This window comes from Arthrobacter sp. B0316-1-20 (genome assembly GCF_059091865.1).
Window position 1 is genome coordinate 280,075 of sequence record NZ_JBNHHC010000005.1, and the last position, 110,286, is coordinate 390,360.

A 110,286-nucleotide genomic window follows, 5' to 3' on the forward strand; every position below is an offset into this window, starting at 1 on the left:
CGGGAGCAGGCAGCGGTGGCAGATAGCGAGCCCGTGTCGTCCCGTGCAGCATTACGCCGTCCGGTTGCCAGCGCACCCTCGCTGCAGGTCAAGGACAGCGGGGCCGGGACGGTCCTCGCCGTGGGACTCGTACTGCTGCTGTGCCTGATGCTCGCAGCGGTCACCTCGGTGCTGCAGGCGGGCCTGGCATCGGCGCGGGCCGGCAAGGCCGCGGATCTGGCGGCCCTGGCCGGCGCCGATGCAGCCCGCGGGCTGTTGGCCGGCGAACCCTGCAGGCTTGCCGCGGAAGTAGCGGGCAAGCACGGCGCCGAGCTGTCCGCGTGCAGCCGGTCGGGGCCCGGCGGCGTAGTAGTCGATGTGCGTTCCCGGACCGCGCTGCCCGACGTCTTTGGGTGGCTCAACGGGGAGTGGAGGCATGCCGAAGGCCGGGCACGGGCGGGGCCGCCGCCCAGGAAGTAGACAAGCTGCGGGCGGCACGGCGGCCGGCAGCAGCCGTAGTCCGACGGCCGGCAGCGCCGCTTGCTACACCGCCGTTGCCTGGTGCCGTTGGGCCGGGGCCGGGCCGGCGTGGGAGAGCAGCGCCTCGATCAGCGTGACCGCGCCGGACTTGTCCAGCGGATTGTTCTTGTTGCCGCATTTCGGCGACTGCACGCAGGACGGGCACCCGGTGTCGCACTCGCAGGAACGGATAGCGTCCCTGGTGGCCGCCAGCCACGTCCGCGCCGCCTCAAAGCCGCGTTCGGCGAACCCTGCGCCACCGGGATGACCGTCGTAGACGAAAATCGTAGGCTTGCCGGTGTCGGCGTGCAGGGCCGTCGACACTCCGCCGATGTCCCACCGGTCGCTGGAGGCCACCAGCGGCAGCAGTCCGATGCCGGCATGTTCGGCGGCATGCAGGGCGCCGGGAACGCGCGCGGTGACCAAGCCGGCGGAGGCCAACTGCTGCTCGCCGATGGTGAACCACACGGCCTTGGTGAACAGCTCCCGGGCACCGAGATCCAGCGGTTCTTCGCCCAGGATCTCATTGGAGATGAATGCTTTGCGCTGGAAGGAGATGACCTTCGTGGTGACCTTGACGTCGCCGAAGCATGCCTGGACCTCACCCCAGTCCTCGGTCCGTTCGGCTCCGAGCACTTCAATCTGCGTGATGTCGCGGGCCTGCGTGTAATAGTCCGGATTGGCGCGGCTCACCATCGCACAGTGGTCCTGCTCGTTGAGTTCATCCACCACGTAGGTTGTTCCCTGGTGGACATACACGGCACCGTTGTGGGCCTGATAGTGCGACTGGGGCGAGTCCATCGTCCCCAGCAACGTGCCGGATTCCGACTCGACAATGCTGATCGGTGCACCGCCGTCGGCCCGCAGGTTGACCATGGCGGCGGCGCTTTCCGGATGGGTCCAATACCAGCCGGCGGGTCGGCGGCGGAGGTAACCCTCGGCCGTCAGCCGGTCCAGCAGGGCCGGGGCAGCCGCACCAAACAGTCCGATGTCCGCCGGGGTCAACGGAAGCTCCTGGGCAGCCGCGCAGAGGTGCGGGCCCAAGACGTAGGGATTCGAGGGGTCGAACACGGTGGCTTCCACCGAGACGTCGAACACCGCTTCGGGGTGGTGCACCAGGTACGTGTCCAGCGGATCGTCGCTGGCCACGAACGCCGCGAGTGCGTCCTGGCCGGATCTGCCGGCACGGCCGATCTGCTGGAACAGCGAGGCGCGGGTTCCGGGCCAGCCCGCGACCAGGACGGCATCCAGTCCGGAAATGTCGATGCCAAGTTCCAGCGCCGACGTGCTGGAGACGCCCAACAATTGCCCGGACCTGAGCTTGGCTTCCAGTTCGCGTCGTTCCTCCGGCAGGTAGCCGGAGCGGTAGGCTGCGACCCGGCCCGGCAGCGAGGGATGGACGTCGTCCAGCAGCCGCTTGGTAATCGAAGAAATTGTCTCGGCGCCCCGGCGGGACTTGATGAAAGCGATTGTGCGGACCTGCGCGGACACCAGATTGGCCATCAAGTCGGACGTCTCGGCGACCACGGTGCGCCGTTCTTTGGCGCCGTTCTCGCCCTTAAGCTCCGTGAGCTGGGGCTCCCAGAATGCCACTGTCGTGGAGCCGTGCGGCGAGCAGTCTTCGGTGACAGCCTCGGCGTCGGCGCCGATCAGCCGTCCGAACGAGGTTCCGGGGTCGGCGGAAGTGGCCGAGGCTCCGATGAACACCGGGTCGGCACCATAGCTGGCGCAGATCCGGCGCAGCCGGCGCAACAGGTTGGCCACATTCGAGCCGAAAACGCCGCGGTAGCTGTGCGCTTCGTCGATGATCACGTAGCGCAGCCGGCGGAAGAACCGCGCCCACCAGGCATGGTTGGGAAGGATGCCGAAATGCAGCATGTCCGGATTGGCCAGGACGAAGTTCGCATGGTCCCGGATCCAGCGGCGGGCGCCGGGGTCGGTGTCGCCGTCGTAGGTTTCCGCCCTCACGGTGGGCAGCTTCAGCGACTTGATGGCTGCCAACTGGTCGGCGGCCAGTGCCTTGGTGGGGGCCAGATACAGGGCCACGGCGCCGCTGGGCTCCAGGCTCACGGCGTCTGCCAGCGCAGTCCTGTGGATCGCATCCAGCGCCGGCACCTGGTAGGCAAGGGATTTTCCGGAGGCGGTGCCGGTGGCAATGATGGTGTGCCGCCCGTCGTGGGCGCTCTCGGCCGCCTGCACCTGGTGGCGCCAGGGCTGGTGCACACCGAGCATGGCGTAGGCGGCGCGCACATCGTCGTGGACCCACTCCGGCCAAGGCTCCATCACGGCTTCCCTGGCCGGGAGTTCGCGGACGTGCACCAGCTGCTCGGGCTCCGGACCGGAACCGAGCAGCGGGATCAAGGAGTCGTGCAGGGCCACCCGAATATTGTGTCATCACCTCGGGGCGCAACGTCGCACTCCCTCGGCAGCCCCGGGACGGCCCGGGTACCGCAGCAGCGGTGCGTCAGGTCAGACGCCTGCAGCAGCCGGAAGGAATCAGCTCTCCGTGGCGGGCTTGAGGATCATCACGTCGCACACGGTGTCCCAGCCCAAGTGGTTGTAGAGCATCTGGCCGTCGTACGAGGCGATCAGCAGGCCGGTATCCACCATATGTTCGAAGGTGGAGGCGATCAGCGCGCGCATCACGTGCGTGGCCAATCCGCGGCGGCGGTAGTTGATGTCGGTTTCAATGTGATCGAAGACCGCGAAATTGTCGACGACGGCGACCACGCCGTGTGCCGCCTCGTTGCCTTCATGCACCACGCGGACGCGGTGGACGTTGCCCGTTTTTTCCAGCTCGGTCTTGAAATCGGCGTCGCGGTACCACGGATCCTCGGCGTCCTGCCCGGACATGTCCGTGACCATCAGCGACTGGGCATTGTGGTGCACGCGCAGGCCGTGCTGCGGCGCCAGCTGGTGGATCCGCTGTGCGTCGCGGGTCAGGACCGTGAAAATCCGTCCCGGGGATGCGGTGGTGTCGCGGGCCACCGCCGCGAATTCTTCATCGCCGGGCTCAAACGCAAAGTATTCCCAGTCTCCGGTCTTGTCGGCCAGCAGCACGGCGGGGTGGCCGGCAGCCTCTTCGGAGGAGTAACCCCGGCAGGCTGACCAGCCGGCAACCCAGACGGAAAGGACATCGTCCGGAACGTCAGTCGTGTAATCGTTGCCCATAGCAGGACTGTACCCAACAGCGGGCGCGGGCGGCACCTGTTGGTGATGACAACACTGTCACAATCCCCAATTCCGTGCCGGCGCGCAATTTTGGATTCCTTACCACCGCGTAATCTTGATGGGTGGCTTTGAACCGGATTGTGCTTTATTACGCTTTCACCCCGCTGCCGGACCCGGATGCCGTCCGGCTGTGGCAGCGCGCGCTGTGCGAGAAACTCGGCCTACGCGGCCGGATCCTGATCTCCAAGGACGGTATTAACGGCACCGTCGGCGGCGAACTGAACGCGGTAAAGCAGTACGTGAAAACAACGCGCGAACACTCTGCGTTCCGCAACCTGGACGTGAAATGGTCGGAGGGCGGGGCTGAGGACTTCCCACGCCTGAGCGTCAAGGTCCGTGACGAGATCGTCTCCTTCGGCGCCCCGGGCGAGCTCAAAGTGGACCAGGACGGCGTGGTCGGCGGCGGCAAGCACCTTCGCCCGGAGGAACTGCACCAACTCATCGATGCGAAGAAGGCAGCCGGCGACGACGTGGTCTTCTTCGACGGCCGCAACGCCTTCGAAGCGCAGATCGGAAAGTTCAAAGACGCCATCGTTCCGGACGTGGCCACCACCCACGATTTCATCAAGGAACTGGACTCGGGCAAGTACGACGACCTCAAGGACAAGCCGGTGGTCACCTACTGCACCGGCGGGATCCGCTGCGAAGTCCTCTCATCCCTGATGGTCAACCGGGGCTTCCAAGAGGTTTACCAACTCGACGGCGGGATTGTCCGCTACGGCGAGGCCTTCGGCGATGCCGGGCTGTGGGAGGGGTCGCTCTACGTCTTTGACCAGCGCATGCACCTCGAGTTCACGCCGGACGCCAAAACCATCGGAGAATGTGTCCGCTGCCACGCGCCGACCAGCAAGTTCGAGAATTGTTCCAACGAGGAATGCCGGCAGCTGACGCTGTACTGCTCCGCGTGTGCAGCGGATCCGCAGACGCTGCGCTGCCCAGACGGCTGCCCGGCCTAGCCGCCGACCGTCCCTGCACAGCTGATCCGGGACTTCGGGCACAGCGAGGGCTCATACGGCCGCGGTTTCCGGCCACAGTCCGGCGGCTGCATCCTGCGGCTCGGTCTCCTCAACCTCCGTCTTGAACACGCTCATGCCGCGCGCCTGGTAGTTGGCAACTGCCGCCGGGCCGTCTAGCGAACAGGTATGCACCCAAACCCGTCGCACTGGCGGGAACCCATCCCAGCGTCCATCCAAGCGCCATGCCTGCCGGATGCCCTCGGCCAGCAGCGCGCCGCCCAAACCGCGGCCGATCGCCTCGGGGAACAGTCCGAAGTACATGATTTCGACGTCGGTGCCCGCCTCGGCGGGGCGGCCCAGCAGTTCCACGTAGCCGGCCGGGGCGCCGCCGGTGTAGAGCACCCAGGTTTCCGAACCGGCGGTGCGGACCACCTGCTCCCACTCGCTGCGCGTGAGCGCCAGCCGGTCGGACCAGTTCCAGCTGCTGCCTACGCTCCGGTAGAGGAACTTGCTGAATTCCGGGCTGATGTGGCGCACCTGCACCACGGCGGCATCATCCGGTAGCGGGCGGGACCCGGGAACCAACTGGGCGGGATCGGTTTGTTCAAGGTGGGTGGTGGTGACGAGCATGCAGTCATTTAACCACCGGGCAGCCGTGCCGGGCTCACCGGGCGGCCGTCGCCCGCGGGCGCCGGAGCGCCGCCAGAGCTTGGGCCCCCGGCAGATCGGAGGCACTAGCAGGGCGGGAAATGTAATAACCCTGCGCGGTGTCGCAGCCCAGCTCCCGCAACACCTCCAACTGCTCCGGCCGTTCCACGCCCTCGGCAGTCACCTTCAGCCCCCACGCATGGGCGATATTGATCAACCCGCCAACGAAAGCGGCTTCGCGCTCGGAGGTGTCGATGTTGTCGATGAAGGACTTGTCGATCTTGACCGTGTTCAGCGGCAGGTCCCGCAGCATACCCACGGAGGAGTACCCGGTGCCGAAGTCGTCCAGATCGACGCCGATGCCGGCCTCGCGGAGCTGGGCCAGCTGTTTGATCGCGCGGGGGAAGTCAGCGATCGCGGAACTCTCGGTAATCTCCACCCGGATCAGTTCCGCCGGAACACGGTGCGCTGCCATGGCGGCCAGCAGTTCGCCGACCACCTTGTTCGCGGCCAGCTGGATCGGAGAGACATTGATGGAGATCGTCCGCGGGCTGCCTGCCTCCAACCAGGCGCCGGCTTGCGCACAGGCCTCGTTGAAAACCCAGCGGCCGATCTGCTGGATCAGGTTCACGCTTTCGGCCACGGGGATGAATTCCGACGGCGGTACCGAGCCAAGCACTTCGTCGTGCCAGCGCAGCAGCGCCTCCACTGCCAGGCTGCCGTCGGTGGCCAGGTCGAGCAGCGGTTGGTAGTGCAGCCGGAAGCCGCCCGCTGCCACCGCCAGCTGGAGCCGGCGCCGCAGCTGAGCCTGCCGGGCCACGGGTGCCGTTTCACCCCGGGCGCTGAGCCAGACCACCCGGCCCTTCCCGGCCCGTTTGGCCGCCAGCATGGCGCCGTCCGCCTGCCGGAGCAACACATCCAGTTGGCTCAGCTGCTCTTCCTCGACTACATCGGAGGCCAGGGCCAAGCCGATAGACGCGGAGATATGCAGCTCGTGGTCATCAAAAGGGAAAGGTTTAACTGCTTCGGCCAGAATGCGGTCCGCGATGCTGCGGGCCTGTTCCGGACCGACGTCGACCAGAAGCACTGCGAACTCGTCGCCCCCCAGCCGGGCCACGATGTCGCCGCCGCGCACGGTGCGTTGCAGCCGGCTGGTGAACCCCGTCAGGATGCTGTCGCCGGCCCGATGTCCGAACGTGTCGTTGACGTGCTTGAACCGGTCCAGGTCGACGCACAGGATCGCGACCCGGGCGGGATCGCAGTCGCCGACCAGTTCTGCGCCGCGTTCGTCGAGTAGCCGCCGGTTGGGCAGCCCGGTCAGCGGGTCGTGCATTGCGTCATGCTGGAACAGCGCCGACACTTCCTCGAAGATCCACGAGACGGCCACCACCTGAGGCCCGTCGGGGCCCTCCACCAGGAAATCCTCGTACCGGGCGTTGGCCGGCCGGCCCAGGATCTGCCGCGCGGCCTGCGTCATGGACAGCTCCGGGTCCACTTGGAAGGAATGGTCCGGCCGGAGCTGGCCCACCCGCGTACGGCTGTTGAGCGCGCGCCCGTAGCCAAGCCGTCCGCTGAGCTCCGACTCCAACCGCTCGCGCAAGAGCAGCCAATGCGCACCGTCCGCCTCCACCGCAACTGCTTGCAGCGTGCGGTCGGCCTGGAACCAGCCGCTGACCTCCATGACCAGGGCGTCGGCGGCGACCACCGGCACCTTGATGCCCAAGTCACCGACCCGCCGTGGCCGGTCCGCATGGGGCAGGACGGCCCCGCTGGTACGTGTATCCATGCCCCAGTGAGTACCACGCGTCCGCATCCACTAGGTGAACGGCAGGGAAACCGGCCGGCTTACTAGACTTGGCCCGTGGACTTTGCAGACTTCTCCGATGTGTCCGGCGCTCCGGCCAGCAACAACCCGCAGCTGCTGGCCGACCTGGCCGCCGACCTGACCGCGCTGGACTACAGCGTGGATGGGGTGGCGGCACTGCTGGGAGCACAGGCCTGGGCGGCCTTTGATCGTGACCAGCTGGTCCCGGCCGTGCTGGCCACCGCCCGACTGCTGGAGGATCCGGCACACAACCGGTTGGCCGCCGTCGTGCGTTTCTGGCTCTTGGGCCGCACCGTGGAGCCGGAGCAGCTGGCACCGGCGTTCCCGCGGACAGGCCTGGACGGATTGGCCGCGCTGGGTCTGGTGGAGCACGACGGCGGTGGGTTGCGTGCCGCCGTCGACCTCCGTCCGTACGCCTTTGGCGGCACCGAACTGTGGGTGGCCAGCGATCTGGGCGCACACCAGCGGCCCGGCGTCCTCCGGCGCGACCATGTGCTGGGCATCGGCCAGGCCTCGCTGACCTTGGCCCAGCTGACCGTCCGAACAGAAGTGGAGCGGGCGCTGGACCTCGGCACCGGCTGCGGCATCCAGTTGTTCCATCTGCTCGGGCACTGCCGACACGTCACGGCGACCGATATCTCGGAACGGGCGCTGGCGTTCACCCGGTTCAATCTAGTGCTCAATGCCGGTGCCCTCGGGTTGGATCCGGACCAACTGTCGGCGCGGGTCAGCCTGCGGCTGGGCAATCTGTTGGAGCCGGTGGCGGGGGAGCGTTTTGACCTGGTGGTGTCCAATCCGCCGTTCGTGATCACGCCGCGGCGGCCGGCGGAACGCGCCGACGAGCAGTTCACCTACCGCGACGGCGGGCTGCCCGGAGACGACATCGTGGGCTCCCTCTTCCGCACACTCCCCTCCGTGCTGGCCGACGGCGGAGTTGCCCAGCTGCTGGGCAACTGGGAGATCCCCGACGGCGCAGTCACCTGGCATGCCCGGCTCGAGCAATGGCTGTTGCCGGACACCGATGCCTGGGTGATCCAGCGCGAACAGCTCAGTCCGGCGCAATATGCGGAAACCTGGCTGCAGGACGCTTCAGAGAACCGCGACCCGGCGCTGTTCGCGTCGGCCTACGCTGCCTACCTTGACGACTTCGAGTCCCGTGCGGTGCACGCCGTTGGTTTCGGCATGGTGTGGCTGCGCCGTGCCGTGGCCGGCCCCGGTGAGCCGGCCGTGGAGCCGCTGCGTCGGTTCGAAGAGATCACTTACCCGATCGAGCAACCCATCGGGCCGCATGTGGCAGCAGCGGTCGAACGCTCCGACTGGCTGGCCGCCCACGCCGCGGACTTCGGCCGCCAGCATCTGCAGGTAGCCGGAGACGTGACCGAGGAGCGGCACCAGCGGCCCGGAGCTGACCATCCCGGCGTCATCTTGTTGCGCCAGGGCGCGGGGCTGCGCCGGACCAACCTGATGAGCACCGAACTGGCGGGATTCGTTTCTGCCAGTGACGGTGAACTGGACGTGGATCAGATCATCGGTGCCTTGGCCGCGCTGTTGGACCGCCCCGAACCCGCCTTCCACCGGCAGCTGTCTGAGGAGGTGCAGAACCTGGTGGCCGATGGCTTTCTGGTACCTACCGGCCAGTAGGGGGGATCCTTTCCTGAGTGCTGCCTGTGGGAATGGCGAACACCGCGCCAGCAGCGGTGAGCGGCATTACACTTACTGATCATGACTAAGGGTTCAACCTCGACGACCGGCCGGGCGGCTGCTGCCGCAGCGGACCCCCAGCGGGAGCCGGCAGCCGGGGACAGGGTCAACATTTCCGATGCCCGGGCCATCCGGGCACTGGCCCACAACGTGCGCTTGAAAGTCATCGAAGAGCTCTTCGATACGCAGCAGCCAGCCACCGCCACCGAGTTGGCCCAGCGCCACGGGTTGACGCCCAGTGCGATGAGCTACCACTTGCGCGCTTTGGAGAAGTGGGGATTTGTCAAGCGGTGCGCCAACCAGGGTGACGGACGGGAGCGGCACTGGCAGGCGGCTGCGGGGCGCTTGGATGTGACCAGCGTGGCGGACAGCCGCGCCGCAACCCTTGGTGTGGTGGACGTGGACCTGAACGACCTGCGCGAACGTCTGTCCAAATACGTCAAACGGGACAAGCAAGCACCGGATCCGGACACGTGGCGGCAGGAAGGACACCTGGCTGCACTCAGCACGGGACGGTTCTATTTAACCGAGGAACAGCGCAAGGACCTCGGCCGAAGGATCGGCGAGATCCTGCTGGAATTCAGCCCGACCACCAACCCGGAGAACAGGGGAGAAGGGGCGGAGAAACTGTATTACGTCTTCTCCTTCCTGCCCGGCGACATCGACAACGACTAGGCCTTCGGCAGGCCCGCGGCCAGCCTTCCATGCACCCCGGAGCCAGTGGCTGCTCCAACCGGCGCGTTCTGGTTCGCGGTACTGTTGCGGCTAACCTAGTGCTGACGGTCCTCCACCCCGCCGGGTTGGAGGACGTACTTACAAGCGCATCAACATCTTTTTCTACGTAGGAGCACAGTGCCAGCCAAGGCCCGCGAAAAAACCGGCAAGAAACTCGTTATCGTCGAGTCTCCCGCCAAGGGCAAGACCATTGCCGGATACCTCGGTGAGGGCTTTGAGGTCACAGCATCCATGGGTCACATTCGTGATCTGCCCCAGCCCTCCGACCTGCCTGCTGAACTGAAAAAGACGTCCGTGGGCAAGTTTGCAGTGGACATCGAGCACAATTTCGAGCCCTATTACGTGGTATCGCCGGACAAGAAGAAGAAGGTGTCCGAGCTCAAATCGATGCTCAAGGACGCCGACGAACTCTATCTGGCAACTGACGGTGATCGCGAGGGCGAAGCCATCGCGTGGCACTTGCTCCAGGTGCTCAAGCCCAAGGTGCCGGTGCACCGGATGACCTTCAGCGAGATCACCCGCGAAGCCCTGCAGCGCGCCCTGTCCGAGGTCCGCGAGGTCGACACCGACCTGGTGGACGCGCAGGAAACCCGCCGGATCGTGGACCGGTTGTTCGGCTATGAGCTCTCGCCGGTGCTCTGGCGCAAGGTCAAGGCGGGCCTGTCCGCGGGGCGCGTGCAGTCGGTCGCTACCCGGCTGGTGGTGGAGCGCGAACGTGAGCGGATGGCTTTCCGCGCGGCCTCCTACTGGGATCTGCTGGCCACGGTCCAGCCCGAGGACCCTTCCAAGGGCTCGGCCTTCAAGGCCAAGCTGGTTGCCGTCGACGGCGGCCGGGTTGCCGTCGGCAAGGATTTCGACGATCTGGGCCGGCTGAAGGCCCGCTCGGCCGTCCATCTGGACGAGGCCGCCGCCACCGCCTTGGCGGACTCGCTGCGCAGCGCCGAGTTCTCCGTCCGCGCCGTGGAGAACAAGCCTTACACCCGCCGCCCGGCCGCCCCGTTCACCACCTCCACCCTGCAGCAGGAAGCGGCCCGCAAGCTCAGGTTCTCCGCCCGCTCGACCATGCAGGTGGCGCAGAAGCTGTATGAAAACGGCTACATCACTTATATGCGTACCGACTCACCGGCGCTGAGTGACCAGGCGGTCAACGCCGCCCGCCGGCAGGCTTCCGAGCTGTACGGGCCCGAGTACGTTCCGGATTCCCGCCGGGTGTACCAGGGCAAGGACAAGAACGCCCAGGAAGCGCACGAAGCCATCCGGCCCGCCGGTGATTCGTTCCGGACGCCCGGACAGGTCCGCAGCCAGCTGTCCAGCGACGAGTACCGGCTCTACGAGTTGGTCTGGAAGCGCACGGTCGCTTCGCAGATGACCGACGCCAAGGGCTCGACGTCGACGGTGCGGCTGGGCGCCACCGCCGCTGACGGTCGGGACGCCGAATTCACCGCATCCGGCACGGTGATCACGTTCCCCGGCTTCCTGGCCGCCTATGAGGAGGGCAAGGACGCCGGCCGGGAGGAGGACGACGACGCCAGCGGTGGCCGCTTGCCGAACCTGGCCCAGGGCGACGGACTGGAAGCCCAGGCGGTCGACGCCGTCGGACATGAGACCTCCGCGCCGCCGCGCTACACCGAAGCGTCGCTGATCAAGACGTTGGAAGACCGCGGCATCGGGCGTCCGTCCACCTACGCCGCCACCATCTCCACCATCATGGACCGTGGTTATGTGCGTACCCGCGGTTCCGCCTTGGTGCCGAGCTGGATCGCGTTCTCCGTGGTCCGGCTGCTGGAGGAACATTTCAGCGACTACGTGGATTATGACTTCACGGCCGAGCTGGAAGAGGACCTGGACCGGATTGCCCGCGGCGAGGCCAACCGGACCGAATGGCTCTCCGGCTTCTACTACGGGGACCGCAAGGAAACCGGTCTGAACACCGTGGTCAACGACCTGGGCGAGATCGATCCCCGGCAGATCAACTCCATCGACATAGCCGATGGCATCACCCTGCGCGTGGGCAAATTCGGCCCCTATTTGGAACGAAACGGCAACGGCGAAGGCGAAGAGCCGCAGCGTGCCAACGTCCCCGACGACCTGGCCCCGGACGAGCTGACGGCGGAGAAAGCCGTTGAGTTGATGGAAACCCAAGGCCCGGGCGAGCGTGAGCTCGGCACGGATCCGGAGACGGGCCGGACCATTGTGGCCAAGGAAGGCCGGTACGGCGCCTACGTCACCGAAGTGATCCACGAGCCGACGGCTGAGGAACTGGCCGCGCAGCCGGTGGAGTACTACAAGAATGGCAAGCCCAAGCCGCCGAAGAAACCTGCCAAGGTCAAGCCGCGCACCGGGTCCCTGTTCAAGTCGATGAGCGTGGATACGGTGACGCTCGAAGATGCGCTGAAGCTGCTGAGCCTGCCGCGTGTGCTCGGTACCGATGCCGAGGGCGCCGAGATCACCGTGCAGAACGGTCGGTTCGGCCCGTACCTGAAGAAGGGGACCGATTCGCGGTCCATCGGTTCGGAAGAGGAAATCTTCACCATTACGCTGGAGCAGGCGCTGGAGATCTACTCGCAGCCGAAGACCCGCGGGGGCCGTACCGCCGCTGCACCGCTGGCCGAGTTCGGCGTGGATCCGGTGTCGGAGAAGAACATCGTGGTCAAGGACGGCCGGTTCGGTCCGTACATTACCGACGGCGTCACGAATATTACGGTGCCGCGTTCCACCAGTCTCGAAGAACTGACGCGCGAGCAGGCCGTGGAACTGCTCGCGGAGAAGCGGGCCAAGGGGCCGGCGAAGGGCCCCGCCAAGAAACCTGCGCGGCGCAAGGCAACTGCCAAAAAGTAGCCCCGTCCGCACGCTCCGGCAGCCTGGGCTGCCGGAGCCGGGTCCGATTTGCGGCGCTTGGGCGAAGGCGCTGCATAATATGAGAATGCGTTTGGGCGTTCTCGACATCGGTTCCAACACTGTGCATTTGCTGTTGGTGGATGCCCACCCCGGTGCCCGTCCGGTGCCCTTCGCTTCGCACAAGCGGCCGTTGTCGCTGGTGGCTTACTTGGACGCCGACGGCAACATCACTGAGGAAGGCCAGCAGGAACTCATCGGTTTCGTGCGGGAGGCCTGGCGCTTCGCCGGGCAGCACCGCGCAGAAGACATGCTGGCCTTCTGCACATCGGCCATCCGCGAGGCCGGCAACGGCCGGGCTGTGCTGGACCGGGTCAAGGCGGAAGCCAATGTCACGCTGCAGGAGCTGACCGGCCCGGAAGAGGCCGGCATGACCCTGGTGGCGGTCCGCCGCTGGTACGGCTGGGGTTCGGGCACGGTTCTGGACCTGGATATTGGCGGCGGCTCCTTCGAAATGGCGATGGGACATGACGAACAGCCCGATCTGGCCGTGTCGGTTCCGCTGGGCGCTGGCCGGCTGACCAGGCAATGGCTACCCGAGGACCCGCCGAGCGTGAAGAGCATCAAGGCGCTGCACGGCCACATCCGTGACACCTTGGCTCCCGCTGTGGCGGAGTTCGCCGCTTTGGGCCGCCCGGACATGGTGGTGGGCACGTCCAAGACCTTCCGCTCGCTGGCCAGGATCGCTGGAGCCGCCCCCTCGGCGGCCGGCCCCTACGTGCGGCGCGAACTGCACCGGACTGACTTGTCCCTGTGGGCCCGAAGACTGGCTGCCATGCCGGTCAGCGACCGGGTGAATCTGCCCGGGGTTTCGGTGGTACGGGCGCCGCAGTTGCTGGCGGGTGCGATGGTTGCCGAAGCTGCAATGGAAATGTTCCGGATCGAGACGTTGCAGATCTGCCCTTGGGCGCTGCGCGAAGGCCTGATCCTCAAACGGTTCGACCACCTGCTCTTCGACAGTGAAGCGCCGGTCAGCCCGGTGGGCACCATGCTGGTGCAAAAGGCGGTGGAGCCAGCCCCGGCTATCGAGACGGTGGGAAGCCACTCCAGCCCTGCCGGCGGGTTAAAAACCGGCCGGTGACGCGGAGGAGCCAGCGAGGGGCGTCAGCCCGCTGTTGCCGGCGGCGGGTCTGGAATAGCGCGGCCCCTGTGTGAGGCTCAGCGGCGCCGAGGGGGAACGACGTTAGGGCGTTCGCCGCTTAAATGGCGGCGCCGGCGAACATTGCGGTCGGTTGGGGGAGTCAACCGCTGTTCGCCGGCGCCCGGACCGGACCAGCAGATCCGGTCCATCATCACTCGCACCTTGATGAGGTCTTACAGACATTAGAGGACGAAGTTGAGATAACCCCCTTAACTACCTGAAAAGCAGCTGTGAGTTGTTTTGCTGCCCGTCAGTCGCCCGAAGTCAGGGAAAACCGCCCGGTGCGGCCGGGGCAGGTCCGCGTGATTCAATGGCAGACATGACTGCTGAAGCCACTGGAACGCCCGCCACCCGCCGCACCGCCTTCCTGGGTTGCGGCTCCATGAGTGAAGCCATCCTCGTGGGCCTGCTCGCTTCCGGGACACCGGCGGAGAACGTGACGGCGACGGTACGCCGCAGCGAGCGGGCGGAGGAGCTGCGTAACCGCTATCCGGGCCTGACGGTGCTGGCGGAACACGACGACGCCGGGGCCAATGCCACCGCTGTGCAAGGCGCCGACGTCGCGGTACTGGGTGTCAAGCCGGTGGGTATTGCTGAGCTGTGCCGCAGCATTGGCCCGTCCTTGGATCCGACGACGGTGGTGGTCTCCGTGGCGGCGGCAATCACTATTGCCACCATGGAAGCGGCACTGCCGGAAGGCCAGCCGCTGGTCCGCAGCATGCCCAATACGCCGCTGAAGGTCCGCCGCGGCGCCGTCGGCATCTCGGCCGGCAGCCAGGTGACCGATCCCCAGCTGAACGCCGCCCGTGAGGTGTTCGCCGGAGCCGGCACCGTCGTCGTCGTTCCGGAGGACCAACTGGACGCCGTGTCCGCGGTCAGCGGGTCCGGTCCCGCCTACGCGTTCTACCTGGCCGAGGCAATGGCCGCTGCCGGGGTGGAGCTGGGCCTGGATCCGGAGCTGTCCATGACGCTGGCCCGCGAAACGGTGGCAGGGGCAGGCATCATGCTGGCGGAACCGGACGCCGACCCGGCGGTCCTGCGCCGCAATGTCACCAGTCCCAACGGCACCACCGAGCGGGCCATCGCCGCTTTCGATGAGGCCGGGTTGCCAAAAATCATTGCGCGTGGCGCAGCGGCCGCTGCGGAACGGGCGGCCGAACTGTCCCGCGAACTCGCCTGAGCTGCTTCAGCTGTAAGCCAGCCAGCCGGTCCGCGGCTGCGTCAGGGACGGGCGGCGAAGCGCTCCAGCAGGTCCACGTGGCCGGAGACAATCAGCATGTCCCGGCTGGACACCTTGGTTTCCGGCCGCGCATAGGTGAAGTCTTCGCCCGGAGACTTCACCCCCACCACCGTTACGCCGTACTTGGAGCGCACCTGTGACTCACCCAGCGTGAAGCCCTGGGTTTCCTTCGGCGGGTACATCTTCACGATGGCGAAACCGTCGTCAAACTCGATGAAGTCCAGCATCCGGCCGCCCACCAGGTGGGCGGCGCGCCGGCCTGCGTCGGCCTCCGGATAGATCACATGGTTGGCGCCGATGCGGGAGAGGATTTTGCCGTGCGACGGCGTGATGGCCTTGACCCAAAGATGTTCAATGCCTAGGTCCACCAGGTTCACGGTGATCAGCACCGAGGATTCGATCGACGTGCCGACTCCGACCACGGCTGCGCTGAACTCTTGGGCGCCGAGCTGGCGCAGCGCGTCGATGTTCGTAGCGTCCGCCTCCACCACGTGGGTCAGCTGGCCCGACCACTTTTGCACCAGGGCCGGGTCCCGTTCGATCGCCAGCACCTCGCGGCCCTGCCTGACCAGCTGTTCAGCGGTGGACGCGCCGAAGCGGCCCAGTCCGACGACCAGCACGGGCGCGTTGTGGGCGGGGCGTTTGTACGATGCGGACTTGTCAGCCAATGATCGGCCTCTCTTCTGGATAGTGGAACAGTTGGCGCCGTTCGCGCAGCGCCAGCGCGGCGGCCAGCGTGATGGTGCCGACGCGGCCCGCGAACATCAGCGCGCAGAGCACGTATTTGCCTTCTGGCGGCAGCTCGGCACTCAGTCCGGTGCTCAGGCCGCAGGTGGCGAACGCGGAGATGACTTCGAAGAGCACCCGGTCCAGGCTGTCGCCGGTGAGGGCCAGCAGCAGTCCGGCCGCCCCGGCCACGAACGTGGCACCCATGACGATCACCGAGATGGCGACCCGCATGGCGCCTTCCGGGATGGTCCGGCCGTGGATCTTCACATCCCGGTCGCCGCGGGCCTCGGCGACGATGGCCAGGAACACGATGGCGATGGTCGTGACCTTGATGCCGCCGGCGGTCGACGCGGAACCGCCGCCGGCGAACATCAGTGCGTCGGAGAACAGCATGGTGGTCGGTTCCAGGTTGTTCATGTCCACCAGGTTGAAGCCGAGCGAGCGGGTCATGACGGAGGCGAACGTGGCGTGGAGGACCTTGTCCCAGACCGTCATGCCGCCAATCGTCTCCGGATTGCCCCACTCCAAGGCTCCCCACACCAGGGCGCCGACGACCAGCAGAATCAGCGACACCTCGACGGTGAGCTTGGTGTGCAGGTTCCAGTTCTTGAACCGCGCGCCACGCTCCAGCAGCACCATGACCACGGGGAAGCCGAGGCTGCCCAGGAACCCGCCCACCATCAGCGGGATAAGGATCCACTCGTCCGTTTCGTAGGGGACCAAACCATCGGTGTGCGGGGTGAAACCGGCATTGTTGAAGGACGAAATGGCGTAGAAGACGCCGTGCCACGCGGCCTGGGGAAAGGATTCGCCAAGCATCAGGAAGCGAGGGAACAGTATCAGGGCCAGAATCACTTCGATGATCACCGAAGTGGTAATCACAATCCGCAGCAGCGTGCCGACCTCGCCCAGACGCCCGGCGTTGCTCATGGCTGACTGGGCGATCAGCTTGCCACGGACGCCCAGCCGCTTGCTGACCATGAGTGCCAGCAGCGAGGCCAACGTCAGGGTGCCCAAACCGCCGATGAAGATGGCCAGCAGGATCACGGCCTGGCCCAGGAAAGTCCAGTGCACGGCGGTGGAAACCACCGTCAGCCCGGTGACACAGACGGCGGAGACCGCGGTGAAGAAGGCGTCGTACAGCGGGGTGATTTGCCCGTCCCGGGAGGCGGCGGGCAGGGACAGCAGTCCGGTGAAGACCAGGATCACGGCCACGTAGACGATCAGCGCCAGCCGCGCCGGCGAGCTGTTGGCAACGCTGTCCACGAAGTCACGGAGCGTGCGCAGGAGCCAGAATCGTCCGTGCTCCCGCTCGGCCAGCCACGACGGCTGCTGTCTGGTCATTCCGATCGCTTCTGTCCGGCTCCGAAATCGCTGATGTGTTCCTTGCAGTAGTAAATCATCAATTAACCGCGCAGGGGCGGGACGAATGCGTGCCGGGCAGCGGTTTCGCGTAGCCTGTCTGTGATGTCAGCTACCCCAGTTCCCGCGGTTCCCACTCTGGCGGTGTGGAGCGACTCCCTCCTGGCTTACAACTTCGGGACACACCATCCCATGTCGCCGATCCGGTTGGAGCTGACCGCACGGCTGGCTGACGAATACGCCATCTTCCACCGGCCGAACGTCACCTTGGCCGCTGCCGAGATCGCCGGCGACGCCGAGCTGGAAACCGTCCACGACCCGGCCTATGTTGCCGCGGTAAAGGCGGTCAGCGACGACCCGACGGCAGTGGACGAAGAGCGTGGGCTGGGCACCGAAGATGACCCGGTGTTCCAAGGCATGCATGCCGCCAGTGCCCGGATTGCGGGGGCCTCGCTGCAGTCGGCGGCCGCCATTTTGGACGGGTCGGCGCTCCATGCGGTCAACTTTGCCGGCGGTATGCACCATGCGGCGCGCGGCAAGGCCAGCGGCTTTTGCATTTACAACGACTTAGCGGTGGCCATCCAGCACCTACTGGACGGCGGCGTGCAGCGGGTTGCCTATGTGGACGTTGACGCCCACCACGGCGATGGCGTGCAGTCGATTTTCTACAACGACCCGCGGGTGCTGACCATCTCCCTGCACGAGACCGGCACTCACCTGTTTCCCGGAACGGGCTTTGCCAACGAAAGCGGTGGCCCGGAGGCGCTGGGCAGCTCGGTGAACGTGTCCCTTCCGCCCCGCACCGGTGATGCAGCCTTCCTGCGCGCCTTCCATGCGGTGGTCCCGCAGCTGGTCAGGGCCTTCGCACCTGAAGTGATCGTCAGCCAGCATGGGTGCGACAACCATGCCCGCGACATGCTGAGCAGCCTGCGCCTGAGCATCGACGCACAGCGGCAAATGATGCTGGACCTGGCCGATCTGGCCCGCGAAGTCGCCGGCGACCGGTGGATTGCCACCGGCGGCGGCGGCTACGACGTCTTCAACGTGGTCCCGCGGTCCTGGACACACATGCTGGCCATTGTTTCCGGCCGGCCCATCCCGTTGCACAGCGAGGTGCCGCAGTCCTGGCACGAATACGTGGAAGTCCGGTACGGCCAGCAGGCGCCGCTGTATATGGGCGACGACGCCGACCTGTGGTGGCGTTCGTGGGAAGTCGGCTCTGACCCGAACGACAGCGTGGACCGCACCGTGATGGCGACCCGCAAGGAAATCTTCCCGTACCACGGCCTCGATCCCTGGTTCGACTGAGCTGTTCCCTCACCGGCCACGGTGCCTCCGTCCGGCTTGGTGTAACGATTTCGCCGCTCCCGCCTTCCGGACAGCCGCCGGGGGTGCCTGCCGGGCATATATGCGATTAGGGTAATGGAATGGCCATCGATGACGTCTTTGCAGTAATTGCTGAAGGTACGCGCCGGGACATACTCGGTTCGCTTCGCAGCGGAGATAAAGCGGTCGGCGAGCTGGTTGAAGAACTCGAAGTCAGCCAGCCGACCGTATCCAAGCATCTGAAGGTGCTGCGCGAGGCCGGCCTGGTGTCGATGCGCGCGCAGGGGCAGAAGCGTTACTACTCGCTGCGAACCGGGCCGCTGCAGGATGTGGCCGAATGGATCGTCGGTTTCGGGGTCGATGTGCTGCCGGCGGCCGAACCGGTGGCACCAGCGGTGGCGGCGGCCGTCGTTGCTCCTCAAGAGCCGGGCCACGCAGTGTCGGGGCGCAGCCTGGAGGTCCCGGTTCCAGCCAACCTCAGCCGGTCGCTCGGCCAAGCCGCCAACAAGGCAACAACCAAGGCTGCGGACCTTTTTGCGCACCTGCCCAAACTGCCGCGCCGACGCCGCGGCTGAGCCGGCCCCGTTCCGCACGGCAAGGCCGATGTCCAGTGATCACTGGCACATTGGGTCTGCGCAGCTCTCGTCCACTGGGGCATGACAATCGGCCTGTTTCGTCTCACGCGAGTGGCGGCGGGGCGCGGAACTGCCAGCGTTTTTGTCCCGGAACTGCCAGCTGCACCCCCAGTCGGGCGTTACGGGGCGATTCGGCGATATGTCAGATGTGTTTCTTCGTTCCCGCCTCCGTGTGGTTTTCTTTGTGAGGGCCTGAAGCAAGTCGAGTGCCCCAATACGTCAGCTAGGGAAGGGACGCACCCATGGATGCCCATCTGCTTGAAGTCCGCGACGAAGTTTTCCGCCGCAACCCAGGCGAAACGGAATTCCACCAGGCCGTCAACGAAGTCTTTGACACCCTGGAGCCGCTCTCCGCCCGGCACCCCGAATACACCGATGCCGCCATCTTGCAGCGCATCTGCGAGCCCGAGCGCCAGATCATCTTCCGGGTCCCGTGGATGGACGACGCCGGCAACGTCCAGATCAACCGCGGCTTCCGCGTCGAGTTCAACTCCGCACTGGGCCCGTACAAGGGCGGGCTGCGCTTCCACCCGTCGGTATACCTGGGCATCGTCAAATTCCTGGGCTTCGAGCAGATCTTCAAGAACGCCCTGACCGGCATGCCGATTGGCGGCGGCAAGGGCGGCTCCGACTTCGACCCGCGCGGCCGTTCGGACAACGAAGTGATGCGCTTCTGCCAGTCCTTCATGACCGAGCTGTACCGCCACATCGGCGAATACACCGACGTTCCCGCCGGCGACATGGGCGTGGGCACCCGCGAGATCGGCTACCTGTTCGGCCAGTACAAGCGCATCACCAACCGCTACGAGTCCGGCGTCCTCACCGGCAAGGGCACCGGCTGGGGCGGCTCGCTGGTCCGGCCCGAAGCCACCGGGTACGGCGCCGTGCTGTTCACCCAGGAGATGCTCAAGACCCGGGGCCAGAGCTTCGACGGCCAGCGCGTGGTGATTTCCGGTTCCGGCAACGTGGCGATCAACGCCATCGAAAAGGCCCAGGAGCTCGGTGCCAAGGTGCTCACGGCCTCCGACTCCGGCGGCTACGTGGTGGACGAGGCCGGCATCGACGTCGAACTGTTGCGCCAGATCAAGGTAGTTGAGCGCGGCCGCATCTCCGACTACGCCGAGCGCCGCGGCGGGTCCGTCCGCTACGTGTCCGAGGGCAACGTCTGGGATGTCGATTGCACCGTGGCGCTGCCCTGCGCGACGCAGAACGAACTGGACGACAAGGCCGCGCGCCGCTTGGTGGAAGCCGGCCTGATCGCCGTCGCCGAAGGGGCCAACATGCCCTGCACCAGTGAGGCTGCCTCCATCTTCCAGGACGCGAAGGTGCTGTTCGGTCCGGGCAAGGCAGCCAATGCCGGCGGCGTGGCCACCTCCGCGCTGGAGATGCAGCAGAATGCCAGCCGCGACGCGTGGAGCTTCGAGTACACCGAACAACGCCTGACCGACATCATGGTGGGCATCCACGACCGCTGCGCCGAGACCGCCGACAAGTACGGCATGCCCGGCAACTATGTGGCCGGCGCCAACATCTCCGGTTTCAAGAAGGTTGCCGACGCCATGCTGGCGCAGGGGCTCATCTAGGCCCGCTGACCCAGCAGAGCCCACCTTACGACGACGGTGCCCGCCCCTCAGGCGGGCACCGTCGTCGTTAAGGTGTCCGGGCCGGAACTGTAAGCTCGGTCCATGGTGCAGACACTGATCGGGCTGGATATCGGCGGCAGCAAGACGCACGGTATCCGGCTGGAGGACGGCCGGGTGACCGCCGAAGCGACAGCGGGCAGTGCCAACGTTCAGAACACCAGCCCGGCTCAGGCCGCAACTGCCTTGTCCGAGGTGTTCGGCGCGCTCGGCGCAGCCGACGTCTCTGCGGTCTACGCCGGCGCCGGCGGAATCGACACCGAGGGCGACGCCGAGGCGCTGCGCGCGCTGGTCGCCCCGCTGGCACCCGGGGCGGCCATCCATGTTGTCCACGACACCCGCCTGATCCTGGCCGCCGGACGCCGAAGCACGGGCATCGGCGTGGTGGCCGGCACCGGCTCATCCGTCTGGGGCATCAACGCGGCCGGCGAGGAAGCCCGCGCCGGTGGTTGGGGGCACCTGCTGGGAGACGAAGGAAGCGGCTACTGGCTCGGCCGCGAAGCGGTCCGGCATGCACTCTCCCGGCTGGATGCCGGGCTGCCGCCGGACCGGCTGACGGAGCTGCTGCTGGCCGACTGCGGACTGCGGAAACCGGTGGACCTGATAGCGCTGTTCCATTCGCCGCAGACCGGCCGGCGGTTCTGGGCGGGCAAGTCCCGGGTAGTGGTGGCCGCCGCCGGAGACTGCGAGCCGTCGGCTGGGAGGATCGTTGATCGGGCCGCGGCCGACCTGGCCGGCCAGATCCGGCTGGTGGCAGACCGGCTCGGCTTCACCGGGCCCGTGGTTCTTGGCGGCGGGCTGGGAGCCAACGTTCGGCGCTTCCAGCAGGCGGTAGCTGCGGCGCTGGAGCCGCACGGCATCACCGACATCCGACCGCTGGACCGGGAGCCGGTCTTCGGCATCGATGTCCTGGCGGGGCTGGCCTAGCAAACTTCCGGCCGAGTATCGCGGACGGGAACCGCAGGTCAATCGTTCCGTGGAGGCCCGTGCCGCCGTCGTCACAATCGGTCATGTCGCGGCGGCCGGTTTTCCGGCTCCGGCGGCTACGGCGTACAGTGCCGGTATGACTACTCGTTGGTATGCGTATTTTGCGTTGGCTCTGGAGGGGCCCGACGTAACCGCTTAGCGCGTACGCATACCGACCTTCAGAGCCAACAGGGCAGAGATGATTCTCTGCCCTTCGCCATTTCTCCGGCGGGTTCTGAATCTTCAGGTCCCGCCACCAACAGACGGGACACCGACCATGAATGCACCTGCCAACCACCTTGTGGAAGCGGCCGCGCCGTCCGATGCCACGGCACTGGGTACGGTCGCCGGGGCCGGGGGATCCACCGCGCCGCGCTGCACCAACAACCTGCGGGTGAGCAGCTTCAAGCCGCTGCCGTCGCCCATGGAACTCATGGCGGAGCAGCCGCTGACCGCTGAAGCCGCCGTCGTCGTCGCCCGGGGCCGGGAAGAAATTCGCGCGGTCATGGACGGCGTGGACAACCGGCTGCTGGTCATCGTGGGTCCGTGCTCCATCCACGACACCGTGGCCGGACTGGACTACGCTCGCCGGCTGGCGAAGGTGGCGCGGGAACACCGCGGAGAGCTGCTGATAGCGATGCGCACCTACTTCGAGAAGCCGCGTACCACGGTGGGCTGGAAGGGCCTGGTCAACGACCCCCGGCTGGATGGCTCGCACGATATTGCGGCCGGACTGCGGCTGGCACGGACGTTCCTGCTGGAGGTGGCGGAGCTGGGCCTGCCGGTGGCCACCGAATTCCTGGAACCGATCAGCCCGCAGTACCTGGCGGACCTGGTCAGCTGGGGCGCGATCGGTGCGCGGACCACGGAGAGCCAGATCCACCGCCAGTTGGTGTCCGGCCTGTCCATGCCGGTGGGCTTCAAGAATGGAACCGACGGCGGACTGCAAGTGGCCCTGGATGCCGGCCAGGCAGCGTCCGCGGCACAGACCTTCCTGGGGATCGACGGGGAGGGACGGGCGGCGCTCGTGGCCACCAACGGGAACCCGGACACCCATTTGATTTTGCGCGGCGGCAAGAGCGGCCCGAACTACGGCGCCGACCAGGTTGCCGCGGCCTCCGAAGCGCTGGCGGATGCGGGCCTGAATCCGCGGCTGATCGTGGATGCCAGCCACGCCAACAGCGGCAAGAGCCACCACCGCCAGGCCGAGGTGGCACTGGAGATCGCGGCGCAACTGGAGGCCGGCGGCAGCGCCATCGCCGGCATCATGCTGGAGAGCTTCCTGGTGGGCGGAGCACAGAAAATGGACGTGTCTGAAAACGCTGACGGGGCCGGGCTGGTCTACGGACAGAGCGTGACAGACGCCTGCATGGAGTGGGATGTCACGGCCGATGTGCTGGCGCAGCTGGCCGCGGCGTCCCGACATCGTGGAGCATGCGCCGCACCGCAGGCGCGGACCGTGCAGCAATAAATACCTTAAGCTACAGTGGCCGCTTTCACTTTCGCCACAACTGCCTCTAAAGTATCTAGGAAGAAGGTTTGGGGCGGGGCAAGGCGGCACGCCGTCGTCGTTGCTTACAGTAAAGGAACAGTGCGAAATGGCTGACGAGAACAACTTCTCGAATGTGCGCTTCTTGACGGTGTCGGAAGTGGCCGCAGTCATGCGCGTGTCCAAGATGACCGTTTACCGCCTGGTGCATTCGGGAGAAATGCCCGCTGTGCGCTTCGGACGTTCCTACCGGGTGCCCGAGTCGGCCGTGGAGGAGTACCTGCGCGGCGCGGTGATCGACCGGGAAACCGGCACCGCCTGACGCCCGGGTACCGATGCCGCGGCGTCCGGCGGTCAAAGACGGGTTCGCGGAAGCTGTACCCTGTTAAGGAACGTTTTACGTCATCGTCGGAAAACCGTAAGTTGGCGTGTGCCCGGCCGGGCACCGGCAGCGCGGAAACTATCAGTGAATGAGGGACTCGTGGGTTCAGTTATTAAGAAGCGCCGCAAGCGTATGGCCAAGAAGAAGCACCGCAAACTGCTTCGCAAGACCCGCCACCAGCGCCGCAACAAGAAGTAGGACCGCTAGCCGGTTCCCTTTTCTTCCACGGTCCGTCAGGAAACTGGCGGACCGTGTGCGTTTAATGCCTTTGCTGTCTGGTGGCGGCTTGGCGCTTAGGCTGCGGTCCGGCGGTATTTGCTCACGCCGCGCCAGAGTCCGTAGAGGGCACCCGCGCCGGTGGCGGCCTTGAGGCCCAGGGTGGCCGCGCGGCGTCCGCTGCGGAAATCGTAGACAGGCCAGTTCTTTTCGCGGGCGTGCCGGCGCAGCCGAGCATCCGGATTAATGGCCACCGGATTGCCCACCAGTGTCAGCAGCGGGACATCGTTGTACGAGTCGCTGTAGGCCCAGCAGCGCGCCAAGTCGAGGCCCTGCCGGGCAGCCAGCTCTTCGACCGCAACGGCTTTGGCCGGTCCGTGAAGGATGTCCCCGACGAGCCGTCCGGTGTATGCCCCGTCCTCGATTTCGCCGACCGTGCCCAAAGCGCCGGTCAGGCCCAGCCGGTCCGCAATCACGGCGGCAACCTCCACCGGCGTGGCCGTAACCAGCCAGACTTTCCGGCCCACGCGCAGGTGCTGGTCCGCCAAGGCGCGGGTGCCGGGCCAGATCTTGGAGGCAATCACTTCGTCGTAGACCTCGTCGCCCAGTTGCTTGACGTCGTCGCTCAACAGGCCGGTGGCCAAGGCCAATGCCGTGTCCCGGATGGACTGGATGTCCTTCAAGTTTTCCCCGCGCATCAGGAACCGTGCCTGCTTGAAACCGAAGCTGGCAGCGTCGCGTACCCGGAAGGCGCCCCGCTGGTACATCTTGCGGGCCACATGGAACAGGCTGGCACCGCGCATCAACGTGTTGTCGACGTCGAAAAATGCCGCCTCCGTCCCCGGATCGGCGGAAACCGAGGCTCGCTGTGCATGGCCGGCGGCGGACTTGGGCATACGTCGAGTCTAACGAGGCCGAGGGGATTCCCTGTTCACTGCCGCCGGCGGCTACCGTGGAAGGTATGAACGGATCCGAGCGCCGCAGCCACGAACTGGTGCTGCTGACGAAACCAGGCTGCCATCTGTGCCAGGCAGCGCGGGAGACGGTGGGCAGCGTTGCCGGGGAACTCGGGGTGTCCTGGGAGGAAAAAAACATCATGGAAGACCCGGAGCTCTCGCGCCGCTTTGCCGAAGAGATCCCGGTGGTCATGATCGACGGCGTGCAGCGGGACTTTTGGCACATTGATGCCCAGCGTTTGCGCCGCCTGCTCACGCAATAAGTTTGCGCCGCCTGCTCACGCAATAGGACGATTGCCCCCGGCGTCATCCAAGTTGGAGTCCGGCGCGGCGGAGCTTAATCTAAGGGGACACCAGCCCACGGTCGGACAACCGCCGGGGCAGCCAGGATCCGGACCGGCTGGAGACAGCCCGGCCGGAGCCCGCAGCAGGCATCGGAGCGAGAACAGTGACCCACCTCCCGGATATAGAGGCAGCCAAGCCTTCCGGCCAGGAGATCCCGCCGGCTGCGCTCGCACGCCTGACCGTCTACCTCCGGGTGCTGAATTCGCTGATGGCCGGTGGCACCGAGCGCATATCGTCCGAGCAGTTGGCCGAATCCGCCGGGGTTAGCCCGCCCACCTTGCGCAAGGACCTGTCCTACTTGGGGTCTTTTGGCACCCGCGGTGTGGGCTACGACGTACGCCTGGTCAGCCAGGAGATATCGGCCGCCTTGGGCCTGATGCATGAGTGGAAAGTCGCCATCGTCGGCGTCGGCAACCTGGGCAGGGCGCTGGCCGGCTACTCCGGTTTCACCACCAAGGGGTTCGGTGTCGTGGCGCTCTTCGACGCGGACCCGTCCGTCGTCGGGTCGGAGGTGGCCGGGCTGCGCGTCAGTCCCATCACCGAGCTCGAATCCGTCCTGCTGCAGACCGAGGCCAATATGGCGGTCATGGCGGTGCCCGCCGGCGTGGCCCAAGGACTCTGCGACCGGCTGGTCGCAGCCGGAGTCATGAGCATCCTCAGTTTCGCGCCGGTGGTGCTCCAGGTGCCGCCGTCCGTGCAGCTGCGCAAGGTGGACATGGCCACCGAACTGCAGATCCTGGCCTACCACGCACAACGGGCGCAGGAGACGGAGAACAACTCCGAGTCCAGCGCCCGTCATTAGCCGGCGTGGTGCAGCCGGCTGCGTACTGGCTTAGCGGCCGTAGATGCCGTACTTGTGGGCCTTAGTGGCCTGGAAGAACTGGTTCGACGCCGGCAGGAACAGCAGAACGATCGCCGCGATGCCCAGCAGCACAGACAACGTGCCGAACCAGACGTTGAAGAGCCCAAGCAGCGAGAGCGCGGCAAACACGGTGCCGGTGATCCGGGCCCAGTTCTTGCCGGCCTTCACGCCGAAGGCCACCAGCAGGTACAGCCCGACGGCGATCACCGCGGTGATAACGATGATCACTCCCGCCGTGCCGCTCATCATCTGCGACAGCTCAGCGTCGGAGAATTGGCCGCCCTGCTCGCCGAGGGCTTCACGCACTGACGGGTCCTTGAGCACCGCTGCCATGGTGCCGTCCAGGTTCGACAGTTCGGTCAGCATCTCGATGGCGGTCATCGCCGCCGCCGCGATGATGAGCCAGAAAGCGATGACCACCTCGCGCGGCCGTGTCGGCTTGGCGCCAGCCTGCGGCTGGCCGCTCGGGTAGCCGTACTGACCGGGCACAGCGTTCTGGTAACCGTACGGCTGCTGGCCGTACTGCTGGCCGTACGGAGACTGGCCCTGCTGGCCCTGGCCGTAGGGCTGCTGGCCGTACTGCGGGGCGTTTTGCCCGTACTGCGGCTGGCCCTGTCCGTACTGGGGGGCGTTTTGTCCGTACTGCGGCTGGTCGAAGCCGGGCTGCTGCGGAGCATTTTGGCCGTACTGCGGCAAATTCTGTCCGTACCGGGGCTGTTCCTGACCGTTGGGCCGGCCTTCCCCGTCACCGGGCGTGTTCGGTTCGTTCTGTGGGGTGCTCATGGCCGGATCCTTTTCATCTCATCCAGACGGGCCGGGTCTAGCCCGGCCGCCGAGGCGCTTGGCAGCTGTTACTGCAACACTACAATGCAGGTCCGTGCGGTGTCGGTCGCCCTCAAGGATGATTTTCAGGCCGCCCGCGGGCCATTCTCCGGGAGGCGGCCGGGCGGTACGGGCTTTTGGGCATACACGTCCGGTTTGAGACACTTGTAACCATGCCCGAAGCCATTGTCCACCTGCTCCGCCACGGCGAGGTCTACAACCCCGACCGTGTGCTTTATGGCAGACTGCCGAGCTTCCGACTGTCTGAGTTGGGGCAGGAAATGGCCCGGCGTGCCGCAGACTACTTCTCGGAGCGTCGGAAGGACGGTGCCACGATCAGTTACCTCGTGGCTTCGCCGCTGACCCGGGCGCAGGAGACCGCCGGGCCCACCGCGCAGGCGCTCGGGCTCGAGATTGTCACGGACGAGCGGATCATCGAAGCCGAGAACCACTTTGAGGGCCTCGCCGACATCCGCTCACACCTGCGCGAGCCGCGGTATTGGCGGCGCCTTTACAATCCATTCCGGCCGTCCTGGGGGGAGCCGTACGCGGCGCAGGTCGCCCGAATGCGTGAAGCCATCAGTGACGCCCGGCGTCAGGCCGTCGAACTCGGCGGCCCGGGGGCCGAAGCGATCCTGGTCAGCCACCAGCTCCCCATCTGGGTCACCCGGCTGGCCAGCGAGGGCAAACCGCTCTGGCATGATCCCCGCCGCCGGCAGTGCACGCTGGCGTCGGTGACCTCTCTTGAGTTCGACGGCGGGCGCCTCAGCGCGGTCCGTTACGCCGAGCCCTGCGCCGATTTGCTCCCCGGTGCGGCGAACTTGCCGGGAGCATAATAGAATTACTACGCGTTGTAGAAGTGGGATGACCTCAACCCACAAAGAAGAGTGTGACTGTGACTGCCGATAATCCCCGTTCGTTTACCCGCCGTACCGTGTTCAAAGCCGGTGCGGGGCTGCTTGGTGCCTTGTCGCTGGCCGCCTGTTCGGTTGAGGACCCGCTGGCCCAGCAGGCCAACGCGGGAGACAACAAGAACTACATCGCCGGCGACGGGTCGGTGACCGAGTACGCGCCCGGTTCCCGCGGCGAACCAGTGCTATTGACTGCCAAGCTCTTCGACGGCACGTCCGTCAATGCAGCCGACTGGGCCGGCAAGGTCACGGTGCTGAACTTCTGGTACGCCTCCTGTGCGCCCTGCCGGCTGGAAGCCCCGGACCTGCAGGCCCTCAGCGAGGAGTTCGCCGACGGTGCTCAGTTCTACGGCGTCAACATCCGGGACGAGCGGCCCACAGCCGAGGCCTTTGAGCGCAACTTCGGCATCACCTACCCGAGCTTCATGGACAAGGACGGCGGCATCCTGCTGGCCATGACTTCCTATGTGCCGCCCCAAGCTGTCCCCACCACGCTGGTGCTGGACAAGGACGGCCGAGTCGCCGCCCGGATCCTGGGCGTGGCGGACAAGGGCACGCTCAAGGCCCTGATCAAAGACGCAGTGGCCGCGTAGCCGTGGGATGGGCGACGGCCTCGCTGCCGATGACCTTGGGGGGCGCCTTTGGCGACACGGTGCTGAATGGTTCCGTGCTGCTGGCCATCCCCGTAGCCATGTTGGCCGGTTTGGTCTCCTTCCTGTCCCCGTGTGTGTTGCCGCTGGTTCCCGGCTACATGGGCTATGTCACCGGTCTGACCGGCGTGGACCTGGAACGCCAGCGCCGCGGCCGGATGTTCGCCGGCATCGGGTTGTTCGTGCTCGGCTTTTCCATCGTCTTCGTGTTCATCGGGGCGGTCTTCGGCCAGCTAGGTGCTTGGCTGAAGGGCAGCGACGCCGGCTGGATTACCCAGCTGCTGGGCGTCGTCGTCGTGGTGATGGGCATTATTTTCATGGGCGGACTGTCCTTCTTCCAGCGGGACCGCAAAATCCAATCCCGTCCACCGGCGGGGCTGTGGGGTGCCCCGGTGCTCGGCATGACGTTCGGGCTCGGCTGGGCGCCGTGCATCGGCCCCACGTTCTCCGCGGTCCAGGCACTGGCGTACTCGGGTGGTGCGGACGCAATGAAGGGCGCCTTCCTGGCCTTCGTGTACTGCCTTGGCCTGGGTATCCCGTTCCTGCTGATCGCGCTCGGTGTGCGGCGGGGGATGGGGGCCATGGCGTTCTTCCGCAAGCACCGGCTGTTCCTGCAGCGGGCGGGCGGAGCCATGTTGGTAGTTTTGGGCCTGCTGATGGCCACCGGGCTCTGGGGGGACTGGGTGACGCAATTGCAGGACTGGTTTGCAAATGAAGTGAGGCTCCCGATCTGATGAGTCAGACCCCCGACGGCGCTCAGCGCCCTGACGACGCCGGTGCGCCCGCACCGGGCGGACCGGGTGCCGGCGGCAAAGGCCGTGCCGAGGCCGACCGCAAGCGCAACCGCAAGCGTGACGACGTTGCCGTTCCCGCACTGGGCTTCCTCGGCATGCTGCGCTGGGCCTGGACCCAGCTGACCAGCATGCGGACCGCGCTGTTCCTGCTGCTGCTGCTGGCGGTGGCCGCGGTCCCGGGCTCACTGTTTCCGCAGCGCCCGGCCAACCCCGCGGTGGTGACCCAGTACCTCGCGGACAATCCGGAGGTGGGGCCATGGCTGGACCGCTTCCAGCTCTTCGACGTGTACTCCTCGGTGTGGTTCTCCGCCATTTACCTGCTTCTGTTCCTGTCGCTGATTGGCTGCGTCATCCCGCGTGCCATCCAGCACTACAAGGCCATGCGGTCACAGCCGCCCCGGACGCCGCGCCGGCTGTCCCGGCTGCCCGAGTACGGTTCCATGGCGGTCCCCGCCGAGGCCGGCGTCTCCGCTCGTTCCGCGGTTGAAGAGGCCGCCCGGCTGCTCAAGCGGCGCGGCTACCGGGTGGACGTGCGCGATGCGGACACCGACCGGCCTTCCGTCGGCGCCGAACGCGGCTTCGCCAAGGAAATCGGGAACCTGATCTTCCACACCTCGCTGATCGGCGTGCTGGTCTCCGTGGCTGTCGGCGGCCAGTTCGGCTACACCGGACAGCGGGTTTTGGTCGAGGGCGAAACGTTCGTGAATTCGCTGATCGGCTATGACAGTTTCAACCCGGGGACCGGCTTCACCGAGGACCGGCTGGACCCGTTCTCCCTGACGCTGGACAAGTTCGAGGTGGTGTTCGACCGCGAATCGACGACCCATTACGGGCAGCCGCTGGACTTCACCGCCACCATGTCCGTGCGCGACAAGCCGGGGGCACCCGCGGAGCGGCAAATCCTGAAGGTCAACCACCCGCTGACCATCGGCGGCAGCAACGTCTACCTCATGGGCAACGGATACGCGCCCGTGGTGACCATCCGGGACGGCGAGGGCCACATCGCCCACCAGGGTCCCGTCGTCGCCATTCCGAACGACGGCGCCTACACCTCAACGATGGTGATCAAGGTGCCGGACGCGAAGCCGGAGCAGCTGGGCTTCGTGGGCTTTTTCCTGCCGACGGCGATGGAGGGCGACGACGGCGTGGCCTACGGCAGCGACCCGGACCCGATGAATCCGCGGCTGTACCTGAACTCCTACTACGGCGATCTGGGCCTGGACAACGGCGATCCGAAGAACGTCTTTGTCCTGGACACCAGCAACCTCACCGTGCTCAATGATCGCAACCAGGACAGCGGAGGCATCGAGCTTGCCGCGTATGAGACGAAGGAACTGCCCAACGGAATGGGCAGCATCACCTTCGACGGACTGGTGCGCTACGCCGCGCTGGACATCCATCACGACCCGGGCAAGCTCGGGGCACTCGTCTTCTCCTCGCTGGCGATGGCCGGGCTGGGCGCCTCATTGTTCATCGGGCGACGCCGCGTCTGGGTGCGTGCCGGCACCCACGACGACGGACGCACCATGGTGGAGTGGGGCTTGCTGGCCCGCGGCGAAGACCACCGGCTGGCCCCTGAAGCAGCGACCATCAGCAAACTTCTCCGCAGCCAGTGGCTGACGGATGCCGCCCCACAGGCGCACAATAGCAAGAGCGCCGCCGGCGTTGACAACTCCTAAGGACACCTCTTCCCATGCCCACGATTGACCAAACACTGGCCCAGTACAGCGAGCTGTTCATCTTGCTCGGTGCCATGACGTTCACCGTTGCCTTCATCGCCTTCTGCTGGGACCTGGCTACATCCAGCAAGACCATCAAGGCAGTCGAGGACCGGCTGGCCGCCGAGCATGCCACGGCGGACTCGGCAGTGCTGGTCGGCGCAGCCGGAGCCACCCCCGGTTCCGCTGCGGGCCGGACCGCCGGTGGCAACGGAAGCCAGGCGCACGCCGTCGAAATGGCCTCGGACTCGATGAACTACGGCAAGGAACGCCGCGCTGCCGCGCGGATCGGCGTGGCCCTCACCGTGCTGGCAACCGTCATCCTGGCAGCCGGTGTGGTCGCCCGCGGGCTGGCAGCGCACCGGGTGCCGTGGGGCAACATGTACGAATTCTGCACCACCGGCGCGCTGATGGTGGCGGTGGTCTACCTGATTGCCCTGACCCGTAAAGACCTGCGTTTCCTTGGCTCGTTCGTCATTGGGCTCGTGGTGATCATGCTGATCGCTGCCACCATTGGATTCCCGACGCCGGTGGCCCACCTGATCCCTGCCCTGCAGAGCTACTGGATCATCATCCACGTCTCGGTGGCGGTGCTGGCGTCCGCGCTGTTCACTCTGACCTTCGCCATGTCCGTGCTGCAGCTGATCCAGGCCAACCGTGAGGCCCGCGGCCGCGCTGGCAAGGCGGACAAGCTGGGCTTCATGCGCTTGGTTCCCTCCGCGCTGTCGCTGGAGAACGCCGCCTACCGGATTAACGCCGTGTCCTTCGTGTTCTGGACTTTCACCCTGGTGCTCGGCGCCATCTGGGCCGAAGAGGCCTGGGGCCGCTACTGGGGCTGGGACACCAAGGAAGTCTGGACGTTTGTGATCTGGGTGGTCTACGCCGGCTACCTGCACGCCCGCGCCACCCGTGGCTGGACCGGTACCCGCGCCGCATGGCTGTCGATCGTCGGCTACCTCTGTGTGGTCTTCAACTTCACGATTGTCAACGTCTTCTTCGCCGGCCTGCACAGCTACGCCGGGGTCTAGACAGCAGCAACCAACGGCGAAGGCCCGGTGCTCTGGAATTCCTCCAGAGCACCGGGCCTTCCACGTTTTCGGGAACAGGCAGCCTAGCGCGGACCGTTGTCCGGGTCGTCTTCGCTCAGTTGTTGCCGGCCGTCCTGGGTTGCGGGCTTGTCCTGGTTGCCGTGCGGCCGGTCTTCGCGCTTCTTCAGCTCCTGCTCACGCCGGTTCAGTTCTTCTTCGCGCTGTTTGGCGCGGCGCTGTGCATCAAGCGTGCGCAGGAAGGCAATGTCATCGTCCGGGGCTGCCGGGCGGGGCGCTTGCTGGGGTTGCCGGCCCGCGGCGCGGGGGCGGCCCCACAGGAACCACATGAGGGCCCCGATCAGCGGAACCAAGATGATGGTCAGGATCCATCCCGCTTTGGAGATACTGCGCACCTCATGGGCGCGGGACCGGATGCACTCGATCAGGGCATAGATCACCACTGCGAGAGCCAGTACCGCGAGCAGGATATAGAGACGGACCATGACTTAATTGTAGGTGAGCACCGCGCTGCGGACCGTGGAAACCTTGGACTGTCCGGGCGATCTCGCGGGCAGCGTAAACTTAAGGCGTGGCTTTTTGGAAATTCAGCGCCCTGCGGCTCGGCATCATGGCCGTTATCTTTGTTATCTGCCTGTTCCTCAGGCTGGGCGTCGTCTACTCCGCCCTGGCCGCTGCGGTCATGGGCTGGTGCATCACCTACCTGTTCTTCCGCGAGATGCGGGATGAAGCCGGGCGGGCACTCGCCAGCCGTTTCTCCAAGGGCGTGGCAGCACCGCGCACCTCAACGGAGATCTCCGACGCACTGGCCGAGGACTCCGCCGTCGACCAGCACGGCGAGCTGCGGGTGGATTCGGACCGCAAGCCCAAGAGTGCCCCGGCGGAGCCGGTACAGCAGCAGAATCCGGCACAGCAGCAGCCGAACGGACCCCGGTCGCAGGACCAGCGCTGACCCGTCCCGGCAGCCGGTCCGGTTCCGCCACGCGGCATTGACTGCGGGCCGGGGCCCGCAGCAGCTGCCTACATGAGCTCGCTGAGCACCAGGCCCAGGCCGAACGCGACAGCGAACCCCAGGTTGATCAGGCCGGTCTGCTTCAGTACCGGAATCAGGCTCTCCCGCTTTTTGCCCTTGAGCATCAGCCAGCTCGGGGTGAGGCATGCCGGCACCAGCAGCAGGACCAGTAGGATCCATGGGAAGTCGTAGATGAGAAGCAGCGGCAGCAGCAGGGCTACGGCCAGCATCATGACGTAGCTGATCCGCGCGGCCTCGTCGCCCATGCGGACGGCCAGCGTCATTTTCCCCACCTCGCGGTCAGTGGGGATGTCGCGGACGTTATTGGCCATCAGCAGGGCAGTGGCGATGAGGCCGGTACCGACGGCGCCGATGAAGGATGGCCAGCTGACCTGCAGGGCCTGGGTGTAGGTGGTCCCCATGGTGGCGACGATGCCGAAGAACAGGAACACGTATACCTCGCCCAACCCGCGGTATCCGTACGGGTTGTTGCCGCCGGTATACCCCCAGGCCGCAATCACGCAGCCCACGCCCACCAGCAGCAGCGGCCAGGTCTGGGACAGGATGATCAGCGCCAGCCCGGCGACCATGGCCAGCCCGAAGCTGCCGAAGGCGGCGGCCTTTACCGCCTGCGGCGTGGCCAGCCCGGAGCCGGTCAGCCGCAGCGGACCGACGCGCACGTCGTCGGTCCCGCGGACCCCGTCCGAATAGTCGTTCGCGTAGTTCACCCCCACTTGGAACAGGATCGCGACCAGGGCAGCCAGCAGGGCAAGCAGCGGCTGGAAGGAACCCAGTTCGTAGGCGGCCGCGCTGCCGATGATCACCGGCGCCATCGACATCGGAAGAGTGCGGGGCCGTGCCCCTTCGAGCCATTGCCCGGCAGTAGCCACTGTGGAAGATCCTTACCTGTGGGGGACTGGTACATCGTGGGCTGCGGGCATCCGCAGCAAGGTTCTATTCTCGCCCATGCCGCCCGGTGGGCCGTGCAGCAGGCGGAGCCGGAGTGCCGGAAGTCACGATGGTGGCGGTTCCTGGCCTGCCTGCCGATCGCTGTGCCGCGCACCCTCCGCAGCCGACCGGCGCAGCATCTCCGCCACGGCCAGGCGGTCCGGTTTGCCATTGGACAATTGCGGCAGCGCGTCCACGCGGACGATGTACCGCGGGACGGCCGGACCCCCCAATGCCGTGCGTACGTGCGACTGGATTTGCTCCGCTGTGGCGGAGCCGACGACGGCGGCGCACACCTTGGTGCCCCACTCCGGATCCGCGATTCCCGCCACCAATGCCGCACGTACCTCCGGCAGTCCTTCAATTGCCTCAGCGACGGCAGCCGCCGACACCTTGACGCCGCCGGTGATCAGCACATCGTCCGCGCGCCCGCTCACGGTGAGCGCACCGGCGTCGTCGACCTCGCCCAGGTCCTCGGTGCGGAACCACCGCGTGCCGCCGGACTCGCTGAAGTGCGCTGCGGTCAGCTCCGGATTGTCCAGGTAGCCGCCGGCCACCACGTCGCCGCCGATCAGCACCCGGCCCTCTTCGAGCTGCAGCCTGACGCCCGGAAGCGGCACGCCGTCGTACACGCAGCCGCCGCAGGTCTCGCTCATCCCGTAGGTGCGCACGATCTTCAGGGAATGCTTGGCAGCTTCGGTCCGCAGCGCCGCCGGCATCCGGGCCCCGCCCAGCAGGATCGCGTCGAAGCGGCGCAGCGCCTTAACCGTTTCCGGCGCCGGGGAGCTGAGCAGCCGGTGCAGTTGGGTGGGCACCAGTGAGGTGATGCGGAACCGGTCGGTCAGCGCGGCGGCAGCATCGGTGAACGACTGCGGGGTGAAACCGTGGGACAGGTCCATGGCCCAGGGCCGGGTGCCCGCGTAGAGCGAGCGGACCAGCACCTGCAGGCCGGCCACGTAGTTGGGTGCGAGCGTCAGCAGCCACTGGCCTTCGCCGCCCAGCCGGAGCGCCGTGCCCATCGACGACGCTGCCAGCGCATCGATGCCCAGCATGGTGGCCTTGGGTGTGCCGGTGGACCCCGAGGTCCGGACAATCGCGGCGGTCTCCGGGACCAGCCCTGGAGAAGTCACCGGCAGCGGGGTTCCGTCGGCTGCGATTTCGACGGCGGGGCCGTCACCGCCCAGCGCTGCGGTCAGCGCGGACAGTGCCGGCTGGATATCCATCCCGGCCAGCCTAGAAGTAGTAGGGGTACGAAGACCAGTCGGGATCGCGCTTGGCCAGGAACGCTTCCTTGCCCTCGACGGCCTCGTCCGTCATGTAGGCCAGGCGGGTGGCTTCACCGGCGAAGACCTGCTGGCCGGCAAGCCCGTCGTCGGCAAGGTTGAAGGCAAACTTCAGCATCCGGATGGCCTGCGGCGACTGCCGGGCGATGTCCGCGGCGTACTCCAGCGCCACCTCTTCGAGACGCTCGTGGTCCACCGCCTCGTTGACCGCACCCATGCGGACCATGTCCTCGGCAGAGTATTCGCGGGCCAGGAAGAAGATCTCCCGCGCCGCTTTCTGCCCGATCTGCCGGGCCAGCAGGGCCGACCCGTAGCCCGCGTCGAAGCTGCCCACTGTGGCGTCGGTCTGCTTGAACTTGCCGTGCTGGCGGGAGGCGATGGTCAGGTCGGAGACCACGTGCAGCGAGTGTCCGCCGCCGGCTGCCCAGCCATTGACGACGGCGATGACCACCTTGGGCATGGTGCGCATCAACCGCTGGACTTCCAGAATGTGCAGCCGGCCGGCGCGGGCTGGATCGATGGTCTCCTTCGTTTCTCCGTCGGCATACCGGTAACCGTCACGGCCGCGGATCCGCTGGTCGCCGCCCGAGCAGAACGAATGGCCGCCGTCCTTGACGGAAGGACCGTTGCCGGTCAGCAGCACCGTGGCGACGTCCGGGGTCATCCGTGCATGGTCCATCGCCCGGTAGAGCTCGTCCACGGTTCCGGGGCGGAATGCATTGCGCACCTCCGGACGGTTGAACGCGATGCGCACCGCGGGCAGGTCCCGCACCACGGTGCCGTCGGCGTCGCGCTCCACCTGGCGGTGGTAGGTCATGTCCTGGAAATCGAAGCCGTCCACTACCCGCCAACGCTGCGGGTCGAAGAGGTCGGAAACCTTCTCCGGCAGGTCAGGCTCCGCCCGGCTGCCGGTGCTGCTGGCGGAAGTGGTGCTACTGGCTGGGGTAGGGGTCTCGGAAGTCACCCTTCGAGTTTATCCTCGCGGGTGCGAGGACTTCCTGCCGGTCACCTGCCCGGGAATCCGGAGGTGGCTTCTCCACGACATTTTTGGGCCGAGGGGGGTTGCAGGGGAATGCTAAGCATGCTTTGCTTACAACGTAAGCAACCTTCCGAAGACGTTCAGCCAGGTACCCAGCACACGCTGGGGTCCCGGCGAGTCAGGAGGAAAACCCATGATGGCCAACCAAAACGCCACGGCGACATCCGCCGTCGTTTTAGGTTCAGGACGGGGGACAACGGCCGCCGTGGTGGAAGCACCCGGCCCGGGAGCCCTCTCCCAAGGCCGGATATTCAATGGCCTGCAGCAAGTCCCAGGCCAAGAGTGGATTTCGTTCCTGCCTAGTACGGTCCGTGCCTACTAAGTGGGGGCAAGTCCGGAAGGAACCGGCGGCCGGGATGAGACGGCCCTCCTGCAGGGCTGGGTCGCAGCTGCTGGGGTATGGGACCCCAGCCCACCGGCGGCCTATCGATCTGTCTGCTTCCCCGTTACCGCGGGTGCGGCAGGCCAATAAAAACCATCATCGCACCCGGCAGCACAACCGTGCCCCGGGAGCGTGCTCGCCCCGGTGAAGCCGTGGCAGGTGGAAACAAAAAAGGAGATGAAATGATCGCCAAGGATAGTTTCGACCAACTGGTCGGCAGCAGCGCCAACGTCATCGATTCCGAAGGAAACAAGATCGGTTCGCTCGGGGAACTCTACCTCGACGACCGGACCGACGAGCCGAGCTGGGCGACGGTCAAAACCGGCCTGTTCGGCATGTCAGAAAGCTTTGTCCCGCTCGACAATGCCACCGCCGAGGGCGGGGACCTCCGCGTGCCATACACCAAGGACCAAATCAAGGACGCCCCGCGGGTGGACCCGGAAGGACATTTGGAGGTGGAGGAGGAGAATCGTCTCTACCGTCACTACGGCTTGGCCGCAGGCACTGCGGGACACGCCGGCACAGCTGGCTACAGCGAAACGGGCGGCAATGCCCACACCGGCGTCGGCGGGACCACAGGCACCGCCAATGCCGCTGGCATTGCCGACACGACTGGCACCGCCGGTACCACCGGCATGACGGATAGGGACACCACCCGCGCAGGGGCCGACGACGCCATGACCCGCTCGGAGGAGCGGCTGCGGGTAGGCACCGAATCCCAGGAAGTCGGAAAGGCCAGGCTGCGCAAGTACGTCGTCACCGAGAACGTCACCCGCACAGTCCCGGTCCAGCATGAAGAAGTCCGCCTTGAGCGTGAACCGATTACCGACGCCAACCGCGGCGAGGCGCTCGCCGGGCCAGAGATCAGCGAGGCTGAGCACGAAGTGACCCTGCATGCGGAACAGCCGGTGGTGGAGAAGGAAGCCGTCCCGGTTGAACGCGTCCGGCTCGACAAAGAGACCGTCACGGAGCAGGAAACCGTTTCCACGGACGTGCGCAAGGAAGAAATCGAGGCCGATGATGAGTCGCAGGGCCGCCACCGCCGCTGAGCGGACAGGCTCTTGTCACAGCGACTGTCACGGCGCGGGGCCCCAGGGGATCTATCCCCTGGGGCCCCGTCGCCGTCCAGCAGCCCCCTAGGAAATACAGAACTCGTTGCCTTCCGGGTCGGCCATCGTGTGCCAGCCGTGCGGGCCTTGCGCCTCGGAGTACAGAAAGGTGGCGCCACGGGCTTCCAGGCGTGCCCGGACCTGGTCCTTGTCCTCCCCGGCCAGACGGACGTCCCAGTGGATCCGGTTCTTGACCGATTTCAATTCCGGAACCGGCTGGAAGAGAATCCGCTGCCTGGCCTGGCTCTCCACTTGATCCGGCGGGCAGATCGCCGCTCCGTCTTTCCACACGCGAACGTTGTTGTGCACGATGGTGTCGGCGTCGGTGGCGAATCCCTGCTCGATCATGCTGGTGATGAAGTCCTGGTCTGTGGGTTCCACCGCCCAACCCAGCGTTTCCGCCCACCAATCGGCTTGCGCATGCGCGTCTTTGCTATCAACCGCTATCTGGATGTTGTACGTCATGGCGTGAGCGTAAAGGCTCCCGTCGGTCTGCGGTAGAGGAACGCGGACAGCAAGCGCCCTCAATGGAACCAGGAGTCCCCGCGGCGGGTGAGCTGCTCCCCAAAGACACACCGCTCTCCACTAGGCTGTTGGCAGACCAACGACTCCCGATGAAAGAGCCACCGTGGGCCACCACCTTGAATTAGTCCAGCACGTCAACGCGCCGGTCGAAGCAGTCTGGCGCGTCCTGACCGATATTCCTGGTTCCGCCCGGACACTACGCTCCATCTCCCGTGTGGAGATCATGACGCCCGGCGACTATGCCGAAGGGTACCGGTGGCGTGAGACCCGGAAGATGATGGGCAAGGAAGCCACCGAGGAGATGTGGGTGGCGGATGTGGACGCGCCGACATCCACAACAGTCAAGGCGCACTGCAACGGTGCCGACTACACCACGCGGTTCACGCTCGCGCCGGCAAACGGCGGCACCCGGCTGACCATGTTCTTTGGTGCCGAGATGGAGAATCCCGGCACTTTCGCGAAGCTGATGCTGGCGCTGTTCGGGAAACTGGGGCTGAGTGTTACGCGCAAGCAGATGGCCAGAGACCTGGCAGAGATCGCAGCCAAGGCCGAAGGCCGTGACCAAACCGCAGCGTGAAGTCCGTCATCAGTTGACCGGCTCAGACCCGCGTGGGATTCTTTATAGAACGGTCGGTCGGTAATTTCTGCTGTCTCAGGCAGCCGGGAGCGGCCGCTCATCGTCATCGTTGATCGATCAAGCGCGAGGGATTATTTCTATGGCTGAGGCATTCCTGATTGGCGGGGCCCGGACCCCGGTTGGCCGCTACGGAGGCGCACTGTCCGCAGTCCGTCCCGACGACCTGGCGGCGCTGGTCGTCAAGGATGCCGTCGCCCGGGCAGGCATCGATCCCGATGCGGTCGAAGAAGTCATCCTCGGCAACGCCAACGGCGCGGGCGAAGAAAACCGCAACGTGGCCCGCATGGCCTGGCTGCTGGCCGGCTACGGCGACCACGTGCCCGGCATCACCGTGAACCGGCTGTGTGCCTCCGGCCTGAGCGCCATCATCCAGGCCTCGCACATGATCAAAGCCGGCGCGGCAGACATCGTCATCGCCGGCGGCGTGGAATCGATGAGCCGGGCGCCGTGGGTCCAGGAGAAGCCGGCCAAGGCCTTCGCCAAGCCGGGCGAAATTTTCGATACCTCGATCGGCTGGCGCTTCGTCAACCAGCGTTTCGCCAAGGGTGACCTCAGCCGCGGCGGCAAGATGACCTACTCCATGCCGGAGACGGCAGAGGAAGTGGCCGATGTGTACGGCATTTCCCGTGAGGATGCGGACGCGTTCGCCGTCCAGTCCCACGAGCGCGCGATCGCAGCCATCGAGGCCGGCCGGCTCAAGGAAGAAATCGTCCCCGTGACGGTCAAGGGCCGGAAGGGCGACACCGTCGTCGACACCGACGAGGGCCCCCGTCCCGGAACCACGCTGGAGGTCCTGGCCGGACTCCGCCCCATCATTAAGCCGGACGGCGTGGTCACCGCAGGCAACTCCAGTTCGCTCAACGACGGTGCTTCGGCGATCGTGATTGCGTCCGAGGCAGCCGTCAACAAGTTCGGCCTCACGCCCCGCGCCCGGATTGTCGACGGCGCCTCGGCCGGCGTCGCACCGGAGGTCATGGGCATCGGGCCGGTGCCCGCCACCCGCAAGGTGCTGGAACGTGCCGGCTGGAGCATCGATGATCTGGGCGCAGTGGAGCTCAACGAAGCTTTCGCCACCCAATCGCTCGCGGTACTGCGGGACCTGAAGCTGGACCAGGGCATCGTGAACAACGACGGCGGTGCCATCGCTTTGGGGCACCCGCTAGGTTCCAGCGGCTCCCGTCTGGTGGTGACCCTGCTGGGCCGGATGGAGCGCGAGGGCGCCCAGCGCGGCCTGGCCACCATGTGTGTCGGCGTCGGCCAGGGCACTTCGATGATCGTCGAGCGGGTCTGATGCTCTTCGACGACTACTCCTTCAGTACGCTGCGCGTGGACGAGCGGGAAGACCGCGTGCACGTGACGTTGAACAGGCCGGAAGTCCGCAACGCCATCGACCAGGCCATGGTGGACGAACTGCACTCCGTGTGCGCCGTCTTGGAGCACGAACCGCGGATCCTGATCCTGTCCGGCACCGAGGTCAACGGCAAAGGGATCTTCGCCTCGGGTGCTGATATCTCCCAGCTGCGGGAACGCCGACGCGACGACGCGCTGGCCGGCATCAACTCCACGGTTTTCCACCGGATTGCCCGGCTGCCGCTGCCGGTCATCGCCGCCCTCGACGGCTTCGCCCTCGGTGGGGGAGCGGAACTGGCCTACGCCGCCGACTTCCGCATCGCCACGCCGTCGGTGAAGATCGGCCAGCCCGAAACCGGGCTGGGCATCATGGCCGCAGCCGGCGCCACCTGGCGGCTGAAGGAACTGGTGGGAGAACCGCTGGCCAAGGAAATCCTGCTGGCCGGCCGCATCCTGGACGCGGACGAAGCGCTGGCCGCGCGGCTGGTCACCGAAATCCACGAACCCGACAAACTGATCGATGCTGCGCATGCGCTGGCGGACCGGATCGGCAAGCAGGACCCGCTGGCCGTCCGCCTCACCAAAACTGTGTTCCACACCCCGCGTGAGGCGCACCCGGTGATCGATACCATCGCCCAGGGCATTCTGTTCGAGTCCCAGGCCAAATTCGACCGGATGCAGCTGTTCTTAGACAGAAGCGCTGCCAAGAGCGCAGCCCGCAGCGCCGCGAAGCAGAACGGATCCAAGTGAGCGAGATGAACCCTGTGCAGACCATTCCCAACAATGTAGGTGTCCTCGGCGGTGGCCGGATGGGCGCCGGCATCGCCCATGCGTTCCTCACCGCGGGAGCCGACGTCGTCGTGGTGGAGCGCGACGACGCGGCGGCCAAGGCTGCCCACGAGCGGGTGGCCGGCGCGCTGGCCAAGAGCGTGGAGCGTGGCACCACCGAAGAGTCGTTGGATGCGCTGACGTCGCGGCTCTCGGTGTCCGTCGACTACGGCTCGTTCGCCACCTGTGGTCTGGTGGTGGAGGCCGTGCCGGAGGACTTCGACCTCAAGTCCACCGCGCTGAAGGCCGTCGAAGCACAGCTTTCCCCGACGGCGTGGCTGGCGACGAACACGTCCTCACTGTCCATTACCAAGCTGGCCGACCAACTGCAGCGGCCGGCGAACTTCTGCGGTCTGCACTTCTTCAATCCAGTGCCGGCGTCGCAACTGGTGGAAGTGGTGCTGGCTCCGAAGACGTCGGACGAGCTCGCCGCCGCCTCCCGGAGCTGGGTCGAGGCACTGAAGAAGACCGCCGTCGTCGTCCATGACGCTCCGGGCTTCGCCTCCTCGAGGCTGGGTGTGGCCATTGCGCTGGAAGCCATGCGCATGGTGGAAGAGGGCGTGGCCTCGGCGGAGGACATCGACGCCGCCATGGTGCTGGGCTATAAGCACCCGGTCGGCCCGCTCAAGACCACCGACATCGTGGGTCTGGACGTGCGCCTGGGCATCGCCGAGTACCTGCATTCGACGTTGGGGGAGCGGTTTGCCCCGCCGCAGATCCTCCGCGACAAGGTGGCCCGGGGCGAACTCGGCCGTAAGTCCGGCAAGGGTTTCTTCGACTGGGAAAAGTAACAGGCGGGGCCGTCGTGCGCCCGCGGTTGTAGGCTGCTGGGGTGGCCCTGTTCGAAGCGCTGACGCTGACCGGCAGCCTGGTGAAGCTGCAACCTTTGCGCGTGCGGCACCTGCCTGAGCTCGAGGAGGCGGTGCGCGATGGCGAACTGTGGAAGCTCTGGTACACGCGGATCCCGTCGCCGCACACCATGGAACTGGAAATCCGGCGGCGGCTGGAGCTCCAGGACCAGGGCCGGATGATCCCGTTTACCGTGCGCCGGCTGTCCGACGACACCGTGCTGGGGATGACCACATTCTGCAATATCGACGAAACAGCGCCGCGGGTCGAGATCGGTTACACCTGGATCCGGGCCAGCGCGCAGGGGACTGGCACCAACCCGGACAGCAAGCTGCAGCTGATGGGGCATGCCTTCGAAACCCTCGGCTGCTGTGCCGTGGAGTTCCGCACCGACCGCCTGAACCGCCAGTCCCGTGACGCCATAGAGCGGCTTGGCGCCCGGCAGGACGGCGTGCTGCGCCGGCACACCAGGATGCCCGACGGGCGGGTCCGCGACACAGTGGTCTACTCCGTTTTGGACTCTGAGTGGCCGGACGTTAAGGCCCGGCTGCGGAAACGGGTGGGCAAGGAGCGTACGCCGTGAGCGGCCGGACCATGGATCCCGGGCCAGCCGGCTCCGGCGTCCCGGAGGCCGGCGACGCCGCACGCCCGCCGGAGCCGGGCAAGGTCGATTCCGGCGCCGTCGCCTGGGAAGGCGCCGTCAACGCCCGCCGGGTGGCGGGGGATATCTTCCGAATGGGCCGTGCGGAATGGCTGACGGCCACCGGCTGGCAGCAGGCATACGACGACGGAGTACGCACCATCGTGGATCTGCGAAACCCCGGTGAACGATCGCGCCGTCCGACCGATCCGGTGGTGCCGCCGGCTGCTCTGGGCCGGTTCACTCTGCTGAACCGGCCCACCGAAGAGCCCGGCCACCCGGAACTCGCAGCCAATGCCCCGTATATGAACCACCCTCGCTTCTATCTGGACAACGTGCGGATCTTCCCGGAACTGATCGCCGAGGTTTTCCGCACGCTGGCGCACGCGGAGGGCGCCGTCGTCGTCCATTGCTCCGCCGGGCGGGACCGCACCGGGATGATCTCCATGATGCTGTTGCAGCTGGCCGGAGTCCCCGCCGGGCAGATCGCTGACGCACATGAGCAGGGCATCCGCGGTATCAACGACTGGCATCGGATCAGTCCGTACCGGCATCCGGTGGAGAGCTACATCAGCGGCGACGAACTGGAAGCGCGGGTGGCCGACATGCGCGGCTCGCTGCTGCACGTGCTGTCCCAGCTTGAGGTAGAACCGTTCCTGTTGCGCCATGGCCTGACCCGAAGCGATGTTGAGGCGCTCCGTGCCCGGATGGCAGGCTGACGGCCCAGCATGTTGTTGCTAGCGCTGCAAGCCGGTGGCCCTGCAGGCCGGTGGCCCTTCAAGCGGTGCCGGGCAGGGGCTGTGCAGGGCGGCACGGTCATGTAGGCTAGGTACGTTACCGACCGACCGTTCAGTATTTTATGTCCCTGCCCGGCATCCGCGATCAGCGTCCGGCCAGGGAAAAGAAAGGGCTGTCAACGATGACCTCTACCGCCGTTGATGTCGAGATTGTTCCCAGCTACATCCAGGATGCCTGGTGGACGCCTGCGGGCGATGTTTCCGGCACCGAGGTCCGCGACGCCAGTACCGGGGATGTGCTGGCGCGGGTCAGCACGGACGGGCTGGACCTGGCCGCCGCCGTAGAACACGGCCGCACGGTCGGCCAGGCCTCGCTGGGCAAGCTCACCTTCCACCAGCGCGCGCTCAAGCTCAAGGAGCTGGCGCAGTACCTGAACGCGCGGCGCGAGGTGCTGTATGAGGTTTCGCACCGCACCGGCGCAACCAAAATCGACAACATGATCGACATCGATGGCGGGATCGGGGTGCTGTTCACCTTCGGTTCCAAGGGCCGGCGCGAACTGCCGAACTCGCAGATCGTGGTGGACGGCCCAGCAGAAGTGCTGGCCAAGGACGGCTCGTTCATGGGCCAGCACATCTACACCCGCATTCCCGGCGTGGCCGTGCAGATCAATGCCTTCAACTTCCCGGTGTGGGGCATGCTGGAAAAATTCGCCCCGGCCTTCATCGCCGGCGTGCCGACCATCGTCAAGCCGGCCACTCCCACCGGTTACGTGGCCGCCGCCGCGGTGAAATTGATCATCGAGTCCAACATCCTGCCGGCCGGTTCGCTCCAGCTGATTTCCGGTTCCGCCCGTGACCTGCTGGATCATTTGGATTACCGCGACGCCGTGGCCTTCACCGGGTCCGCCGACACCGCGAACCTGCTGAAGGCCCACCCGAACGTGGCCCAGGGCGGCATCCGTTTCACCGCCGAGGCGGATTCGCTCAACGCGGCCATCCTGGGCTCCGATGCGCTGCCGGGCACCCCGGAGTTCGACGCGTACATTAAGTCGCTGGTGACGGAAATGACCGCCAAGGCCGGCCAGAAGTGCACCTCCATCCGCCGTGCCATCGTTCCCAAGGACCTGATCCAGAATGTAGCCGATGCCGTCCGTGCCCGGATCGAGCAGCGCGTCGTCGTCGGAGACCCGCGGGCGGAGGGTGTGACCATGGGCGCGCTGGCCTCGCTGGAGCAGCTAAACGACGTCCGCGCCGCGGTCCAGGCCATGGTCGACGCCGGCGGGGAACTGGCCTACGGGACGCTCGACGCGCCGCAGGTGACCCGCGCCGACGGGACCGTGGGGGACTCCGAAGGGGCCTTCATGTCTCCGGTGCTGCTGACCTGGGCGGACGCGGAGGCTGAGGCCGTGCATTCACTCGAGGCCTTCGGGCCGGTCTCTTCGGTGATCGGCTACGAGGATCTGGACGACGCCGTGCGGCTGGCCGCCATGGGCGCCGGCTCGCTGGTAGCGACCGTGGCAACGAATGACCCGGAAGCCGCGCGTGTGCTGGTGACCGGAATCGCCGCCCACCACGGCCGCGTGCTGGTCCTCAACCGCGAGGACGCCAAGACGTCCACCGGACACGGTTCCCCGGTGCCGCATTTGGTTCATGGCGGTCCGGGTCGCGCCGGCGGCGGCGAGGAATTGGGCGGCATCCGCTCCGTGCTGCACCACATGCAGCGCACCGCCATCCAGGGTTCGCCGAACATGCTCACCGCCGTGACCGGCGTATGGCATACCGGAGCAGACCAGAATTTCGACGACGTCCACCCGTTCCGCAAGAGCCTGGCCGACCTGAAGATCGGCGATGCGCTGCGCTCTGAACTGCGCCAGGTCACGTTGGAGGACATCACCGCGTTCGCCAATGAAACCGGCGACACGTTCTACGCCCACACCAACCCGGAAGCTGCGGCCGCCAACCCGTTCTTCCCCGGCATCGTGGCGCATGGCTATTTGCTGCTCGCCTGGGGCGCCGGGCTGTTCGTGGAACCCGCGCCGGGACCGGTGCTGGCGAACTATGGCCTGGAGAATCTGCGCTTCATCACCCCGGTGGCCGCCGGCGACTCGATCCGCGTCACGCTCACCGCCAAGCGGATCACGCCGCGGGAGACGGACGAGTATGGCGAGGTCGCCTGGGACGCGGTGCTGACCAACCAGAACGACGAGATCGTCGCGACCTACGACGTGCTCACCTTGGTGGAGAAGTAGCCGGAGCTCCTCCTGCCGCGTCCCCGGCGGCATTGGCCCCGGGGGCCGGCGGGTATACCGCCGTGTGCCAGCGCCAGAACGAGATCAGCACCAGCAACACCGTGGCGCCGTTCAGTAGCTGGGAGGTCGGCGGACTGGGAAACACCAGCGACGTGGCCAACTGCACTACGGCGAAGGCCAGCCAGAGCCACCAGGCCTCATAGATGCGGTGGGCCAGGCCCAGATACACCACCGCGAGCACGGCTGCGTACAGCGCCTGCAGCACCAGGACGGTCAGCAATCCGCCTTCCAAGGGAAAGCCCGCTTGGACATCGCTGGCCATGAACAACAAGGTGGCAACGGCCAGGACCAGCAGGAACATGCCCCAGTCCCGGCCGGTGGCCCGACGGACCTGCACGGCGGCCAGGGTGGCGCCGGGATCATCGGCCGCAACGGGCACGGCCGCGGCGTGCCAGCGCCAGGCGCCGTAGCAGGGCAGCAGCAGTGCCACGATGATGGAGGCGTTGATAAAGAACGCGGCTCCGCCGTCGAAATTCGGGATGACGAGCAGCAGGAAGACCATCGCCTGCTGGACCAGCAGCACCGACCAGGCCCAGCTTGTGCGGAGCCCGAACAGGAAGACGGCGAGCAGCCCGACCAATGCCTGCACGTGGCCCATGGAAACCAGCGCGCCGGCAGAACCATCCGGGACTTTCAACGCCATGATCCAGTCCATGCTGCCGGCCTCCGCCTGGCTGTTTACGCGGCCCGGCCCGAGGCGCCGGTGCCGGGCGTGGCCGGACGGCCGGGATGTGTTGGAGCCAAGCGATGTTTGCTCCGCACCGGCCGCCGCATCGCATGCTGCCAGGTCAGGTAACCGAAAACTTGAAGTCCTGCCGCGATCGCGCCATAGATCGAGAACCACAGTGGTGCGTTCTGGATGGTGGAGAGGAACATGGTGGCCAGCGAGAGTGCCACGCCCAGCCACCACGACTGCGTGATCCCGTGGGCGAAACCCAGGTACATCACCGCTGGAAGCGCGGCCAGCAGTGCATTGAACAGATATAGCGGGCCGATCTCGGCCAACGGCGTGACCCCCGCGAACGCGTTCAGGAGGTACAGCAGCAGCAACAGTCCGGCTCCGATTCCCCACTCACGGCCGTGCGCCGAGCGGAGCGGCACATGGATGCCCTCGCGCCGGTACTGAGTCCATTTCCAGAGGCCGTAGAGCGCGGCGGCCAGCACGAAAACAGTGCTGGTGTTCAAGCGTCCGTTGGGGATTCCCGTAGCCAGCAGGACGGCGGTGGCGGTCACCGGGAGCAGCCAGGCCCAGAACACGCGGTAGGAGAACAAGACGATGGCTGCAAGTGTGAGCGCCATATTCAGCGCCGGCACCCACCAGGACACCCCATCCATATCGATCACGTCCCCATAACGCCGACTGGTTGACGCCAGCCTAGCAGGCGCCGACCGGGAATTCAGTAGGCGCTTGGGTCCGGCGAGAACAGCCTGCCGCCGACTAGGCGGGACAAGCTGCCGCGATGGGGCAGGGCCGTCTGGATCAGGCGATCACGCGGGCGGCAGCCGGCAGATGGAGACCGTCGAACACCATGGCGATCAGGTCGTCTGCGAGCTTTTGCGGCGACAGCGGACCGCCCGGTTTGTACCATTCGACGATGGAGTTGATGGTGCCAAAGAGCAACCGCGCCGTAATCCGCGGGTCGATGTCACCTCGGAGGGACCCTTCGGCGCGGGCCGCATCCACCAAATCGGCGACGGCATGGTCGAACATCCGGCGGCGCTCCAGCGCATCGCGCTCGATCTCGGTGTTGCCGCGCAGCCGCAGCAGCAGGGTCACATAGGGAAGCTTGTCGCACAGGACCTGGACGGTTCCGCGCAGCACGAACTCCAGCCGGGCGTCGGCCCGGCCGGCAGATGCCGAAGGGTTTTCCAGGACGGCTTCCAAGCTGCCCAGCGCTTCTTCCAGGGCCAGCCGCAGCAGATCGCCCTTGGACGGAACATGGTGGTAGATGGCGCTCTTGGAGATGCCCAGGTTCTCAGCGAGGATGCCCATCGACGTGGCCTCGTAGCCGTGCTTGTTGAAGACGCCGACGGCCACGTTCAGCACCGACTGCTGGTCGTAGCCCGGGCGGCCGCGGCGAACTGTCTCCTGGGCCTTTGACTTCACCATTGTTCCATTCTCCCACGACCGTTAGGTCGGTAATGCGTGCGGCGGGTGCCCGGCCAAGCCCGGCACCCGCCGTCGTGCGTCGATCCGTCGGTGCTTGGTCGGTCAGCCGTTGTCGCGCAGGTCGTAGACCCGGCGCAGCTTCCCGCTGGAGCGGGCCAGGGAGCCGGGGTCGGCGACCACGATCTTGCAGCTGGAGCCCACATGGATCTTGATCTGGCGTTGCAGCTCGCGGGACGCCTCGGTTGCCATGGCAGCGGTGCAGTCCTCGCGGCGTTCAATCTTGACCGTCAGCTCGTCCATCCGGTTGGGCCGGGTGATCTCCAGTTGGAAGTGCGGGCTCAGGCCGGGGATGCGAAGGGCGATCTCCTCGATCTGGGTGGGGAAGAGGTTCACTCCGCGAAGGATGATCATGTCGTCCGAACGTCCGGTGATCCGGCCGATGCGGCGCATGTTCGGGCGGCCCGTGCCGGGCAGCAGCCGGGTGAGGTCGTGCGTGCGGTAACGGATCACCGGCATTGCTTCCTTGGTGAGCGAGGTAAATACCAGTTCGCCTGCCTGGCCGTCGTCCAGCACCGCATCGGTCAGCGGGTCGATGATCTCGGGGCGGAAATGGTCCTCCCAGATGGTGGAGCCGTCCTTGAAGTCCACGCATTCACCGGCCACACCCGGGCCCATCACCTCGGATAGCCCGTAGATGTCGCAGGCATCGATGTCCAGCTTGGACTCCAACTCGTGGCGCATCTCGTCGGTCCAGGGTTCGGCACCGAGCACGGCCACTTTCAGGGACGTCTTGGCCGGGTCGAGTCCGGCACGCTCCATCGCGTCCACGATGGTCAGCAGGTACGTCGGGGTGCAGAGGATGGCGTCCGGTTCGAAGTCCTGGATCAGCTGGATCTGCTTCTCGGTCTGGCCGCCCGACATTGGGATCACCGTGCAGCCCAGCTTCTCCGCGCCATAGTGGGCGCCGAGTCCGCCGGTGAACAGGCCGTAGCCGTAGGCGTTGTGGACCTTCCAGCCCTTCTTGACGCCGGAGGCGCGGATGGAGCGGGCGAACAGCGTCTCCCAGTTCTGGATGTCCTTGCGGGTGTAGCCGACCACGGTGGCGCGGCCGGTGGTGCCGGATGAGGCGTGGATGCGTGCCACTTCTTGCTGCGGCACGGCGAACATGCCGAACGGGTAGGCCCGGCGCAGGTCTTCCTTGTCCGTGTACGGGAACTTGGCCAGATCAGACAGTTCCCTGAGGTCCTCGGGACGCACGCCGGCGTCGTCGAACTTCTTCTTGTACATCGCCACCCGCTCGTAGGCATAGGCGACGGTGTGCTGCAGACGCTGCAGCTGCAGGGCCTCCAGTTCGTCCCGGCTCATCAGCTCCTCGGGGTCGAGGGTGTCCTCGGCGGCGGGAGTGGTCTTGCGGGCTTTGGTGCCGGTGGTGGTCGTCATGGAACGGTCCTTCGATGCGGGTCGGGCTGTGCTGCTCGGCGGTGGGCTGGGGGCGGCGGGGTCAGGAGGCGGAGGGCTTGCGGGCAGGGTTGGGGACGGTGCGGGAACGGCCACGGAATTCGAGGAGCACGTCGGCGCCGCCGTTCGGATTCTCCTGCGTGACGGTGATGTCAAACAGGCCGCTGCGCCCGGTCTGGTTGACCAGCCGGGCGTTGGCGGTCAGCAGCCGGCCGGCGAATCCGGGGTTGAGGAAATTCACGTCGACGCCGGATGCCACCGTGATGGTGCTGCCGTCACCGTCCGGGTCGTTGCACGCCAGCGCGAAGGCCACGTCGGCAAAGGCGAACACCATGCCGCCCTGCGCCATGCCGAAGCCGTTGAGCATTTCCTCACGCAGCCGCATCTGGATGACGACGTCGCCAAACTCCGCCTTCACGACTTCCACGCCCATCCACTGGGCGGCCTGGTCGTCGACAAAGGCGGGATGCATGGGTCGCTCTCCCGGCTGCAGCGCGTTGCCGTCGGCCGGATGGTCACGGGAAGTGTCGACGTCGATGTCCGTCATGGAGGCCCCTTGCTTTTAATACCGAATGTTCATTAGGTAATCCTGATTTGTGATCCAAGTCAAGGCGGGCCCGAGGGCGCAGGGAGTCAGGACGGGCGGCCGGGGCCGGCACCCTCGGAATGCGGACGGTGCTGCCGTACCGGCGCTAGGCCAGCTCGGTGGTGCCGATCGCATCGAGGGCGAAAGCGTAATCCCACGCCCGGTCCTTCCAGGCCTCGTACCGCCCGGAAGCTCCGCCATGGCCCGCGTCCATTTCGGTCTTGAGCACGATCGGTTCAGACCCGGTTCCGGTCTCCCGCAGGGCCGCGACCCATTTGGCCGGCTCGACGTAGAGCACCCGTGTGTCGTTGAAGCTGGTCACTGCCGCGATCTTCGGGTAGGTCACCGGCCGCACGTTCTCGTACGGGCTGTAAGACTTCATGTAGGCGTAAACCTCGGGGTCGGTAATCGGGTTGCCCCATTCCTCCCACTCCAGCGCCGAGAGCGGCAGGTCCGGATCCAGGATGGAAGTCAGGGCGTCCACGAACGGCACCTGAGCCACGATCGCCGCATACTTCTCCGGTGCCAGGTTGGCGACGGCGCCCATCAGCAGGCCGCCGGCCGAGCCGCCCATCGCCGCGATCCGCGCCGGGTCCGCCCATCCGGAGGAGGCCAGCCAGTCGGTGGCGTCCACGAAGTCGGTGAAGGTGTTCTTCTTGCGCAGTTTCTTGCCCTCGTAGTACCAGTGCCGGCCCATCTCGCCGCCGCCGCGCACATGGGCCACCACGTAGACCACGCCGCGATCCAACAGCGACAGCCGCGCCGTGCTGAAGGCCGGATCCATGCTGACTTCATAGCTGCCGTAGGCGTAGATCAGGGCCGGGTTGCTGCCGTCACGCTGCACCGAGGCCTTGCGGACCACCGACAGCGGGATTTTGGTGCCGTCGGCCGCGGTGGCCCACTCCCGGTCGGCCCGGTAGTCTGCCGGGTTGTAGCCGCCGAGCACCGGCGTTTCCTTGCGCAGGTGCAGCGTGCCGGTGGCCAGCTCATAGTCGTAAATCCGAGGCGGGGTCAGGAACGAGGTGTAGGCCAGCCGGATCACCGGCGCCTCGTAGTCGGAACCGCCCACGCCTGCAGTGAACAGTTCTTCGTCGAAGTCCGGTTCCACCGGAGCTGCCTGGGTCTCGGTTCCCAGGCCGGCCAAGGGCAGCACCTGCACCCGTTCAATGGTGTCCTTGCGGATCGACAGCACCACGTGCGTGGAGGTGACGCCCGCGCCGTTGACCCGCACCCCGTCGTCGTGCTCCAACACGGTGTCCCAGTGCTGCGCGTCCAGCGGCCGGGAGAACTCCGACAGGTCGGCCAGCGAGACCATCGAGTTCACGGCGTCTTTATTGTGCGTGAGCAGCACCTTCTGGGCGCCGTCCAGCAGGAACGGCTCGGCGTCGTAGAGCACCCTCTCGCTACGCGGGATCAGCGTCTGCAGCCCGGCCTCGGGATGGGCGAAGTCCAGCAGCCGCGTCTCCGAGTATTCGGAGCAACCGATTCCGATCACCAGATGCCGGCGGTCGGAGGAGAGCTCAAAGCCCATCCACATGGCTGGATCGTCTTCCTGATAAATCACGACGTCGGAGTCCACCGTGGTGCCGATGGTGTGCGCCTTAATCTGGTACGGCCGCCACGACTCATCCACCACCGTGTAGAACACGCGGCTGCCGTCCGGGTCGAAGGCGAGGGAGTAGAAGACGTTCTCCACGACGTCGTCCAGCAGTTGGCCGGTGTCCAGGTCCTTGATCCGCAGGGTGAACCGCTCGTCGCCGGCGAAATCCGCGGCGTAAGCGTACAGCCTGCCGTCCTTGGTGACGGCCGAGCCGCCCAGGGAGAAGAACGGCTTGCCCTCCGCTTCCGCGTTGCCGTCCAGCAGGACCTGCTCGCCGGGTACCCTGCGGCCGGCCTCCACCTGCGGGGGAGTCCAGTCTGCCGCCGGATCTCCCGTGTCCGAGGCCTGGACCCGGCACTGGATGCCGTACTGCTTGCCCTCTTCCATGCGGCCGTAGTACCACCAGCCGTCCTTGCGCACCGGAACGGACAGGTCCGTTTCCTGCGTGCGGTTCTTAATCTCTTGGAAGATCGCCTCGCGCAGCGGCTGTTGATGCGCCGTCGCCGCTTCCGTGTAGGCGTTTTCGGCCTGCAGGTGGGCTACCACGTCCGGGTTCTCCTTGTCCCGCAGCCACTCGTAGTGGTCCACGAAGATATCGCCGTGGTGGGAGCGCTCGGTGGGCACTTTGCGGGCCACCGGCGGTTCGGGCAGGCCGGCGGGTGAGGAGATGTTGGCAGTTTCGGCGGCGGAGTGCGTCATGCCACCAATATATAGAGCGAGCCTCCTGCCCCGGTCGGGTTCGGCTGAGGGTGGACGAGTGCCGGAGCAGCAACTTTGGCCCGCAGCGCGGCCAGGCCCCGTTCCAGCCTTGACGGTCCCGCGGGCGCCACTATATCCTGAACGAACGGTCGGTAATTATTTCGCGGCCGGACTACGTACAGTGAGGTGACCATCGTGGCAACGCAGACCGACGCCGGCGACCAGAAGTTGCACGCCGTTCCGTCCGCTGAGGACGAGGCCGGACAGGCCTACTTTGACAAGATCATTGCCGAGGATTCCCGGATCGAACCCGCGGACTGGATGCCGGAGAAGTACCGCAAGACGCTGACCCGGCAGATGTCCCAGCACGCGCACTCCGAAATCATCGGCATGCAGCCGGAGGCCAACTGGATCACGCGCGCCCCCAGCCTGAAGCGCAAGGCCATCCTGATGGCCAAGGTGCAGGACGAGGCCGGCCACGGGCTCTACCTGTACTCCGCCACGGAGACGCTCGGCACCCCGCGCCACGTGCTCAACGAGCAGCTCATGTCGGGCAAGGCCAAGTACTCCTCCATCTTCAACTACCCGGCAAACAGCTGGGCGGACATGGGTGCCATCGGCTGGCTGGTCGACGGCGCCGCTATCGCCAACCAGGTGCCGCTCTGCCGCGCCTCCTACGGTCCGTACGGCCGCGCCATGGTCCGCATCTGCAAGGAAGAGTCCTTCCACCAGCGCCAGGGCTTCGAGATCCTGCTGGAACTGGCCAACGGCACCCCGGCCCAGAAGCAGATGGCCCAGGATGCGGTCAACCGCTTCTACGCCCCCGCGCTGATGATGTTCGGCCCCACGGACACCGATTCGCCGAACTCGCAGCAGTCGATGGCCTGGAACATCAAGCGCTTCTCCAACGACGAGCTGCGCTCGCGGTTTGTCGGCATGATCCAAGAGCAGGTCAAGGTCCTGGGCCTGACCCTGCCGGACGACGAGATCCGCTACAACGAGGAAACCGGCATGTGGGAGCACGGCGAACTCAACTGGGACGAATTCTACGAAGTCCTCGCCGGCCGCGGCCCCTGCAACGCGCAGCGGATGGAACGCCGCCGCGAGGCACATGAGAACGGCGCCTGGGTGCGCGAAGCAGCAGCGGCCTACGCCGCCAAGAAGGCACAGAAAGCACAGGTGGCCTAAGTGGCAACAGGAGACCAGACCTCGATGGCCCGGCCGGTCAAGCCAGCGCCCGAGGAGAACCCGGCATTGTCGGACAAGCAGCCCTGGCCGCTGTGGGAAGTTTTCGTCCGCTCCTCCCGCGGGCTCTCCCACGTGCACGCAGGTTCGCTGCACGCCCCGGACGCAGAGATGGCCGTGCGCAACGCCCGGGACCTGTACACCCGGCGCAACGAAGGCGTCTCGCTCTGGGTGGTGCCGGCGTCGGCCATTGTGGCCAGCGATCCGGATGCCAAGGGCGAATTCTTCGAGTCGCCCAAGGGCAAGGACTACCGCCACGCCACGTACTACACCAAGAGCGAAGGGGTGAAGCACCTGTGAGCGGCGAAAGCGCTACCCGGATCACGCCGGGCAATGCCCTGCGGCCGGAGGACATCGCCCAGCAGGTGACCGAAGGCAACAAGGCCAGCGAGGACGTCGCCGAGTACGCGCTGCGGCTCGGGGACGACGCCCTGATCCTGGCCCAGCGCCTGGGCTGGTGGATCTCCCGCGCGCCCGAGCTGGAAGAAGATGTCGCGCTGGGCAACATCGCCCTGGACCAGATCGGCCACGCCCGGTCCTTCCTGACCTACGCCGGCTCCGCCTGGGGCAAGTCCGAAGACGACCTGGCCTACTGGCGCGGCGAGAGCGAGTTCCGCTCCAGCTACCTGGTGGAACAGCCCAACGGCGACTTCGGCAGGACCATTGCCCGCCAGTTGGTCATTGCCGCCTACCAGCACGAACTGTATTCCCGGCTGGTCGACTCCCAGGACGAAACGCTGGCGGCCATCGCGGCCAAGTCGGTGAAGGAAGTGGACTACCACCGCGACCACGCCGAGCAGTGGACCCTGCGTCTGGGCGACGGCACCGAAGAATCGCACCGCCGCATCGCCGCCGGGTTCACTTCGGTCTGGCCGTACGTGCAGCAGCTGTTCGAGGACGACGACCTGATCGACAGGCTGGACGGCATCGCCGTGCGCCCCTCGGAACTGCGTGAAGGCTTCGACGCCTACATTGCCGCGGTCTTCGCCGAGGCCACGCTGGAGGTCCCCGACGTCCAGCCCGCGATGACGGACAAGACCCGCGTCAAGCACAGCGAACATCTGGGCTACCTGCTGGCCGAAATGCAGGTCCTGGCCCGCGAACATCCCGGCGCGACCTGGTAACGCCGGTCCGGACCTTTCGGAACAACGGAGCAATTCATGTCCACAAACACCGCGCAGCGGCCCGCTGAAACCGATGCAGCCCGCGTCTGGGATGTCGCGGCAACGGTCTGCGATCCGGAGATCCCGGTGCTGACCATCGAGGACCTCGGAATCCTGCGGTCCGTGTCAGTGCTGGATGAACCCGACGACGGCGGCCGGCCGGCCGTCGAGGTGACCATCACCCCGACCTACTCCGGCTGCCCCGCGATGGATGCCATCAGCGAAGACGTCGTCAGCGCACTGGCAAGCCAGGGCTACGACGACGTCCGCGTGAAGCTGGTGCTGGCCCCGGCCTGGACCACGGACTGGATGACTGCCGAGGGCAAAGCCAAGCTGAACGAATACGGCATCGCGCCGCCGTCTGGCTCCGCGCCCATCCGCACCGGGCCGGTCAAAGTGGGACTGAGCGTGAAGTGCCCGCGCTGCAATTCGCTCAACACCCGCGAGCTGTCCCGCTACGGCTCCACCTCCTGCAAGGCCCTGTACCAGTGCAATGACTGCCACGAACCCTTCGACTACTTCAAGGTGCTCTAGATGACTACTTCCACCACGGAGGCCCCGGCGGCCAAGCGCCGCGGCACGTTCCACCCGCTGTCCGTCGCCGAGGTCCGCAAGCTCACGGACGAGGCCGTGGAGGTCACGTTCGCCGTGCCGGAGGAGCTGCAGGGGCAGTTCGACTACGTGCCCGGGCAGTACGTGGCGTTGCGGACCACGCTGGAGGACCAGGAGATCCGCCGCAGCTACTCCATCTGTGCCGAGCCGAAGCCGGGCGAAATCCGAGTGGCCATCAAGCGGGACATCGGCGGCCTGTTTTCCAATTGGGCCAACGACAACCTCAGGGCCGGAGACGTACTGGACGTCATGAGCCCGGCCGGTGCGTTCATTTCCAAGCACCAGATGACGGAAATTAACCACCCCGAGCAGATCAACACCGACGTCGAGGCCACCTTCGTGGCCTTCGCCGCCGGCTCCGGGATCACCCCGGTGATTTCGATCGCGCGGACAGTGCTTGCCGCCAACACCAACGTCCGGTTCGACCTGGTGTACGCGAACAAAGCTGCCATGGACGTGATGTTCGTGGAGGAACTGGCAGACCTGAAGGACAAGTACCCCACCCGGTTCGCGCTGCACCATGTGCTCTCTCGCGAACAGCGGATCTCGCCGCTGCTCTCCGGCCGGATCGATGCCGAAAAGCTCACCAGCCTGTTTGACAACGTGCTGCGGACCGACGACGTGGACGAGTGGTTCCTTTGCGGTCCGTATGAGCTGGTGCAGCTGTGCCGTGACACTTTGGCCGAGCGCGGCGTGCCCGCCGACAAGATCCGCTACGAGCTGTTCTCCACCGGCGAGCCGACCAAGCCGCAGGGCAACATCGGCCGCCCGGTCCAGGTGGATCCCAGCGCGGACAACTACGACATCACCTTCACCCTCGACGGGCTCACCGGCAAGGTCGCCTCGCCCAAGCACGCCCGCGAGTCGGTGCTCAACGCGGCGCTGCGGGTCCGTCCGGACGTGCCGTTCGCTTGTGCCGGCGGCGTTTGCGGCACCTGCCGCGCCAAGGTGGTCTCCGGTACCTTCACCATGGAGGAGAACTACGCGCTGGAGCCGGACGAGATCGAGCGCGGTTACGTGCTCACCTGCCAGACCCACCCGACCAGTAAAGAAATCACCGTCGACTACGACGCCTAGCATCGATTTCACACCGGTGGTCGACCAAGCAATCTAACCGGTGGCCGACCATGATACCGGTGGTCGACCAAGCGAGCGCCAGCGAGCGCGTGGAGACCACGCGAGCCGACCCGAGAGGAACCACGCATGAGCATGATCGAACTGTCCATCGAGGACAACGTCGCCGAAGTGGTGCTTAACGCGCCGGGCAAGATGAACGCCCTGGATGAGCAGGCGGTGCTGGATCTGGGCAAGGCGTACGACGACGCCGCTGCCGCCGGCGTCCGTGCGCTGCTGCTCCGCGGCGAGGGCCGCGGGTTCTGCGCCGGCCGCGACATCTCCCAGGTGGATCCTGCCACCGACGATGCCTACGGCTACCTTTCCAACGTCGTCACCCCGGTGCTGCGGAAGATGGCGGAGTTCCCGGCCCCCACGTTCGCCGCCGCGCAGGGTGCCGCGCTCGGCGTCGGGCTTGGCCTGCTGATCGCCACGGACGTGGTGTACGTCGCCGACAACGCCAAGATCGGTTCGCCGTTCGCCAATCTGGGGGCCACCTTGGACTCGGGCGGGCACTGGCTGTTCACCGAGCGGCTCGGTGCGCACCGCACGCTGGACTTGATCTACACCGCCGAGTTGATGAGCGGCGAGGAAGCGGTGCGGGCCGGCCTGTTCAGCCGCGTGATGCCCGCGGACGAACTGCTGGAAACCACACGCGGCATCGTCGGCAAGGTTGCGCAGGGAGCCACCGGCGCGTTCCGTGCTTCCAAGGAACTGGTGGCCAACATCCGCGACCAGCGGCTGGGCCTGTGGCTGGCCACAGAAGAAGAGAACGTGGCTCAGGGCCGGCTTTGCAAGAGCGACGACTACGCTGAAGGTTTCAAGGCTTTCCAAGAGAAGCGCAAGCCGGTCTTCAAGGGCTGAGGGGTCCGCCTCCTGCCTGGCCTCGCAGGTTCTGGCAGGATGGCTCCATGAGCGCCAAACCGACCGCCGCAACGGCGGCTGACTGGACTGTTGCCGTCCCGGACCGGGATCTGCTGTCTGCGTTGGGGCCGCTTCCCGCCGGGATAAAAGCCGTCCCTTGGGATGTCGACGGCGAACCGGACGGGACGCAGCTGGACCAGATCGACGTCGTCGTGCTGCCGTATCCAGACGCAGCCGGCGCGCTCCCGTACCTGGCCAAACTGAAAAACCTGAAGCTGGTGCAGACCCAAACCACCGGCGTTGACGGGATCGCCGACGTGGTCGGTCCGGACGTCGCGATCGCCAGCGCTGCCGGCGTGCACGCCGCCTCCACCGCCGAGCTCGCCGTCGGCCTGATGCTCGCCTCGCTGCGTGGAATCGACATAGCCGCGCGGGACCAACCGGAGGGGCGGTGGCGCCATGAACGTCGGCTCTCCTTGGCCGACCGGAAGGTCCTGCTGGTGGGCGTGGGCGGCATCGGCCGGGAAATCGCGCGCCGCCTCGAGCCATTCGAAGTGCAGTTGACGCGGGTCGGAACCCACGCACGCGATGACGGCGAGGGCCACATCCACGGCACCGTGGAGTTGGAGGATCTTGCCGCCTCCCACGAAGTGCTGGTCGTCATTACACCGCTGACCGACGCCACCCACGGGTTGATCGATGCCGCGATACTGGCAGCCCTCCCGGACGGTGCGCTGGTGGTCAACGTTGCGCGCGGGGCTGTGGTGGACACGGACGCCCTGACCGCCGAAGTTGTCTCCGGCCGGCTGAACTGCGCGCTGGATGTCACCGATCCCGAACCGCTGCCGCCGGACCATCCGTTGTGGCGCGCCGGCAACGCCCTGATCACCCCGCACCTGGGCGGCGACACCACGGCGTTCGAACCGCGGATCGTCCGCCTCCTCAGGGAGCAATTAGCGGCGGTCGCCGGCGGCAAGGCACCGCAGAACCTGGTGCAACCGGGACGCTTCCGGAGCGACTCAGCCGGCAAAGACCAGAGCGACGCATAAATCGGCCGGGGGTACAGCATCGGGGCTTGCGACCTGCCGCTTGCGTGGTGTTTGGCATGCGAGTCGAGCGCCGCTGAAACGCCGGTGCTCATGCCGGAGGCTGGACAACCGAGCGGCGTCGCGAGCAGGATGGAGGCGGCGCGTCGAGGCAGCCGCCGAGCGCCGGAGGAGGGATGACCCATGGGCATCATTGTGGCCAACATGTTCCTCACCCTCGACGGCGTGTACCAGGCGCCGGGCGCGGTCGACGAGGACCAGGAAGACGGCTTCGCCTATGGCGGTTGGCAGGCGCCGTTCTTCGACGAAGAATCCGGGGCGGCGATGGGCGCCGTCATCGACCGTATTGATGCGTTGCTGCTCGGGCGGAAGACGTACGACATTTTCGCGGCCTACTGGCCGAATGCTGGCGACGACTCTCCGATCGCCGCGAAGTTCAACGCGGTGCCCAAGTACGTAGTGTCCACCAAGCTCACCGAGCCGTCCTGGGCTGGCACCACGGTATTGCCCCATGCGATGGCGGCGGCGCACCTGCGCGAACGGCATGATGAGGTGCACTCATTCGGCAGCGGCGACCTGTTGCAGTCGTTATTCACCGAGGACGTGGTGGACCGCCTCAACCTCTGGCTGTATCCGCTCACCGTGGGCAGCGGGAAGCGGCTCTTTGGCTCCGGCACCATTCCGGCGTCCTTCCGCCTGGCCGGACCGGCCCGCACCTTCGAGAAGGGGGCGGTGGGGCTGGTCTACGAGCGAGCGGGCGAGGTCGAGACCGGCAACATCAACGAGGTGGAGGCGCGCAGGAGCGAGGGCAGCTGACGGCGGGCAACGGCTGGTCAGCCAGCGCGCCGGTTGACCAGATCGCCGGCCCGGCTTAGCGGGTATCCAGGTCCTCGAAGACCAGGAACGTCTGAGTGTCCAGGATGCCGGGCATGGACTGGATTTGGTCGAAGATGACCCTGCGCAGGTCCACGTTGTCCACCGCGCGGACCAGCAGGATGACGTCGAAGTTCCCGCCGACCAAGGCGATGTGGTGCACCTCGGGGATGGCCCGCAAAGCCTCTCGCAACTCGCGCCAGGAGTGCTGCCGCAGCTTCAACGTCACGTAGGCAGAGGCCTTCAGGCCGGCCTTGATCGGGTCCACCAGTGCGGTGAACTTGGTCAGCACGCCGGCCTCGGTGAGGCGCGAAATCCGCGAGTAGGCGTGGGCGCGGGAGATGTGCACATTCTCGGCCACAGCGGTCACGGACAGCCGGCCGTCCCGAGTCAGCTCCGCCAAGATCCGACGGTCAATCTCGTCCAACTGCGGGACTTTCACCGCGGCGCTCTCTGCCATACGTCTACACCTCGTGGGGTTATCCAGCTCACACTGACAATTTGTCTCCAACAATACGACTCAGCGGACAAATTATCCATGCTTTTCCGCAGAAGTGGATACGAAAAGTAGCCCAATCACATACTAAAGCTACACAGTTTCTTCAGGCAGAGGCGCCAGCGGTTTGGCCGGGTGGCCCGGCAAGGGCGGCAACACCGCCGTGGCCGACCAAGGATTCGAGGGAGACACCATGACTATCTCAACCGGTAACCCGATCGAGGGATCGATGGCCGACCCGTCCCGCCGCCCCGGCATGGACGATCCGGTCACCGCGGAGGCCTACATGCTGCCCTCCGGCCAGCCCGTGCAGCTGGTGGATCCGGACGGCCAGCACGTGCACAACGACAAGTACCCGCTGCCCGACGGCGAAGCACTGCTGAGGGCCTACCGCGAACTGGTGGTGGGCCGCCGCGTCAACGACCAGGCCAACGCGCTGGTCCGCCAAGGCCGGCTGGCTGTCTACCCGTCGTCGCACGGGCAGGAGGCCTGCCAGGTGGCCTCCGCGCTCTGCATCGGCGAGGGCGACTGGCTGTTTCCGACCTACCGCGACACGGTGGCCGTGATCGCCAAGGGCGTTGACCCGGTGCAGACGCTCACCCTGCTGCAGGGGGACTGGCACGGCGGTTACGACCCGTACGAGCACAAGGTCTCGATTCAGGCGACGCCGCTGGCCACCCAGTTGCTGCACGCCGTGGGCGTGGCCCACGCGGCCAAGCTCAAAGGCGAGGACACCGTCGTCGTCGCGCTCTGCGGTGACGGGGCCACCAGCGAAGGCGACTTTCATGAGGCACTGAACTTCGCCGCCGTGTTCCACCTGCCGGTGGTGTTCTTTGTGCAGAACAACCAGTACGCCATCTCGGTTCCGCTGAACAAGCAGACCGTGGCGCCGTCGCTGGCGCACAAGGCCATCGGGTACGGCATGCCGGGCGAGCGCGTGGACGGCAACGATACCGCCGCCCTGCTGGCCGTGCTGGGCAAGGCTGTGGACCGCGCTCGGCAGGGCGGCGGCCCGGCGCTGGTGGAGGCGCACACCTACCGGATGCAGTCGCACACCAACGCCGACGACGCCACCCGCTACCGCACCGACGAGGAAGTGGCCGAGTGGGCACCAAAGGATCCGCTGGTGCGCCTGCGGGCCTACCTGAAGGAGCTGAACGTCCTGACTGAGGAGCTGGAAGAGGAGATCGCCGGCCGGGCCGAAACCGTCGCCGCCCAGATGCGCGACGGCCTCAATGCCGAGAACGAAGTGGACCCGGAGGACCTGTTCCGGTTCATCTTCACCGAAAAGACCAGCCAGCTGCGCGAGCAGGCCGCCATGCTGCGCGAAGAACTCTCGCGCGAGTCGGCCTGACCGCCGCCCACCGAAGGACACACCATGAGCACAACAATGACGTTCGCGAAGGCGTTGAACACGGCGCTGGCCGATGAAATGGAAGCCGACAGCTCCGTCGTCGTCTTCGGTGAGGACGTGGGCCCGCTGGGCGGCGTTTTCCGCATCACCGACGGTTTGACGAAACGATTCGGCGAGGAACGCTGCTTCGACACCCCGCTTGCTGAGTCCGGCATCATGGGCATGGCCATCGGCATGGCAATGAACGGCCTGCGACCGGTGGTGGAGATGCAGTTCGACGCCTTCGCCTACCCGGCGTTCGAGCAGGTGGTCTCGCATGTGGCCAAAATGCCGAACCGCACCCGCGGCAAGGTCAAGCTGCCGATGGTCATCCGGATTCCGTATGCCGGGGGCATCGGCGGCGTGGAGCACCACTGCGACTCCTCCGAGTCCTACTACGCGCACACCCCAGGGCTGACCGTGGTGGCCCCGGCCACGGTGGAGGACGCCTACACCATGCTCCGCGAAGCGATCCGCTTCCCGGACCCGGTGGTGTTCCTGGAGCCGAAGAAACTCTATTTCTCCAAAGAGCAACTGGACCTTGAGGCCCTGCAGGCGCGCTGGGGCAGCACTGCGGTGGTCGACCAAGCGAGCGCCAGCGAGCGCGTGGAGACCGGCGCGACCGCTGAAGGTGGATTCGGCCGCGCCGTCATCGCCCGTGCCGGCACCGACGCCACGCTGATCACCTACGGACCGTCCGTGCCCACCGTGATGAAGGCCGCCGCAGCGGCCGCCGAGGAAGGCCGCTCGCTGGAGGTAATTGACATCCGGTCCATCGTTCCCTTCGACGACGAGACCGTGATGGCGTCGGTGCGCAAGACCGGCCGCGCCGTCGTCGTGGCCGAAGCCCCCGGTTTCGCCTCGGTCGCCTCCGAAATCGTGGCGCGGGTGCAGGAACGCTGCTTCCACTCGCTCGCCGCCCCGGTCCTGCGCGTGACTGGCTTCGACATTCCCTATCCGGCGCCCAAGCTGGAGCACTACTATCTGCCCAGCGTGGACCGCATCCTGGACGCCGTGGACGAACTGCAGTGGGAGGACGCGTAGCCATGACGCGACAAGTATTCAAGCTGCCGGACCTCGGCGAAGGCCTGACCGAGGCCGAACTGGTCCACTGGCTGGTCAAGGTGGGCGACGAGATCCGCGTGGACCAACCGGTCGCCGAAGTGGAGACCGCCAAGTCCATGGTGGAAGTGCCCAGCCCCTACGCCGGGACCGTTGCCGTGCTGCACGGAGCCGCCGGAGACACCATGGATGTGGGCAAGCCGCTGATCTCGGTGGATGCGCCGGGGTATGTGCACGACGGCGGTGCATCGGGTCCCGCTGGATCCGCACCGCAGGCGCCCCGTGCGGGGGAGGCTGCCGCCGCCGTCGCGGCGGGAGATGCTCCGGACCCCGACCGTTCGGGGGCAGACTCCGCCCATCCCGACGGCGAGGCCTACCGGAACGAGGAGCGCGCCGGGATCCTGGAGCCGGCGGAGTCCGGGTCGGGCAACGTCCTCATCGGTTACGGAACTCCCGGCGGATCGGCAGGGTCCAAGCGCACCCGCAAGCCGAAGACCGGCCGGTCTCTACTCGGCGCTGGCGCGCCTCCATCGACCACCGGCAGCGCCCCCGTGGTCGACCAAGCGAGCGCCAGCGAGCGCGTGGAGACCCGCGTGGAGACCCTTGGCTCGGCGGCCCCGCTGGTCATCTCGCCGCTGGTCCGCAAACTGGCCCGCGACGCCGGCCTCCGCCTGGCCGACATCTCCGGCACCGGCGCCGACGGGATGATTCTGCGCAAGGACGTCGAGGCCGCGCTCGCCGGAGGGCCGGGGGCGGACCGGTCTCTGCTCGACCGGTCTCTGCTCGACGGGTCTCTACTCGTCGCTGGCGCGCCTCCATCGACCACCGACGGCGCTCCGTCGACCACCGGCGCCGACGCCCGCACCGGCCTCGGCATCGCCACCCGCACCCCGATGAAGGGCGTCCGCAAGACGGTGGCGCAGGCGATGTCCCGCAGCCGCACGGAAATCCCCGAGGCCACCGTGTGGGTGGACGTGGACGCCACCGCGCTGCTGCAGATGCGCGCCGACCTCAAACGACGCGCCCCGGAGAACACCCCGGGCCTGCTGGCCTTCATCGCCAGGTTTGTGCTGGCCGGCCTGGCCAAGTACCCGGCGCTGAACACCCGGGTGGAAGGTGAGGAGATCGTCGGCTTCGACGGCGTCAACCTGGGCTTCGCCGCCCAGACCGACCGCGGGTTGCTGGTGCCGAGCGTGCGTAACGCCGACAAGCTCAGCGCCCGGCAGTTGGATACCGAGATCAGGCGGCTCACCGCCGTCGCGCGTGACGGCAAGGCCACGCCCGCCGAGCTGACCAGCGGTACCTTCACGCTGAACAACTACGGAGTCTTTGGGGTGGACGGCAGCGCCGCCATCATCAATTACCCCGAGGTGGCCATCCTCGGCGTCGGCCGGATCATCGACAAGCCCTGGGTGGTCAACGGCGAGCTGGCCGTCCGGAAGGTCACCGAGCTGGTGCTGGTCTTCGACCACCGGGTATGCGACGGCGGCACGGCCGGCGGCTTCCTGCGTTACGTCGCGGACGCCATCGAGAACCCCGGCAGCGTGCTCGCCGATCTCTAACGGTACCGGGCCCGCAGTCGCTGATGGCGGGCCCGGGTTCTTGTCGGTGCTGCCGAAAAGCGCTGGAAAATTTCCCTAGCTGACCCGATCTGCCCGGCGCTACGCTTAGGCATGATCACTCTGCCAGAGGCGTACCAAAAGTACCTCTCCCGGTTGTCTGCACACCATGCCGAGGCGCTCCGGCCGGTGTTCCTCGAATCGGTTGCCGATGGGGAACACGGCATCTCGATCCGCGGCATGGGGTCCAAACACGTGCAGGCGTACGTCGACGACTCCGTGCCGTTCGGCGAAATCCGTGAGGAAGTTCGCCACGCCCACGAGTACTGATAACTGGGGCACGTGGTGAGTGTGCCGCGGCCTTGTCTCATTGTGTGCCGTCGTTCAGCGGAGCGGGCCGGCGCGGTACGGTAGCAGGAAAGGGCCGTGCCATCTGCGCGGCCGGTGTGCGAGTCGATGGAGAGTGACGGCCGGATGAGCAATGCCGCCCGAACAGAGGACACGACCGGCGAGCCAGCGGAAACCGTACAAGTTGCGCCCGGGAATTACGTGATCAGGACCCCGGAGTACCTGCTCAACTCAGGGCTGGTCATCGGCGGGAACAAGGCCCTGGTGGTGGATACCGGTGCCGGCCCACGCCAGGCCCGGCGGATCTACGCCGCGGCGCGCCGGCTGACCAAGCTGCCGCTCGCCGTCGTCAATACGCATTTCCACTATGATCACGTCTTCGGCAATGACTACTTCGCCGCCCAGGGTGTGCAGGATTTCTACGCGCACCGCAGCTGCGCGCACGACATCGCCGAGAATGGTGCGCTGCAACGCGCCGCCGTCGCGGAGACGGAACCGGAAATGGCGGCGGCCGAGGGCGAGTACACCGCCATCAGGATCCCCACCAGGCTGGTGGACACGGAGACCACCGTCGACTTGGGCGGGGTCAGCGTCAAGCTTTTCCATCTGGGGTTGGGCCACACCGACGGCGACCTGCTGGTCGGCTCGCCCAGCACACTGTTCGCCGGCGACCTGGTGGAGCAAGGCGCGCCTCCCGCCTTTGAGGACTCCTATCCCCGCGACTGGGTCGAGACGCTGCGGCGGATCTCCGGCCTGCGCCACGAGTACGACGTGCTGGTGCCCGGCCACGGCCAGACCGTCAGCGACGCCTTCGTGAAGAACATGTGCGAGACCATGGCCCTGGCCGTCCGGATGGGGGAACAGGCCAGCCGCGACACACCAGCGGACGCCACCAAGGCCATCCCGATCCTGCCCTACGGCCCGGTGCAGTCCCGCTCCCTGCTGCAGCGGCTCAAAGCCAGCAGGTGAGCGGCGCGGGCGACTTCAGCCTCCGCCAGATAGCGCTTCCGGCCTTCGGCCCGTCGGTGCTGTACGGCATCGGCATGGGCGCCATCACCCCGGTGATCGCGCTGCGGGCCCACGACCTCGGCGCCAGCTTCGCGGTGGCCGCCCTGATGACCACCGTCGTCGGGCTCGCCTCGCTGCTGACCAACCTGCCGGCGTCGTCCCTCACGGCACGGTTCGGCGAACGCAGCGCACTGGTCGCGGCAGCCGTCTGGGCGATGGCGGCAATGGTGCTCGGGGCGACCGCCACCAGTTTGCCGCTCTTCGCCGCGGCCATCTTCATGGTGGGCATGGCCGGGTCCGTGTTCAACCTGGCCCGGCAGTCCTACCTGACCGCGGCCGTGCCGCACCACCTGCGCGCCCGCGCCATGTCCACCCTCGGAGGAACCCACCGGATCGGCATCTTCGCCGGCCCGTTCCTGGCCGCCGCGGCCATTGCGCTGGGCGGCATCCCCGCGGCGTTCTGGCTGGGTGCCGTGACCATGGTGCTGGCGGCGGCGCTCTCGCTGACCGTGCCCGACTTCGAATCGGCAACGACGGCGGCTCCGGGCGCGCCGCCGGTGACCATCCGCAGCATCTTCACGCGCCACTGGCGGACCTTCGCCACGGTTGGCGTCGGAGTGATGCTGGTCGGTGCCGTCCGCGCCTCGCGGCAGGCGGTGTTGCCGCTCTGGGCGGAAAACCTGGGCCTGGATGCCTCGGCGGCGTCGCTGATCTACGGCATGTCCGGCGCCGTCGAGCTGCTGTTGTTCTACCCGGCCGGCAAGCTCATGGACGTGAAAGGCCGGATTTGGACGGCGGTGCCTTGCATGATCATCATGGCTGCGGGCCTGATCTGGATCCCGTTCACCACCGGCTTCACCGCGCTGCTGCTCGCGGCGCTGCTGATGGGCGTGGGGAACGGAATGGGCTCCGGGATCGTGATGACGCTCGGCGCCGACCATGCTCCGCCAGCAGGACGGCCGCAGTTCCTGGGCCTGTGGCGGCTGGTGACCGACACCGGCATCATGGGCGGCCCGGCGCTGCCGTCACCGCACTCGTCTCACTCTCCGTGGGGATATGGACGACGGCGGGGCTCGCCCTCCTGGGCGCGGTGGCCTTGGGCTACTGGATCCCGCGGACGCGGCCCGCGGAAGTTCCCGAAGATATCAACCGGACTCAGCGCACAGGCTCGGCAGCCCCATCGCGTGACGAGTAGCTACGCCGAGGAATGAGGTGGCCGGTTTACGTTGTCGGCGTCCCAACTCAGGTCGGCGCCTTCGCGAACCGGCAAAGCCTCGATCGATGGGTCGGACACCAGAGCCTTGATGAGCTCCCAGCTTCCAGCCACGATGGTCGAGTCCCAGTCGATCTCAGTGACCAGGACCCAGCTCCGATCGTCCGGCCACAAGATGCTGGGTGATTGTGGAAAATCCGGATCATCGTGCCACGGGACATTCTCGTTCCAGTCTGGATCAGCGAAGAATTGTGCCCCTGCGCTAAACAAGAAATAGGAGCGGTCCGGCAACTCCAGAACCCGGCCGTTGACAACGTCCTTGGGCAGGATCCCGGAGCCGGGGCCGCCATCAGGCACGAAGTATTCGGAGCCGACCGACGTCGGTCCGTCGGAGGCGGTGAGCACGGCGAGCCCGGCTGAGCTTGTCAGACCGCCCCAGCCTTCCCACACGGCAGCGACTCCCCGGGTGGGCGTCGCGGTGTGGTTGGCGAGGTGGCCGGCGACAGCGGCGAGCACTCCGGCGTCCAGATTGCCGGACATCGGCTCGAAATACCGCCAGCCGGCAGCGTCGAGAACACCATCCGCGCCACCGGGCGGGGAACCGACAAGCCGGTGGTACTGCGCCAACGGATGCATGATGGATCCGAAGGCCGCAGCCACCACGGACCACGAGGCCTGTTCCGACGTGACACGCAATGCACCCGTCCCCGCGTCTTCATGCCAGCTTCCCGAGTGCACCGGTCGGTCGCGCTCTGCCGGGTGGAAGATCCGGGCATACGCCGGATAGCCGCGGGGCACTGCCACGTGCATGCTCGACGACCTAGCATCCAGGCGGCGAAGCAGCCAGCGGCCGGGTTCGTCGTCGAGAAGGGAATCCATCGCTACAGCGTAGCCGCGGGACACGGTAACTGGCTCCGGCGACGGAACGGCCTCGCCGGCGACAAAAACGCTGTGGCTCAGTGCCTGCGGGATTGGATGCCGAACAGCCAGGTCAGCAGGGCGCTGAGCAGCATGCCGGTGCCAGTGATCAGGCCCATCCCGGCCCAGAAGAAGAACGGGATACTGCCGTCGCCGGGCACCGCAGCGGGACCGAGCTGCTGCACCAGCAGATACAGCCCGGCCGCCATACCGAGCCCCAGCACTGCCAGCAGCCAGCACAGCCGCGGCCACCAGACGGAGGCAGCCCAGAAACTTCCGTAGCCTGACCAGACGTTCCAGTCGTTGCCGTGCCGCAGCACTACCGGCCCGGCAGCCAAGGCCCAGAAACCGGCCACCAGGAAGGCAGCCACCACATCAGAAGGCCGGTGCCAGCCGTTGATCAGAGTGGCCGCCCCGGCCAGCACGGCGTACAAGCCACCGGCGGCCGCGGCGAACGGACGCCAGCGGGGCGAGACGACCAGGAAGACGGCCAAGGCAGCCGCTGCGGCGATGGTCGTGTGCCCGGACGGCAACGAATTGTGTTCCAGCGTTGGCACGCCGCGGTCGGGCCGGTCAAGGATGACGTTTTTGAGGATCCAGGTGGTGGCCGCCGACGCAGCGACCACGCCGACGCCGATCGCAGCGGGGACCCACCGCCGTCGTACTAAGGCCACCACCAGCAGCACGGCGGCCGCCACCGCCACGGAAACATCCGGCAGCAGGTCCAGGAAGTCCAGGAACACGCCCCGGCCCAGCCGCCAGCCGGAATCCGCTTCTGCCCAGGCTGATTCATCCGCGAACTGCCCGGTGGTGGTCCGAACGAAGGCGTAGTAGTTCAGCGCAAACGCGCCCGCGCACAACAGCGCCCCCAGCCAGAAAAGGGCAGGAGCGTGCGCTGCCGGACGGCGGGAGGCGGTCCGGGGGCGGAAACTGGAACGCTGCGAAGTCATCGATTCTAGGGTCGCACACAATGCTGGCAGCATCCGGGAAGGGGCCGCCGGCCGTACAGTGGACTCGATGATACCGCACCAGCTTCCAGACCTCTCAGGGCACCACGATCTGCCCGAGCTTGCCGATCTGCTGGCCACCGCACGGGTGGTTTCCCTGCCGATGAAGGTCCGTTTCCGCGGGGTGATGGAGCGTGAAGTGCTGCTGCTGGAAGGCCCGGCGGGATGGGCGGAATTCTCGCCGTTTCTGGAGTACGACGACGCCGAGGCCGCCGCATGGCTGGCCGCTGCGGTGGAGGCGGGCTGGCAGGGCTTCCCGGCCCCGGTCCGTGACAGCGTTCCGGTCAACGCCACCGTTCCCGCGGTGGCGCCGGACCAGGTGCCCGGTGTGCTGGCCCGCTACGACGGGGCCCAGACAGTGAAGATCAAGGTTGCCGAGGCCGGCCAGGACGTTGACCAGGATGTGGCACGGGTCGCGGCCGTGCGGGCCGCTGCTCCCGACGCCCTGCTGCGGGTGGATGCCAACGGCGGCTGGGACGTTGCAGGGGCCGTTGACGCGCTAAGCAGACTGGCCGAGTACTCGCTGGAGTACGCCGAGCAACCGGTGCCGGACATCGCCGGGCTGCGGGCCGTGCGGACCGAGCTGCGCCGGCGCGGTATCGACACGCCCATCGCTGCGGACGAAAGCGTGCGCAAAGCTTCCGACCCCTTGCGGGTCGCCCGCGAAGAGGCCGCGGACCTGATTGTGGTCAAGGTGCAGCCGCTGGGCGGAGTGCGCCGGGCACTGGACATCGTCGCCCAGGCCGGACTCCCCGCCGTCGTCAGCTCTGCCTTGGATTCCTCGGTGGGGATCCGCGCCGGCGTGGCCCTGGCCGCGGCACTGCCGGACCTGCCGTACGCCTGCGGCTTGGCCACGGTCTCCCTGATGGACGGCGACGTCACGGCTCAGTCGCTGGTGCCGGTGGCCGGACGGCTGCCGGTGCGAGAGGTGGCGCCCGATCCGGTGCTGCTGGACCACTTTGCCGCGCCGGAGGACCGTCGGCAATGGTGGCTGGACCGCCTGACGCGGACCTACCGGCTGCTGGAGGCTTGAGTCAGCGGCGCCTGCCGCTCCTCGGGCGCCACGCTTCAACTGCCGGAGGTCCATCCTTCCTCGCCCGGGGCGATCCTTCCTCGCCCGGGTCAATCCTTCAGGTGTTCTCTGGGCCCGTTCTTCACTGCGAAAAATGTCCGAGGCAGCCGATAGCTTGAAGATATGGACAGCGAGGGCATTGAGCTTCAGCTGCCGGTTCCGGGTCAGGGACTGGTGATGGACCTTGGTGTCCCGGCGCGTCCGGACAGCTCGCTGCTGGAGGCCCTATTTCAGCAGGTTCTGGCAGATGCCCTGCTGCGGCGCTACGGTTTCTCGACGGGCGGCGCCAGAGGCTCCTCCGCTGGCGTTGAAACCGCCGCTGATGTCGAGTCTCTCTCACCGGAGGACCGGGACGATCCGTCTATACCGGAGGATGGCGCGGGTGTACCGACTGAGTTGGCCGGCCTGCTCGCTGTGGTGGACCCCATGGCGCTGGACGATGCGCAGGCGATCGATTATCTGAAGGCTGCAGCGCGGGTGGAAGCTTGGGTGCAGTCCTGCCAGGTGCAGGCACTGAACCGCTTCGCGCTACTGCGGACTGGGCAGGGCGGGGATCGAGACCCGGAAGGCTTTTCCCGGTTCGCGCCGCAGGAAATCTCGGCGCACTTATCCACCGGGGACGCCGCAGCGAGGTCCATGCTCGCCGACGCCCGTCACATCTGCTCGAACCTGCCGGGAACGCTCGGCGCTATGAGCCGCGGTGATCTGGACCTGGCGCGGGCAAAAGCCCTGGCCCGGGGCTCCGCCGATCTGCCGGCGGAATGCCTCAAGGACTTCGAAGCCGCTGTGCTGCCGCGCGCCGGGGATATCACCTTGGAATCCGTGAGGTCTCGGGCTCGGAAAATGCGCGACCGCCTGCATCCGGAGGCGTTATCAGAGCGGCACCGGCGGGCGAACGAGTCCCGGGACCTGCAGTTGACCGATCAGGACGACGGTATGGCCGAACTGTGGATCCGTATGAGCGCTGACAAAGCCCATCTGGTCTTCGACCGGGTCCAGTCCACCGCCCGTTCCCTCCAAGGTCCCGGAGAAGAACGGACCCTGCCGCAGTTGCGGGCCGATGTGTTCTCCGATCTGCTGCTGTCTGGAGAACTCCGGGCTGCGGAACAAGCGGCGCCGGCGGCTGGCACCAGCGTGCTTCCCCGGTCCGCACAGGGGAGACCAGGCAACACGGGGCCGGGGATGCTAGTCACTATGCCGCTGACTACGCTGCTGGGGCTGAGCGAGGAGCCTGGAGACCTGGCCGGGCACGGACCGATTCCACCGGACACGGGCCGGCAGCTCTCCCAGTTGGCGAAATCCTGGCTGCTGGTGCTCACCGATGACCAAGGCCAAGCCATCGCTGCGGCCCGGAAGCTGCGGACTCCGCCGGAATGGTTGAAACGGCTCGTCCGCATACGGGACCGGCACTGTCGGTTCCCCGGCTGCCGCCGGGCTGCGCCCTACTGCGAGATTGATCATGTGATCGCGTGGGAAGACGGCGGGTTGACGGTTCTGGAGAACCTGCAATGCCTCTGCGCAGCACATCACGCGGCGAAGACAGCCGGTGAATCCAGCGCAGTGGCGGGCCCGAAGGGTGAGATCACGTGGACCACGCGTACAGGCCACCGGAAGACCACCTCCCCGGATGAAAGCTGGGACACGCTCCTGCCACGCGCAGTTGGCGGGGGAGGCGAAAGCGAAGCCGGGGACGGGAAGCCCAAACGTACGCTCGGCGGCATCGAACTGCCCGATGAAGAGGACACCGACCCCTACGCGCCGCCGCCGTTCTGACCCTGGCGTTGTATCGCGCCTCAAGGCTGCTTCCGGGGGAAATCCGTAAGCAAAGGGTGACGCCTTTCGCCCACTGTTAGCCAAGAATTCACCAGCGCTCGATCTGCTGGTCGATTTCAATCGAAACGATAAAGCAGGGAACCGACAGATTGTACGTGGAAGGCGAAAACCGTGACCGATACCAAGAAGCGCTACCTGCCCATGCTGGGCCATGTGTCCGGGAAGCGCAGCGCCGTGACCTGCGCGCTCAAGTGCGACAACGCCTGCGCCAAGGGCGTGTGCAACACCTCTGAGAACAACTACTTCCGGGACATCGTCTCGGCCGAGTACTCCCGTCGCCGGATGATGGGGCTGGGCGGCGCAGGTGCGCTGGCGCTGATGTTTGGCGGCGGAGCAGCCGCCGAGGCTCAGGTCGGGCTGTCCCCGGCCGCCAAGGCCGGGAAGGGGCCGGGAAACCGCAGCAAGCTGAAGTTTGACGGCATCAACGCTGTGCCGAACAACGTGGACGACGTCGTCGTCCCCAAGGGCTACAACTGGGACCCGGTGATCCGCTGGGGCGACCCGCTGTTCCATGACACCCCGGAGTTCGACCCGGAGAACCAGACGAAGAAGTCCCAGTCGGGGCAGTTCGGCTACAACAACGACTACCTGGACATCATTGAGATCCCGGGCAGCAACGGCAAGCGCGCGGTGCTGTTCGCCAACCACGAATACACCAACGAGGGCATCATGTTCCCGCCGGACATGCCGGTCGAACGCCAGCGCGAGGTTGCGATGGCTGCGCACGGTTTGTCCGTGGTGGAGTTGGAGCGCAAGGGCAAGGGCCAGCCGTGGAGCTACATCCGCGGCGCCCAGCTGAACCGGCGCTTCCTGATGGACACCGAATACGAACTGACCGGCCCGGCAGCCGGCTCGGACCTGCTCAAGACGCAGGCCGACCCCACCGGCCGCAAGGTGCTCGGCACGCTGAACAACTGTGCCGGCGGCACCACGCCCTGGGGCACCATCCTGTCGGGCGAAGAGAACTTCAACCAGTACTTCAAGGTGTCGGCCCCGGCCGCCGAGCAGCGCCGTTACGGGCTCACGTCGGCCAACCCGTCGCGCGGCTGGCACATCCCGGAACCCCGCTTCGACACCGACCGCCCCGAAGGAAAGAACGAGGACAACCGGTTCGGCTGGATTGTTGAGGTCGATCCGTTCGATCCCACGTCCACCCCGCGCAAGCACACCGCACTGGGCCGCTTCAAGCACGAAGGTGCCAACGTGACCATCGCTGCCTCCGGGCACGTGGTGTCCTACTCCGGCGACGACGAGCGCTTCGACTACCTGTACAAGTTCGTCTCCAAGGGTAAGTACCGCGAGGGCGACAAGAAGCACAACATGACGCTGCTGACCGAGGGCGACCTGTTTGTGGCCAGCTTCAAGGGCAACTCGCCACAGAACCAGATCGACGGTTCCGGCGTGCTGCCCTCCGACGGCGCGTTCGACGGAACCGGGCACTGGATCCAGCTGACCCGCGACGGCAAGTCCCTGGTGCCAGGCATGGGCATCGATCAAGTGCTGGTCTACACCCGCCTGGCAGCCGACGCGATGGGCGCCACCAAGATGGACCGCCCGGAGGATGTTGAGATCAACCCGGCCACCGGCAAGATCTACATGGCATGCACCAACAACACCTCCCGCACCCGCGCGCAAGCGGACGAGCCGAACCCGCGGGCGAACAACCGCCACGGCCACATCGTTGAAATGACGGAGACCGGCGATCAGACCTCCACCGAATTCACCTGGAGCGTGATCCTGGTGGCCGGTGATCCCGCCGTGGACGAGTCCGTCTACTTCAGCGGCTACCCGGCGAACCAGGTGCAGCCGATCTCCTGCCCGGACAACCTGGCCTTCGACTCGGCCGGCAACCTGTGGGTCTCCACCGACGGCCAGCCGGGCACCATCCAGCGCAACGACGCCCTCTTCCGCGTCACGCTGGACGGGCAGGAACGCGGCAAGGTGGAGCAGTTCATGGCCGTCCCGATCGATGCCGAGACCTGCGGCCCGCTGATTCACGACGACGACGGCCTGGTATTCGTCGCAGTTCAGCACCCGGGCGAGGACGGCAGCTGGGGCGCCCAGCGCTCGCTGTTCCCGGATTATGTCCAGGCAGGCCGCCGTGCCAAGCGGGGCGACGCCGCGCTGCCGCGCCCGGCCGTGATCCAGATGTTCAAGGGCAAGAACGGGCACGTGAAGCGCTAGCCCGGAAGCGCTGGCCCGGAAGAGCTAGTCCGGCACAGCCTGTCGCGACAGGAGTGAGCAGACGGCCATGTCCATTCGGACATGGCCGTCTGCTTACCATGAGGGGGTGACTGCGCAGCTGAGCTCGATGGAAGCCGCCCGACTGGCCGTGGAGGCCTTGGTCTGGGGCGGCGTGCGCGACGTCGTCGTTGCCCCCGGATCACGGAGCGCTCCGCTGGCGTATGCGCTCGCCGAGGCGGAAAGCCGGGGCGAAGTGCGGCTGCACGTCCGGATCGACGAGCGCGGGGCGGCCTTCACCGCGCTCGGGCTGTCGCTGGGTTCGGTGCGTCCGGTCCCGGTGGTCACCACGTCCGGAACCGCCGTAGGGGAACTGCTGCCGGCGGTGATGGAAGCCAACCACGCCGGAGTGGAGCTGCTGGTGATCTCCGCCGACCGGCCGGAGGAAATGCGCGGGACCGGTGCAAACCAGACCACGGTCCAACCCGGCCTCTTCGGTATCCACGTGCGCTCCGCCGTTGACATTCCGGCCGGCGATGACCCTACGGATGCCATCCGCACCAGCCTGCTCAGAGCCAAAGGCATCCCGTTGCCTCCGGCGCTGGACGACCTTCGCGCGATGGCAGCCACGCCTTCGCCAGGACAGCACACTGCACCGGCCGACCTGGGTCCGCACCAAGGCACGGTGGGGCCGGTGCATATCAATCTGCCGTTCCGCGATCCCCTGTTCCCGGAGGCAGCGGAACCAAGCGCTGGGTCCCAGGGCGTCGTAACCCCGGAGACGAACGCGGAGGAACCCGGCTGGACTATCAACTGGCCGATAAGCCTGGCCGAACCGGCCGTGCACGTCACCGACGAACACCGCACCGTGGTGGTCGCCGGTCATGGTGCCGGAGCCATGGCTGAAGCCTTTGCCCGCGCCCACCGTCTGCCCCTGTTCGCAGAACCCTCCTCCAACGCGCGCTTCGGCCCGAACGCCATTGGCCCCTACCGAATGCTGCTGGGCCACTTCGGGGCGCAGATCGAGCGCGCTGTGGTCTTTGGCAGGCCCACGCTGTCGCGTCCAATAGCCGCGCTCCTGGCACGGGAGAACGTGCAAACCGCGTTGTTCCAGCCCGAACCGGTCGCCTGGTTCGAGCCGGGGCGCCGGCGCGAACGCGTCATCTCCGAGCCGGAGGACCTGTCTCTTTTCGCCGGTTCGGGTCCGGATGGCTGGCTGCAGTTATGGAGACGGGCAGCCTGCGCCGCCGATGTTGCCCTGATCCATCTGCTGGACGCCGAACCGGGCCTAACCGGACTGCGGGTGGGACGGTCGGTATGGCTGAATACCCGGGGCCGGCTGGTGCTGGGTTCCTCCAACCCGATCCGCGACGTGGACCTGGCCGGCACACCCATCGATATTCCCGATGCCTTTGTGTACGCCAATCGCGGGCTGGCAGGCATCGACGGCACGGTGGCCACGGCGTCGGGCATCGCACTGGGAACGAAAAGCGCAACCAGGGCGCTCATGGGAGACCTGACATTCCTGCACGACGCCGGATCGCTGTTGCTCGGACCGGGGGAGCCCGAGCCCGACCTGCAGATCGTGGTGCTCAACGATTCCGGCGGCGGGATCTTCTCGACCCTGGAACACGGGAAGGTGGGGGAACAGGCGTCCTACACGTCCGCCGTCGAGCGCCTCTTCGGCACCCCGCACCGGGCGGATCTTGCCTCGCTGGCGGCCGGGTACGGGGTCCAGCACCGGCTGGTCAAGGACGCCGACGAGCTGGACACTCTCCTGTCCGAACCGGTGGCCGGGCGGAGCGTGGTGGAAGTCCCGACCGACCGAAGCCGGCTGCGCAGCCTCCACGCAGAAGTGGCGGCCGCCATTGCGACCGCCACTGCCACACTATGAAGTTGAGCTATTGGCTTGAGCCATTGAGCTGAGCCGGGTTAGAGGACCTTCGAGAGGAACGCCTTGGTGCGTTCGTGCTGTGGGTTGCCCAAAACGTCCTCGGGCTTGCCCTGCTCCACCACCACGCCGCCGTCCATGAAGACCACGCGGTCGCCGACCTCGCGGGCGAAGCCCATTTCGTGCGTCACCACCATCATGGTCATGCCTTCGTCAGCCAGCTGGCGCATGACAGCCAGGACATCGCCCACCAGCTCCGGATCCAGTGCGGAGGTGGGCTCGTCGAAGAGCATCATGTCCGGGTTCATGGAGAGTGCGCGAGCGATGGCCACGCGTTGCTGCTGGCCGCCGGAGAGCTGGGCAGGATAGGCGTTCTCGCGGTTGGCCAGTCCAACCTTCTCCAGGTTCTTGCGGGCAACGTCTGTAGCCTCGGTCTTGCCGCGCCGCTTCGCCCGGCGTTGGGCCAGCGTGAGGTTGTCAAGGACATTCAGGTGCGGGAACAGGTTGAACTGCTGGAACACCATGCCGATCCGGGTGCGGATCTTGTCCAGGTCCGTCTCCGGATCGGTGATATCCACGCCTTCCACCAAGATGGTGCCGCTGGTGGGCTCTTCAAGCCGGTTCACGCAGCGCAGCAGGGTGGACTTGCCCGAACCCGACGGCCCGATCACGCACACGACTTCGCCTTGTTTCACGTGGAAGTCGATGCCCTTGAGGACCTCGTTGGTGCCGAAGTTCTTGCACAGGTCTTTGACCTCGATGGCGGGCGCGTCCTGGCGCAGTGATTGTTCAGTCATGGCGTTACCGGCTTCTATTGTTGCGCTTCTCCAGCCGGGCAACCAGTTGGGTGAGCGGCAAGGTGATGATCAGGTACATGAGGGCCGCGGCAACCAGCGGAGTGGCGTTGGCGTATTGGGAGACACCGTCGCGCGCAAAGGTGGTGAGCTCGCGTTGGCCCAGGGCCATGCCGGCAATGAAGAGCAGGGAGGTGTCCTTGATCAGGATGACCAGTTCATTGGTCAGCGGTGGCGTGACGATACGGACCGCCTGCGGCAGCACCACGGAGACCATGGTCCAGCTCGGGTTCATGCCCAGCGAGCGGGCGGCCTCACGCTGGCCTGCCGGAACGGCCTCGATGCCGGCACGGATGGTCTCGGCCATGTAGGCAGCCGAGACGATGATCAGCGCGATCAGGCCTGCGCCCGCAGTGCCTCCCGGCGGACGCCACTGGAACGCGATCGGGATTGCGAAGGCGAAGCCGAAAATCACCAGCAGGGCAGGCAGACCGCGGAACAGTTCAATGTAGATGGTCGCCACCCACCGGTAGGGCGCGACCGGAGAGAGCTTCATGAGCGCCAGGAGAAGGCCAAGAAGCAGGCCGCCAATGAAAGCGATAACCGTGTAGATGACCGTGTTTTTGGCCGCGATGGTGATGATCGCCGGGAATTGCTCGCCGAAGACTTCCGGATTAAGGAAGTTCGTCTGGATGGCCTGCCAATCGGCGAGCAGGGCGACGGCGGCTACCGCGGCGATGAAGATGGCGTAGAGGACCCCGCGGAAAAGTCGGCGGCGGGTCGAAGGTTTCACTGGTGATGCCTTCCAGCTGTGAGTCGGCGGCCCCCGTTTCCGGCATTGGAGCACGGGAACGGGGGCCGGAGGGCGTACTACTCGGTGAAGTACTTGTCGTAGATTTCCTTGTACTTGCCGTTGTCGCGCAGCGTCGAAAGGGCATCATTGACGGCCGAGACCAGAGCCTCGGAGCCTTCCTTCTTCGCCGCGAAACCATAGGTCTCGTCGGTCTTGTACTCCTGCACCAGAGTGAACTTGCCGTCCTTGGCGTGGCCGATGTTCACCGGCAGATCCTGCAGCAGGGCGTCTACCTGTCCGGCCTGGATGGCCTGGTACATCTCCGCATCGGACGGGAAAGCGATGACCTCGGCGTCGGACGGCGCGTTCTCCCGGGTGTAGGTCTCGCCAGTGGTGCCCTGCTGGACCCCTACCTTTTTGCCGGAGAGGTCTCCAATGGCCTTGATGTCCGAGCCCTCCGGGACCAGCAGCGACTGGAGCGAGTCGTAGTACGGGTCGGAGAAGGCGAGGTTCTTCTTGCGGTCCTCGGTGATGGTCATCGCGCTGGCACCGAGGTCGCACTGGCCGGCAGCCAGGGTGACGCCCGACTGCAGGGCATCAAACCCGACGTCCTGAACCGACAGCTTCAGGCCCATCTCGGACGATATCTCCTTGACCAAGTCCATGTCGAAGCCGGTGTACTCACCGTTCTTTTCGAACTCGAACGGCGGGTAGGGGATGTCTGAGCAGACGGTCAGCGTGCCGGCCTGGACCAGGTTCAGCTCGCTGCCGGCGCCGCTGGCGCTGCCGGTGCCGCCGCTACCGCCGGCGTTGTCTGAACCGCCGCAGGCGGTCAAAGCGAATGCCGCGACGGCCAGGAGGGAGAGCCCCTGGACCGCCTTGGATGCCTTCTTGCGCATAGTTACTACCTTTGTCTCGTTGGAAATCCGGCTTAAGTGTAACGGGAACACATCCGGCACAGGTGATATGCACCACAGGCTACATTGATTGCCTATTGGGAAACAGCAATTCTGCCGGATTGTCGGTGAATAGTTATCAGCGTCGCAGGCCCAGCGCTTCGATCATCGGCCGGAACTTCGCCCAGGTTTCTGCCAGTTCGGCCTGCGGGTCGGAGCCATCCACGACGCCGCATCCGGCATAAAGCCGGACCTGCTGCGGGCTTTCGACGACGGCGCCGCGCAGCGCGATTCCCCATTCGCCGTTGCCCGCGCCGTCGGTCCAGCCCACCGGACCGGCATAGGGCCCGCGATCCATCTGTTCCAGTTCGCGGATCAGCGCTCCGGCAACCTCGGTGGGGGTCCCGCAGACGGCTGCCGTGGGGTGCACGGCTTCGGCCAGCTCCAACGACGACGGCGGCTGCCCGGCATCCTGTGCCAGTTCGGCCGAGACATCCGAGGCCAGGTGCCACACATTGGGCAGTTCCAGCACGAACGGCTCGCTGTGCGAGGTCATGGCGGTGGTAAACGGTTCCAGCTTGCGGGTGAGCGAGTCGATCGCGATTTGGTGCTCGTGCCGTTGCTTTTCCGAGCCCGCCAGCACCCGCTGGGCGTAGTCGGTGTCCGATTCGCCGGAATGGTTCTGCGTCTGTGAGCGGTCCAGGGTGCCAGCCAGCACGCGGGCTCGGGCCACGTTGTTTTCCACTTTGATCAGCATTTCCGGAGTGGAACCGATGAGTCCGTCCACGGAATAGGTCCAGCAATCCGTGTACCGTGCGGCCAGTTCGCGCAGCACCTGCGCGGTGGCTATGGGGGTGGCCAGGTGCGCCACCACGTCGCGGGCTACCACGAGTTTGCTCAAGTGCCCGGCCTGGATCCGCTCAACACCCGCGGCCACGGCATCCATGTAGGCCTGCTCGGACACCTGTCCCGGCACCAACGAGTCGGCCGGATCCGGACTGCGTTCGGCCGAGATCTCCTCCATCCACGCTGCCAACGCAGCCTCGGCTGTGGCGGCACTGAGGTGGGCCTCGGCGTCGTACGTGAGATAGGTGAGCCAAGCGCGGTCCCCATCCAGACCCACCAGCACCTCCGGCACCACCAGCCGGGAACTGTGGGCCGAGGTGTACGAGAACGCAAAGGAGCCGAAGGCGACCGGTCCGGTGCCCGGTCCACCCACCTGATTGTCAATGTCCGCGGCAGCCTGGATCCCGCGCCACCACGCAGCGGCCTGCTGGAAGCGGTCAGGCCCGCTGGCAATGAACCGCGCAACCTCGCCGAAGCCGGCCACACCGCCCTCGCGGCGCACCCAGCAGAGCACGTCGTCGCGCACCAGATACTCCAACATTCCCTGCGTGTCGGGGACTGCGGGCCACTCAACCGTGATGCCGCGCAGGGTGCCGGTGGGCGATTGGTCCGCTGCCTCGGGGGCCGTGTCGACGGCAGCGGCGGCCGGCCGGGTTCCGGGCAGGCCGGATGAGGGGGAGAGCGCGGAGGTCATGGACATTAAGCCTACTCTGCCCCGCGGGGAACACTGGCCGCGCGGGGAACACCGGCCGTTCGCGAATCTGGCCGCGCGGGCAACTCCTGGCCTTCGCGAATCCGGCCGCGCGGAAAACACCGTCCGCGCACGCCCGGGTTCGCGGGCGGGCGCCGGTCTTTGAGACAATGAAGCGGTGAATCGTGCATCGCTGGAGAAGCGCCCGGATGAAGTAGCTGCCATGTTCGATGACGTGGCGCCAAAATACGACCTGGTCAACGATGTGCTGTCGATGGGGCAGACCCGCCGGTGGCGCCGGATCGTGGTGGATGCGGTGGACGCCGAGCGTGGCCAGAAGGTCTTGGACCTGGCTGCCGGAACCGGCACCTCCAGCGAGCCATATGCCGACGCCGGCATCCACGTAGTGGCGTGCGATTTCTCGCTGGGCATGCTGCGGGTGGGCAAGCGCCGCCGCCCGGACATTGATTTTGTGGCCGGTGACGCCACCAGCCTGCCCTTCGCGGACAACTCCTTCGACGCGGTGACCATTTCCTTTGGCCTGCGCAATGTGAGCGATCCGAAGCTGGCGCTGCGCGAGATGCTGCGCGTTACCAAGCCCGGCGGCCGGATGGTGATCGCCGAGTTCTCGCAGCCGACCTTCGCGCCGTGGCGGACTGTGTACACCGAGTACCTGATGCGCGCGCTGCCGGCTATCGCGTCCAAGATTTCGTCCAATCCGGACTCCTACGTCTACCTGGCCGAGTCCATCCGCGCCTGGCCCAACCAGGACCAGTTGGCCGAGTGGATTACCGGCGAAGGCTGGCACGGCGTGGCCTACCGCAACCTCACCGGAGGCATTGTCGCCGTGCACCGGGCCACGAAGCCTGGCCGCCCGGATGCCGCCAACACCGGGGCGCAGGCTGCGCTGAAGCGCCAGAGCAGCCGGCGCACCCTGTAGCCATGTCAGTTCTGATAGTTGGGGCCGGTCCGGCCGGAGCAACCGCCGCGTACTACCTGGCCACGGCTGGCGTCGACGTGACGGTGCTGGAAAAGACCGCGTTCCCGCGCGAAAAGGTCTGCGGCGACGGCCTAACGCCGCGCGCGGTGCGCGAGGTGCAGATCCTGGGCCTGCCACACGAGGAAGCAGCCGGATGGCGCCGGAACCGTGGGCTGCGGCTGATCGCCGGCGGCCGGCAGCTTGAGCTGCCCTGGCCCGAGCTGAGTGACTTCCCGGACTACGGCCTGATCCGCACCCGGCTCGGCTTTGACGAGGCACTCGCCCGGCATGCCGAGTCGGCCGGCGCCGTGGTGCTGGAACGCCATTCTGTCTCCACCGCTCTGAGGGACGACGCCGGACGGGTCATCGGCGTGCGCGCCAACCTGCTGGACGAGCGCGGCCGTAAGACCGGCGAGACCAAGGACTTCTTCGCCGACGTGGTGCTCGCTGCCGACGGCAACTCCACCCGCACCGCGCTGAGCCTGGGCATCGAGAAGCGCGACGACCGGCCGCTGGGCGTGGCTGTGCGCACCTACTTTAACTCGCCCCGGCACGACGACGAATGGATGGAAGGCTGGCTGGAACTGCCCGACGCCGCCGGGAATCCGCTGCCCGGCTATGGCTGGGTGTTCGGTGTGGGAGACGGCACCTCCAATGTGGGCCTGGGCATCCTGAACTCGTCCAAGTCCTTCGGCAAGCTGGACTACAAGCAAGTGCTCCGCGAATGGACCGCCGGAATGCCCGCGGACTGGGGCTTCACCGAGGAGAACCAGGTCGGCGAGATCCGCGGCGCAGCCCTGCCGATGGGCTTCAACCGCACGCCGCATTACAGTCCCGGACTGCTCCTCCTGGGCGACGCCGGCGGGATGGTCAGCCCCTTTAACGGCGAGGGCATCTCCTACGCGATGGAGTCCGCCCGCTACGCCGCAGAGCTGATTGCCGACGCCCATGCCCGCTTGTCCGGGGCCGGCGGCCAGTTGCTCAGCCGGTCCGGCTTCGACGCAGCGCTGTCCACTTACCCAGGCATCATCCGCGGCCACTGGGGCAGCCACTTCACCTTGGGCCGGATCTTCGCCCAGCTGATCGGCAAACCCGCGATCATGAAACTGGCGCTCCGCACCGGGATGCCGGTCCCGCCGCTGATGCGCTTTGTGGTGCGGATGCTGGCCAACCTGACCGACTCAGGCGGCAAGGGATTTGAGGATAGAGTTATTCATCTGCTGGAGCAGCTCACGCCGCCGGCATCCAACCAGGCTGGCGGCAACAAGCCGGCCAGCCACACCGCCCCGACGATTAGTTAGTGTTGAACCGTGACTGACGCTAAACCGAGTTGGACTCCAGCCGGCCAGAACCCGCCGGAGTCGCCGGAGCTGGATACAGCAACCGCCGCCCTTGCCACCAGCCTGAACTTGCCGGCCGGGTTCGACCCGGTGGCCCAAGACGCCGTGCTCGGTCCCGAGGTCTCCACCGCACTGGCCCGGGTGGAGAAGCAGCTGCGTGCAGCCATAGCGCATTCCGATCCGTTCGCCGATGCCACCAGCCGCCATCTGGTGGAAGCCGGCGGTAAGCGGATCCGCCCGCTGCTGACCATCCTCGCCTCGCAGCTGGGCAACGGTTCGGTCCCCGACGTGGTGCAGGCCGCCGTCGTGGTTGAACTGACGCACCTAGCCACGCTCTACCACGACGACGTGATGGACTCCGCACCGTACCGACGCGGTGCTCCGACCGCGCACGAAGTGTGGGGCAACCAAGTGGCTATCCTGGCCGGCGACCTGATCTTCGCCCGCGCCTCGCTGCTGGTCTCCCAGCTCGGTCCGGAGGCCGTGGGCATCCAGGCCCGGACCTTCGAACGGCTCTGCCTGGGCCAACTGCACGAAACTGTCGGACCGCGCGACGACGAGGACCCGGTGGAGCACTACTTGTCCGTGATCGCGGACAAGACCGCCTCGCTGATCGCCACCTCCGGCCAGCTGGGCGCCATGTTCTCGGGCGCCGGCGAGCAGGCGGTCAACGTGATGCTGGAATACGGCGAGAAAGTGGGCGTTGCCTTCCAGTTGGCGGACGACGTCATCGACGTGACCGGACTCAAGGCCAAGTCAGGCAAGACCCCGGGAACCGACCTGCGCGAGGGCGTACCCACGCTGCCGGTGCTCCTGCTGCGCAAGGCCGCGGCCGACGGCGATGCTTCCGCCGCCTCCGTGCTGGCACTGGTGGAGGCAGACCTGACCTCCGACGAAGCCCTGGCCGAGGCCGTCATCGCACTGCGCGGACACCCGGTCACCGCGAAGGCCTGGTCCATCGCCGGCGAATGGGCCGACGCCGCCAAGGCGGCCCTGGACCCGCTGCCGGAGAGCACAGTGAAGTTCGCGCTCACGGCCTTCGCCGAAGCCGTCGTGGACCGCGAGGTCTAGTCGGTGCAGCGCGCACTGACCTGCCGGTGAGTGAGCCGTCGAGCCGATGAGCGTAGAACAGGCGCTGTTGTCCTTTGCCCTGGTGGCCGGTCTGCTGACCCTGGTGCCAGGAATGGACACTGCGCTGGTGCTCCGTTCGGCGGTCAGCCAAGGCCGGGGCAAGGCCTACGCCACCGCGCTGGGCATCAATGCCGGAGCATTGGTCTGGGGGATAGCCGCAGCAGTCGGGGCATCCGCCCTGCTGGCCGCCTCGGAAACAGCGTTCACTGTGCTGAAGACCGCCGGCGCCGCCTACATGATCTGGCTTGGCGGCCGGATGCTGTGGAACTCGTTCCGGAAACCGGCCGGACACCTGCCCGGCGCGGCAGAGCCGGAGACTTCGGCGTCGTATGCCAAAGCCTGGTTCACCGGTGTGGGAACCAACCTGCTGAACCCGAAGGTCGGGGTGTTCTACATGGCGATGATCCCGCAGTTCATTCCGCCGGATGTCTCGCCGGTCTTGATGGGCACCGCGCTGGCCCTGGTGCACAACCTGGAGGGCCTGGTGTTCTTCTCGGCCATCATCTGGGGCACGCATGTTGCCCGGAAATGGCTCCGCACTCCGGCAGTGGTGCGTGCGATCGACCGGTCCACCGGCACGGTCCTGGTCGGCTTTGGCGTGGCTCTGGTGGCAGAAGCCCGTTAGCTAGTCTTCTTCCTCGTCCCCGAAGACCCAATCGAACATGTCGAAGACGAACTCGCTGAAGGTGGCTTCCTCGCTCTTCCAACGCGGCTGCGGGCCGTTCGTGCGGATCCAGACGATGGGGTCCGGCACGTCCAGGTGCTCGGACTTGAAACCCCAGTTCGCTTCTTCGTCCATCTCGTCCAGGAACAGCAGGTAGCCGTCCTCGATCTCAAGCTCGTCCGGGTCGAAGAAGAAATCGTGAGCTTCCATCAAGTCCTCGCAGCCGCCGAGCGCGTGGTAGAACTCCACCAGCGCCTGCGGGACCTGGAACTTGTGCTCGCCCAGCAGCCCCTCCAGTTCGTCATAGGAGATGCCGTCGTCTTCGGTCCACGTCCGGTCCAGGTACTTGGGCACGAGCGCACGGAACTTGTCCACGAACATTTCAGGCATGGTTTCTCCCAGGAACGGTTGGTAGGCGGGCTTGAAGACCATCCTATGGGGCCGCACCGGCTGGCTCGAACCGATGACGACGGCGGCGCGTCAGTCCCGGCGGCGGGTGGCTAGGCCGGGGTAGTCGATCACGATGCCGTCCGAGTCCACCTCAATCTCGGCACTGAAGTCGCCGGAACTGTAGGTGACAGCGGCCGTGCCGCTGCCGTCGTCGTACGCGCGGGAGCCGCTGTAGATCTGTTGCCGGCCGAGGACCCGCAGGCTCGGCATCTCCACCCACGCCACTGTCAGCTCCGCGGCGGATTCGGCGTCGTGGACCAGGCCCAGCCGCAGGATCGGCATGGTGTTGGTGGCCGGGCACAGGCCCAGATCGCAGTCCACCGCCCCCGTCAGTGAGACAGGGTCGACGATGCCCGGTTCCGGCAAGTCGATGTCCCCGGCGACCTTCGTTGCCGCGCTCCAGCTCCCGTCAGTGGCGCGGTCCAACACCAGATACCTGCTCCAGCCCCGGCCGTGGACGGAGACCGTGAGGTTCTCGGTGAACCAATTGCCGGTGGTGGTCAGGGACCAGCTCGCGGCGTAATCGGCAGTGCGCGAGGCACCGTGGGCGCTGAGCCGCTCGGGTTCCAGATTGATGGTGGCGGTGTCGGCGCGCTGCGGATCGTCGGCTCCCAGCCAGGTCACCGTGCGGCTCTCGTGCGTCTCGTGTCCCATGACCCCCAGCCTTGTGCCTGTGCCCAGTTATGACAAGGGTTCGGAGCGGCCGCCCGGGCTAGCCTTGCGACCCCGAGTCGGAGCCCAGCCGCCGCACCGCCAGGGCCAGCCACAGGTGCACCCGGTCCGCGGTGAGGGCCGGGTCGTAGCCGGTCAGCTCCACGATCTGGGACAGCCGGTAGCGTACGGAGTTCCGGTGCAGTCCCAGCTCCTCCGCGACGGCGGCTACCGATCCGTTCAGCTCCAGATACGTCTGCAGGGTGGGCAGCAGGGCGGCATAATGCGCGGCGTCGAAGTCGGCCAGCGGGTCCAGCGCCTCGGCCGCCAGATCGCTCAGCGGCACGTCTTCGGAGGCCAGCAGAAGGGAGGTCAGCGACAGCCGCTGCGGCACGTTCAGCCGCCCGCTGCGGCCGACGGCTTCCTTGGCCTCGAAGTAGCTCCAGCGCAGGCCGTTCGCCTGGGCATAACTGCCACCCACGCCCACCGTCGCGGTCAGCCCCGCGCGCTGCAGGTAACTGCTCAGTTCCTCGCCCAGCGATTCACCCGATTCGGCGCCCTGCACCACCAGCACCAGCCGCTCGTCCACGAGGCCGGTCACCACGCCGTCGAACGCGGCGGGCAGCGGCAAGGTGGGCAGCGCGCGGCGCTGGGCTCCGGCCACCTGCACCATGACCACCACTTGGCGCCGTCCGGCGTCGATCCCCACGTTGCTCAGCCGCAGCGACGCGTCCCCGCCCTGCAGCACGCCGCCCACCACATCAAGCAGCACCTGGCCCACCGCGCGGCGGTCGGCCGCGCGGCGGTGAGCCTGGTTGCTCAGCTCCAGGCTGATCAGGCTTTGCGCGTAGTCCACTATGGCGTTGCGCTCGTACGGCTCGGCTAGCGCCAGCGTGCAGCGGTCCTTCAGGCCGGTGGCGATCGGGACCTCGTGCCAACCGGTGCGCCCGCTGCCGGTTCCGTACAGGCGGGAGCCGTACTGGGAAAGCACGACGTCGGTGCCCACCATCGCGGCGAGCTTGCGCAGCAGCGCGGGGAGGCCGCCACCGCCCAGCAGCGAGGCCGCCAGCGCCTGGTGGTCCTTGAGCAGGTGCTCCAGCCGGTTGTAGTGGTCGGCGGACATCGCATCGGCCACCATCTTGCTGATCGCCACGAACGGGGTCTCGTAGGGCACTTCAAAGACCGGCAGCTCAAGCTCATTGGCTGCTGCCAGCACGCCCGGCGGGACCCTGCGGTGGGTGAGCCCCAGCGCGAAGCCCATGCCCACCGCGCCGGCCTGGTGGACGCGCGCCACGAACCTGCGCTGCGCGGCCGCCGTCTTTTGCCGCAGGCCGGTGGTCAGGACCACTTCGCCTCCGCTCAGGAAGGGCAACGGATCCTCCAGCTCGGTGGAGGCCACCCAGGTAATGGGCGCGTCCGGGTCGCCCTGTGCGGTGCCCACTAGTTTCAGGTGCAGCGAAGGCGAGGCGAGAAGTTTGGCGAGAGTGACAGCCATGCTCCAACTATACGGGCCTCCGTTGTGCAGGTGCACTATGGCAGCGAGCGGCGCCCGCCTGCTTGGCCCGAAGGAGAGCCTGTCCGCCGGGAGGAATCGTCAGTCTGCAGCGGACGCGCGGATCTTCGCGGTTTCCGAGGCTGGGACAGCGCCGTTAGGATTGTCCGCGGCGTAACAGCCGTCACAGCACCGACATCCCTAATCTTTGAGGTCCAATAATGAGTACCCCTTCACCGCAGGCCGCGCCGGGCGTCAAGCCCAAGCGCGAGATGTGGTCCACCCGCAAGGTGTTCATCCTTGCGGCAATCGGCTCCGCCGTCGGCTTGGGCAACATCTGGCGCTTCCCGTATGTAGCCTACGAAAACGGCGGCGGCGCCTTCATCATCCCTTACCTGGTGGCATTGCTGACGGCCGGCATCCCGCTGCTTTTTCTCGACTACGCAGTGGGGCACCGCCACCGTGGTTCCGCCCCGCTGGCCTACCGCCGGCTGGCCCGCGGCGCCGAAGGACTGGGCTGGTGGCAGGTGGCCATCTGCTTTGTCATCTGCGTCTACTACGCGGTGATCATCGCCTGGGCCGCAATGTACATGATCTTTTCGGTCACCGAGGCGTGGGGTGATGACCCGGCGGGGTTCTTCATGGGTTCCTTCCTGCAGGTGAGTGAGGACGTGAACATCGGCTTCGATTTCGTGCCGATGGTCCTCATCCCTCTGATCATCGTCTGGTTGGTGACCTTGCTGGTGCTGGCCGCCGGCGTGCAGAAGGGGATCGGCCGGGCGAACATCATTTTTCTGCCGTTGCTGCTGATCATGTTCCTGCTCCTGGTGGTCCAGTCGCTGTTCCTGCCCGGTGCCGCTGATGGCCTGAATGCCCTGTTCACTCCGGACTGGGGCGCACTCACGAACACCACGGTATGGGCTGCGGCCTACGGCCAGATCTTCTTCTCGTTGTCCGTGGCCTTCGGCATCATGGTCACCTACGCTTCCTACCTCAAGCACAAGACGGACCTGACCGGCTCCGGCTTCGTGGTGGGCTTCGCGAACTCCGGTTTCGAGATCCTGGCCGGCATTGGCGTTTTTGCCGCGGTGGGCTTCATGGCCTTCAGTGCCGGCGCAGAGGTCGGCGATGTTGCCGCCGGAGGGATCGGCTTGGCCTTCATCGCGTTCCCGACCATCATCTCCGAGGCGCCGCTGGGCGGACTGCTGGGAGTGCTTTTCTTTGGCTCGCTGGTGTTCGCCGGCTTCACCTCGCTGATCAGTATCATTGAAGTCATCATCGCGGCGGTGCAGGACAAATTGGGCATGAGCCGGATCAAGACCACGTGGTGCGTGGGCATCCCGCTGGCGTTGATTTCCATCCTGCTGTTCCCGACCACCACCGGCCTGAACCTGCTGGATGTCACCGACGCGTTCGTCAACAACTTCGGCATCATGGCCTGTGCCTTGGTGACCGTGTTGCTTGTGACTTATGGATTCCGCAAGTTGCCGCTGCTGGGCGGACACGTCAGCGAAGTGTCCTCCATCAAGCTGGGGCTGTGGTGGCGGATCATGGTCGGCATCGTCTCGCCGATTGTGCTGGGCTACATCCTGATCAGCGAAGTGATCAAGAGGATCCAGGAAGGCTACGGCGATCCGCCGATGCCCGACTGGTTTGTCAATGTCTTTGGCTGGGGGATGGCCGGCGCCCTGGTCGTGGTGGCCTTCCTGCTCTCGCTGATTCCCTGGGGCAGGAAGTCGGCAGCCAATGATCCGGACCTGGATTCCCCTGTCTTAGAGGAGGCACAACGATGAGCACTGCAGCGATCGTGATGTTGATCATCGCCATCCTTACCGTGTGGGGAGGGCTGGCGCTGGCTTTGGTCAACCTCAACCGCCACCCTGAGGACGATGGAGCAATGCCGGTGGAGCACGCACCGGAACTCTGAACCGACTGCTGTCTCCCCGGTGGCGTCCTCCGGCCCCGTGCCGGAGGCCGCCGCCGTCGAATGCATATGGCCAATTGCACGGCGAAACGGCACATTGGCTGTGCGGCCCGCCATAGGCAGCCCTCGGGCGGAAAACGTAATCTCGCTGTAGAGCAAGGCTTCCCTTGGCCCGCGCTGTTCCACCGCTGAACGTCCTCCACCCTGGTCGGCCGCGGCTAACAAACGCGCGTGCCGGGCGTCCAGCCGCCGACGGCATCCCCCAACGTGAAAGGCACACCATGAGCACTCAGACGACCCAGTACCGGCTGGAACAGAAGCGCGACGTGTCCGCGGGTTTCCCCGGCCCCAAGTCCGCTGAACTGGCAGCACGCCGCAGCGCCGTAGTGGCCGGCGGCGTCGCCTCCAGCGTCCCGGTCTACGTGGCCGACGCCGACGGCGGCATCATCACCGATGTGGACGGCAACTCGTTCATCGACCTGGGGTCCGGCATTGCCGTCACCAGCGTCGGTGCCTCGGACCCCGCCGTCGTCGCCGCGGTGCAGGATCAGGTTGCCAAGTTCACCCACACCTGCTTCATGGTCAGCCCGTACGAGAGCTACATTGCGGTGGCCGAGAAGCTGGCCGAGCTGACACCGGGCGACCACGAGAAGCGCTCCGTGCTGTTCAACTCCGGCGCCGAAGCCGTGGAGAACGCAGTGAAGGTGGCACGCATCGCCACCGGTCGCACCGCCGTCGTCGCTTTTGACCACGCATACCACGGCCGCACCAACCTGACGATGGGGCTGACCGCTAAGGCCAACCCGTATAAGTCCAGCCCGGCCGGCAGCTTCGGACCGTTCGCCCCGGAAATCTACCGGGTGCCGATGAGCTACCCGTACCGCGAGGAAACCGGCATCGCCGGGAAAATGACAGGCGAGGACGCAGCCCGCCGCGCGATCACCATGATCGAGAAGCAGATTGGCGCCGAGAACGTGGCAGCCATCCTGATCGAGCCGATCCAGGGCGAGGGCGGCTTCATTGTCCCGGCCGAGGGCTTCTTGCCGGCGCTTGCGAAGTGGGCCAAGGAGAAGGGCGTGGTCTTCATCGCGGATGAAGTCCAGTCCGGATTCTGCCGCACCGGTTCCTGGTTCGCCTCGGAGCACGACGGCGTGGTGCCCGACATCATCACGATGGCCAAGGGCATTGCCGGCGGCATGCCGCTGTCCGCGATCACCGGCCGCGCCGAACTGATGGACGCGGTGCACCCGGGCGGACTGGGCGGCACCTACGGCGGCAACCCGGTGGCCTGTGCCGCCGCACTGGCTGCCATCGAGACGATGGAGGCCCAGGACCTGAGCGCCCGCGCCCGCCACATCGAGGAGCAGGTCATGGGCCGGCTGCGGAAGCTGGCCGAGGAAGTCGACATCATCGGCGACCTGCGCGGCCGCGGCGCCATGCTGGCGATGGAGTTCGTCAAGCCGGGCACCGGCGAGACCACCAAGGAAGCGAACGCCGAGGCCACCAAGGAAATCGCCGCCGCCTGCCTGCAGGAAGGCGTCATCATCCTCACCTGCGGCACCTACGGCAACGTGGTGCGCCTGCTCCCGCCGCTGGTTATCGGCGACGAGCTGCTGGCCGACGCACTGGACGTGCTTGAAGCAGCCATCCGCAAGGTAGCCGCCTAACTCTTCGGCGCCTCCACGCGGGGCGGCCTCCGGATCCCAACGTCCTGCGGGACGGGTGCCGGAAGCCGCCCCGTTGTCGTTCCCCGCAGCTTCAGGCATCCGCCCGGGACGTCCTGGCTCCAGCCTGTTCCCGCCGGCCCTCGCGCACTAGAGTCGGAAACACAGTCGCCTCATCGGTTGCGGATGTGCCGGCACCGTCGCATCCGCTGCTCCACCTAAACGGACAGGGGTAGTCGCATGCGCTATGTAGTGGGATACCAGCCGGACGAACGGGGAGCCGACGCGGTGGCACTGGCCGTGGCCATCGCCCGGACCCAGGGCACGGGGCTGGATATTGTTTACGTGGTAGCGGAGAACGCTCCCTACGTAGCGTTGAACCCCGAAGGCAAGCGCGTCAGCGCCAGCGAGCAGGAGGTCGTCGCTGCCCGCCGCGAGGCGTTGAAGTTGATTCCGTCCGACGTCAATGCTGACTTTAAGGTACGCGCCGCCGAATCCTTCGCAGAGGGCCTGATCGCGGCGGGGGAAGAAACGGGTGCCCGGCTGATCGTCATCGGCGCCAGTAGCAGCAGTTTGTTCAAGCGCTTCACAGTGGGCAGCGTGGCAAATGCGCTTTTGCACGCCTCGCCGATTCCGGTGGCACTCGCGCCCCGCGGTTACCAGCGGACGGAGCCGCTGACCCGATTGACCGCGTTCATCGGTGAGCGGCAGGGCGCCCAGGCCGCCCGGGACGTTGCCCTGAACGCTGCTTCCCGCCGCGGCCTGCAGTTGCGGCTGGTCTCCCTGGTATCGCTGGACACTCGTGAAGACTCCGACAGCGGCGAAGCCATCCACAGTGCGCACCTGCATGCGAATTCGGTGCTCGCACAGGCCGCCACTGAGCTTCCGCCGGGCAAGGCGACCGTTACGGTGGCGCACGGCCGCAACATCGAAGAGGCCATCGACTCGCTGGATTGGGAAGACGGCGAGCTGGTGGTGGTGGGCTCCAGCCGGCTGGCCCAGCACAACCGCCTGTTCCTCGGCTCCACCGCACACAAGGTCCTCCGCTCACTGCCGGTGCCCATGGTGGTGGTCCCGCGGGAAGTGGACGGGCTGCGGGAGTAGAAACCGGACTTCCGGCGGACTTCCGACTTTCGAAGCGCACCTGCCAAGTCCTTGCGCTCCCGGGCTAGAGTGTCAGCGTGGGGACCTTGGACAAGCCGTTCCGCTTATGGAGATGGACGGTGCCGACGTTCGCGTTGACGGCGTTGGCAGTATTCGCGTTGTGGGCCATTTTCGGCCGGCCGGAGTATTGCCCAGCGGTTTATCCAGCTCCGGCTTCCTGCGCTGCAGCCGACTCAAGCACCTACACATCGACAGGCACGCTGGCATTAACGGCGATCCTTGGCGGAATCGTGGTCGCGGGCGTGCTTCTCCGACCCCCGCGGCGAGAGCTCGCCCTGAAAGTTCTCAGTGGCGCGTTGGGTGTTGCGGCTGTTTGCTTCGTTGTCGCTGCCGCCGTTACGGCCGGCGTTTAACGCCGCCCGGCGGGTTTTCCGTCGATCGAGGATCCGCGTCGTCGAGAGCCTTCAAGAACTCCCGCCGTTCACCGTCATCCATGACCAGCTCAACCTGCTTTCCTTGCGGCGGCGCGACAAGCCGGGGCCCGCTGTGAACGGTGCCCAAGTACAGATCGTTGAGCGCGGTTCCGGAATCCGCCATCGGACGGGCTACGCCGTTCTTTCCACCACGGATCGAGCGGACCACGGTCACAACGACGGCAAGAACCATCAGGCCCAGCGTCGCGTATGCGACCCATAGTTCGCGACCGCTTAAATGCAATCCCACGAGGACCAGGATGATCCCGAACATCCAAGCAATCGTGATGCCGTCGGTCCTTCGCATTGCCCCTCCTGACGGCCGGGCCGGCCATCAGCGGCCCGCCTTGTGTCAACAGGCTACCGTTGGTGTGCAGATTCAACAGAGGGCATGGCACCCGCCGCGCCGTAGAACCGTCCCTCCTGCGCTTTCACGGCCGCCACCAAGACGAAGCTGAGGCTGACCAGCAGCGCCCAGAAACCCCACTTGCCCACGTGCACCATCTGCCAGATCTGGGCCTGGTCCGGGTACTGCCAGGCGCCCAACAGGGTGGCGGCATTCTCTGCGACCCAGAGGAAGAAGCCGATGAGGACAAACGACAGGCTCAGCGGCATGGCAAAGCTGCGGTCCTGCACAGTGAACGCGACGCGGCTGCGCCAGAGTACGACGACGAAGCCGGCAGCAACCACCCAGCGCAGGTCCGGAAGGTAGTGGTGGGTGTAGAAGTTTGCGTAGGCAGCGATGGCCAGCACCGCGGCCGGGATCCACGGGAAGCTGTTGATCCGCAGGTCGAACCGCCGGAACGCCTGGCAAATGTAGGAGCCTACGGCGGCATACATGAAGCCGGAGTACAGCGGCACTCCAGCGACCTTGGTCCATGCCTCCTCCGGGTAGGACCATGAGCCCATCTGGACCTTGAACAGTTCCAGCGCCAACCCAACCAGGTGGAAGCCGAAGATCACTGCCACCTCGCGGCCCGTTTCCAGCCGCAGCAGGTAGAACACCGCGGTGAGGGCCAACCCGTAAACCAGCAGGGCATCGTAGCGAGGAAACGGTAAAGGCACGGCGGTGCTGGCCGCGAGGCCCACGAAAATCGCGGCGGCGAAAAGGCAGCACTGCACCTGAATCCAGGCGAACCGGAGCAGTTGGAGCACGGCCGATGCGACGCGCCGGAGCGCAGGAAGCATCGGAGCAACGGCGGCCGTGCCGATGCCTGTCATTCCTCAATCCACTCAAGCAAATCGCCGGGCTGGCATTCCAACACCCGGCACATCGCATCCAGGGTGCTGAAACGCACGGCTTTGGCTCGGCCGTTCTTCAGCACTGCCACGTTGGCGGGCGTGAGCCCCACTCGCTCGGCGAACTCCCCGACGCTCATTTTTCGTTTTGCCAGCTCGACGTCGATGCGCACCACAATCGGCATCAGATCACCGCATCCATGTCGGTCCGCAGGGTGATGGCCTGACGCAGCACAGCCCGCAAGACCACCAACAACAGCCCGAGCACCGCGCCGGCAACCACAAACAAGAACAGGAGCAGCGGCATGCCCGGATCATCCGCATTGAAGCCGACGAACAGAAAGACGCCAAGGAGCAGTATCCAGGCGGCAACAACTGCCGACACAATGACGTCCACCCAGGTCAGGGATGACTTGCTGAAAATCCGGTCGTGCTTGACCAGTGTGAGCAGTTTCCACGTGCTGACGATCACCGCCTGGACGCACAGCAACTCGACGATCGAGAACACTGTCAACGGCCACTGCAGGTAGGCCAGCTGCGGAGACTCCGCTGCCATATGGGCAAACTGGCCGGGCAGCGACATCACTTGGAACAAGAGGAGAAGAGCGAACGCCACCACCAGCAGGATCCTGAGGGCGGTAACCGCCAGATTCGTCTTTTGCATCCATCGAGTATCGCTTCTTTCCTATCGAATATCAATCGATGCGGTGGGAAGTATGGCGGCTGCTCGTCTGTGCACCCGGCAAATCGGCACAATTGCATAACTATCCGATGACCGTTTCATAGGGGCGCCGTGTCCGCCATGTGACGCTGGTAACCTCCGTCACAAGCGGGTTTGTCGCTAGGGCTTGTCCTGAACGTCCCGCAGTCTCGTGCGCCGCGGCGTGCATCGTCTAGAGGGGATCCTGCATGCGCGCTCTGCGGCATTACGTTTTTCCGGTGGTCTGGCTGGCGATTTTCGCCGTCATCGCCGCCGCACTCTTCAAGCTCGCCTTCGTGGACGGCATGCGCGCTGATGCGGTCACCGAGCAGCCCACAGCTCAGCTGGTTACGCCCAGCGTTCCCGCGGCGCTGGGGACGGTGACCAATGTGGTGCAGATCGAGGGGTCGGTAGCGAGCGACCCGGCCGTGGCCGTGCGCAGCACCGCCGAAGGAACCGTCAACTTCCTGTTTGTCGACGCCGGCGCGAATGTGTCCAAGGGCGACCCGCTGTTCCAGGTGCAGAAGCTGGTGGAACCGGATCCCACCCTAGTGGCGGTTGAGCCGGACCCGGACGAGAAACCGGCCCCGCTGCCCGCCCCGGTCTACACGTATGCCAACGTGGTGGCCCCGGCAGCGGGCAAGCTCACCGATCTGTCCGTGCTGGTGGACCAGCAGGTTTCGGTCGGTGCCGAAGCCGCCACTATTTCGCCGGGCACGTTCTCGGTCACCGGGACGTTGACCGCCGACCAGCAGTTCCGGCTGCTGGACCGCCCCAGTTCGGCCACCGTGACCGTCAATGGCGGTCCGGCGCCGTTCGACTGCAAGGCAGTGACCGTCGGGGAAGCTCCGGACGACGGTGGGGACCACGCGCAGGTAGGGCCTGCTGCTGTCGGTCCGTTGGGGCCGGAAGTGCCGGCCGCCGCCACGGGCACGGTCAAGTGTGCGGTGCCGGCCGACGTCAAGGTATTCGCCGGGTTGGGCGCGACTATTGACATCAGCGCAGGAATCGCGGAAAACGTGGTGGTGGTACCCACCACGGCGGTCCAAGGATCGGTCGACACCGGGCTGGTCTGGCTGGTGGAGAACGACGGCGGTGCACCGGTCGAGCGCTCCGTCACCTTGGGCTTGAACGACGGCATGCAGGTGGAGATCGTTGACGGGCTCGCCGAGGGGGACATGGTCCTGCAATTCATCCCGGGGGCGCCCGGGGAGCAAATGATGCCCGGGATGGAAGGCAACTTCGGGATGATCGGCGGATGAGCACCGCGGCCACGGACTCACCACTGCTGGAATTGCATGGTGTGACCCGGAGCGTGCACATCCCCGACCGCGATCCGTTGCACATCCTGCAGGGCATCGACCTGAGCATCAGTACCGGCGACCATGTCTCGATCCAAGGGCGTTCTGGGTCGGGCAAATCGACGCTGCTGAATATCCTCGGTCTGCTGGACGTGCCCACCACCGGCGAGCTGTACTTCGACGGACGGCCGGTTTCCTCGATGGGAGAGAAGCAGCGGGCTGTCGCCCGCGGCGACCAAGTCGGATTCATCTTCCAGCAGTTCAACCTGTTGCCGGGCCGCACCGCGTTGGAGAACGTCATGACGCCGCTGCTTTACGCCCGCGGCACCCAGTTCTGGCAGCGTGAGCGGTTGGCCGCGCGGATGCTGGAGCGGGTCGGCTTGGGCGACCGGCTGCGCGAGAAGCCGCACAAGCTCTCCGGGGGCGAGCAGCAGCGGATCGCGATTGCCCGGGCGTTGGTGCGGTCGCCCCGGCTGATCCTGGCGGACGAGCCCACCGGCGCCCTCGACATCGAGACCGGACAGCGGGTGATGGCGTTGTTGGACGAAGTGGCGCTAGAGTCCGGTGCGGCGCTGGTGACCATCACCCACGACGCAAATGTTGCGGCCCTGGCCCAGCGGCACTACCGGCTGGGCAATGGCATCCTGAACGCACCGGAGATGGCAGCATGACGGGAGTTGTTGGCCTGCTGGTCGAGGCATGGGCCGAGCTGCGCATTCACAAGACCCGGATCCTGCTGGCGCTGATCGGGGTGGCCTTGTCCGTGGCGGCCCTGACCACGGTCGTTGGACTCGGCAACATGGCCCGGGAAGGCATGGTGCAGGCACAGGAGCAATCCGGCGGCCGGGCTGCCACCGTGTCGGTGGAAGTTTTCTCTGCGACAGGAACTGAGGACCCTGTGGTTCTGCAGGCAGCCTTTGACGCGCTGGTGGAGCGCTACGCCGTGCAATACGCGAGCCGGCGTGCGCTCACCCAGATCCCGTTCCAATTCCCGCACGGCGTCGTGGCGACCGAAACCACGGTGGTGGACAGAAGCTACGGCGAGATGCGGCGGGTGAACCTGGCTAACGGACGCTGGTTCACCGAGGCCGACGCCGAGGCGTTGGCGCCGGCGGTGATCATCAACGAAGCGTTCCACCGCCAGCTGGGCCAACCGGATCTCACGGTGAACCCGGTCGTGCAGATTTTCCAGCAGCGGCCGATCGCTGCCACGGTCGTGGGTATCACGCCGGATGGCTACGACGGCGCCATGCCTGCCGTCATGATGCTCACCTCCCAGTACGAGCGCTGGGGCTTGGGCGGTGAAGGAGGGCCTCCTCCCGCTCTGGAGATGTGGGTTCCGGTCGACGCCGAACCGGAGCTGACGGCTGCCATTACCGGCGATCTGCAAGCCCAATTCCCCGATGCCCACGTACAGGTCCACCGCAGCGACTACGCCGCCTGGGGCGACCCGTTCGAAGGCATCCAGTGGGCCGTGGGTGGAATCGCAGGCTTGGTGTTGCTGCTGGGGGCAGTGGGGCTGCTCAACATTTCCATGGTCACGGTCAAGTACCGGGTGCGGGAAATCGGCATCAGGCGCAGTTTCGGCGCGACCTCAGGGCGCATCTTCTTCGGCGTGATGCTCGAGTCCGTGGTCGCAACCTTCGTGGCCGGCGTGGTCGGCGTGATGCTCGCCGTCGCAGTGGTGAAGAGCCCGTGGGTACAGGAGCAGATTGCGCAGGGCATCAGCGAACTGCCGCCCTTCCCGGTGGAAGCAGCGTTGATCGGCATCGGCGCTGCTACCGCCGTCGGTGCGCTGGCAGGCCTGATACCGGCCATAGTTGCCGTCCGCGTGAAAGTCATCGACGCGATCCGGTACTAGCTTGCCGCCATCCCGCAGATCTGGAGAGGTTGGTTGCTCGACGGTACGAGAGCCAAAAGTACGTGGGTGCGTTAGTCTCCGCTTGTGCCGTTGATCAGTCGCTCTATTCAAACTGCCGAAGGCCGCGTATCCCATAGCTGGTCCATGACAGCTTCCGCGGACCGTCTTTGGTGGGGTCTGACAGACCCGGAAGCGTTGCCTTATTGGCTGGGAAAAGTAACTTCTGGGAGCTTCGCCGGCGGCGAGGTTGTGACCGTCCAGCATGCGGAAGACTATTTCTGTACCAGCCGGATTTTGGAATGTGAACCGACACAACTGCTAGGCATGACCTGGGACTTCCCGGGCGAACCACTTTCGTATCTGCGGATTGCACTCACCCCAGCAAGCGGTGCAACTCGCCTGGTTTTGACGCACGATGGCCTCGGGACTGAAGCCGCCACGTACCTGTCCGGTTGGCACACGCACCTGCTGTACTTGGAGGACTTCCTCATAGGTCAACCACGATCCATGGCCGACTTTTGGACTACCTACGAAGGGCTTGCCGACTCCTAGGGCCAGGGCCCCACGATGCATGGCCGATCCTCGCACCCATTTAGCGCACGCGTGCAGCTGTGGGTTCGGCACCGGATTTGGGTGCCCGCTTGAGCGCCACCACCATGTCCGCGGTCAGGATGGCCAGGGAGAGCCAGACCAGGCTGAAGCCGATCCAGCGTTCGAACGGCATGGGCTCGTGCAGGAAGACCAGCGCGGTGATGAACTGCAGGATGGGAGCCAGATACTGCAGCATGCCCACCGTACTCAGCGGCAGGCGCCTGGCGGCTGCGCCGAAGAACAGCAGCGGCAGGGCGGTGATCAGGCCGCTGCTGGCCATGAGCCAGAAGTGGCCCGTGCCTTCGGACAGCAGGGTGGCTTGGCCGCCGGCGATGAGCAGCACCATGATCACCACGGACACCGGTGCCAGCACGAGGGTTTCCACACTGAGGCTGGTCACCGCATCGACCCGGCCGCCGACGTTCTTCTTGACCAGACCGTAGAAGCCGAAGCTGAACGCCAGGATCAGTGCAATCCACGGCACGTTGCCGTATCCGAACGCCAGCACCAGCACTGCGGCGAAGGCCACGCCCATGGCCACCCACTGGAACGGCCTGAGCTTTTCCTTGAGCAGGATGACCCCCAGCAACACCGAGACCAGCGGGTTGATGAAGTATCCCAGCGAGGCTTCGATGGCGTGGCCGTTGAGGACGGCGAAGGTGTAGGTGAACCAGTTGACGGCAATCAGGCCAGCGGCCAGCGACAAGGCGCCGAAGGTGCGCCGGTTGGTCAGGGCGACCCGAAAGGCGCGCCAGCCGCGCAGCGCCGTGATCAGCAGGAAGCAGAACAGCAGCGACCAGACAATCCGGTTGGCCACAATCTCCAGCGGACCGGCCGGTATCAGTGCGGTGAAGTAGAGCGGGAGGATGCCCCAGAGTCCATAGGCCGCGAGCCCATAGGCCATGCCGGCCCCGGACTCGCTGGGGCGGCCGTGCTTGCGGACCCGGCCGAGTCCGCGGCGGGCACCGGCCTCAGCAACCGCAGCAGCAGGGGCAGAAGGCTGGGAGGAGGCACCGCCGTCGTTCATGGACACGCTGGGACAACCTCCGGTCCTGTGGTTCTATTCCGCTGGGCTATAACGCCAACGGTATACCGGAGCAAACGCCGCGGTCAGAACTTTCCGCCGGCCAGCTTGCCCACCAGTTCGGTGTACTCGTCCAGCGGATGCTGGCGGCCCGCGGCGGGATCGCGGTGATAGGTGACGGCGAGCGACTGCAGCGGCGGGACGCCCACCAGCCGGGCGCGCTCGCCGGCCGCGGCCAAGGCCTGCTGCGCGCCGAACTGCTGCAGCGACTCCGGCCCGAAGAACGCGCAGGCCGGGACGCTGACGCCAGTGAAGCGGGCCGGGAAGGCGAGCTGGTCCAGCAGCATGGTGTGGCCGGCCAGTGCGGTGCGGGCGTGCGCCCGGTGCATGGCCGAGCCGAAGGAAGCCAATTGGTCCGCAGTGAGCGGATCCACCGATTCGCAGAACAGCTCCACGGATTCATGCACGCCGTTGGAGGAGCGGGTCACCGTCAGCACGGCGATGGACGGCACATCGGTGCCGGGGCGGGGACGGCCGACCACGATGATGTTGCTGGTCATCGGCGCAGTGTCGTAGCAGTAGCGGGTCAGCTCCGCGGTCTCCCACGGTTCACTGACCGGCTCGTGGATGCCCCAGCCGGCCGGATCCGCGCCGGTGAGCTCGCGGAACAGCGCCGCGGTGAACTCGCCGATCCGGGTGGATTCGCTGGCCGGATGCAGGATCTCGCCGCGGGCCTGCACCACGCCGTCGGAACCGGCCGGCGCCTGCAGATAGTCGGCGGCAAGCTGCTCCTCGGCGGCGAAGACGTCGCCGCTCCAGCGGTACTGCTGGCCGGTGAAGCCGTTGTAGAACGTCCCGTCCGCCGCACTGGCCATCCAGATGCAGCCCTCGCGCTGCAGCAACTGGTACAGCGGCAGCGTCAGTTTGCTGGCGCTGGGCGTCATCACCACGAACTGGCGTTCCGATTCACGCGCCGCCACGTAGGCGCGGGTGAGCGCGGGGGAGAGGAACACCAGCGGCTTGTCCTGGAAGACGACGGCGGTGCGTTCGGTGTGGAAATCGAAGGCCGAGGCGTGCATCATCATCCCTGTTCTCCGGATCCGGGCAGCCGGTGGCCGACGACGGCGCCGCGGCAGCGCACGGCGATGTTCTGCGCCAGCCGGTAGCCCAGCGATTCGCCGTCCGGGATGCCGTTGCGGATGGTGATCTCCTGCCACCACAGATCCTGGTGCTCCGGTTCGGCGAACGCCGGGTCGTCGGAGAAGATGGACGGGATCGGCGCACCTTCGACGGCGTTCACGCTGGCCCCGGCCAGCAGCCGGGAGACCTCGCCGGGCACCCGGACCAGGCGGGGCAGTTCGACGGCGAACATGGTGGTGCCGCCGCCGTCCTCGACTTCCAGCAGGGCGCCGTTGGCGGCCTGCCGGACGTATTCCTGCGGCACCACGGCCAGCAGCGAGACCATGACCACGTCCTGGTCCGGTTCGTCGAGCGCGACGACGGTGACGGTGTTAGACATCGGCAGTTGCCTCCATCGGGGTCCACAGGGTCTGCACGGTCTGCACCGGGCCGCCGGAGCGGACCAGCAGGCCGCGGCCGGGCGGCAGCCGGCGGGCGCGCACGTTGTTCAGCAGCCCGCCTTCGGACCGGTCGCCGGAAAGGATCAGGCCGGTGCTGCCCGAATCGCGCAGCGCGGCGAAGAACTGCTCGTACATGCCGCGGCCGGCACCGCGCACCCGGCGGGTGAGAATCACGTTCAGCTGCAGTTCCGGCCCCATCGGCAGGTACTCGATCAGCGACCGCAGCGGCCCGGCGCCGCCGGCGGTAAGGATGTCGTAGTCGTCGGCCAGCAGCACGATCCGCGGGATGCTGTCCGGCTCGCCGATGCTGTCCTGCATGGCGTCACCGCCGGCGGTCCGCTTGGACAGCTCGGAGGCGATGGCGTTGGCCAGCGGTTCGGCCTGCGCGGCGCTGGGGGCGTAGCCGCCCAGATAGGCATCCGGAACCACATCGGCCAGCGCTCGCCGCGGATCGAAGACCGCGAAGACCAGATCCCGGGACGGATATTGGGACACCAGCGAGGAGACCAGCGAGCGGACCAGATTGGTCTTGCCGGACTGCTCGTCGCCCATCACGATCAGGTGGTGTTCGCCGCGGACCACATCCAGCATCTCCGGGCCCAGATCGGTCTCGCGCAGGCCCAGCGGCAACAGGCCCGGCAGCGGCGGGACCTCGATCTCCGCGGCTTCGACCAGTTGCGGCAGGATGCGCACCTGCATGGCACGGGCGTCGGTGGAGGCGGCGACGGCGGCCACCATGTCCCGGGTGCCCTGGGTGGCCGTGTCCGCGTCAGCCACGCCGTCAATGCGCGGCAGCGCAAAGAGTCCGAACAGCTTGGCGTCGGTCAGCGCCCGGCCGGGCCGGTCCGCGGGCATGGTCTCGGCGAGTTTTCGGCCGTAGGAGGAGTCCGCCGGGTCGGCGAGCCGCAGCTCGATCTTGGTGCCGAAGAAAGACTGCTGGGCCAGCCGGATCTCGTTCTGCCGGTTGACGGTGGTGACCACGTGGATGCCGTAGCCGCCGCCGCGGGCGATCAAGGCGTGCACGGCCGGTTCGATGTCCTCGAACCCATCGGTGAGCAGCCCGTAGCCGTCCAGCACCAGCACAATGTCGGCGCTGGGCAGTTCCGGAATCCTGCCCTGGGCGCAAAGCTTGCGCAGCGTGGCCAGCGAGTCCACCTGGTGCTTCTCAAAGACGTTCTCGCGCACGGTCAGCATGGCGAGGAGTTCTTCCACCGTGCGGCGGACCACTTCGCGGTTGGTGCGCACCGCCACACCGCCCACATGGGGCAGCCCCTCCAGCGGAACCAGCGAGTTCCCCAGCAGGTCCACGCAGTAGATGCCCACTTCCTGCGGGCTGTGGGTCATGGCCAGCGAGGCCGCGATGGTGCGCAGTGCGGTGCTCTTGCCCGACTGCGGGCCGCCGATGATGGCCACGTTGCCGCCGGCGGACTTGAGGTCCAGCTCCCAGACGCCCTGCCACTGCTTGGCCGGGTCGTCCAGCAGGCCGATGGGAACCTTCAGCGACCCGCCGCTGGTCAGCCGGATGCCCTGGCTGGTGCTGGTCACCGAACCGGCGGCGGTGTCCAGCGCCACGGCGGCGGGCAGCGGCGGCAGCCAGATCGGGTCCACCGCGCGCGGAAACCGGGCCAGCGTGTCCATCAGTGTGGACATCACGGTGGGGCCGGTGGTCCGCTTCGAGGCGCCGGTGCGGACCGGCTTGCCGGCTGCAGCGCCGTCGTCGTTCGCCTTCGCCAGACTGGCCGCGTAGGTGGGCATTGGCAGCACCAGGGGTCCATCGCCGTCGGTGGTTTCCTGCACTTCCTGGACTTGGACGTCTTCCAGCGGGCCGGATACGTAGCCGGCCTTGAACCGGGTGTAGACCGTGGTGTCCACCTTCAGGTAGCCGTAGCCGGGAACCGGCGGCAGATGGAAGGCATCCGGGGTGTCCAGCACGGTGCGTGACTCGGACTCCGAAAGCGTGCGCAGGCCGATCCGGTAGGACAGGTAGGTTTCCAGCCCGCGCAGCTTGCCGGATTCGATCCGCTGGCTGCTCAGCAGCAGGTGCACGCCGATAGACCGTCCGATCCGGCCGATGGACAGGAACAGGTCGATGAAATCCGGCCGGGCGGTGAGCAGTTCACCGAACTCGTCGATGATCACCACCAGATGCGGCAGCGGCTCCATCACCTCGCCGCGGGCCAGCCGTTCCTGCCGGTGCAGTTGGTAATCGGTGATGTTGGCAATGTTCCCGGCGGCCTTGAGCACTTCCTGCCGGCGGACCACCTCGCCGTTGAGGCTGGAGTAGATGCGTTCAATCAGGCTGGCGTCGTCGGCCAGGTTGGTGATCACGCCGGAGACCTGCGGCGCGTCGGCAAACGGAGCGAAGGTGGCGCCGCCCTTGAAGTCCACCAGCACCATGGACAGCAGTTCCGGCGGATGCGTGGCCAGCAGCCCCAGCACCAGGGACCGCAGCATTTCCGACTTGCCGGAACCGGTGGCGCCGATGCAGAGCCCGTGCGGGCCCATGCCGAACTGGGCCGACTCCTTCAAATCCAGCAGGGCCGGTCGGCCGCGGTCGTCCGGGCCCAGCGGGATGCGCAGGAAATCCACCTCGCTGCGCGGTTTCCAGAGCCGCCTGATGTCCGCCTCGTCGAGCGCCGGGCTGAGGCCGAGCATCTCCAGGAAACTGTCCGAACCGGCGGCGGTGTTGTGTTCCAGCGAGTCCGCCGAGAGCCGCATCGGGGCCAGTTCGCGGGCCAATGCCTCGGCGGTGGCCACGGCCAGGCCGTCCAGGGTGCCGCGTTCTTCGACCGGCTCCACCGGGTCCTCGCGGTAGTTCTGGATCAGGAATCCCGCGTCCATGCCGTCTTGGCTGACGCGCACGCTGACTTCACCTGGTTCCTGGCGGCGGTCGGCCACCAGATACACCACGGTGATGCCCAGCTGGGCGAGTCCGGCGTGCCGGTCCGGCAGCACCAGATCTTCCGGCAGGGAGCCATAGCAGTCGGCCAGCACCAGCAGCCGGGGGAGGTGCTGGCTGGCGCCCTTGAGGTTCTTGGACGACTCGGCCGCCACCACCGCCCGGCGGTTCAGTTCGTCGGCCAGCACCGCACCGAGTTCATCCACGGAACGGGCCATCCGGCGCACCGGACCGGTGGCATGGGCCTGCTTCTGGTCCGCGAGGTGCGGCAGCCACAGCGTCCAGTCCCAGTCGGCCAGCCGGTCTTCTCCGGCCGCGATGCCCACCTGCAGGTCTTCCGGCGAGTGGAAGGCACAGGCCTCGATGAGCAGGTTCCTGGCAGCATTGAGCACGAACTCGCGCGAGCCAATGATGCTCACGTTGCCGGCCGAGTCCAGCGGCAGGGTCAGCGGCAGGTCCGGCGACCTCTCGTACCGCTGCTGCAGGATCCGGACTTCGTTGTCCATGAACGTATCGCGCTGGGCGGTGGCGGGGCCCTGCTCATTGATGGTGATCTGCCGGCTGATCCGCTCGCCGGAGCCGATCCGGACCTGCAGGAAGTCTTCGTTGCCCCGGCGGCGTTCCCACAGCCGCCGGGTATTGCGGACGATGTCGAAAAGGGCAGTGGGCTCCGGATTGCTGGTGCGGGCCGTGGTGATGGTCCGCTGCTCGTCGGTGCGCAGCGTGGCCCGGGATTCCTCCAGGTACTCCAGATAGCGGTCGCGTTCCTCGGCCCGGCTGCGTGCCGCCCTGCCGCGCTGGCCCAGCATCATGATGATGGATGCCACCACCGTCACGATCATCGCGATGGCGCCGACGGCGGCCAGGCTGTTGCCGCGGAAGAGCATCATCACGGTCATGGACAGGCCGGCGCCCAGCAGCGGGATCAGCGCCATGGCGTTCATCCGGCCGGACTTCTCGGCCATCGGCGGCGGTGCTTCCAGGCTGAACGGCGCAGCCTCGCGGGCCGGGGCGGTGGTGCGGGCCGGCCGGTGGATGATCTTCACGCTCATCGGCCGGTGTGCTCCATCGCCAGGGCCAAGGCGGTGGAGGCCAGCTCCGCCGCCTGCAGCCGGACGGCACGGGACATCAGTCCGGGTTCGAACTCCACGCCGCTGGCCAGATGCCGGTCGTAGCCCAGCGGCAGCACGACGAGTCCGTCCCGGGCCAGCGCCTTGGCTTCGGACATCGGGTCCAGCGGGGCGTCGGCGTCGGTCTGGGTCAGCACGGCCAGCAGCCCGGTGCCGGCCAGCTCAGGGGTGGCCGCCCATGCCGCGGCCGTTCGGCGGACGTCCTGGATTCCGGCCACCGAGGCGGGGGCGACCAGCACGGCCAAGTGGGCGGCGCCGATGGCCCAGTTGGTGTCCGGATTCTCGCCCGGGCCGGTGGCACAGTCGTAGACCGCCACCGGGCAGTACCGGGAAATGCTCTGGCCGGCCGCAGAAAGGCCTGCGCCTCCGGCATGGCCGCCGAGCGCGCGCTCTCCGGCCACCCACAGGTTGGCGGCGGCGGCCGCCAGTTTCCGGCGCAGGTCGTCGGCACTCGCGGCGGGGACGTGCTGGAGGGCGGCCGCGGCCTGGTCGATGGCCGGCGCGTCCGGCACGCCCAGACGCAGTGCCAGGGTGCCGCCCGCGGGTGCCAGGTCCACGGCGGCGATGGTGTCCTGCCGGGCCGCGGCATAGAGCGAAGCCAGCAGCGCCGCCGTCGTGGTCTTGCCGGCCCCGCCCCGGCTGCCGATCACGGCGATCCGGCGTCCGGTACTCACGGCGGCCTGCGCCCCGGCGGTGGCGGCGACCAGCCGCTGCGGGTAGTCGTCGGCGGAGACCAGGCCTTTCGCGGCACGCGCGGTGCGGACCAGCCACGGTTCGCCGGGACGGCTGCGCAGCCGGCGGCGGCGCTGTTCGGCATCGGACTCGAACGGCCCGGCTCCCACCGACCCTGCTCCCACTGGCCCCGCTCCCACTGGCCCGCCAGCCGGGGCCGGTGAGCTCCACGGATCAGCCGCCGGCGCCAAGCCAGGCTGGCCGGCACCCGACGGGGCCCCCAGCGGCGCGCCTCCCGGATCTCGTTGCCCCGCCGTGAGGTGGCCGGTGGCGGCCTGCTCCCGGGCGATCAAATCCCGGCGCGAAATCGGTTCCATAAGATACGTCCCAGCCTGAGTCAGTCGAAGGTGGTCAGCAGCGAGGCGAAGACACCGAACAGGCCGATGACCAGCGGCACCGAGGCCAGGATGGCCAGCGTCTCGAACCGGTTGGCCAGCAGGCGCAGTTTCGCTGCGGAATGGTCCGCCAGCGTCACGGTCAGCGAAATCACGACGGCGACGGCCAGCACCAGCAAACCAACCGCCACCAGCCAGCCCTGCTCGGGGGCGAAGGCCAGCACCGAGCGCGCCAGCGCCAGCGTGCCCACTGCCGCGGCCAGGTAGAGCGCGATCCGGTCGGGGGCCAGCGGGAACGCGCGCGCCCGCAGCCCGGTGGCCAGGGCCAGGCAGCCGATCAGCGGTATGGTCCAAACCTGCCAGTTGGTATCGGTGCCCAGGATCCACAAGCCGACGGCGATCGAGAGCGCCACCAGTGCGGTGCCCAGGCTCAGCCCGCGGTGCGCGGAACCGATCGCAACATGCACGTCCGTGCGTCCGATCCGGCCACCCTTGGCCCGGCGGTCGTCCAGCGTGGCCAAGCCGGAGATGGACAGGGCGATCTGCGGCAGCAAGCCCAAGGTGGCGCAGCTGAGCAGAGCGGCCACGCTGGCGGCCTGCACCGGAGTGCTGAACAAGGCGATCGAGGCAGCCCAGAAAACGGTGAGCAGGGCCAGCAGGCCCGCAGCGGACATCAGCGCACGCGGGCGCCGAGAGATGAAGCCCGCACAGACCAGCGACACCGCGCTCACCGCTGCGGCCAGCAGCACGTGCGTTCCGGGGCCGGCCGGCAGCCGCAGCACGCCGCCCAGAGCCAGCAGCCAGCCGGTGCCCACCAGCAGCGGGCCCAGCACGGTGGCAGTTACCCGGCCCAAGTAAATGCCGCTGCCCAGCAGCACCGCAGCCAGGCCGAAAGAGACCGAGGCAGCCATGCCGGCGGCGGCGTCCTCAAGCAGCAAATGCACGCCCAGATACACTCCGGCGGCGGCGAAGACTGCACCGGTGGCCCGGCGGACCGTAGCCGTCCAACGTCCGCCGATGTCCTCGGTCTGTTCCACCACGGCGTCGGTGATGTCGTAGACCACGGGCGCGGGCGGTGCCTCGGACACGTTCACCAGCCGCAGCATGGCGCCGTCGGCGACCCCGGCGTCGCTGAGCGAGGCATCCTCGCGGACCGGGTCGCCGGCAGGAGTGATCAACGTCTTGACCGAGACGGCGGAGGTCGGCTGGTCGTCCAGCAGCTCAAGGATCTGGGGCAGCAGCAGGCCGGCCGGGGTCTGCGATGGCAACAGCACATCAACATGGCGCTGTGGCCCGGCCACGGTCACGCGGGTGAAGGTTTCGGCCATGGTTAGGCGGCTCCTGGATGGGGGATAAGCGGCAGGAGGGCGCCGCCGTCGTTCTGCACATCAGCACTGATCTGGAGGACGACGGCGGATGGGGCGCGCTGCTGCTGTTGCTGGCGCAGGTCTTCGAGCAGATTGGTCACAAAGGAATAGCCGACGCAGACGGCAGCAATCACCGCGGCCAGCGCCACGCTGAAGAAGAAGGTGCGCACGCTGGACTTCCACCGCCGTTGCAGCGGGTTGGCGCCGTAGAGCAGGGCGGTGGTCAGGCGGGTCCGGCGGACAGCGACGGACTCGATGAGCTGATTGTCGTAATCCTGCGCCATCCCTCTCCTCCCACACGGTGCCATGTACCTGCGTCGCTACCGAGTTTATCGTTCAAGTGAAGGAAGAAATCCGCTCCTGTCCCGCGCAGGATGGGGAGATGTACCCATTAACTCCGATTGACGGCAGTGCCGGCGAGCGCGTTCTATGGGAAAGGCGGGGAACCGCCTCAAGACAACCGGCCGGGCGGCAACCCGGCATTCGGCGGACGAGCCATGCCCGCCGGCAAAGCGGCAGCTACAGCCCCGAGGGGGCACGGAGGTGGAGCAATGAGCGGCAACCAGTTCATCAAAATGGAGAAGAGCGCGTTCGTCGACGCCGGCAAGGCCAGCGCGGCGGCCGATACCGAACTCCAGGCACTGATGAAGGAACTCGAGGCAGTCCCGGAGCCGATGCGCAGTAACACGGCGGGTGACTTCTGGGAAAAGTTCAAGGGCATCATGGGCCGGGCCAACATGGTGGCCTCCGGACTGCAGAAGTCGCTGGTGTCCATTCAGCAGGGCCAGTCCGAGGTCAACACCACCATGCAGTTGGGCGAGCAGCAGCAGGCCGACGACGCCGACGCCACCGAGGGCAAGGCAGCCTGGGACGACGCCGTCTTCCGCAACCGCGGCTAGCGCTCCCGCCGCGTGAAGCGGCACCTGCCGCCGGCACCGGCGGCCACCAGACGCACGCACCCAGAAGATTTTTTCCGGCCGAGGCCGGGCATGAGGGAGGAAACATCATGGCAGGCCAGAATTCATTCGCCTTCTCCGACGGCGGAGCATCGCAGGCCCAGGACAACCTGGACCGGGTGAAGAAGAAGCTCAACGCGCTGGTGGAAACCCGCAAGAAGGACGCCGCAGACCTGCAGGCCAAGTTCCAGGCCACCGAGATCGCCGAGCAGTACGACCGCGTGGAGCAGGCCTGGGCCGACGCCGGTATTGCCTTCGCGGGCATCATGGCGGACGTGCACAAGCTGCTGGAGGACGCCAAGAGCACCGCGGGCAGCACCATCAAGACGGCCGGCGCAAAGATCGCCAACATCTAGCAGCGGACAATATCTAGTACGGAAGGCGGACGGCAGTGGCACTCGACGGCTGGGACATCGACCCCACCAAGGTCCAGGCGATCGTCAGCACCGCCAGCCGGCGGACCGACAGCTTCGAGAAGGACTTTCCGGCGCTCGGCACCGCAATCTCCGATATGGCCACCGCCTCCAAGTCCGGCCCGGTGATGGAAGCGCTGAACGGGTGGGCGGAGAAAACGGTCCAGCCTGGACTGGAGAGTGTCGGCGGACGTCTGCAGACCACGTTCCAAGGCACCATGGACGCGGTCAACGCCTATGTGCTCGGAGACGCCCAGATGGCCGGCGATGCGCAGGACCTGATCGGCACGTTGCCGGAGGAGGAGCATGCCGCCCGCCCGCACAGCCCTCACGGACCGGTTCCATCCGCAGTCTGACTGCTCTCACCACAACAAGTCTCTCGCACCACCTAAGGGGAATTAATGACGGCCTGGGATCCGTACTCCGAGGCATATCCGCCGCGGCCTGACGCGGAACTGCTGCGCACGCATGCCCGGGCGCTGGATGAGACGGCCGAGGGGATCGTCGATGCCGTCGAGTTGATCGAGAGCGACTGGAGCGGGCTGGAGGCGGTCTACAAGTCGCCGGAAGCGCCGCAGGTCTACGTTGCGGTCAAGCCCGTCAAGACCACCGCCGATGAGATCAAGTCCGACGCCGCCGCGATCAAGTCGGCCATCGAAACGTTTGCCGACTGGGCGGACACCTTCAAGGCACGCTATGACGCGCTGGTGGTCCGCTGGCACGGCGTGCGGGCGCGGATTGCCAGTGAAGGCGACGACTGGCGCAAGGAAGAGGACCTGGTCAACGACGACAACCAGATCCTCAAGGAGGCCAACGCACTGGCAGCCGAACACATGGCAGCCGAGCGCGCCTGCAGCAATGCCATCACCGCGCTGTACGGAGGCATCACCCTGGTCGAGACTACCCAGGAAGGCCCGGCCACCGGACAGCAGGCCTACGGCTACTCGGCCGAGCAACTGGACTCCGCCACCGGGGAAGGCCATATCCCGTGGGGCCAGCCCACTGAGTGGGACAAGCCCTGGTACAGGGATGCGTGGGACGGCGTGGTGTCCTTCGGCAAGGGCGTCTGGAGCGGCATTACCGGCACGGTGACCGGCCTGTGGAACATGGTCAACTTCACCGACGGGGAAACCTTCGCGGCCACTTGGAAGGGTATCGGCCAGATCGCCCTGAACGTAGCGATTGTCTCCAGCCCGATCACCGCGGCGGTGGCCGAATCGGTCGGCGGCCCGGGTACGGTCAAGAAAGCGGGCGAAGAACTGCTCGCCGTCGGCAAGGCAGCCATCCACTGGGACGACTGGCAGCGCGACCCGGCCTACGCCGCCGGCGCCACCGCGTTCGATCTCTCCGCCATCCTGCTCACCGCCGGCGGCGGAGCCGTGGCGAAGGCGGGCGGCGTGGCCAACAAGATCACGGCCGTCAGCAGGGCCGGCGGCGTCGCTTCCAAGGTGCTGGACTTCTCCGGCCTGACCAAAACCGCGGGCATCACCACGCGCGCCATCGACTTCTCCAGCAACCTGAAGTTCACGGCCATCGACGTCACCACCAGCGGGTTCAAGACCGTCAGCAACACCGTCCGTCCGTATGTCAGCACCGCCGGACACGCCATTACCGACGGGCTGCAGCACGCGTCCACCGGCCTGCGCACCGGCATGGACAAGCTCACGACGTCGGTGCGCACCGGCGCGGACAACGTCGCCAACGCGCTCGGCGGCCCGCGCGTGGCCACCGCCGGCGGCGGCTTCACCACGCCGCACCGGTTCGACGTGGAAATGCCGTCCACCCGTAACTCCAACAGCACCATGAACTTTGACGCGGACGGGCCCACGCCGCCCTCCGGCCAGTCCGGCCTAACGCTCCCGGACCGCTCCGCACCGCCGCAGTACGGCCAGCGGATTGAGACGCCGGAGGCCCAGCCGGCGCCGGCGCGCACTCCCGACGCGGAGGCGCCGGCACGCACTCCCGACGCTGAGGCGCCGGCACGCACTCCCGACGCCGGAGCCGATGCTTCAGGCTCACGGGCCGCGGAACCCGATCCCACCACACCCAAGGCGACCGCTGCGGGGTCCGGCGACGGAATCAACGCCTATGACGTGAACGGACAGCGAGTCGACGACAGCTTCCGCCATCCGCAGGAACCGCAGTACGGCACCGCTGTGCCCGACGCGATCCAGAACCCGGAGGCACACGCCAGATATGGCCAGCACCGGGCCGATGACCTCTACCAGGACGTCGAGCTGCCGGACTGGGCGGACCTGCCCAAGGACCAGCACGGCCTCCTGGACATCAACAGCGACCTCGACGCCATCGTGGACCGCTCCCAGCCCGCCTATGGCACCGACGAGCTCGGGAACCCTTTGGATAGAGCCGAGTACGCGAACCGGTACAGCGAGTTGGACGAGTTCCGGCCGGACGAGTACCGCGCGGCCTATCCGGACAATGCCGGGGCGGCCGAGGGAACCATCCGGACGTACTCGTCGTACGACGACCTGCAGGCAGACTTCGGACAGGTCAAGCTGGACCGGATCGGTCCCAACGGCGGAGACTACCTGGCCATCGAGGGAACCCCGTGGCACATGCGCGGCCTGCCGGTCGATACCCTCGGCAAGGAGCTGCACCACTTCGAACTTGACCGGCTGCCCGAGGGCGTGAAAATCGAGGTCTCCGAGATCGCCCCGGCGTTCGGGCGTCCGGGCGGCGGAACCCAGCTGCGGTTCCTCGACATTACTCAGGGTCCGGAACCCAAAGCCATCGGCGTCGACGAACTGATCCGCAGGGAAGGCCTCCGCGAGACCGGACCGCGCCAGTTCGACCCGCCGTGGGCGCGCAACGCCGACAACCCGGTGGACCTGCTGGCCAAGCACGACCTCGACTTGTCTGCACGGAAATCCGTCGTTGACGCGGTCGAAGAGCAGGGCATCACGCTGGAACGCACGACCGTCTACGAGGTGGACGGCCGCGGCAAGTTCTACACGAACTCCGCCGGCCATATCCAGCAGATCGAGGCCCCCAGCGGAACCAAGGGCAACTGGAATCCCGAGTTGAACAACCCTCGGCCCAACATCAGGTACCACATCGACGGCAACATCGTGGTCCACACCGACGGGTTCGGGCGCCCCACGGCACTGCACGCCCACGACCTCGAGTACTTCCCCAAGGAGCAGGCCGACACCTGGCGGCATCCGGGCAACCAGACCAACGTGGGCGGTCACGGCGGCGGCGACTACGACGGAGGCCACCTCCTCGCAGCCATGTTCGGCGGGCCGGGGGAGAAGATTAACCTGATTCCCCAGCTGAACATCCAAAACCGGAACCTCGGCCTGGGCGCCTTGACGCCCATCGAGCGGTTGCGGCTGACGGGGGCCGCCGACACCTGGTATGACACCGAGCTCTGGATCCGCGACCGGCTCCGCAACGTGCCTCCCGGGGGCAGCAAGCCCTCGGTCACATGGGACGTCCGCCCGATCTACGATGCTGGTGGGGGAAACCGTGTTCCACATATGGTGGAACTCAAGGTAACGGTTAACGGCCAAACCCGGCGCTTCG

At 66.7% G+C, this 110,286-nt stretch carries 105 protein-coding genes (1 of these 105 only partly in view); 65 read left to right on the plus strand and 40 right to left on the minus strand.

Annotation, left to right across the window (positions count from 1 at the left end; all coding sequences use genetic code 11):
- Both AC5RW2_RS10845 and AC5RW2_RS10850 read left to right on the plus strand, forming a co-directional pair.
- Positions 1–26, plus strand: partial view of a TadE family type IV pilus minor pilin gene (locus AC5RW2_RS10845; RefSeq protein ID WP_493962405.1) — the 3' portion only. Its footprint begins 418 nt before the window's first position; only the last 26 of its 444 coding nucleotides appear in the window; its start codon lies beyond the left edge, outside the window; its stop codon occupies positions 24–26.
- Entirely contained in the window at positions 16–459 is a 444-nt protein-coding gene (locus AC5RW2_RS10850; protein WP_493962404.1) for an Rv3654c family TadE-like protein, read from the plus strand. Before AC5RW2_RS10845 ends, AC5RW2_RS10850 begins: the two co-directional genes overlap by 11 nt.
- Positions 460–522: 63 nt before the next feature.
- On the opposite strand, the gene AC5RW2_RS10855 is transcribed toward AC5RW2_RS10850, so the two are convergent.
- Together AC5RW2_RS10855 and AC5RW2_RS10860 are read right to left on the minus strand one after the other, a co-directional pair.
- Positions 523–2,877, minus strand: coding sequence for a DEAD/DEAH box helicase (locus AC5RW2_RS10855; protein WP_493962403.1), 2,355 nt, complete (start codon positions 2,875–2,877; stop codon positions 523–525).
- Between the two features lie 117 nt (positions 2,878–2,994).
- A complete protein-coding gene (locus AC5RW2_RS10860) occupies positions 2,995–3,669 on the minus strand; it encodes a GNAT family N-acetyltransferase (RefSeq protein WP_493962402.1) in 675 nt (224 codons plus the stop codon).
- Positions 3,670–3,791: 122 nt separating this feature from the next.
- On the opposite strand from AC5RW2_RS10860, the gene trhO reads away from it, so the two are divergent.
- Complete coding sequence (gene trhO, locus AC5RW2_RS10865) at positions 3,792–4,685, plus strand: oxygen-dependent tRNA uridine(34) hydroxylase TrhO (RefSeq protein WP_493962401.1); 894 nt, start codon at positions 3,792–3,794, stop codon at positions 4,683–4,685.
- Positions 4,686–4,736: 51 nt separating this feature from the next.
- On the opposite strand, the gene AC5RW2_RS10870 is transcribed toward trhO, so the two are convergent.
- Together AC5RW2_RS10870 and AC5RW2_RS10875 are read right to left on the minus strand one after the other, a co-directional pair.
- Complete coding sequence (locus AC5RW2_RS10870) at positions 4,737–5,315, minus strand: GNAT family N-acetyltransferase (RefSeq protein ID WP_493949301.1); 579 nt, start codon at positions 5,313–5,315, stop codon at positions 4,737–4,739.
- A gap of 34 nt (positions 5,316–5,349) precedes the next feature.
- Positions 5,350–7,119, minus strand: a complete 1,770-nt coding sequence (locus tag AC5RW2_RS10875; RefSeq protein WP_493949302.1) for a putative bifunctional diguanylate cyclase/phosphodiesterase — start codon at positions 7,117–7,119, stop codon at positions 5,350–5,352.
- Positions 7,120–7,194: 75 nt separating this feature from the next.
- On the opposite strand from AC5RW2_RS10875, the gene AC5RW2_RS10880 reads away from it, so the two are divergent.
- The 5 genes from AC5RW2_RS10880 (at position 7,195) to proC (ending at position 14,810) form a co-directional block, all read left to right on the plus strand.
- Positions 7,195–8,799 (plus strand): DUF7059 domain-containing protein, encoded by a 1,605-nt coding sequence (locus AC5RW2_RS10880; RefSeq protein ID WP_493962400.1) that lies wholly within the window; start codon positions 7,195–7,197, stop codon positions 8,797–8,799.
- Between the two features lie 81 nt (positions 8,800–8,880).
- Positions 8,881–9,534, plus strand: coding sequence for an ArsR/SmtB family transcription factor (locus AC5RW2_RS10885; protein ID WP_493962399.1), 654 nt, complete (start codon positions 8,881–8,883; stop codon positions 9,532–9,534).
- Between the two features lie 177 nt (positions 9,535–9,711).
- Positions 9,712–12,432, plus strand: a complete 2,721-nt coding sequence (gene topA / locus AC5RW2_RS10890; protein WP_493962398.1) for a type I DNA topoisomerase — start codon at positions 9,712–9,714, stop codon at positions 12,430–12,432.
- An 85-nt stretch (positions 12,433–12,517) separates the two neighbouring features.
- Positions 12,518–13,570, plus strand: a complete 1,053-nt coding sequence (locus tag AC5RW2_RS10895) for a Ppx/GppA phosphatase family protein (protein ID WP_493962796.1) — start codon at positions 12,518–12,520, stop codon at positions 13,568–13,570.
- 379 nt (positions 13,571–13,949) lie between these two features.
- Positions 13,950–14,810 carry a pyrroline-5-carboxylate reductase gene (gene proC, locus AC5RW2_RS10900; protein WP_493962397.1) on the plus strand — a complete coding sequence of 287 codons (861 nt, stop codon included), beginning with the start codon at positions 13,950–13,952 and terminating at the stop codon, positions 14,808–14,810.
- A 41-nt stretch (positions 14,811–14,851) separates the two neighbouring features.
- Here the strand turns inward: proC and AC5RW2_RS10905 are convergent, their stop codons facing one another.
- Together AC5RW2_RS10905 and AC5RW2_RS10910 are read right to left on the minus strand one after the other, a co-directional pair.
- A complete protein-coding gene (locus AC5RW2_RS10905; RefSeq protein WP_127512900.1) occupies positions 14,852–15,490 on the minus strand; it encodes a potassium channel family protein in 639 nt (212 codons plus the stop codon).
- Positions 15,491–15,530: 40 nt separating this feature from the next.
- Positions 15,531–16,943 (minus strand): TrkH family potassium uptake protein, encoded by a 1,413-nt coding sequence (locus AC5RW2_RS10910; RefSeq protein ID WP_493949306.1) that lies wholly within the window; start codon positions 16,941–16,943, stop codon positions 15,531–15,533.
- 123 nt (positions 16,944–17,066) lie between these two features.
- On the opposite strand from AC5RW2_RS10910, the gene AC5RW2_RS10915 reads away from it, so the two are divergent.
- The 7 genes from AC5RW2_RS10915 to AC5RW2_RS10945 all read left to right on the plus strand — a co-directional run bounded on the left by AC5RW2_RS10915 (position 17,067) and on the right by AC5RW2_RS10945 (position 23,597).
- Positions 17,067–18,269: an acetoin utilization protein AcuC gene (locus tag AC5RW2_RS10915; protein ID WP_493962396.1), complete on the plus strand. Its 1,203-nt coding sequence runs from the start codon at positions 17,067–17,069 to the stop codon at positions 18,267–18,269.
- Positions 18,270–18,388: 119 nt separating this feature from the next.
- Complete coding sequence (locus AC5RW2_RS10920) at positions 18,389–18,862, plus strand: ArsR/SmtB family transcription factor (RefSeq protein WP_493939119.1); 474 nt, start codon at positions 18,389–18,391, stop codon at positions 18,860–18,862.
- A gap of 302 nt (positions 18,863–19,164) precedes the next feature.
- Positions 19,165–20,505, plus strand: coding sequence for an NADP-specific glutamate dehydrogenase (gene gdhA / locus AC5RW2_RS10925; RefSeq protein WP_493949308.1), 1,341 nt, complete (start codon positions 19,165–19,167; stop codon positions 20,503–20,505).
- 102 nt (positions 20,506–20,607) lie between these two features.
- Positions 20,608–21,489 carry an N-acetylglucosamine kinase gene (locus tag AC5RW2_RS10930; RefSeq protein ID WP_493962395.1) on the plus strand — a complete coding sequence of 294 codons (882 nt, stop codon included), beginning with the start codon at positions 20,608–20,610 and terminating at the stop codon, positions 21,487–21,489.
- 316 nt (positions 21,490–21,805) lie between these two features.
- A complete protein-coding gene (locus AC5RW2_RS10935; protein WP_493962394.1) occupies positions 21,806–22,999 on the plus strand; it encodes a 3-deoxy-7-phosphoheptulonate synthase in 1,194 nt (397 codons plus the stop codon).
- 127 nt (positions 23,000–23,126) lie between these two features.
- Positions 23,127–23,339 carry a helix-turn-helix domain-containing protein gene (locus tag AC5RW2_RS10940; protein ID WP_127512893.1) on the plus strand — a complete coding sequence of 71 codons (213 nt, stop codon included), beginning with the start codon at positions 23,127–23,129 and terminating at the stop codon, positions 23,337–23,339.
- 159 nt (positions 23,340–23,498) lie between these two features.
- Positions 23,499–23,597, plus strand: a complete 99-nt coding sequence (locus AC5RW2_RS10945; RefSeq protein ID WP_003792170.1) for a 30S ribosomal protein bS22 — start codon at positions 23,499–23,501, stop codon at positions 23,595–23,597.
- Positions 23,598–23,692: 95 nt separating this feature from the next.
- Here AC5RW2_RS10945 and AC5RW2_RS10950 read toward each other — a convergent pair whose 3' ends face one another.
- On the minus strand, positions 23,693–24,511 hold the full coding sequence (locus tag AC5RW2_RS10950) for an HAD family hydrolase (RefSeq protein ID WP_493962393.1): 819 nt from the start codon (positions 24,509–24,511) through the stop codon (positions 23,693–23,695).
- Positions 24,512–24,576: 65 nt separating this feature from the next.
- Between AC5RW2_RS10950 and AC5RW2_RS10955 the strand changes: the two genes are divergently transcribed.
- Together AC5RW2_RS10955 and AC5RW2_RS10960 are read left to right on the plus strand one after the other, a co-directional pair.
- A complete protein-coding gene (locus tag AC5RW2_RS10955) occupies positions 24,577–24,834 on the plus strand; it encodes a glutaredoxin family protein (RefSeq protein WP_493962392.1) in 258 nt (85 codons plus the stop codon).
- Positions 24,835–25,019: 185 nt separating this feature from the next.
- Positions 25,020–25,718 (plus strand): redox-sensing transcriptional repressor Rex, encoded by a 699-nt coding sequence (locus AC5RW2_RS10960; protein ID WP_493962391.1) that lies wholly within the window; start codon positions 25,020–25,022, stop codon positions 25,716–25,718.
- Between the two features lie 30 nt (positions 25,719–25,748).
- On the opposite strand, the gene AC5RW2_RS10965 is transcribed toward AC5RW2_RS10960, so the two are convergent.
- The gene (locus tag AC5RW2_RS10965; protein WP_493962390.1) at positions 25,749–26,561 is read right to left on the minus strand and encodes a hypothetical protein; all 813 of its coding nucleotides are present in this window, start codon (positions 26,559–26,561) and stop codon (positions 25,749–25,751) included.
- Positions 26,562–26,773: 212 nt separating this feature from the next.
- On the opposite strand from AC5RW2_RS10965, the gene AC5RW2_RS10970 reads away from it, so the two are divergent.
- From AC5RW2_RS10970 to ccsB, 5 genes are read left to right on the plus strand one after another with little or no spacing between them, the layout of a single operon-like run.
- A complete protein-coding gene (locus tag AC5RW2_RS10970) occupies positions 26,774–27,436 on the plus strand; it encodes a histidine phosphatase family protein (RefSeq protein WP_493962389.1) in 663 nt (220 codons plus the stop codon).
- Between the two features lie 53 nt (positions 27,437–27,489).
- Positions 27,490–28,104, plus strand: coding sequence for a TlpA family protein disulfide reductase (locus AC5RW2_RS10975; RefSeq protein WP_493962388.1), 615 nt, complete (start codon positions 27,490–27,492; stop codon positions 28,102–28,104).
- Positions 28,105–28,133: 29 nt separating this feature from the next.
- Positions 28,134–28,895: a cytochrome c biogenesis CcdA family protein gene (locus AC5RW2_RS10980; RefSeq protein ID WP_493962795.1), complete on the plus strand. Its 762-nt coding sequence runs from the start codon at positions 28,134–28,136 to the stop codon at positions 28,893–28,895.
- A complete protein-coding gene (resB, locus tag AC5RW2_RS10985; RefSeq protein ID WP_493962387.1) occupies positions 28,895–30,634 on the plus strand; it encodes a cytochrome c biogenesis protein ResB in 1,740 nt (579 codons plus the stop codon). Before AC5RW2_RS10980 ends, resB begins: the two co-directional genes overlap by 1 nt.
- A gap of 14 nt (positions 30,635–30,648) precedes the next feature.
- Complete coding sequence (gene ccsB, locus AC5RW2_RS10990; protein WP_493962386.1) at positions 30,649–31,701, plus strand: c-type cytochrome biogenesis protein CcsB; 1,053 nt, start codon at positions 30,649–30,651, stop codon at positions 31,699–31,701.
- A gap of 83 nt (positions 31,702–31,784) precedes the next feature.
- Here the strand turns inward: ccsB and AC5RW2_RS10995 are convergent, their stop codons facing one another.
- On the minus strand, positions 31,785–32,204 hold the full coding sequence (locus AC5RW2_RS10995) for a PLD nuclease N-terminal domain-containing protein (RefSeq protein ID WP_493962385.1): 420 nt from the start codon (positions 32,202–32,204) through the stop codon (positions 31,785–31,787).
- Positions 32,205–32,290: 86 nt separating this feature from the next.
- On the opposite strand from AC5RW2_RS10995, the gene AC5RW2_RS11000 reads away from it, so the two are divergent.
- Entirely contained in the window at positions 32,291–32,671 is a 381-nt protein-coding gene (locus AC5RW2_RS11000; protein ID WP_493962384.1) for a DUF4229 domain-containing protein, read from the plus strand.
- Between the two features lie 68 nt (positions 32,672–32,739).
- Here AC5RW2_RS11000 and AC5RW2_RS11005 read toward each other — a convergent pair whose 3' ends face one another.
- The 3 genes from AC5RW2_RS11005 to AC5RW2_RS11015 form a co-directional block, all read right to left on the minus strand.
- Positions 32,740–33,621 (minus strand): 1,4-dihydroxy-2-naphthoate polyprenyltransferase, encoded by an 882-nt coding sequence (locus AC5RW2_RS11005; protein ID WP_493949321.1) that lies wholly within the window; start codon positions 33,619–33,621, stop codon positions 32,740–32,742.
- Positions 33,622–33,744: 123 nt separating this feature from the next.
- The gene (locus tag AC5RW2_RS11010) at positions 33,745–34,902 is read right to left on the minus strand and encodes an AMP-binding protein (RefSeq protein WP_493962383.1); all 1,158 of its coding nucleotides are present in this window, start codon (positions 34,900–34,902) and stop codon (positions 33,745–33,747) included.
- Between the two features lie 10 nt (positions 34,903–34,912).
- Complete coding sequence (locus tag AC5RW2_RS11015; protein ID WP_493962794.1) at positions 34,913–35,851, minus strand: 1,4-dihydroxy-2-naphthoyl-CoA synthase; 939 nt, start codon at positions 35,849–35,851, stop codon at positions 34,913–34,915.
- A gap of 714 nt (positions 35,852–36,565) precedes the next feature.
- Between AC5RW2_RS11015 and AC5RW2_RS11020 the strand changes: the two genes are divergently transcribed.
- A complete protein-coding gene (locus tag AC5RW2_RS11020; protein ID WP_493962382.1) occupies positions 36,566–37,432 on the plus strand; it encodes a DUF2382 domain-containing protein in 867 nt (288 codons plus the stop codon).
- A gap of 87 nt (positions 37,433–37,519) precedes the next feature.
- On the opposite strand, the gene AC5RW2_RS11025 is transcribed toward AC5RW2_RS11020, so the two are convergent.
- On the minus strand, positions 37,520–37,957 hold the full coding sequence (locus AC5RW2_RS11025) for a VOC family protein (RefSeq protein ID WP_493962381.1): 438 nt from the start codon (positions 37,955–37,957) through the stop codon (positions 37,520–37,522).
- A 163-nt stretch (positions 37,958–38,120) separates the two neighbouring features.
- Between AC5RW2_RS11025 and AC5RW2_RS11030 the strand changes: the two genes are divergently transcribed.
- The 7 genes from AC5RW2_RS11030 (at position 38,121) to paaZ (ending at position 45,310) form a co-directional block, all read left to right on the plus strand.
- The gene (locus AC5RW2_RS11030) at positions 38,121–38,594 is read left to right on the plus strand and encodes an SRPBCC family protein (protein ID WP_493962380.1); all 474 of its coding nucleotides are present in this window, start codon (positions 38,121–38,123) and stop codon (positions 38,592–38,594) included.
- 139 nt (positions 38,595–38,733) lie between these two features.
- Complete coding sequence (locus AC5RW2_RS11035) at positions 38,734–39,945, plus strand: thiolase family protein (protein ID WP_493962379.1); 1,212 nt, start codon at positions 38,734–38,736, stop codon at positions 39,943–39,945.
- On the plus strand, positions 39,945–40,754 hold the full coding sequence (locus tag AC5RW2_RS11040; RefSeq protein WP_493949327.1) for an enoyl-CoA hydratase/isomerase family protein: 810 nt from the start codon (positions 39,945–39,947) through the stop codon (positions 40,752–40,754). The genes AC5RW2_RS11035 and AC5RW2_RS11040 overlap by 1 nt, the downstream gene beginning before the upstream one ends.
- 5 nt (positions 40,755–40,759) lie before the next feature.
- Entirely contained in the window at positions 40,760–41,623 is an 864-nt protein-coding gene (locus AC5RW2_RS11045; protein ID WP_493962793.1) for a 3-hydroxyacyl-CoA dehydrogenase family protein, read from the plus strand.
- 41 nt (positions 41,624–41,664) lie between these two features.
- Positions 41,665–42,264: a GNAT family N-acetyltransferase gene (locus AC5RW2_RS11050; protein ID WP_493949328.1), complete on the plus strand. Its 600-nt coding sequence runs from the start codon at positions 41,665–41,667 to the stop codon at positions 42,262–42,264.
- The gene (locus tag AC5RW2_RS11055) at positions 42,261–43,040 is read left to right on the plus strand and encodes a tyrosine-protein phosphatase (RefSeq protein ID WP_493962378.1); all 780 of its coding nucleotides are present in this window, start codon (positions 42,261–42,263) and stop codon (positions 43,038–43,040) included. The genes AC5RW2_RS11050 and AC5RW2_RS11055 overlap by 4 nt, the downstream gene beginning before the upstream one ends.
- Before the next feature lie 200 nt (positions 43,041–43,240).
- Positions 43,241–45,310 carry a phenylacetic acid degradation bifunctional protein PaaZ gene (gene paaZ, locus AC5RW2_RS11060; RefSeq protein ID WP_493962377.1) on the plus strand — a complete coding sequence of 690 codons (2,070 nt, stop codon included), beginning with the start codon at positions 43,241–43,243 and terminating at the stop codon, positions 45,308–45,310.
- On the opposite strand, the gene AC5RW2_RS11065 is transcribed toward paaZ, so the two are convergent.
- From AC5RW2_RS11065 to AC5RW2_RS11090, 6 genes are all read right to left on the minus strand, one after another.
- A complete protein-coding gene (locus AC5RW2_RS11065; RefSeq protein ID WP_493962376.1) occupies positions 45,291–46,013 on the minus strand; it encodes a nicotinamide mononucleotide transporter in 723 nt (240 codons plus the stop codon). The genes paaZ and AC5RW2_RS11065 overlap by 20 nt on opposite strands.
- Before the next feature lie 35 nt (positions 46,014–46,048).
- Positions 46,049–46,714: a hypothetical protein gene (locus tag AC5RW2_RS11070; RefSeq protein ID WP_493962375.1), complete on the minus strand. Its 666-nt coding sequence runs from the start codon at positions 46,712–46,714 to the stop codon at positions 46,049–46,051.
- A gap of 136 nt (positions 46,715–46,850) precedes the next feature.
- The gene (locus tag AC5RW2_RS11075; protein WP_493949333.1) at positions 46,851–47,480 is read right to left on the minus strand and encodes a TetR/AcrR family transcriptional regulator; all 630 of its coding nucleotides are present in this window, start codon (positions 47,478–47,480) and stop codon (positions 46,851–46,853) included.
- 102 nt (positions 47,481–47,582) lie between these two features.
- Positions 47,583–48,920: a phenylacetate--CoA ligase PaaK gene (gene paaK, locus AC5RW2_RS11080; protein WP_493949334.1), complete on the minus strand. Its 1,338-nt coding sequence runs from the start codon at positions 48,918–48,920 to the stop codon at positions 47,583–47,585.
- Between the two features lie 61 nt (positions 48,921–48,981).
- Entirely contained in the window at positions 48,982–49,485 is a 504-nt protein-coding gene (locus tag AC5RW2_RS11085) for a hotdog fold thioesterase (protein WP_493949335.1), read from the minus strand.
- A 145-nt stretch (positions 49,486–49,630) separates the two neighbouring features.
- Positions 49,631–51,823, minus strand: a complete 2,193-nt coding sequence (locus AC5RW2_RS11090; protein WP_493962374.1) for a S9 family peptidase — start codon at positions 51,821–51,823, stop codon at positions 49,631–49,633.
- 195 nt (positions 51,824–52,018) lie between these two features.
- On the opposite strand from AC5RW2_RS11090, the gene paaA reads away from it, so the two are divergent.
- The 8 genes from paaA (at position 52,019) to AC5RW2_RS11130 (ending at position 58,682) form a co-directional block, all read left to right on the plus strand.
- Complete coding sequence (gene paaA, locus AC5RW2_RS11095; protein ID WP_414961001.1) at positions 52,019–53,011, plus strand: 1,2-phenylacetyl-CoA epoxidase subunit PaaA; 993 nt, start codon at positions 52,019–52,021, stop codon at positions 53,009–53,011.
- Positions 53,012–53,035: 24 nt separating this feature from the next.
- Complete coding sequence (paaB, locus tag AC5RW2_RS11100; protein ID WP_493939578.1) at positions 53,036–53,368, plus strand: 1,2-phenylacetyl-CoA epoxidase subunit PaaB; 333 nt, start codon at positions 53,036–53,038, stop codon at positions 53,366–53,368.
- Positions 53,365–54,192, plus strand: coding sequence for a 1,2-phenylacetyl-CoA epoxidase subunit PaaC (paaC, locus tag AC5RW2_RS11105; protein WP_493949338.1), 828 nt, complete (start codon positions 53,365–53,367; stop codon positions 54,190–54,192). Before paaB ends, paaC begins: the two co-directional genes overlap by 4 nt.
- Positions 54,193–54,228: 36 nt before the next feature.
- Positions 54,229–54,765 carry a 1,2-phenylacetyl-CoA epoxidase subunit PaaD gene (gene paaD / locus AC5RW2_RS11110; RefSeq protein ID WP_493962373.1) on the plus strand — a complete coding sequence of 179 codons (537 nt, stop codon included), beginning with the start codon at positions 54,229–54,231 and terminating at the stop codon, positions 54,763–54,765.
- On the plus strand, positions 54,766–55,920 hold the full coding sequence (gene paaE / locus AC5RW2_RS11115; protein WP_493962372.1) for a 1,2-phenylacetyl-CoA epoxidase subunit PaaE: 1,155 nt from the start codon (positions 54,766–54,768) through the stop codon (positions 55,918–55,920).
- A 132-nt stretch (positions 55,921–56,052) separates the two neighbouring features.
- Positions 56,053–56,820, plus strand: a complete 768-nt coding sequence (locus AC5RW2_RS11120) for an enoyl-CoA hydratase/isomerase family protein (RefSeq protein ID WP_493962792.1) — start codon at positions 56,053–56,055, stop codon at positions 56,818–56,820.
- A 47-nt stretch (positions 56,821–56,867) separates the two neighbouring features.
- Positions 56,868–57,869 carry a 2-hydroxyacid dehydrogenase gene (locus AC5RW2_RS11125; protein ID WP_493962371.1) on the plus strand — a complete coding sequence of 334 codons (1,002 nt, stop codon included), beginning with the start codon at positions 56,868–56,870 and terminating at the stop codon, positions 57,867–57,869.
- A 180-nt stretch (positions 57,870–58,049) separates the two neighbouring features.
- The gene (locus AC5RW2_RS11130) at positions 58,050–58,682 is read left to right on the plus strand and encodes a dihydrofolate reductase family protein (protein WP_493962370.1); all 633 of its coding nucleotides are present in this window, start codon (positions 58,050–58,052) and stop codon (positions 58,680–58,682) included.
- A 55-nt stretch (positions 58,683–58,737) separates the two neighbouring features.
- Here AC5RW2_RS11130 and AC5RW2_RS11135 read toward each other — a convergent pair whose 3' ends face one another.
- A complete protein-coding gene (locus tag AC5RW2_RS11135) occupies positions 58,738–59,199 on the minus strand; it encodes an Lrp/AsnC family transcriptional regulator (RefSeq protein ID WP_493939503.1) in 462 nt (153 codons plus the stop codon).
- Between the two features lie 229 nt (positions 59,200–59,428).
- On the opposite strand from AC5RW2_RS11135, the gene pdhA reads away from it, so the two are divergent.
- The 6 genes from pdhA to AC5RW2_RS11165 all read left to right on the plus strand — a co-directional run bounded on the left by pdhA (position 59,429) and on the right by AC5RW2_RS11165 (position 65,816).
- Positions 59,429–60,589 carry a pyruvate dehydrogenase (acetyl-transferring) E1 component subunit alpha gene (pdhA, locus tag AC5RW2_RS11140; RefSeq protein ID WP_493962369.1) on the plus strand — a complete coding sequence of 387 codons (1,161 nt, stop codon included), beginning with the start codon at positions 59,429–59,431 and terminating at the stop codon, positions 60,587–60,589.
- A 24-nt stretch (positions 60,590–60,613) separates the two neighbouring features.
- A complete protein-coding gene (locus AC5RW2_RS11145; RefSeq protein WP_493962368.1) occupies positions 60,614–61,672 on the plus strand; it encodes an alpha-ketoacid dehydrogenase subunit beta in 1,059 nt (352 codons plus the stop codon).
- Between the two features lie 2 nt (positions 61,673–61,674).
- Positions 61,675–63,252 (plus strand): dihydrolipoamide acetyltransferase family protein, encoded by a 1,578-nt coding sequence (locus AC5RW2_RS11150; RefSeq protein ID WP_493962367.1) that lies wholly within the window; start codon positions 61,675–61,677, stop codon positions 63,250–63,252.
- A gap of 111 nt (positions 63,253–63,363) precedes the next feature.
- Positions 63,364–63,579 (plus strand): hypothetical protein, encoded by a 216-nt coding sequence (locus AC5RW2_RS11155; RefSeq protein ID WP_493962366.1) that lies wholly within the window; start codon positions 63,364–63,366, stop codon positions 63,577–63,579.
- A 144-nt stretch (positions 63,580–63,723) separates the two neighbouring features.
- Positions 63,724–64,566 carry an MBL fold metallo-hydrolase gene (locus AC5RW2_RS11160; RefSeq protein WP_493962365.1) on the plus strand — a complete coding sequence of 281 codons (843 nt, stop codon included), beginning with the start codon at positions 63,724–63,726 and terminating at the stop codon, positions 64,564–64,566.
- Positions 64,563–65,816: an MFS transporter gene (locus AC5RW2_RS11165; protein WP_493962364.1), complete on the plus strand. Its 1,254-nt coding sequence runs from the start codon at positions 64,563–64,565 to the stop codon at positions 65,814–65,816. The genes AC5RW2_RS11160 and AC5RW2_RS11165 overlap by 4 nt, the downstream gene beginning before the upstream one ends.
- Here the strand turns inward: AC5RW2_RS11165 and AC5RW2_RS11170 are convergent.
- Together AC5RW2_RS11170 and AC5RW2_RS11175 are read right to left on the minus strand one after the other, a co-directional pair.
- Complete coding sequence (locus tag AC5RW2_RS11170; protein ID WP_493962363.1) at positions 65,801–66,697, minus strand: hypothetical protein; 897 nt, start codon at positions 66,695–66,697, stop codon at positions 65,801–65,803. The two genes, AC5RW2_RS11165 and AC5RW2_RS11170, sit on opposite strands and share 16 nt — an antisense overlap.
- Positions 66,698–66,774: 77 nt before the next feature.
- Positions 66,775–67,686 carry a phosphatase PAP2 family protein gene (locus AC5RW2_RS11175; protein WP_493962362.1) on the minus strand — a complete coding sequence of 304 codons (912 nt, stop codon included), beginning with the start codon at positions 67,684–67,686 and terminating at the stop codon, positions 66,775–66,777.
- Between the two features lie 67 nt (positions 67,687–67,753).
- On the opposite strand from AC5RW2_RS11175, the gene AC5RW2_RS11180 reads away from it, so the two are divergent.
- From AC5RW2_RS11180 to menD, 4 genes are all read left to right on the plus strand, one after another.
- The gene (locus AC5RW2_RS11180) at positions 67,754–68,776 is read left to right on the plus strand and encodes an o-succinylbenzoate synthase (protein WP_493962361.1); all 1,023 of its coding nucleotides are present in this window, start codon (positions 67,754–67,756) and stop codon (positions 68,774–68,776) included.
- Positions 68,777–68,938: 162 nt separating this feature from the next.
- Positions 68,939–70,588: an HNH endonuclease signature motif containing protein gene (locus AC5RW2_RS11185; RefSeq protein WP_493962360.1), complete on the plus strand. Its 1,650-nt coding sequence runs from the start codon at positions 68,939–68,941 to the stop codon at positions 70,586–70,588.
- Positions 70,589–70,759: 171 nt separating this feature from the next.
- Positions 70,760–72,832 (plus strand): PhoX family protein, encoded by a 2,073-nt coding sequence (locus tag AC5RW2_RS11190; protein WP_493962359.1) that lies wholly within the window; start codon positions 70,760–70,762, stop codon positions 72,830–72,832.
- 67 nt (positions 72,833–72,899) lie between these two features.
- Entirely contained in the window at positions 72,900–74,723 is a 1,824-nt protein-coding gene (gene menD, locus AC5RW2_RS11195) for a 2-succinyl-5-enolpyruvyl-6-hydroxy-3-cyclohexene-1-carboxylate synthase (RefSeq protein WP_493962358.1), read from the plus strand.
- A gap of 38 nt (positions 74,724–74,761) precedes the next feature.
- Here the strand turns inward: menD and AC5RW2_RS11200 are convergent, their stop codons facing one another.
- The 4 genes from AC5RW2_RS11200 to AC5RW2_RS11215 all read right to left on the minus strand — a co-directional run bounded on the left by AC5RW2_RS11200 (position 74,762) and on the right by AC5RW2_RS11215 (position 78,590).
- Positions 74,762–75,517: an amino acid ABC transporter ATP-binding protein gene (locus tag AC5RW2_RS11200; RefSeq protein WP_493949356.1), complete on the minus strand. Its 756-nt coding sequence runs from the start codon at positions 75,515–75,517 to the stop codon at positions 74,762–74,764.
- 4 nt (positions 75,518–75,521) lie between these two features.
- Positions 75,522–76,307 (minus strand): amino acid ABC transporter permease, encoded by a 786-nt coding sequence (locus AC5RW2_RS11205; protein ID WP_493949357.1) that lies wholly within the window; start codon positions 76,305–76,307, stop codon positions 75,522–75,524.
- A gap of 77 nt (positions 76,308–76,384) precedes the next feature.
- Positions 76,385–77,206, minus strand: a complete 822-nt coding sequence (locus AC5RW2_RS11210; RefSeq protein ID WP_493962357.1) for a basic amino acid ABC transporter substrate-binding protein — start codon at positions 77,204–77,206, stop codon at positions 76,385–76,387.
- Positions 77,207–77,342: 136 nt separating this feature from the next.
- Positions 77,343–78,590, minus strand: coding sequence for an isochorismate synthase (locus tag AC5RW2_RS11215; protein WP_493962791.1), 1,248 nt, complete (start codon positions 78,588–78,590; stop codon positions 77,343–77,345).
- A 328-nt stretch (positions 78,591–78,918) separates the two neighbouring features.
- Between AC5RW2_RS11215 and AC5RW2_RS11220 the strand changes: the two genes are divergently transcribed.
- Genes AC5RW2_RS11220 through AC5RW2_RS11235 form a run of 4 tightly spaced genes read left to right on the plus strand, consistent with a single transcriptional unit; the run spans position 78,919 to position 82,815 of the window.
- Positions 78,919–79,680, plus strand: a complete 762-nt coding sequence (locus AC5RW2_RS11220) for a demethylmenaquinone methyltransferase (protein ID WP_493962356.1) — start codon at positions 78,919–78,921, stop codon at positions 79,678–79,680.
- 2 nt (positions 79,681–79,682) lie between these two features.
- Positions 79,683–81,020 carry a geranylgeranyl reductase family protein gene (locus tag AC5RW2_RS11225; protein ID WP_493962355.1) on the plus strand — a complete coding sequence of 446 codons (1,338 nt, stop codon included), beginning with the start codon at positions 79,683–79,685 and terminating at the stop codon, positions 81,018–81,020.
- A 9-nt stretch (positions 81,021–81,029) separates the two neighbouring features.
- On the plus strand, positions 81,030–82,130 hold the full coding sequence (locus tag AC5RW2_RS11230) for a polyprenyl synthetase family protein (protein ID WP_493962354.1): 1,101 nt from the start codon (positions 81,030–81,032) through the stop codon (positions 82,128–82,130).
- 46 nt (positions 82,131–82,176) lie between these two features.
- Positions 82,177–82,815, plus strand: coding sequence for a LysE family translocator (locus AC5RW2_RS11235; RefSeq protein WP_493962353.1), 639 nt, complete (start codon positions 82,177–82,179; stop codon positions 82,813–82,815).
- Here the strand turns inward: AC5RW2_RS11235 and AC5RW2_RS11240 are convergent, their stop codons facing one another.
- The 3 genes from AC5RW2_RS11240 to AC5RW2_RS11250 all read right to left on the minus strand — a co-directional run bounded on the left by AC5RW2_RS11240 (position 82,816) and on the right by AC5RW2_RS11250 (position 85,450).
- Positions 82,816–83,244: a hypothetical protein gene (locus AC5RW2_RS11240; protein WP_493949363.1), complete on the minus strand. Its 429-nt coding sequence runs from the start codon at positions 83,242–83,244 to the stop codon at positions 82,816–82,818.
- A gap of 90 nt (positions 83,245–83,334) precedes the next feature.
- On the minus strand, positions 83,335–83,958 hold the full coding sequence (locus AC5RW2_RS11245; protein ID WP_493962352.1) for a putative glycolipid-binding domain-containing protein: 624 nt from the start codon (positions 83,956–83,958) through the stop codon (positions 83,335–83,337).
- Between the two features lie 58 nt (positions 83,959–84,016).
- A complete protein-coding gene (locus tag AC5RW2_RS11250; protein WP_493962351.1) occupies positions 84,017–85,450 on the minus strand; it encodes a PucR family transcriptional regulator in 1,434 nt (477 codons plus the stop codon).
- A 218-nt stretch (positions 85,451–85,668) separates the two neighbouring features.
- On the opposite strand from AC5RW2_RS11250, the gene AC5RW2_RS11255 reads away from it, so the two are divergent.
- From AC5RW2_RS11255 to AC5RW2_RS11270, 4 genes are all read left to right on the plus strand, one after another.
- On the plus strand, positions 85,669–87,240 hold the full coding sequence (locus AC5RW2_RS11255; protein ID WP_493949366.1) for a sodium-dependent transporter: 1,572 nt from the start codon (positions 85,669–85,671) through the stop codon (positions 87,238–87,240).
- Complete coding sequence (locus AC5RW2_RS11260) at positions 87,237–87,374, plus strand: methionine/alanine import family NSS transporter small subunit (protein ID WP_493939525.1); 138 nt, start codon at positions 87,237–87,239, stop codon at positions 87,372–87,374. Before AC5RW2_RS11255 ends, AC5RW2_RS11260 begins: the two co-directional genes overlap by 4 nt.
- A 278-nt stretch (positions 87,375–87,652) precedes the next feature.
- Positions 87,653–89,038, plus strand: coding sequence for a 4-aminobutyrate--2-oxoglutarate transaminase (gabT, locus tag AC5RW2_RS11265; RefSeq protein WP_493962350.1), 1,386 nt, complete (start codon positions 87,653–87,655; stop codon positions 89,036–89,038).
- Positions 89,039–89,275: 237 nt separating this feature from the next.
- Positions 89,276–90,139 (plus strand): universal stress protein, encoded by an 864-nt coding sequence (locus AC5RW2_RS11270; RefSeq protein ID WP_493962349.1) that lies wholly within the window; start codon positions 89,276–89,278, stop codon positions 90,137–90,139.
- A 396-nt stretch (positions 90,140–90,535) separates the two neighbouring features.
- Here the strand turns inward: AC5RW2_RS11270 and AC5RW2_RS11275 are convergent, their stop codons facing one another.
- From AC5RW2_RS11275 to AC5RW2_RS11290, 4 genes are read right to left on the minus strand one after another with little or no spacing between them, the layout of a single operon-like run.
- Entirely contained in the window at positions 90,536–90,919 is a 384-nt protein-coding gene (locus AC5RW2_RS11275) for a hypothetical protein (RefSeq protein WP_493962348.1), read from the minus strand.
- 53 nt (positions 90,920–90,972) lie between these two features.
- Positions 90,973–91,833 (minus strand): DUF817 domain-containing protein, encoded by an 861-nt coding sequence (locus AC5RW2_RS11280; RefSeq protein WP_493962347.1) that lies wholly within the window; start codon positions 91,831–91,833, stop codon positions 90,973–90,975.
- The gene (locus AC5RW2_RS11285) at positions 91,830–92,036 is read right to left on the minus strand and encodes a helix-turn-helix domain-containing protein (protein WP_493939530.1); all 207 of its coding nucleotides are present in this window, start codon (positions 92,034–92,036) and stop codon (positions 91,830–91,832) included. The genes AC5RW2_RS11280 and AC5RW2_RS11285 overlap by 4 nt, the downstream gene beginning before the upstream one ends.
- Positions 92,036–92,515, minus strand: coding sequence for a DUF2975 domain-containing protein (locus AC5RW2_RS11290; RefSeq protein WP_493962346.1), 480 nt, complete (start codon positions 92,513–92,515; stop codon positions 92,036–92,038). The genes AC5RW2_RS11285 and AC5RW2_RS11290 overlap by 1 nt, the downstream gene beginning before the upstream one ends.
- A gap of 245 nt (positions 92,516–92,760) precedes the next feature.
- Between AC5RW2_RS11290 and AC5RW2_RS11295 the strand changes: the two genes are divergently transcribed.
- The 4 genes from AC5RW2_RS11295 (at position 92,761) to AC5RW2_RS11310 (ending at position 96,265) form a co-directional block, all read left to right on the plus strand.
- Entirely contained in the window at positions 92,761–93,813 is a 1,053-nt protein-coding gene (locus AC5RW2_RS11295) for an efflux RND transporter periplasmic adaptor subunit (RefSeq protein ID WP_493962345.1), read from the plus strand.
- Complete coding sequence (locus AC5RW2_RS11300) at positions 93,810–94,523, plus strand: ABC transporter ATP-binding protein (protein ID WP_493962344.1); 714 nt, start codon at positions 93,810–93,812, stop codon at positions 94,521–94,523. The genes AC5RW2_RS11295 and AC5RW2_RS11300 overlap by 4 nt, the downstream gene beginning before the upstream one ends.
- Positions 94,520–95,713 carry an ABC transporter permease gene (locus AC5RW2_RS11305; RefSeq protein WP_493962343.1) on the plus strand — a complete coding sequence of 398 codons (1,194 nt, stop codon included), beginning with the start codon at positions 94,520–94,522 and terminating at the stop codon, positions 95,711–95,713. Before AC5RW2_RS11300 ends, AC5RW2_RS11305 begins: the two co-directional genes overlap by 4 nt.
- Positions 95,714–95,797: 84 nt before the next feature.
- Entirely contained in the window at positions 95,798–96,265 is a 468-nt protein-coding gene (locus tag AC5RW2_RS11310) for an SRPBCC domain-containing protein (protein ID WP_493962342.1), read from the plus strand.
- Positions 96,266–96,305: 40 nt separating this feature from the next.
- On the opposite strand, the gene rarD is transcribed toward AC5RW2_RS11310, so the two are convergent.
- The 7 genes from rarD to AC5RW2_RS11345 form a co-directional block, all read right to left on the minus strand.
- Positions 96,306–97,331 (minus strand): EamA family transporter RarD, encoded by a 1,026-nt coding sequence (gene rarD, locus AC5RW2_RS11315; RefSeq protein ID WP_493962790.1) that lies wholly within the window; start codon positions 97,329–97,331, stop codon positions 96,306–96,308.
- Between the two features lie 83 nt (positions 97,332–97,414).
- Positions 97,415–98,413, minus strand: a complete 999-nt coding sequence (locus AC5RW2_RS11320; RefSeq protein ID WP_493962341.1) for a DUF6177 family protein — start codon at positions 98,411–98,413, stop codon at positions 97,415–97,417.
- Positions 98,410–98,847 carry a hypothetical protein gene (locus AC5RW2_RS11325; protein ID WP_493962340.1) on the minus strand — a complete coding sequence of 146 codons (438 nt, stop codon included), beginning with the start codon at positions 98,845–98,847 and terminating at the stop codon, positions 98,410–98,412. The genes AC5RW2_RS11320 and AC5RW2_RS11325 overlap by 4 nt, the downstream gene beginning before the upstream one ends.
- Entirely contained in the window at positions 98,840–102,859 is a 4,020-nt protein-coding gene (eccCa, locus tag AC5RW2_RS11330; RefSeq protein ID WP_493962339.1) for a type VII secretion protein EccCa, read from the minus strand. Before eccCa ends, AC5RW2_RS11325 begins: the two co-directional genes overlap by 8 nt.
- The gene (locus tag AC5RW2_RS11335; RefSeq protein WP_493962338.1) at positions 102,856–103,794 is read right to left on the minus strand and encodes a nucleotide-binding protein; all 939 of its coding nucleotides are present in this window, start codon (positions 103,792–103,794) and stop codon (positions 102,856–102,858) included. Before AC5RW2_RS11335 ends, eccCa begins: the two co-directional genes overlap by 4 nt.
- 212 nt (positions 103,795–104,006) lie before the next feature.
- Positions 104,007–105,332, minus strand: coding sequence for a type VII secretion integral membrane protein EccD (eccD, locus tag AC5RW2_RS11340; protein WP_493962337.1), 1,326 nt, complete (start codon positions 105,330–105,332; stop codon positions 104,007–104,009).
- A gap of 2 nt (positions 105,333–105,334) precedes the next feature.
- The gene (locus AC5RW2_RS11345; protein WP_493962336.1) at positions 105,335–105,655 is read right to left on the minus strand and encodes a hypothetical protein; all 321 of its coding nucleotides are present in this window, start codon (positions 105,653–105,655) and stop codon (positions 105,335–105,337) included.
- A 267-nt stretch (positions 105,656–105,922) separates the two neighbouring features.
- Between AC5RW2_RS11345 and AC5RW2_RS11350 the strand changes: the two genes are divergently transcribed.
- The 4 genes from AC5RW2_RS11350 to AC5RW2_RS11365 form a co-directional block, all read left to right on the plus strand.
- The gene (locus AC5RW2_RS11350; RefSeq protein WP_127512820.1) at positions 105,923–106,270 is read left to right on the plus strand and encodes a hypothetical protein; all 348 of its coding nucleotides are present in this window, start codon (positions 105,923–105,925) and stop codon (positions 106,268–106,270) included.
- A 107-nt stretch (positions 106,271–106,377) separates the two neighbouring features.
- Positions 106,378–106,683, plus strand: a complete 306-nt coding sequence (locus tag AC5RW2_RS11355; protein WP_493962335.1) for a hypothetical protein — start codon at positions 106,378–106,380, stop codon at positions 106,681–106,683.
- Between the two features lie 35 nt (positions 106,684–106,718).
- Complete coding sequence (locus tag AC5RW2_RS11360) at positions 106,719–107,096, plus strand: DUF6507 family protein (RefSeq protein ID WP_493962334.1); 378 nt, start codon at positions 106,719–106,721, stop codon at positions 107,094–107,096.
- Between the two features lie 45 nt (positions 107,097–107,141).
- A partial coding sequence (locus AC5RW2_RS11365; protein WP_494073908.1) for a glycohydrolase toxin TNT-related protein occupies positions 107,142–110,286 on the plus strand: 3,145 nt, incomplete at its 3' end.

Coding starts and splice junctions, on each gene's coding strand:
- AC5RW2_RS11130 (WP_493962370.1), top strand. CDS start 58,050: ATGGGCATCATTGTGGCCAACATGTTCCTCACCCTCGACGGCGTGTAC.
- paaZ (WP_493962377.1), top strand. CDS start 43,241: ATGACCTCTACCGCCGTTGATGTCGAGATTGTTCCCAGCTACATCCAG.
- AC5RW2_RS11225 (WP_493962355.1), top strand. CDS start 79,683: ATGTCAGTTCTGATAGTTGGGGCCGGTCCGGCCGGAGCAACCGCCGCG.
- AC5RW2_RS11085 (WP_493949335.1), bottom strand. CDS start 49,485: ATGACGGACATCGACGTCGACACTTCCCGTGACCATCCGGCCGACGGC.
- AC5RW2_RS11200 (WP_493949356.1), bottom strand. CDS start 75,517: ATGACTGAACAATCACTGCGCCAGGACGCGCCCGCCATCGAGGTCAAA.
- AC5RW2_RS11185 (WP_493962360.1), top strand. CDS start 68,939: ATGGACAGCGAGGGCATTGAGCTTCAGCTGCCGGTTCCGGGTCAGGGA.
- AC5RW2_RS11240 (WP_493949363.1), bottom strand. CDS start 83,244: ATGCCTGAAATGTTCGTGGACAAGTTCCGTGCGCTCGTGCCCAAGTAC.
- AC5RW2_RS10965 (WP_493962390.1), bottom strand. CDS start 26,561: ATGAGCACCCCACAGAACGAACCGAACACGCCCGGTGACGGGGAAGGC.
- AC5RW2_RS11045 (WP_493962793.1), top strand. CDS start 40,760: ATGAACCCTGTGCAGACCATTCCCAACAATGTAGGTGTCCTCGGCGGT.
- AC5RW2_RS11215 (WP_493962791.1), bottom strand. CDS start 78,590: ATGTTGGAGTATCTGGTGCGCGACGACGTGCTCTGCTGGGTGCGCCGC.
- pdhA (WP_493962369.1), top strand. CDS start 59,429: ATGACTATCTCAACCGGTAACCCGATCGAGGGATCGATGGCCGACCCG.
- AC5RW2_RS11345 (WP_493962336.1), bottom strand. CDS start 105,655: ATGGCGCAGGATTACGACAATCAGCTCATCGAGTCCGTCGCTGTCCGC.
- AC5RW2_RS11235 (WP_493962353.1), top strand. CDS start 82,177: ATGAGCGTAGAACAGGCGCTGTTGTCCTTTGCCCTGGTGGCCGGTCTG.
- AC5RW2_RS10930 (WP_493962395.1), top strand. CDS start 20,608: ATGGTGCAGACACTGATCGGGCTGGATATCGGCGGCAGCAAGACGCAC.
- AC5RW2_RS10920 (WP_493939119.1), top strand. CDS start 18,389: ATGGCCATCGATGACGTCTTTGCAGTAATTGCTGAAGGTACGCGCCGG.
- AC5RW2_RS10995 (WP_493962385.1), bottom strand. CDS start 32,204: ATGGTCCGTCTCTATATCCTGCTCGCGGTACTGGCTCTCGCAGTGGTG.
- paaK (WP_493949334.1), bottom strand. CDS start 48,920: ATGACGACCACCACCGGCACCAAAGCCCGCAAGACCACTCCCGCCGCC.
- AC5RW2_RS10980 (WP_493962795.1), top strand. CDS start 28,134: ATGACCTTGGGGGGCGCCTTTGGCGACACGGTGCTGAATGGTTCCGTG.
- AC5RW2_RS11135 (WP_493939503.1), bottom strand. CDS start 59,199: ATGGCAGAGAGCGCCGCGGTGAAAGTCCCGCAGTTGGACGAGATTGAC.
- resB (WP_493962387.1), top strand. CDS start 28,895: ATGAGTCAGACCCCCGACGGCGCTCAGCGCCCTGACGACGCCGGTGCG.
- AC5RW2_RS11020 (WP_493962382.1), top strand. CDS start 36,566: ATGATCGCCAAGGATAGTTTCGACCAACTGGTCGGCAGCAGCGCCAAC.
- AC5RW2_RS11075 (WP_493949333.1), bottom strand. CDS start 47,480: ATGGTGAAGTCAAAGGCCCAGGAGACAGTTCGCCGCGGCCGCCCGGGC.
- AC5RW2_RS11010 (WP_493962383.1), bottom strand. CDS start 34,902: ATGGATATCCAGCCGGCACTGTCCGCGCTGACCGCAGCGCTGGGCGGT.
- AC5RW2_RS11245 (WP_493962352.1), bottom strand. CDS start 83,958: ATGGGACACGAGACGCACGAGAGCCGCACGGTGACCTGGCTGGGAGCC.
- AC5RW2_RS11355 (WP_493962335.1), top strand. CDS start 106,378: ATGGCAGGCCAGAATTCATTCGCCTTCTCCGACGGCGGAGCATCGCAG.
- ccsB (WP_493962386.1), top strand. CDS start 30,649: ATGCCCACGATTGACCAAACACTGGCCCAGTACAGCGAGCTGTTCATC.
- AC5RW2_RS10860 (WP_493962402.1), bottom strand. CDS start 3,669: ATGGGCAACGATTACACGACTGACGTTCCGGACGATGTCCTTTCCGTC.
- AC5RW2_RS11255 (WP_493949366.1), top strand. CDS start 85,669: ATGAGTACCCCTTCACCGCAGGCCGCGCCGGGCGTCAAGCCCAAGCGC.
- AC5RW2_RS11295 (WP_493962345.1), top strand. CDS start 92,761: ATGCGCGCTCTGCGGCATTACGTTTTTCCGGTGGTCTGGCTGGCGATT.
- AC5RW2_RS11180 (WP_493962361.1), top strand. CDS start 67,754: ATGATACCGCACCAGCTTCCAGACCTCTCAGGGCACCACGATCTGCCC.
- AC5RW2_RS11160 (WP_493962365.1), top strand. CDS start 63,724: ATGAGCAATGCCGCCCGAACAGAGGACACGACCGGCGAGCCAGCGGAA.
- AC5RW2_RS10875 (WP_493949302.1), bottom strand. CDS start 7,119: ATGGATACACGTACCAGCGGGGCCGTCCTGCCCCATGCGGACCGGCCA.
- AC5RW2_RS11210 (WP_493962357.1), bottom strand. CDS start 77,206: ATGCGCAAGAAGGCATCCAAGGCGGTCCAGGGGCTCTCCCTCCTGGCC.
- AC5RW2_RS10870 (WP_493949301.1), bottom strand. CDS start 5,315: ATGCTCGTCACCACCACCCACCTTGAACAAACCGATCCCGCCCAGTTG.
- AC5RW2_RS11125 (WP_493962371.1), top strand. CDS start 56,868: ATGAGCGCCAAACCGACCGCCGCAACGGCGGCTGACTGGACTGTTGCC.
- AC5RW2_RS11170 (WP_493962363.1), bottom strand. CDS start 66,697: ATGGATTCCCTTCTCGACGACGAACCCGGCCGCTGGCTGCTTCGCCGC.
- AC5RW2_RS11175 (WP_493962362.1), bottom strand. CDS start 67,686: ATGACTTCGCAGCGTTCCAGTTTCCGCCCCCGGACCGCCTCCCGCCGT.
- AC5RW2_RS11285 (WP_493939530.1), bottom strand. CDS start 92,036: ATGCCGATTGTGGTGCGCATCGACGTCGAGCTGGCAAAACGAAAAATG.
- gdhA (WP_493949308.1), top strand. CDS start 19,165: ATGGATGCCCATCTGCTTGAAGTCCGCGACGAAGTTTTCCGCCGCAAC.
- AC5RW2_RS10910 (WP_493949306.1), bottom strand. CDS start 16,943: ATGACCAGACAGCAGCCGTCGTGGCTGGCCGAGCGGGAGCACGGACGA.
- AC5RW2_RS11350 (WP_127512820.1), top strand. CDS start 105,923: ATGAGCGGCAACCAGTTCATCAAAATGGAGAAGAGCGCGTTCGTCGAC.
- proC (WP_493962397.1), top strand. CDS start 13,950: ATGACTGCTGAAGCCACTGGAACGCCCGCCACCCGCCGCACCGCCTTC.
- AC5RW2_RS11090 (WP_493962374.1), bottom strand. CDS start 51,823: ATGACGCACTCCGCCGCCGAAACTGCCAACATCTCCTCACCCGCCGGC.
- AC5RW2_RS11260 (WP_493939525.1), top strand. CDS start 87,237: ATGAGCACTGCAGCGATCGTGATGTTGATCATCGCCATCCTTACCGTG.
- gabT (WP_493962350.1), top strand. CDS start 87,653: ATGAGCACTCAGACGACCCAGTACCGGCTGGAACAGAAGCGCGACGTG.
- AC5RW2_RS10895 (WP_493962796.1), top strand. CDS start 12,518: ATGCGTTTGGGCGTTCTCGACATCGGTTCCAACACTGTGCATTTGCTG.
- AC5RW2_RS11320 (WP_493962341.1), bottom strand. CDS start 98,413: ATGATGATGCACGCCTCGGCCTTCGATTTCCACACCGAACGCACCGCC.
- AC5RW2_RS11290 (WP_493962346.1), bottom strand. CDS start 92,515: ATGCAAAAGACGAATCTGGCGGTTACCGCCCTCAGGATCCTGCTGGTG.
- paaE (WP_493962372.1), top strand. CDS start 54,766: ATGACTACTTCCACCACGGAGGCCCCGGCGGCCAAGCGCCGCGGCACG.
- paaB (WP_493939578.1), top strand. CDS start 53,036: ATGGCCCGGCCGGTCAAGCCAGCGCCCGAGGAGAACCCGGCATTGTCG.
- AC5RW2_RS11275 (WP_493962348.1), bottom strand. CDS start 90,919: ATGCGAAGGACCGACGGCATCACGATTGCTTGGATGTTCGGGATCATC.
- AC5RW2_RS10940 (WP_127512893.1), top strand. CDS start 23,127: ATGGCTGACGAGAACAACTTCTCGAATGTGCGCTTCTTGACGGTGTCG.
- AC5RW2_RS11035 (WP_493962379.1), top strand. CDS start 38,734: ATGGCTGAGGCATTCCTGATTGGCGGGGCCCGGACCCCGGTTGGCCGC.
- AC5RW2_RS11280 (WP_493962347.1), bottom strand. CDS start 91,833: ATGACAGGCATCGGCACGGCCGCCGTTGCTCCGATGCTTCCTGCGCTC.
- AC5RW2_RS10915 (WP_493962396.1), top strand. CDS start 17,067: ATGTCAGCTACCCCAGTTCCCGCGGTTCCCACTCTGGCGGTGTGGAGC.
- AC5RW2_RS10885 (WP_493962399.1), top strand. CDS start 8,881: ATGACTAAGGGTTCAACCTCGACGACCGGCCGGGCGGCTGCTGCCGCA.
- AC5RW2_RS11025 (WP_493962381.1), bottom strand. CDS start 37,957: ATGACGTACAACATCCAGATAGCGGTTGATAGCAAAGACGCGCATGCG.
- AC5RW2_RS11150 (WP_493962367.1), top strand. CDS start 61,675: ATGACGCGACAAGTATTCAAGCTGCCGGACCTCGGCGAAGGCCTGACC.
- eccCa (WP_493962339.1), bottom strand. CDS start 102,859: ATGAGCGTGAAGATCATCCACCGGCCGGCCCGCACCACCGCCCCGGCC.
- AC5RW2_RS11040 (WP_493949327.1), top strand. CDS start 39,945: ATGCTCTTCGACGACTACTCCTTCAGTACGCTGCGCGTGGACGAGCGG.
- AC5RW2_RS11120 (WP_493962792.1), top strand. CDS start 56,053: ATGATCGAACTGTCCATCGAGGACAACGTCGCCGAAGTGGTGCTTAAC.
- menD (WP_493962358.1), top strand. CDS start 72,900: ATGTCCATTCGGACATGGCCGTCTGCTTACCATGAGGGGGTGACTGCG.
- AC5RW2_RS11270 (WP_493962349.1), top strand. CDS start 89,276: ATGCGCTATGTAGTGGGATACCAGCCGGACGAACGGGGAGCCGACGCG.
- AC5RW2_RS11250 (WP_493962351.1), bottom strand. CDS start 85,450: ATGGCTGTCACTCTCGCCAAACTTCTCGCCTCGCCTTCGCTGCACCTG.
- AC5RW2_RS10970 (WP_493962389.1), top strand. CDS start 26,774: ATGCCCGAAGCCATTGTCCACCTGCTCCGCCACGGCGAGGTCTACAAC.
- AC5RW2_RS11325 (WP_493962340.1), bottom strand. CDS start 98,847: ATGTCTAACACCGTCACCGTCGTCGCGCTCGACGAACCGGACCAGGAC.
- AC5RW2_RS11065 (WP_493962376.1), bottom strand. CDS start 46,013: ATGGCGTTGAAAGTCCCGGATGGTTCTGCCGGCGCGCTGGTTTCCATG.
- eccD (WP_493962337.1), bottom strand. CDS start 105,332: ATGGCCGAAACCTTCACCCGCGTGACCGTGGCCGGGCCACAGCGCCAT.
- rarD (WP_493962790.1), bottom strand. CDS start 97,331: ATGAACGACGGCGGTGCCTCCTCCCAGCCTTCTGCCCCTGCTGCTGCG.
- AC5RW2_RS10955 (WP_493962392.1), top strand. CDS start 24,577: ATGAACGGATCCGAGCGCCGCAGCCACGAACTGGTGCTGCTGACGAAA.
- AC5RW2_RS11305 (WP_493962343.1), top strand. CDS start 94,520: ATGACGGGAGTTGTTGGCCTGCTGGTCGAGGCATGGGCCGAGCTGCGC.
- AC5RW2_RS11155 (WP_493962366.1), top strand. CDS start 63,364: ATGATCACTCTGCCAGAGGCGTACCAAAAGTACCTCTCCCGGTTGTCT.
- AC5RW2_RS10935 (WP_493962394.1), top strand. CDS start 21,806: ATGAATGCACCTGCCAACCACCTTGTGGAAGCGGCCGCGCCGTCCGAT.
- paaD (WP_493962373.1), top strand. CDS start 54,229: ATGTCCACAAACACCGCGCAGCGGCCCGCTGAAACCGATGCAGCCCGC.
- AC5RW2_RS11300 (WP_493962344.1), top strand. CDS start 93,810: ATGAGCACCGCGGCCACGGACTCACCACTGCTGGAATTGCATGGTGTG.
- AC5RW2_RS10950 (WP_493962393.1), bottom strand. CDS start 24,511: ATGCCCAAGTCCGCCGCCGGCCATGCACAGCGAGCCTCGGTTTCCGCC.
- AC5RW2_RS11145 (WP_493962368.1), top strand. CDS start 60,614: ATGAGCACAACAATGACGTTCGCGAAGGCGTTGAACACGGCGCTGGCC.